Annotated in this window: 86 protein-coding genes, 3 tRNA genes, 1 other RNA gene and 2 pseudogenes (2 of these 92 only partly in view); 51 read left to right on the forward strand and 41 right to left on the reverse strand. The window is 72.7% G+C overall.

Features of this window, described 5'->3' with window-relative positions; genetic code table 11:
- Both AXF14_RS13600 and AXF14_RS05315 read left to right on the forward strand, forming a co-directional pair.
- Positions 1 to 3, forward strand: the 3' end of a protein-coding gene (locus AXF14_RS13600; RefSeq protein WP_150118429.1) for a hypothetical protein. 303 nt of this gene lie to the left of the window's left edge; the window shows 3 of its 306 coding nt (coding positions 304-306); the start codon falls outside the window, past its left edge; the stop codon is at positions 1 to 3.
- A 112-nt stretch (positions 4 to 115) separates the two neighbouring features.
- Positions 116 to 367 carry a hypothetical protein gene (locus AXF14_RS05315; protein WP_067941453.1) on the forward strand — a complete coding sequence of 84 codons (252 nt, stop codon included), beginning with the start codon at positions 116 to 118 and terminating at the stop codon, positions 365 to 367.
- An 88-nt stretch (positions 368 to 455) separates the two neighbouring features.
- Here the strand turns inward: AXF14_RS05315 and AXF14_RS05320 are convergent.
- A tRNA-Ser gene (locus tag AXF14_RS05320) sits at positions 456 to 540 on the reverse strand.
- 165 nt (positions 541 to 705) lie between these two features.
- Here AXF14_RS05320 and ffs point away from each other — a divergent pair.
- The 5 genes from ffs to AXF14_RS05345 all read left to right on the forward strand — a co-directional run bounded on the left by ffs (position 706) and on the right by AXF14_RS05345 (position 7,696).
- Positions 706 to 800, forward strand: an RNA gene (gene ffs / locus AXF14_RS05325) — signal recognition particle sRNA small type.
- Positions 801 to 969: 169 nt separating this feature from the next.
- A complete protein-coding gene (locus tag AXF14_RS14425) occupies positions 970 to 4,248 on the forward strand; it encodes a DNA polymerase III subunit gamma and tau (RefSeq protein ID WP_067941455.1) in 3,279 nt (1,092 codons plus the stop codon).
- A 2-nt stretch (positions 4,249 to 4,250) separates the two neighbouring features.
- Positions 4,251 to 4,856, forward strand: a complete 606-nt coding sequence (gene recR, locus AXF14_RS05335; RefSeq protein WP_067941458.1) for a recombination mediator RecR — start codon at positions 4,251 to 4,253, stop codon at positions 4,854 to 4,856.
- A gap of 223 nt (positions 4,857 to 5,079) precedes the next feature.
- Positions 5,080 to 6,576, forward strand: a complete 1,497-nt coding sequence (locus AXF14_RS05340; RefSeq protein WP_067941460.1) for an aspartate kinase — start codon at positions 5,080 to 5,082, stop codon at positions 6,574 to 6,576.
- Between the two features lie 31 nt (positions 6,577 to 6,607).
- The gene (locus AXF14_RS05345; RefSeq protein ID WP_067941462.1) at positions 6,608 to 7,696 is read left to right on the forward strand and encodes an aspartate-semialdehyde dehydrogenase; all 1,089 of its coding nucleotides are present in this window, start codon (positions 6,608 to 6,610) and stop codon (positions 7,694 to 7,696) included.
- Positions 7,697 to 7,975: 279 nt separating this feature from the next.
- Here AXF14_RS05345 and AXF14_RS05350 read toward each other — a convergent pair whose 3' ends face one another.
- From AXF14_RS05350 to AXF14_RS05365, 4 genes are all read right to left on the reverse strand, one after another.
- Positions 7,976 to 9,193: a type II toxin-antitoxin system HipA family toxin gene (locus AXF14_RS05350; RefSeq protein WP_067941464.1), complete on the reverse strand. Its 1,218-nt coding sequence runs from the start codon at positions 9,191 to 9,193 to the stop codon at positions 7,976 to 7,978.
- Entirely contained in the window at positions 9,190 to 9,489 is a 300-nt protein-coding gene (locus AXF14_RS05355) for a helix-turn-helix domain-containing protein (protein ID WP_067941466.1), read from the reverse strand. Before AXF14_RS05355 ends, AXF14_RS05350 begins: the two co-directional genes overlap by 4 nt.
- 198 nt (positions 9,490 to 9,687) lie before the next feature.
- Complete coding sequence (maeA, locus tag AXF14_RS05360) at positions 9,688 to 10,782, reverse strand: oxaloacetate-decarboxylating malate dehydrogenase (protein WP_084355377.1); 1,095 nt, start codon at positions 10,780 to 10,782, stop codon at positions 9,688 to 9,690.
- A gap of 262 nt (positions 10,783 to 11,044) precedes the next feature.
- Positions 11,045 to 12,571 carry an MFS transporter gene (locus AXF14_RS05365; RefSeq protein ID WP_067941468.1) on the reverse strand — a complete coding sequence of 509 codons (1,527 nt, stop codon included), beginning with the start codon at positions 12,569 to 12,571 and terminating at the stop codon, positions 11,045 to 11,047.
- Between the two features lie 318 nt (positions 12,572 to 12,889).
- Between AXF14_RS05365 and trxA the strand changes: the two genes are divergently transcribed.
- Together trxA and AXF14_RS05375 are read left to right on the forward strand one after the other, a co-directional pair.
- Positions 12,890 to 13,276: a thioredoxin gene (gene trxA, locus AXF14_RS05370; RefSeq protein ID WP_067941470.1), complete on the forward strand. Its 387-nt coding sequence runs from the start codon at positions 12,890 to 12,892 to the stop codon at positions 13,274 to 13,276.
- A 185-nt stretch (positions 13,277 to 13,461) separates the two neighbouring features.
- The gene (locus AXF14_RS05375; protein WP_067941473.1) at positions 13,462 to 14,364 is read left to right on the forward strand and encodes a macro domain-containing protein; all 903 of its coding nucleotides are present in this window, start codon (positions 13,462 to 13,464) and stop codon (positions 14,362 to 14,364) included.
- 165 nt (positions 14,365 to 14,529) lie between these two features.
- Here AXF14_RS05375 and AXF14_RS05380 read toward each other — a convergent pair whose 3' ends face one another.
- From AXF14_RS05380 to AXF14_RS05410, 7 genes and pseudogenes are all read right to left on the reverse strand, one after another.
- Entirely contained in the window at positions 14,530 to 14,769 is a 240-nt protein-coding gene (locus AXF14_RS05380) for a PspC domain-containing protein (RefSeq protein WP_067941475.1), read from the reverse strand.
- 256 nt (positions 14,770 to 15,025) lie between these two features.
- On the reverse strand, positions 15,026 to 16,462 hold the full coding sequence (locus tag AXF14_RS05385; RefSeq protein WP_067941477.1) for a glutamate-1-semialdehyde 2,1-aminomutase: 1,437 nt from the start codon (positions 16,460 to 16,462) through the stop codon (positions 15,026 to 15,028).
- 159 nt (positions 16,463 to 16,621) lie between these two features.
- Complete coding sequence (hemB, locus tag AXF14_RS05390) at positions 16,622 to 17,737, reverse strand: porphobilinogen synthase (RefSeq protein ID WP_067941479.1); 1,116 nt, start codon at positions 17,735 to 17,737, stop codon at positions 16,622 to 16,624.
- Between the two features lie 109 nt (positions 17,738 to 17,846).
- Positions 17,847 to 18,575: a uroporphyrinogen-III synthase gene (locus AXF14_RS13610; protein ID WP_150118521.1), complete on the reverse strand. Its 729-nt coding sequence runs from the start codon at positions 18,573 to 18,575 to the stop codon at positions 17,847 to 17,849.
- Positions 18,576 to 18,737: 162 nt separating this feature from the next.
- A pseudogene (hemC, locus tag AXF14_RS13615) lies at positions 18,738 to 19,790 on the reverse strand (hydroxymethylbilane synthase); the annotation flags it as partial.
- Positions 19,787 to 21,538 (reverse strand): protoporphyrinogen/coproporphyrinogen oxidase, encoded by a 1,752-nt coding sequence (locus AXF14_RS05405; RefSeq protein WP_236756035.1) that lies wholly within the window; start codon positions 21,536 to 21,538, stop codon positions 19,787 to 19,789. The pseudogene hemC and the gene AXF14_RS05405, both read right to left, overlap by 4 nt.
- Complete coding sequence (locus tag AXF14_RS05410; RefSeq protein ID WP_067941481.1) at positions 21,535 to 22,797, reverse strand: uroporphyrinogen decarboxylase; 1,263 nt, start codon at positions 22,795 to 22,797, stop codon at positions 21,535 to 21,537. Before AXF14_RS05410 ends, AXF14_RS05405 begins: the two co-directional genes overlap by 4 nt.
- Before the next feature lie 238 nt (positions 22,798 to 23,035).
- On the opposite strand from AXF14_RS05410, the gene AXF14_RS05415 reads away from it, so the two are divergent.
- The 3 genes from AXF14_RS05415 to hemQ all read left to right on the forward strand — a co-directional run bounded on the left by AXF14_RS05415 (position 23,036) and on the right by hemQ (position 26,928).
- Entirely contained in the window at positions 23,036 to 24,613 is a 1,578-nt protein-coding gene (locus AXF14_RS05415) for a glutamyl-tRNA reductase (protein WP_084355381.1), read from the forward strand.
- Positions 24,594 to 26,003, forward strand: coding sequence for a ferrochelatase (locus AXF14_RS05420; RefSeq protein ID WP_067941483.1), 1,410 nt, complete (start codon positions 24,594 to 24,596; stop codon positions 26,001 to 26,003). The genes AXF14_RS05415 and AXF14_RS05420 overlap by 20 nt, the downstream gene beginning before the upstream one ends.
- Before the next feature lie 142 nt (positions 26,004 to 26,145).
- Positions 26,146 to 26,928 carry a hydrogen peroxide-dependent heme synthase gene (hemQ, locus tag AXF14_RS05425; RefSeq protein ID WP_067941485.1) on the forward strand — a complete coding sequence of 261 codons (783 nt, stop codon included), beginning with the start codon at positions 26,146 to 26,148 and terminating at the stop codon, positions 26,926 to 26,928.
- Positions 26,929 to 27,087: 159 nt separating this feature from the next.
- Here the strand turns inward: hemQ and AXF14_RS05430 are convergent, their stop codons facing one another.
- The 4 genes from AXF14_RS05430 to AXF14_RS05445 form a co-directional block, all read right to left on the reverse strand.
- Complete coding sequence (locus AXF14_RS05430) at positions 27,088 to 27,627, reverse strand: NifU family protein (RefSeq protein ID WP_067941487.1); 540 nt, start codon at positions 27,625 to 27,627, stop codon at positions 27,088 to 27,090.
- Between the two features lie 101 nt (positions 27,628 to 27,728).
- A complete protein-coding gene (gene feoB, locus AXF14_RS05435; protein WP_067941489.1) occupies positions 27,729 to 29,915 on the reverse strand; it encodes a ferrous iron transporter B in 2,187 nt (728 codons plus the stop codon).
- Between the two features lie 61 nt (positions 29,916 to 29,976).
- Entirely contained in the window at positions 29,977 to 30,357 is a 381-nt protein-coding gene (locus AXF14_RS05440) for a FeoA family protein (protein ID WP_084355382.1), read from the reverse strand.
- A gap of 300 nt (positions 30,358 to 30,657) precedes the next feature.
- Positions 30,658 to 31,152: an NUDIX hydrolase gene (locus tag AXF14_RS05445; RefSeq protein WP_067941491.1), complete on the reverse strand. Its 495-nt coding sequence runs from the start codon at positions 31,150 to 31,152 to the stop codon at positions 30,658 to 30,660.
- A gap of 386 nt (positions 31,153 to 31,538) precedes the next feature.
- On the opposite strand from AXF14_RS05445, the gene AXF14_RS14670 reads away from it, so the two are divergent.
- Positions 31,539 to 31,661, forward strand: coding sequence for a hypothetical protein (locus AXF14_RS14670; RefSeq protein ID WP_257721779.1), 123 nt, complete (start codon positions 31,539 to 31,541; stop codon positions 31,659 to 31,661).
- Between the two features lie 153 nt (positions 31,662 to 31,814).
- On the opposite strand, the gene AXF14_RS05450 is transcribed toward AXF14_RS14670, so the two are convergent.
- From AXF14_RS05450 to AXF14_RS05475, 6 genes are all read right to left on the reverse strand, one after another.
- The gene (locus AXF14_RS05450; protein ID WP_067941493.1) at positions 31,815 to 32,588 is read right to left on the reverse strand and encodes a type 1 glutamine amidotransferase; all 774 of its coding nucleotides are present in this window, start codon (positions 32,586 to 32,588) and stop codon (positions 31,815 to 31,817) included.
- A complete protein-coding gene (locus AXF14_RS05455; protein WP_236756216.1) occupies positions 32,585 to 34,057 on the reverse strand; it encodes a Mur ligase family protein in 1,473 nt (490 codons plus the stop codon). Before AXF14_RS05455 ends, AXF14_RS05450 begins: the two co-directional genes overlap by 4 nt.
- A gap of 206 nt (positions 34,058 to 34,263) precedes the next feature.
- Positions 34,264 to 35,859: a diacylglycerol kinase family protein gene (locus AXF14_RS05460; protein WP_067941497.1), complete on the reverse strand. Its 1,596-nt coding sequence runs from the start codon at positions 35,857 to 35,859 to the stop codon at positions 34,264 to 34,266.
- Positions 35,860 to 36,117: 258 nt separating this feature from the next.
- Positions 36,118 to 36,191: transfer RNA gene (locus AXF14_RS05465), tRNA-Pro, on the reverse strand.
- Positions 36,192 to 36,327: 136 nt separating this feature from the next.
- Positions 36,328 to 37,323: a metallophosphoesterase gene (locus tag AXF14_RS05470; RefSeq protein WP_067941499.1), complete on the reverse strand. Its 996-nt coding sequence runs from the start codon at positions 37,321 to 37,323 to the stop codon at positions 36,328 to 36,330.
- A gap of 76 nt (positions 37,324 to 37,399) precedes the next feature.
- Positions 37,400 to 39,580: a transglycosylase domain-containing protein gene (locus tag AXF14_RS05475; protein WP_067941501.1), complete on the reverse strand. Its 2,181-nt coding sequence runs from the start codon at positions 39,578 to 39,580 to the stop codon at positions 37,400 to 37,402.
- Between the two features lie 364 nt (positions 39,581 to 39,944).
- On the opposite strand from AXF14_RS05475, the gene AXF14_RS05480 reads away from it, so the two are divergent.
- Positions 39,945 to 40,271, forward strand: a complete 327-nt coding sequence (locus AXF14_RS05480; RefSeq protein WP_067941505.1) for a WhiB family transcriptional regulator — start codon at positions 39,945 to 39,947, stop codon at positions 40,269 to 40,271.
- A gap of 239 nt (positions 40,272 to 40,510) precedes the next feature.
- The gene (locus tag AXF14_RS13210) at positions 40,511 to 40,672 is read left to right on the forward strand and encodes a DUF4177 domain-containing protein (RefSeq protein ID WP_084355383.1); all 162 of its coding nucleotides are present in this window, start codon (positions 40,511 to 40,513) and stop codon (positions 40,670 to 40,672) included.
- 92 nt (positions 40,673 to 40,764) lie between these two features.
- On the opposite strand, the gene AXF14_RS05485 is transcribed toward AXF14_RS13210, so the two are convergent.
- Positions 40,765 to 41,442: a Crp/Fnr family transcriptional regulator gene (locus AXF14_RS05485; RefSeq protein ID WP_067941508.1), complete on the reverse strand. Its 678-nt coding sequence runs from the start codon at positions 41,440 to 41,442 to the stop codon at positions 40,765 to 40,767.
- A 165-nt stretch (positions 41,443 to 41,607) separates the two neighbouring features.
- On the opposite strand from AXF14_RS05485, the gene nth reads away from it, so the two are divergent.
- Complete coding sequence (nth, locus tag AXF14_RS05490; RefSeq protein WP_067941510.1) at positions 41,608 to 42,282, forward strand: endonuclease III; 675 nt, start codon at positions 41,608 to 41,610, stop codon at positions 42,280 to 42,282.
- A 165-nt stretch (positions 42,283 to 42,447) separates the two neighbouring features.
- Here the strand turns inward: nth and AXF14_RS05495 are convergent, their stop codons facing one another.
- The 6 genes and pseudogenes from AXF14_RS05495 to AXF14_RS05520 form a co-directional block, all read right to left on the reverse strand.
- Complete coding sequence (locus AXF14_RS05495) at positions 42,448 to 43,377, reverse strand: alpha/beta fold hydrolase (protein ID WP_067941512.1); 930 nt, start codon at positions 43,375 to 43,377, stop codon at positions 42,448 to 42,450.
- A 36-nt stretch (positions 43,378 to 43,413) separates the two neighbouring features.
- Positions 43,414 to 43,737, reverse strand: coding sequence for a branched-chain amino acid transporter permease (locus AXF14_RS05500; protein WP_067941514.1), 324 nt, complete (start codon positions 43,735 to 43,737; stop codon positions 43,414 to 43,416).
- Positions 43,738 to 43,778: 41 nt separating this feature from the next.
- Positions 43,779 to 44,447 carry an AzlC family ABC transporter permease gene (locus AXF14_RS05505; RefSeq protein ID WP_067944057.1) on the reverse strand — a complete coding sequence of 223 codons (669 nt, stop codon included), beginning with the start codon at positions 44,445 to 44,447 and terminating at the stop codon, positions 43,779 to 43,781.
- 266 nt (positions 44,448 to 44,713) lie between these two features.
- Positions 44,714 to 46,168 carry a DMT family transporter gene (locus AXF14_RS05510; RefSeq protein ID WP_067941516.1) on the reverse strand — a complete coding sequence of 485 codons (1,455 nt, stop codon included), beginning with the start codon at positions 46,166 to 46,168 and terminating at the stop codon, positions 44,714 to 44,716.
- Positions 46,169 to 46,233: 65 nt separating this feature from the next.
- Complete coding sequence (locus AXF14_RS05515; RefSeq protein ID WP_150118430.1) at positions 46,234 to 47,253, reverse strand: hypothetical protein; 1,020 nt, start codon at positions 47,251 to 47,253, stop codon at positions 46,234 to 46,236.
- A gap of 193 nt (positions 47,254 to 47,446) precedes the next feature.
- A pseudogene (locus AXF14_RS05520) lies at positions 47,447 to 48,409 on the reverse strand (IS481 family transposase); the annotation flags it as partial.
- 127 nt (positions 48,410 to 48,536) lie between these two features.
- Between AXF14_RS05520 and AXF14_RS05525 the strand changes: the two are divergent.
- Positions 48,537 to 49,541, forward strand: a complete 1,005-nt coding sequence (locus AXF14_RS05525; RefSeq protein ID WP_067941518.1) for a Fic family protein — start codon at positions 48,537 to 48,539, stop codon at positions 49,539 to 49,541.
- 102 nt (positions 49,542 to 49,643) lie between these two features.
- Here the strand turns inward: AXF14_RS05525 and AXF14_RS05530 are convergent, their stop codons facing one another.
- The gene (locus AXF14_RS05530) at positions 49,644 to 50,537 is read right to left on the reverse strand and encodes an HAD family hydrolase (RefSeq protein ID WP_084355384.1); all 894 of its coding nucleotides are present in this window, start codon (positions 50,535 to 50,537) and stop codon (positions 49,644 to 49,646) included.
- 332 nt (positions 50,538 to 50,869) lie between these two features.
- Here AXF14_RS05530 and AXF14_RS05535 point away from each other — a divergent pair, with 332 nt between their 5' ends.
- The 7 genes from AXF14_RS05535 to AXF14_RS05565 all read left to right on the forward strand — a co-directional run bounded on the left by AXF14_RS05535 (position 50,870) and on the right by AXF14_RS05565 (position 58,686).
- On the forward strand, positions 50,870 to 51,730 hold the full coding sequence (locus AXF14_RS05535; protein ID WP_067941520.1) for a cellulose synthase operon protein YhjQ/BcsQ: 861 nt from the start codon (positions 50,870 to 50,872) through the stop codon (positions 51,728 to 51,730).
- A gap of 128 nt (positions 51,731 to 51,858) precedes the next feature.
- The gene (locus tag AXF14_RS05540; RefSeq protein ID WP_067944068.1) at positions 51,859 to 53,046 is read left to right on the forward strand and encodes a TadA family conjugal transfer-associated ATPase; all 1,188 of its coding nucleotides are present in this window, start codon (positions 51,859 to 51,861) and stop codon (positions 53,044 to 53,046) included.
- Positions 53,043 to 54,320, forward strand: a complete 1,278-nt coding sequence (locus AXF14_RS05545) for a type II secretion system F family protein (RefSeq protein WP_067941522.1) — start codon at positions 53,043 to 53,045, stop codon at positions 54,318 to 54,320. The genes AXF14_RS05540 and AXF14_RS05545 overlap by 4 nt, the downstream gene beginning before the upstream one ends.
- 24 nt (positions 54,321 to 54,344) lie before the next feature.
- Positions 54,345 to 55,157, forward strand: coding sequence for an HAD family hydrolase (locus AXF14_RS05550; protein WP_067941524.1), 813 nt, complete (start codon positions 54,345 to 54,347; stop codon positions 55,155 to 55,157).
- Between the two features lie 142 nt (positions 55,158 to 55,299).
- A complete protein-coding gene (locus AXF14_RS05555; protein WP_067941526.1) occupies positions 55,300 to 55,812 on the forward strand; it encodes a PH domain-containing protein in 513 nt (170 codons plus the stop codon).
- A gap of 343 nt (positions 55,813 to 56,155) precedes the next feature.
- Positions 56,156 to 56,842: a TetR/AcrR family transcriptional regulator gene (locus AXF14_RS14120; protein ID WP_067941529.1), complete on the forward strand. Its 687-nt coding sequence runs from the start codon at positions 56,156 to 56,158 to the stop codon at positions 56,840 to 56,842.
- On the forward strand, positions 56,839 to 58,686 hold the full coding sequence (locus AXF14_RS05565; RefSeq protein ID WP_084355386.1) for an MDR family MFS transporter: 1,848 nt from the start codon (positions 56,839 to 56,841) through the stop codon (positions 58,684 to 58,686). The genes AXF14_RS14120 and AXF14_RS05565 overlap by 4 nt, the downstream gene beginning before the upstream one ends.
- A gap of 362 nt (positions 58,687 to 59,048) precedes the next feature.
- Here the strand turns inward: AXF14_RS05565 and ahpD are convergent, their stop codons facing one another.
- A complete protein-coding gene (gene ahpD, locus AXF14_RS05570; RefSeq protein WP_067941531.1) occupies positions 59,049 to 59,579 on the reverse strand; it encodes an alkylhydroperoxidase, AhpD family in 531 nt (176 codons plus the stop codon).
- 5 nt (positions 59,580 to 59,584) lie between these two features.
- Positions 59,585 to 60,169 (reverse strand): peroxiredoxin, encoded by a 585-nt coding sequence (locus AXF14_RS05575; RefSeq protein ID WP_067941532.1) that lies wholly within the window; start codon positions 60,167 to 60,169, stop codon positions 59,585 to 59,587.
- Positions 60,170 to 60,374: 205 nt separating this feature from the next.
- Between AXF14_RS05575 and AXF14_RS13215 the strand changes: the two genes are divergently transcribed.
- The 11 genes from AXF14_RS13215 (at position 60,375) to AXF14_RS05630 (ending at position 82,097) form a co-directional block, all read left to right on the forward strand.
- A complete protein-coding gene (locus AXF14_RS13215) occupies positions 60,375 to 61,520 on the forward strand; it encodes a glycoside hydrolase family 3 C-terminal domain-containing protein (protein WP_084355387.1) in 1,146 nt (381 codons plus the stop codon).
- A gap of 205 nt (positions 61,521 to 61,725) precedes the next feature.
- Entirely contained in the window at positions 61,726 to 62,007 is a 282-nt protein-coding gene (locus AXF14_RS13945; RefSeq protein WP_067941536.1) for a hypothetical protein, read from the forward strand.
- A 214-nt stretch (positions 62,008 to 62,221) separates the two neighbouring features.
- Positions 62,222 to 63,205 carry an MsnO8 family LLM class oxidoreductase gene (locus tag AXF14_RS05590; protein ID WP_067941538.1) on the forward strand — a complete coding sequence of 328 codons (984 nt, stop codon included), beginning with the start codon at positions 62,222 to 62,224 and terminating at the stop codon, positions 63,203 to 63,205.
- Positions 63,206 to 63,701: 496 nt separating this feature from the next.
- Positions 63,702 to 64,682, forward strand: a complete 981-nt coding sequence (locus tag AXF14_RS05595; protein ID WP_067941540.1) for a hypothetical protein — start codon at positions 63,702 to 63,704, stop codon at positions 64,680 to 64,682.
- A gap of 75 nt (positions 64,683 to 64,757) precedes the next feature.
- Positions 64,758 to 65,729: a hypothetical protein gene (locus AXF14_RS05600; RefSeq protein WP_067941542.1), complete on the forward strand. Its 972-nt coding sequence runs from the start codon at positions 64,758 to 64,760 to the stop codon at positions 65,727 to 65,729.
- Between the two features lie 36 nt (positions 65,730 to 65,765).
- Positions 65,766 to 66,557 carry an LPXTG cell wall anchor domain-containing protein gene (locus AXF14_RS13950; RefSeq protein ID WP_067941544.1) on the forward strand — a complete coding sequence of 264 codons (792 nt, stop codon included), beginning with the start codon at positions 65,766 to 65,768 and terminating at the stop codon, positions 66,555 to 66,557.
- 155 nt (positions 66,558 to 66,712) lie between these two features.
- On the forward strand, positions 66,713 to 68,296 hold the full coding sequence (locus AXF14_RS05610) for a DUF7059 domain-containing protein (RefSeq protein WP_067941545.1): 1,584 nt from the start codon (positions 66,713 to 66,715) through the stop codon (positions 68,294 to 68,296).
- A gap of 245 nt (positions 68,297 to 68,541) precedes the next feature.
- Positions 68,542 to 77,949, forward strand: a complete 9,408-nt coding sequence (locus AXF14_RS05615) for a DUF5979 domain-containing protein (RefSeq protein ID WP_067941547.1) — start codon at positions 68,542 to 68,544, stop codon at positions 77,947 to 77,949.
- A 74-nt stretch (positions 77,950 to 78,023) separates the two neighbouring features.
- Positions 78,024 to 79,688, forward strand: coding sequence for a SpaH/EbpB family LPXTG-anchored major pilin (locus tag AXF14_RS05620; protein ID WP_067941549.1), 1,665 nt, complete (start codon positions 78,024 to 78,026; stop codon positions 79,686 to 79,688).
- Positions 79,689 to 79,890: 202 nt separating this feature from the next.
- Positions 79,891 to 81,060 (forward strand): class C sortase, encoded by a 1,170-nt coding sequence (locus AXF14_RS05625; protein ID WP_067941551.1) that lies wholly within the window; start codon positions 79,891 to 79,893, stop codon positions 81,058 to 81,060.
- Positions 81,060 to 82,097: a phosphatase PAP2 family protein gene (locus tag AXF14_RS05630; protein WP_150118431.1), complete on the forward strand. Its 1,038-nt coding sequence runs from the start codon at positions 81,060 to 81,062 to the stop codon at positions 82,095 to 82,097. Before AXF14_RS05625 ends, AXF14_RS05630 begins: the two co-directional genes overlap by 1 nt.
- A gap of 556 nt (positions 82,098 to 82,653) precedes the next feature.
- Here AXF14_RS05630 and AXF14_RS05635 read toward each other — a convergent pair.
- Positions 82,654 to 84,312, reverse strand: coding sequence for a sensor histidine kinase (locus AXF14_RS05635; RefSeq protein ID WP_084355647.1), 1,659 nt, complete (start codon positions 84,310 to 84,312; stop codon positions 82,654 to 82,656).
- A 348-nt stretch (positions 84,313 to 84,660) separates the two neighbouring features.
- Here AXF14_RS05635 and AXF14_RS05640 point away from each other — a divergent pair, with 348 nt between their 5' ends.
- Positions 84,661 to 85,644 carry an IS481 family transposase gene (locus AXF14_RS05640; protein ID WP_067939229.1) on the forward strand — a complete coding sequence of 328 codons (984 nt, stop codon included), beginning with the start codon at positions 84,661 to 84,663 and terminating at the stop codon, positions 85,642 to 85,644.
- Between the two features lie 38 nt (positions 85,645 to 85,682).
- On the opposite strand, the gene AXF14_RS05645 is transcribed toward AXF14_RS05640, so the two are convergent.
- The gene (locus AXF14_RS05645; protein WP_067941555.1) at positions 85,683 to 86,435 is read right to left on the reverse strand and encodes a response regulator transcription factor; all 753 of its coding nucleotides are present in this window, start codon (positions 86,433 to 86,435) and stop codon (positions 85,683 to 85,685) included.
- Positions 86,436 to 86,600: 165 nt separating this feature from the next.
- On the opposite strand from AXF14_RS05645, the gene AXF14_RS05650 reads away from it, so the two are divergent.
- The 7 genes from AXF14_RS05650 (at position 86,601) to AXF14_RS05680 (ending at position 97,007) form a co-directional block, all read left to right on the forward strand.
- Positions 86,601 to 87,857 carry an IS256 family transposase gene (locus tag AXF14_RS05650; RefSeq protein ID WP_067941557.1) on the forward strand — a complete coding sequence of 419 codons (1,257 nt, stop codon included), beginning with the start codon at positions 86,601 to 86,603 and terminating at the stop codon, positions 87,855 to 87,857.
- Positions 87,858 to 87,977: 120 nt separating this feature from the next.
- Entirely contained in the window at positions 87,978 to 89,126 is a 1,149-nt protein-coding gene (locus tag AXF14_RS05655; RefSeq protein ID WP_067941559.1) for an AAA family ATPase, read from the forward strand.
- Complete coding sequence (locus AXF14_RS05660) at positions 89,123 to 89,767, forward strand: DUF4276 family protein (protein ID WP_236756044.1); 645 nt, start codon at positions 89,123 to 89,125, stop codon at positions 89,765 to 89,767. The genes AXF14_RS05655 and AXF14_RS05660 overlap by 4 nt, the downstream gene beginning before the upstream one ends.
- 160 nt (positions 89,768 to 89,927) lie before the next feature.
- Positions 89,928 to 92,777, forward strand: a complete 2,850-nt coding sequence (gene topA / locus AXF14_RS05665) for a type I DNA topoisomerase (protein ID WP_067941563.1) — start codon at positions 89,928 to 89,930, stop codon at positions 92,775 to 92,777.
- Between the two features lie 236 nt (positions 92,778 to 93,013).
- Entirely contained in the window at positions 93,014 to 93,811 is a 798-nt protein-coding gene (gene tmk / locus AXF14_RS05670) for a dTMP kinase (RefSeq protein ID WP_084355388.1), read from the forward strand.
- Positions 93,808 to 95,145, forward strand: coding sequence for a DNA polymerase III subunit delta' (locus tag AXF14_RS05675; protein ID WP_067941565.1), 1,338 nt, complete (start codon positions 93,808 to 93,810; stop codon positions 95,143 to 95,145). The genes tmk and AXF14_RS05675 overlap by 4 nt, the downstream gene beginning before the upstream one ends.
- 200 nt (positions 95,146 to 95,345) lie before the next feature.
- Entirely contained in the window at positions 95,346 to 97,007 is a 1,662-nt protein-coding gene (locus tag AXF14_RS05680; protein WP_236756051.1) for an alpha/beta hydrolase, read from the forward strand.
- Positions 97,008 to 97,134: 127 nt separating this feature from the next.
- Here the strand turns inward: AXF14_RS05680 and AXF14_RS05685 are convergent, their stop codons facing one another.
- Positions 97,135 to 98,142, reverse strand: coding sequence for an asparaginase (locus tag AXF14_RS05685; protein ID WP_067941568.1), 1,008 nt, complete (start codon positions 98,140 to 98,142; stop codon positions 97,135 to 97,137).
- Positions 98,143 to 98,289: 147 nt separating this feature from the next.
- Positions 98,290 to 99,633 (reverse strand): amino acid permease, encoded by a 1,344-nt coding sequence (locus AXF14_RS05690; RefSeq protein ID WP_236756223.1) that lies wholly within the window; start codon positions 99,631 to 99,633, stop codon positions 98,290 to 98,292.
- A 543-nt stretch (positions 99,634 to 100,176) separates the two neighbouring features.
- On the opposite strand from AXF14_RS05690, the gene AXF14_RS05695 reads away from it, so the two are divergent.
- The 3 genes from AXF14_RS05695 (at position 100,177) to AXF14_RS05705 (ending at position 101,831) form a co-directional block, all read left to right on the forward strand.
- A tRNA-Thr gene (locus AXF14_RS05695) sits at positions 100,177 to 100,249 on the forward strand.
- Between the two features lie 388 nt (positions 100,250 to 100,637).
- Positions 100,638 to 100,967 carry a histone-like nucleoid-structuring protein Lsr2 gene (locus AXF14_RS05700; protein ID WP_067944080.1) on the forward strand — a complete coding sequence of 110 codons (330 nt, stop codon included), beginning with the start codon at positions 100,638 to 100,640 and terminating at the stop codon, positions 100,965 to 100,967.
- Between the two features lie 129 nt (positions 100,968 to 101,096).
- A complete protein-coding gene (locus AXF14_RS05705; protein WP_067941570.1) occupies positions 101,097 to 101,831 on the forward strand; it encodes a phosphoglyceromutase in 735 nt (244 codons plus the stop codon).
- Between the two features lie 214 nt (positions 101,832 to 102,045).
- Here AXF14_RS05705 and phoU read toward each other — a convergent pair whose 3' ends face one another.
- A complete protein-coding gene (gene phoU / locus AXF14_RS05710; RefSeq protein WP_067941572.1) occupies positions 102,046 to 102,726 on the reverse strand; it encodes a phosphate signaling complex protein PhoU in 681 nt (226 codons plus the stop codon).
- A gap of 229 nt (positions 102,727 to 102,955) precedes the next feature.
- Between phoU and AXF14_RS05715 the strand changes: the two genes are divergently transcribed.
- The 4 genes from AXF14_RS05715 (at position 102,956) to AXF14_RS05730 (ending at position 107,264) form a co-directional block, all read left to right on the forward strand.
- The gene (locus AXF14_RS05715) at positions 102,956 to 104,233 is read left to right on the forward strand and encodes a sensor histidine kinase (RefSeq protein ID WP_084355650.1); all 1,278 of its coding nucleotides are present in this window, start codon (positions 102,956 to 102,958) and stop codon (positions 104,231 to 104,233) included.
- Positions 104,230 to 104,931, forward strand: a complete 702-nt coding sequence (locus tag AXF14_RS05720; RefSeq protein ID WP_067941574.1) for a response regulator transcription factor — start codon at positions 104,230 to 104,232, stop codon at positions 104,929 to 104,931. Before AXF14_RS05715 ends, AXF14_RS05720 begins: the two co-directional genes overlap by 4 nt.
- 145 nt (positions 104,932 to 105,076) lie before the next feature.
- Positions 105,077 to 105,571: a CarD family transcriptional regulator gene (locus tag AXF14_RS05725; RefSeq protein WP_067941576.1), complete on the forward strand. Its 495-nt coding sequence runs from the start codon at positions 105,077 to 105,079 to the stop codon at positions 105,569 to 105,571.
- A 217-nt stretch (positions 105,572 to 105,788) separates the two neighbouring features.
- Positions 105,789 to 107,264, forward strand: a complete 1,476-nt coding sequence (locus AXF14_RS05730) for an MFS transporter (RefSeq protein ID WP_067941578.1) — start codon at positions 105,789 to 105,791, stop codon at positions 107,262 to 107,264.
- 99 nt (positions 107,265 to 107,363) lie between these two features.
- Here AXF14_RS05730 and AXF14_RS05735 read toward each other — a convergent pair whose 3' ends face one another.
- From AXF14_RS05735 to AXF14_RS05755, 4 genes are all read right to left on the reverse strand, one after another.
- A complete protein-coding gene (locus AXF14_RS05735; RefSeq protein ID WP_067941580.1) occupies positions 107,364 to 107,801 on the reverse strand; it encodes an organic hydroperoxide resistance protein in 438 nt (145 codons plus the stop codon).
- A 66-nt stretch (positions 107,802 to 107,867) separates the two neighbouring features.
- The gene (locus AXF14_RS05740) at positions 107,868 to 108,308 is read right to left on the reverse strand and encodes a DUF2218 domain-containing protein (protein ID WP_067941582.1); all 441 of its coding nucleotides are present in this window, start codon (positions 108,306 to 108,308) and stop codon (positions 107,868 to 107,870) included.
- Positions 108,309 to 108,436: 128 nt separating this feature from the next.
- The gene (locus tag AXF14_RS05745) at positions 108,437 to 108,898 is read right to left on the reverse strand and encodes an NUDIX hydrolase (RefSeq protein ID WP_067941584.1); all 462 of its coding nucleotides are present in this window, start codon (positions 108,896 to 108,898) and stop codon (positions 108,437 to 108,439) included.
- A 333-nt stretch (positions 108,899 to 109,231) separates the two neighbouring features.
- Complete coding sequence (locus tag AXF14_RS05755; RefSeq protein WP_067941588.1) at positions 109,232 to 110,764, reverse strand: rhamnulokinase; 1,533 nt, start codon at positions 110,762 to 110,764, stop codon at positions 109,232 to 109,234.
- Between the two features lie 243 nt (positions 110,765 to 111,007).
- Here AXF14_RS05755 and AXF14_RS05760 point away from each other — a divergent pair, with 243 nt between their 5' ends.
- On the forward strand, positions 111,008 to 115,343 hold the 5' portion of the coding sequence (locus tag AXF14_RS05760) for a TIGR03773 family transporter-associated surface protein (RefSeq protein WP_067941590.1). 14 nt of this gene lie beyond the right edge of the window; 4,336 of the gene's 4,350 nt are visible here — the first part of the coding sequence; its start codon is at positions 111,008 to 111,010; its stop codon lies beyond the right edge, outside the window.

Here is a 115,343-nt window from a genome sequence, read left to right on the forward strand (position 1 = left end):
TAGCGCAAACCGCCTACAGCCACGGTAACTGTGTGCGGATCGCACCCAACACTCAGGCCTACGAGGTCCATCACGGAGTGAAGAACTGCAAGTGAGGGTCGAGAGGTGAATCATCATGACCGGTAAGACGACGAAGCCGCGCGAGTACAAGATCGCTACGGGCTTCTTCCTCCTCTTCCTCATCATCGCCTGGATCATCCCGCAGGTGACGACCTGGTCCCAGGGCGCGACCAACGCGGCCGTGATCGGAGCCGTCGTCATTGCTGTCGTGGGATCCCTTGCCATCGCCGTCCGCGGCAGCAGGAAGGCTGAGGGGCGTGCGCGGCGTCCCGAGGAGACGGTCGGCTCAGCGCCGTCGCGGTACTGAGGTCCTGGAACGCCACGGCCGGACGAGTCGGCGACAGTGGCGAGTGGACGACAAAGCCCCGGAACCATGCGGTTCCGGGGCTGTCCGGCGGAGGATGGGGGATTCGAACCCCCGAGGGCTTGCACCCAACACGCTTTCCAAGCGTGCGCCATAGGCCACTAGGCGAATCCTCCAGGCGCTCCACGAGTCGCCTCGTGCAACAGACAAGGAATATATCGGACGCCCCCGACCGAGTGCCAATCGATCGGACCGTCCGCGGCGGTGGGATCGGTCACCCGTGCGTGACGGGTCCGACGGGACGCGGTGCAGGAGCGCCGTCGCCGTCGGGTACACTCTCACCCGGCCCCTCGTGCGGCGTCATCCAGCGAATCCCCCAGGACCGGAAGGTAGCAAGGGTAAGCGGGCTCTGGCGGGTGCACGGGGGGTCCCTACGTTCCCGGGCGCACCGCCTCCCCTGGCGTCGTCGGGTCCCGCTCCTCAGCGCTGAGGACTGGGGACTCGAACCCCCGTCGCCCTCCGATCACGAGGGTGCCGCGTGCCCGCGGTCGGCTCGCCGCTAAGCCGCCTCGCACGGTGTCGTGGGCCCCGTTTAGAGTCGGACCGTGACCACCGCCCTGTACCGCCGCTACCGCCCAGACACCTTCCAGGACGTCATCGGGCAGGACCACGTGACCGCCCCGCTCATGGCGGCGCTGCGCGCGGACAAGGTCACCCACGCCTACCTCTTCTCCGGCCCGCGCGGCTGCGGCAAGACCACCTCCGCCCGCATCCTCGCCCGCTGCCTCAACTGCGAGAAGTACCCGACGGACACCCCCTGCGGCGAGTGCCCCTCCTGCCGGGACCTCGCGACCGGCGGCCCCGGCAGCCTCGACGTCGTCGAGATCGACGCCGCCAGCCACAACGGCGTCGACGACGCCCGCGACCTGCGCGAGCGCGCCTCCTTCGCCCCTGCCCGGGACCGCTTCAAGATCTTCATCCTCGACGAGGCCCACATGGTCACCCCCCAGGGCTTCAACGCCCTGCTCAAGCTCGTCGAGGAGCCCCCGGCCCACGTCAAGTTCATCTTCGCGACCACCGAGCCGGAGAAGGTCATCGGGACCATCCGCTCCCGCACCCACCACTACCCCTTCCGGCTCGTCCCGCCGGACGTCCTCGAGGGCTACCTCGGCCAGCTCTGCCATGCGGAGGGCGTCGAGGTCGGGCCGGGCGTCTTCCCGCTCGTCACCCGCGCCGGCGGCGGCTCGGTGCGAGACACGCTCTCGGTCATGGACCAGCTCATCGGCGGCACCGTCGACGGCGAGGTCGACTACCAGCGCGCCGTCGCCCTCCTCGGCTACACGGACACGACCATGCTCGACCAGTGCGTCGACGCGATCGCCGCGGCCGACGGCGCCGGGGTCTTCCGCGTCGTGGACCGGGTCGTCACCTCCGGGCACGACCCGCGCCGCTTCGTCGAGGACCTCCTCCAGCGCCTGCGCGACCTCCTCGTCATCGCCCTCGCCGGCTCCGAGGCCGGGCCCGCGCTCGGCTCCCTGCCGGAGGACGAGCTCGCTCGCATGGAGGTCCAGGCCCGCACCATCGGCGCCGCCGGACTCTCCCGCGCCGCGGACATGACGGCCCAGGCCCTCTCCCAGATGGTCGGGGCCACCTCGCCGCGCCTCCAGCTCGAGCTCCTCATGGCCCGACTCCTCGTCCCGAGCCAGCGCCCCGCGGGTGCTGCCGGTGCTGCTGCGGCCCCTGCGCAGGCGCCGACGGCGGCTCCCGCCCGGGGGCAGGGCGCCCCCGGGCGCGGTGGACCCTCCGCCGGTGGACTGGGCGACTCGCACAGTCAGAGCGGGGGCCGTGCTCGCGCCGCCGAGATCGCCCGCCGCGCGGGCGGCCAGGGCGGCGAGACGGCCCCGGCGCAGAGCGAGCCCGCGGCACCCGCCGCCGAGCCCCAGGCGCAGCACGTCGCCGTCGACTGGGACGCCCCGGCGCAGTCCGGCGGCGCCGCCCAGGAGCCCCCGGCCCCGGCTGCTCCCGCTGCTGCCCCCACGGAGCCGTCCGCTGCGCAGGACGCCGGCATACCGAGTGCCCCCGCGACGTCCACTGCTCCTGCCCCCGCTCCTGCGGCCGGCCCGTCCGGCGACTCCGCGGCGGACGCGGAGATGATCCGCACCCGCTGGGAGGAGGTGCTCGACGCCGCCAAGCGCTCGCGCCGCGCCACCTGGGCCCTCGTCGGCCCCAACTCCCAGCCCGGCGGCATCCAGGGCGGCGTCTTCCAGGTCCTCTTCACCGCGCGCGGCCTCGTCGGCGCCTTCGAGAACGGCGGCCACGGCCCCATCCTCGCCGCCGCCATCCACCAGGCCCTCGGCCTCGACCTCAAGGTCCACGCCGTCCTCGCGGGCGGCGACGGCGCCGGCCCAGGCGGTGGCGGTCCGTCCGGCGGTCAGGGCGGCAACGGTGGTCAGGGCGGTTCCGGTGGGACCGGCCCGCGGGGCGGCGGCTCAGGATCCCGCGGCCAGGGAGGACGATCCGGCTCCTCCGGTCAGGGCGGTGCGCCCGCCTGGGACGAGGCGCCCGCCTGGGAGACCCCCGCGGATGGCACCGGCTCGGCCCCGAGCAGCGCCGCCCCCACCGGTGCCAACTCCGACGCCCCCGCGTCCTCCTCCCGGGCCGCGTCCTCGGCCGCGGCCTCTGCGCCGGTCGGAGACGACGGCTGGGGCGAGGTCGCCGTGCCCGGCGGAGCCCGTACCGGGGCGACCGCGCCCGCCGCCCCTGAGGCAGCCGCCCAGGCCTCGCAGCAAGCCGCCGACGCCGCCCCTGAGGAGAGCGCCAACCCCGTTAACGAGCCGGAGCCCGCACGCCCCTCCCAGGTCGAGGACGCGTCCGATGCCGCCGACTCCCGCGGAACCGACGGCGCGGACGCGGAGACCGACGAGCCGGCCGACGCCGAGCCCACGCCCGCCCAGGAGGCTGCCGCCGCCTCCCGCGCCGCCGAGTCCGACGGCGAGGACGCCGAGGACCAGCAGACCGAGGACCCCGCCCTCGCCGCGGCCCACGCCGCCGCCCGGCGATCCGACGAGGCCGACCAGGCGGAGGACGCTGCCGACGCCGGTGACGAGGGCTCCTCCGAGCAGGATGACCCGACCCCGGCCGGTACCGGTACCGCCGTCGACACGGCCCCGGACGCCACCGCTCCCTCGGGTGACCCGGCGGTGGACCCGACCGCCGCCCAGCAGCCCGAGCCCGCCGGAGCGGGCGCCCCAGCCCCGGCACCCGTCGCCTGGGACGGCACCTCCGACCCGGGCGACGCCCCCGGCGCCCCGCCCGAGGACGACGCCGGAGACGCCCCCGACGAGCCCCCGCTCGCCACCGTCCACCGCCTGCGAGCCCTGCCGGAGATCCCCGGCGGGGCCTCGTCGTCGTCCGGGAACGGCGCGCCCACGGGTCAGAACGGCCCCCGCACCCCCGCGACCGGCGGTTCGCCGCAGGGCGCCCAGCCCGGTCACGCTCTGGCCCCCGTCAGCTGGGACGCCCCCGCCGCCGACTCCGGCCCCGCCCCCTGGGAGGCCGGCCCCCAGACCTTCTCCGACGGCGTCCCCCTCCCCGAGGAGCCCGGCGACCCCGACGGTCCCGGCGACTCCTGGGCCCCCTCGGGTGAGGCCTCCGGCCGCGTCTCCGCCGCCATCGCCGCCGCACGCGCCGCCGCCCGCGGCGACGCCCCCCGCCGCGGCGCCGTCCAGGGCGGCCCAGGCTCGACCAGCAGCATCGACGACGACGTCGTCTCGGAGGACGACGAGGACGCCGAGGAGGCCGGCGTCGTCGGCCTCGAGGTCGTCAAGCGCCTCCTCGGCGCCACCGTCCTCGAGGACGTCACCGTCAACCAGGAAGGATTCTGACCATGGCAGCCGTCTACGAGGGCGCCGTCCAGGACCTCATCGACGAGTTCGGCGAGCTCCCCGGCATCGGCCCCAAGTCCGCGCAGCGCATGGCCTTCCACGTCCTCGCCGCCGACTCCTCCAGCGTCGACCGCCTCATCGAGGCGCTCCGCGCCGTCAAGGCCCGCGTCCGCTTCTGCGAGACCTGCGGCAACATCGCCGAGTCCGAGCAGTGCGCCATCTGCAAGGACCCCCGCCGCGACCAGCGCGTCATCTGCGTCGTCGAGGAGCCCAAGGACGTCGTCGCCATCGAGCGCACCCGCGAGTACCGCGGCCTCTACCACGTGCTCGGCGGTGCCATCGACCCGATCAACGGCGTCGGGCCCGACGACCTGCGCGTCCGCGAGCTCTTCGCCCGGCTGAGCGGCGAGGTCAGCGAAGTCATCTTGGCCACCGACCCCGACGTCGTCGGCGAGGCGACCGCCGCCTATCTCACCCGCATGCTCCGCACCATGGACGTGCCCGTCTCCCGCCTCGCCTCCGGCCTGCCGGTGGGAAGCGACCTCGAGTACGCCGACGAGGTCACCCTCGGGCGCGCCTTCGAGGGCCGCCGCCGCGTCGAGGACTGAGCGCGCGGCCGCTCAGCGCCCGCCCGCCACTCGCCCGGACGACCCCGCCCCCCTTGCCCCGAGCCGCCCGACCGCCGTCGTCTCGCCATGGGGGACCCCGGCGGCCCACGGATCGGACGCCACTACACTGACCGCGCAGCCACGCGGCGTCGGCCCCTGCCCCCGGCACGGTCCCCGAGCCGCACCGCGCGGCCGCGGTGACCCCGAGCTGAGGAGCCCTCACATGGCACTGGTCGTCCAGAAGTACGGCGGATCGTCCGTCGCGGACGTCGAGGCGATGCGCCGCGTCGCCAAGCGCGTCGTCGCCACCCGCGAGGCCGGCAACACCGTGGTCGTCGTGGTCTCCGCGATGGGCGACACCACCGACGACCTCCTCGACATGGCCGACGCCCTCACCGACGACGCCCCCGCCCGCGAGATGGACATCCTCCTCTCCGCCGGCGAGCGCATCTCCATGGCCCTCCTCGCCATGGCCATCAACGAGCTCGGCGTCCCCGCCCGCGCCTACACCGGTGCCCAGGCCGGCGTCCTCACCGACTCCAAGTACGGCCGCGCCAGCATCGTCGGCGTCCTGCCCGAGCGCGTCGCCCGCGCCATCCAGATGGGCGCCGTCGCCATCGTCGCCGGATTCCAGGGCGTCAACGAGGTCGAGGACGTCACCACCCTGGGACGCGGCGGCTCCGACACCACCGCCGTCGCGCTGGCCGCCGCCCTCAACGCCGACGTCTGCGAGATCTACACCGACGTTGACGGCCTGTTCACCGCGGACCCGCGCATCGTCCCCACCGCCCGCCGCATCGAGTCCGTCTCCAGCGAGGAGACCCTCGAGATGGCCGCCAACGGCGCCAAGATCCTCCACCTGCGCGCCGTCGAGTACGCCCGCCGCTTCGGCGTCCCGATCCACGTGCGCTCCTCCTTCTCGGACAAGACCGGTACCTGGATCTACGACGGCCGCAAGGAGGGCGCCTTCGTCCCGCCCGTCGTCGCCGCGCAGCTCGACGACGTCGTCGAGGCGGACAACGACCAGGAGGATGAGCCCGTGTCCGCCACCCGCCCCCGGCTCGACGGCGCCACCGGTCGCGTCGTCGCCCCCGCCGGCACCCCCGCGCCCGACGGCGGATCCGTCGGCCGCGCCCACGACCGCGCCATCTCCGCCCGGGCCGAGGCCCGGCCCCACCCGTCCGCCAAGGAGGACAACGTGGAAGCCCCCGTCATCTCCGGCATCGCCCACGACCGCAGCCAGGACAAGATCACCCTCGTCGGCGTCCCCGACGTCCCCGGCGCCGCGGCCCGCATCTTCGCGATCGTCGCCGGCACCGACGCCAACATCGACATGATCGTCCAGGACGTCTCCGCCGAGGGCACCGGCCTGACCAACATCTCCTTCACCTGCCCCGACGGCGACTCCGCGGACGCCCGCGCCGCCCTCGAGGCCGCCAAGGGCGAGCTCGGCTACAAGTCGATCCACTTCAACCCGGACATCGGCAAGCTCTCCCTCGTCGGTGCCGGCATGCGCTCCCACCCGGGCGTCTCCGCCAAGCTCTTCGGCGCCCTGAGCGAGGCCGGCGTCAACATCCACATGATCTCCACCTCCGAGATCCGCATCTCCGTCGTCGTCGACGACGCCGTCCTCGACGAGGCCGTCCGCGCCGTCCACACCGCCTTCGGCCTCGACGCCCAGGACACCGAGGCCGTCGTCTACGGCGGGACCGGCCGCTAAGCCGCCGGCGCAGAACCAGGAAGGAAGCACCATGAGCCCCGTGAACGAGTACTCCGGCCCCGCCGACGGCGTCACCGTCGCCGTCGTGGGCGCCTCCGGGCAGGTCGGCCGCGTCATGCGCGCCATGCTCGACGAGCGCGACTTCCCCGCCAGGGCCGTCCGCTTCTTCTCCTCCGCGCGCAGCGCCGGCACCGTCGTCGAGTACCGCGGCGCGAAGGTCGAGATCGAGGACGTCGCCACCGCGGACCTGGCCGGCATCGACGTCGCCATCTTCTCCGCAGGCGGCTCCGCCTCCAAGGAGTACGCCCCCAAGTTCGCCGCCGCGGGCGCCGTCGTCGTCGACAACTCCTCCGCGTGGCGTCGCGACCCCGAGGTCCCGCTCGTCGTCTCCGAGGTCAACCCCGAGGCCATCAAGGGCCGCCCCAGGGGCATCATCGCGAACCCGAACTGCACGACCATGGCGATCATGCCGGCCCTCAAGGTCCTCCACGACGAGGCGGGCCTCAAGCGCCTCATCGCCTCCACCTACCAGGCTGTCTCCGGCTCCGGCCGCGCCGGCGTCGCCGAGCTCGCCGGGCAGGTCCGCACCGTCGTCGAGGCCGGTGCCGATCTCGAGGGCCTCGCCCTGGACGGCCGCGCCGTCGAGTTCCCCGAGCCGGACGTCTACGTCGACACCATCGCCTTCAACGCGGTGGCCTGGGCGGGGGGCGACGCCGGCGACGGCTCCGGCGAGACCGACGAGGAGCAGAAGCTCCGCAACGAGTCCCGGAAGATCCTCGGCATCCCGGACCTGCGCGTCTCCGGCACCTGCGTGCGCATCCCCGTCTTCTCCGGGCACGGCGTGAGCGTCGCCGCGGAGTTCGAGCGCGAGCTCAGCCCCGAGCGCGCCATCGAGCTGCTCAAGAACGCTCCCGGCGTCACCTACGACGACGTCCCGAGCCCGCTCAAGGGCGCCGGCCGCGACGGCACCTTCGTGGGCCGCGTCCGCGCCGACGGCGCCTTCGACGAGGGCCACGGCATCGACCTCTTCGCGGTGGGGGACAACCTGCGCAAGGGCGCCGCCCTCAACGCCGTCGAGCTCGCCGAGCTCGTCGCGAAGGAGATCGTCGCCGCCCGCTGAGGCGCGCGCTCGGCTACGCACGGCGGCGGGGCGGGAGACCCGGGATGACCCGGCTCCCGCCCCGCCGTCGTCGCGCTTCTCCTCGCCGAGGTCGGGACATCCTGATCTCGAGATCGGGACGTCGTCACGTGCGCTCGCCGAGTTCGGTCGGCCCTCCACAGGGGAGTGGACTCCGGACCGACCTCGACGCGCTGATCGACCGAACTCAGTGGGGCTGGGACGAGTGCCGCCGTGGCTGCACCTGCTTGGACGCGGCGACGACCGTGCGAGGTCTGCGCTTCAGGACTCGAACCTCGGCTCCGTGCCGTCCAGCACCGTGCCGAAGTCGCAGGCGTCCTCGACGACGCGCCCCATGAGTGCCGCGATCTCGGGGTCGAGACCGGTGGCCCTGGGCGCCCGCTCCCACGCGCCGCGAGCGGTCTGCGCGACGCGGGTGACGAGTCGGATGACGTCGCTGCGAGCCACGCCCCAGTCGGTGTCGAGGAGCTGCTCGAGGCTCCGGTCGGGCGAGGCCCCGTCGATCGGAGTGCCCGTCTGCTCCTTGGGGAAGGGGACGAGGTCGAAGAGCGGCGCGAGCCTCCAGGTCCCGGCCCGTCTGACGAAGCCCAGGTTGCGGGCGTGGTCGTCGATGTTGTGGACGCAGATCGCGAGCGCCGCCGCACCGACGACGCCGTGCACGGCGGAGGAGCCCGCGACGAAGCGGGCCGTGTCGGCCGCGAGTCGGTACGTCATGGGCTCGAAGGGGCCCAGTGCTGCGGCGGTGCGCATCGACTGGTACCCGAGCCTGCCCCGCGTGGTCCGGTCGAAGCGGTCGACGAGCAGCACGGAGCGCCCGGCGTCGAGGCGCTCGAGGCGGAACGGGGGAACCTCGAGGCCCGCGTCCTCGGCGACCGCGAGCGCGACCGCCTCGCAGGCCTCGACGTCGTAGGCGTCCTGCTCCCACGGGAACTTCGCCATGACGAGCGAGCCGTCCGGGCGCCGCAGCGCCGTTTTGGGGCGGGCGCCGCCCTGGCTGGAGGACCCGAGGTAGATCCTGCGCACCGCCGCGGCGTCGGCCTCGCCGCGGACCAGCGCCGCGACGTCGGCCTCGAGCGCGGCGAGCTCCTCGAGGGGCGCCACGTCCCCGGTCGTCGTCCAGCCCGCGTCCGGATCGGCCGCGAAGCGGAGCGCCCCCTGCCGGGACTCGTCCGCGACGGCGGCGAGCATCCCGAGGCTCGTCGAGATCTCGGCGAGGGGTCGACTGCGGGAGATGACCTGTCTGCCCCAGGCGTCCGGGCCGGCGTCGTCGAGCACGCCGAAGGTGGAGGTGCCGTCGGCGGGCGCCTGCGGTCCCGGGGCGAGCGGGAGCCCTTCGCCGATCGGGAACCCGGTGGCCAGCCAGTCGCGGTCGTAGGTGAAGGACTGGATCTGCGCTCCGCCGAGGAGGGTGACGGTGCCGACCCGGTTGACGGCGCCGTCCTCGGCCGTCCAGCCGACGACGAGGTTCTCGATGCTCATTGCTCCGCTCCCCGGTCCATGGCCGCCAGGACGAGGGCGCGTCCGACCTCCGACTCCATCGGGTCGATGGCGCGCGCGACGGAGGCATCGACGCCGAGGACCGACAGGACGGCGAAGACGTTGCCGAAGGAGACGCCGGAGGGGTCCCTCTCGATCTGGCGGAGGGTGGGGCGGGAGACGCCGGCGCGCTCAGCCACCTCGGTGGCGCTGAGGCCCCTAGCGCGGCGCCACGTGCGAATCGACGGGCCGATCGTGTCCAGACGGCGGCGCACCGCCGGGTGAAAGCTCTTGGGCATCGCTCCTCCTGGCGTCAGTCTGGCAAGAGGAGTTTCCATGCGCAAGTGATTCGGAAAGGATTCGGACTGTCCGTGCGGCTCGCGCGAGGTGGAGGGACGCGAGCGGGCGGCCCTCCCTGGTGGGAGGACCGCCCGTCATCCGCGTCACGATGTCCCGATCTCGAGGTCAGGATGTCCCGATCTCGGCGAAGGGGGCGGTCAGGACTGCCTGGAGCCCTTCGAGGCCCGCGCGCTCTTCGAGCCCTTGGCCGGCGTCGCGGCGTCGGCGGACTCGGCGTCGTCCGCCTCGTCCTCGGTCTCGGGCATCATCGGCTCGGACTCGGCGATGACGGTCTCCGTCTCACCGGAGGTACCCGGCCCCGACGTCTCTGTGATCTCCGGGTAGGTGGGCCACCACATGGCGCCCTGGACGGCCTGGATGAGGTTGTCGTGGTGGACCGTGGCCACGCCCTCCTTCTCCGCCTGGCGGGCCACGGCCACGGCCACCTGCGCCGAGGAGGCGCGCAGGTGCTCGACCGGCGGCAGCAGCGCGGCGCCCAGCGCCCGCGGGTCCACCTGGCTCGCCACGGCCTCGCCGGCCGCCAGGAGCATCCCGTCGGTCACCGTGGTCGCGCCGGAGATGATCGTCCCGAGACCCAGGCCCGGGAAGAGGAGCGCGTTGTTGCTCTGGCCGATGCGGTACAGCGTGTCCTCGTACTCGAAGGGCTGCACGGGGATCCCGGTGGCGACGAGGGCCTTGCCCTGGGACCAGGCGATGACGTCCTGGGGCATGGCCTCGATGCGCTCGGTCGGGTTGGACAGCGGCAGGACGATGGGGCGCTCGACGCCGTCGCTCATCGCCTCGATGACGGGGCGCGAGAAGGCGCCGTGCTGCGCGGAGGTGCCGATGAGGATCGTCGGCTCCACGCGGCGCACCGTCTCCAGCAGGCCCACCTGGCTGCGCCCGTTGACCTGCTCGTGGGCCCAGTGCGAGACCTCGCCGGCGGGGCGGGCGTAGGGCTTCTGGTAGTCGGGCAGGTCCTCCATATCGTCGGTGACGAGGCCGTTGCGGTCGATGAGCCAGACGCGCCTGCGAGCCTCCTCCGGGGTGAGCCCGTCGCGGACCATGCCAGCGGTGATCTGGTCGGCCGTGCCGGTGCCCGCGGTGCCCGCGCCGAAGACGACGAGCTTCTGGTCGGCGAAGGTCTGGCCGGTGGCCTTCATGCCGGCCATGACGGCCGCGATGACGATGGTGCCGGTGCCCTGCATGTCGTCGTTGAAGAAGCGGTAGCGGTCTCGGTTCGCCTCGACGATGCGGCGTGAAGGCGGTCCCTCGGTTGGTCAGCGGGTTGGAGACGATCGGCGGCTTGGGCACGGGTGCTCCGTTCGTTCGGTTCGGGCGCGAGCACCGGCGTCGTCAGGTCCGACGTCGGGACCGCCCGGCGTTGGACGCCCTCATTCTCCCGCGCTGGGACCTTGGTCTCAACGGAAGGTGATGGAGGGAGCAGACGCGGTGTCTTCTCGGACCGTCCGCGGCGGTCCGAGCACGGTGCGACCTGGGGCGACGTCGCCCGGTTCAGGCGGCTGGACGCTCCTGCTCCGACGGCGACGCCGGCCCGGTCGACGGGGCCAGGACCGGGACGATCCAGATGGTCGGTACGAGCACGAGGACGATGAGCAGGAGCGCGTGCCGGTAGCCGATCCACCCGGCGATGAGCCCCAGGACCGGAGGGCCCGCGAGGGAGGCGCCGTAGGCGATCGTCGAGACGACGGCGACGCGCACCGTCATCCACACCGGGTCGTCGCTCACCGCGCTCATGCCGAGCGGGAAGGCGAGGGCCGTCCCCATGGCCCACATGGCGATGCCGACGAGCGCCATCGGCAGCCAGGGCGACAGGCCGAAGACCGTGAGGCCGACGCTCGCCAGGACGAGGGACGTGCGCATCGTGCGGACGCGGCCCAGGCGGGCGATGACGCCCGTGCCGAGGAAGCGCGTGAGCATCATGAAGGACACGAAGACGGTGAGGCCCGTGGTGCCCAGCGCCGTGTTCGTGCCGCCTCCGAAGTCGTCCGTGACGCCGAGCGCGATCCAGTCGTTCGCGCTGCCCTCCGCGAGTCCGCAGGCCAGGAGCAGCAGGCCGATGAGGATGGTCCGGGGCTCGCGCCAGGCGGCGGCCGCCGAGGGGAGTCGGACCGGTGCCGGCCCCGACGGCGCAGGCGGTGGCGCTGACGACGCTCGGCCGGCCGGGCGGCCGTCGGGTGCGGTGGGGGAGCCGTCGGCGACGTCGTCCGCCGCGTCGCCGGGGACCGCCGGCGGGACGACGGGGGTGACGGAGGGCCCGGTGCCCGGGTCCTCCGGGACGACGTCGGCTGCCGCCTCCGCGGCCGCGTCCAGGAGGGGCCGGGCGTCGTCGGCGGGAGCGCCAAGGTCGGCCGGGACCGCGGCCGCGTCGTCGCCTTCGCCGGCGGCCTGCTCGAGCGCCTCCTCGAGCCGCGCAACCCGCTCGGCGTGGTCGACGTCGGGCAGCAGCCACGCGGTGAGCACCGAGTTGGCGACGAGGACGAGCGCCGCGACCGTCGCCAGGTGCGCGACGAGCCCGACGCCCGCTCGGTCCAGCGCTGTGGTGACCGAGGCCGCCAGCACCGTCCCGACGGACCAGCCGGCGTGGAAGCGGGAGATGATCGGCCGCCCCACGGCCCGCTCGGCGCGACCCGAGGCCGCGTTGAAGGTCGTCGTCCACACGCCCGAGGCCGCCTGCGCCAGGTAGAGGCAGATGACGAGCCCGAGCTGCGAGCCCTGCGCGACCATGACGCAGCCGGCGGTGATGAGGACCGCGTAGCTCGCGCTCGCCACGACGAGGGAGCGGCGCGTCCCGAAGCGCTGGATGACGGCGCCCGCCACCGGCATCGACGTGAGGTTCCCGCAGGAGCCGATGAGCAGGATGAGGCCGATCCGCGAGGGGGTGAGCTCCAGGTCCCCGCGCACCGTGGGCAGCCGCGCCACCCACGAGCCCTGCATGAGCCCGTGGAGGAGGAAGACGGCGAAGACGGCGAGCGCGCCGGCACGGGCGCGCGACGGCGTGACGGGTGCGGGGGAGGGCATGGGACCTCCGGGTGTCGGGACGGAGCTGGGGGGCGCGGTGGGGAGCGCGGGGCGGCGCTCTCCTCCGGTCGGGGTGCCTGCCGCGGTCGCGGGGCGGGCTGCTGCGGGGGCGGTGCGGCTGGCCGGCCGGTGCGGTGCAGCTGGGCCCGGGAAGCGTCCCACGCGCGTGCCCGGGGTGTCTGCCCCCTGGACCGTCGCGGCGTCCGATCGTGGGCGGCTCCACACGCCGTCGGCGGTCGCTCGGAGGGGCCCACCGGAATACCCGCCGTCGTCCGCCTGTTGCGCCCACCAGCAGAACCGTCTGGAAAGGACACCTCCATGGCCACCACCAACATCACCGGCGAGCAGTTCAACGAGACCGTCCGCGGCGACGGCATCACCCTCGTCGACTTCTGGGCCTCCTGGTGCGGCCCGTGCCAGCGCTTCGCCCCCGTCTACGAGAAGGCCTCCGAGGCGAACGAGGACATCACCTTCGCCAAGGTCGACACCGAGGCCGAGCAGGGCCTCGCCTCCGCCCTCGGCATCTCCTCGATCCCGACCCTCATGGTCTTCCGCGATGACGTCCTCGTGTACCGCGAGGCCGGAGCCCTCCCGGGCAAGGCCCTCGACTCCCTCATCGAGCAGGTCCGCGAGCTCGACATGGACGAGGTCAAGGCCAAGATCGCCGAGGAGCAGGCCGCCAAGTCCGCCGACGCCGAGGCCTGAGCCCCGCGCGGCACAACGCCGAGATCGGGACATCTGAACCTCGAGATCGGGCTTCCGTCCACAGACACGTCCCGCACCGGGGCGGGGTGTGGAGTTCCGCCCGATGAAGCTGTGGGTGACCTCCCGATCTCGAGGTCAGGATGGCCCGATCTCGCGGGGGTGGGACTCGGCCCTACGCTGGGCACATGCCCGCCACCGCCGCCCGCGACAACGTCCGACTCGCCCGCCTCACCAACTGGTTCGCCACCGAGGCCGTTGAGGCCGGCGACGTCGCCGCCTTCCCGCCCCCCGCCGCCCTCGCCGAGCTGCCCCCGGTCGAGCTGCGCCGTCTCCTCGACGGGCTCCTCACCATCCGCCCGCCCCGCGAGATCCCCGACGACGACGTCCGCGAGGAGCTCGACGAGATGCTCGCCGACGAGTCCCGCGACCGCGCCCACGAGGTCGGCGACCCCGACGCCCTCGCCCTTCCGACGCTCGCCCAGACCCACGGGCTGACCGGTGCGCTCGGCGAGCACGTCGCCCTGTGGAAGGGCGACCTCACGACCCTGCGCGCCGGCGCCGTCGTCAACGCCGCCAACTCCGCCATGCTCGGCTGCCGGGTCCCCGGGCACGCCTGCATCGACAACGTCATCCACGCCGTCGCGGGGCCGGGGCTGCGAGCCGAGTGCGCCGAGTACATGGCCTCGCGCGAGGACCGGCCGGAGGAGACCGGGCGCGCGCTGCTCACCGGCGGATACCACCTGCCCGCCGAGCACGTCCTCCACACTGTCGGGCCGATCGTCGAGGGGCCGCTCACCGACGAGCACCGCGAGCTGCTCGCGAGCTCGTACCGCTCGATCCTGGCGGTCGCGGGGGAGGCCGGGCTGGACTCCGTCGGTCTGTGCTCCGTGTCGACCGGCGTCTTCGGCTACCCCAAGGAGGAGGCGGCGCCGCTCGTTCTCGCCACCATCGAGGCGTGGCTCGCGCTGCACCCGGAGTCGCAGATGCGCATCGTCATCTGCGCCTTCGCGGACGTCGACGTCGCCGTCTACGACAAGGCGATCCGGGCCGTGGCGGCGCGCCGCGGCTGCCGTACGGGGGTGCGCTGAGCGTGAGGCGGCCCGGTGGGGCCGAGAACTGTCCAGAACTCGCAACTTGAAGCAGGGCTTGGTCGGGCGCCATGCTGAGAGCGGCGGAATGACGCGGGCCCGAGCCGCCGTCGGCCGGACGCGAGCCTGAAAGTGGCGAGTTCTGGACAGTGCCGACTGTGAGCCTTACTCGCCCTCTGGGGCGGGCATGAGGACCCATGCAGCCGCGTAGGCGAGCCACATGGGGCCCGGCAGGAGGGCGGCGGCGAGGCAGCCCAGGCGTACGAGCGTCGGGCTCACGCCCCACTCGCGGGCCAGGCCACCGCAGACGCCCGCGAGGAGGCGACGGCGGGAGCGGCAGGGCAGGCTGCTGCGCCAGGACTCGGTGCGCTCGGAGTAGGAACCGGCGGGGTACTGCTGACTCATGACTCCAGCCTGCCCGGGGCGCGGTGCGTCCGGTATCCGGGGTGACCCTGAGCCGCCCCTGAGCGCCCGCCGCCCGTCTCCTCCTCCCGCGTGACGCCGAGATCGGGACATCTGAACCGCGAGATCGGTCCTGAGTCCACAGGCTCTCATTGCCCAGGCGGGCGGAACTGCGCTGGGGAGTCGGGGTGAGTGGCCTGTTGTGGAGAACGTCCCGATCTCGAGGTCAGGATGTCCCGATCTCGCGGGTGGTGGCGGTTCAGGCCTGCGGTGTGGCGGCGGCCGCGGCCTTGGCGGCCTTCGGGGCCGCCGCGGCGATCCGCTCGATCTGCTCGTCGGTGTGCGCCGCGGAGAGGAACCAGGCCTCGAAGATGCTCGGCGGCAGGGCCACGCCCGCCTCGAGGAAGGCGTGGAAGAAGGGTCCGAAGCGGAAGACGTCCTGCGCCTTCGCCTCCTCGTAGTCCCGCACCCCGTGCTCCGCCGCGCCCTCACCGAGCATGACGGAGAAGAGCGACCCGGAGCGCTGCACGCGGTGCGCGACGCCCTCGGCGGTGAGCGCCTCGGACACGAGGTCGCCGACCTGCTGGGCGCGGCGGGCGACGGCGGCGTAGACGGCGTCGTCGGCCTTCTCGAGCGTGACGATGCCGGCGGCGGTCGCGAGCGGGTTCCCGGACAGGGTGCCCGCCTGGTACACGGGGCCGACCGGGGCGAGGAGCTCCATGACGTCGGCGCGGCCGCCGAGCGCCGCCAGGGGCATCCCGCCGCCGATGACCTTGCCGAAGGTGACGAGGTCCGGGATCCAGGCGGCGCGCTCGCGCCAGCCCGTGCCCTCCGCGAGGCCGGTGCGCGGCCAGGTCGGCGTCACCGCGCCCTCTCCGAACGCCGGGGTGGCGAGCGGACCGGTCGCTCCTGCGTCGACCCAGCCGTCCAGGGCCTCCAGCCCCCACATGCCGGCCGGCCCGACGCGGAAGCCGGAGAGGACCTCGTCGGCGATCATGAGCGCGCCGTACTCGGCCGTGACGCGGCGGATCGCGGCGTTGAAGCCGGGCGCCGGCGGCACGATGCCCATGTTGGCGGGCGCAGGCTCCGTGATGACGGCGGCGATCTCGGAGCCGCGCGCCGCGAAGCACTCCTCGAGGGCGGCGACGTCGTTGTACGGCAGGACGATCGTCTGGCCGGCGATCGCGGCGGGGACGCCCGCGGAGCCGGGCAGTCCGCCGGTGGCGACGCCGGAGCCGGCGGCGGAGAGCAGGCCGTCGGAGTGGCCGTGGTAGCAGCCGGCGAACTTGATGACGAGGTCGCGCCCCGTGGCGCCGCGGGAGAGGCGGATGGCCGTCATCGTCGCCTCGGTGCCGGTGGAGACGAAGCGGAGGCGCTCGGCGACGGGCACGCGGCGGCGCACCGCCTCGGCCAGGCGCGTCTCGGCCTCGGTGGGGGCGCCGAAGGACAGGCCCTTGCGGGCGGCGGCGACGACGGCGTCGACGACGTCGGGGTCGGTGTGACCGAGGAGGGCGGGGCCCCAGGAGCCGACGAGGTCGACGAGCTCGTGGCCCTCGGCGTCGGTGACGGTGCCGGCGAGCGCGTGGTCGATGAAGGCGGGGGCGCCGCCGACGCTGCCGAAGGCGCGCACGGGGGAGTCGACGCCGCCGGGGATGACGGCGCGGGCGGCGTCGAAGAGCTGCTGGTTGCTGGTCATGGGTGCTCCTGTGGCTCGGGTGAGCGGCGGGCGCTCGTCGTCGTGCTGCGTGTGTTCCGTGGTCGACCGTCTGTGCACTGCTCGACCGCCGGATTTCCGGAAATCAGGCGGTCGACGGGTGCATTGTCGGTCGACCACGGGGATGGCTGCGAGCCGGGCTCAGTGGGCGAGGCGCTCGGCGATCTCGCGGGCCCAGTAGGTGAGGACGGAGTCGGCGCCGGCGCGGACGATCCCGAGGACGGACTCCATGATGACGCGGTCGCGGTCGATCCAGCCGTTCGCGGCCGCCGCCTCGACCATCGCGTACTCGCCGCTCACCTGGTAGGCGGCCACGGGGACCGGCGACGCCGCGGCGACGTCGGCGAGGACGTCGAGGTACGGGCCGGCGGGCTTCACCATGACGACGTCGGCGCCCTGCTCGACGTCGAGCATCGCCTCGCGGACGCCCTCGCGGCGGTTGGCGGGGTCCTGCTGGTAGGTGCGGCGGTCGCCCTTGAGGGTGGAGCCGACGGCCTCGCGGAAGGGCCCGAAGTAGGCGGAGGCGTACTTCGCGGAGTACGCCATGATCGTGACGTCGTCGTGGCCGGTGGCGTCGAGGGCGGAGCGGATCGCCGTGATCTGTCCGTCCATCATGCCCGACGGCGAGACCATGTGGGCGCCGGCCTCCGCCTGGGAGACGGCCATCGCCTGGTAGAGGGCGAGGGTGGAGTCGTTGTCGACCTCGCCCGCGCGCCTGTCAGTGCTGCCGGTGCCGTCCGCGGACCCCGGGCGGACGAGGCCGCAGTGCCCGTGGCTCGTGAACTCGTCGAGGCAGGTGTCCGCGCAGACGACGAGGGCGTCGCCGACCTCCTCGCGCACGGCGGCGAGCCCGCGGTTGAGGATCCCGTCCTCGTCCCACGCCGGGGAGCCGACGGCGTCGCGGACCTCGGGGACGCCGAAGAGGTCGATGGCGCCGACGCCGGCCTCGGCGAGCGCGACCGCCTCGCGGCGCAGCGAGTCGAGCGTGTGCTGGTACTGGCCGGGCATGGCGGCGATGGCGACGGGCTCGTCGATGCCCTCGCGGACGAAGGCCGGGTAGATGAGCTGGGCGGGGTCGATCCGCGTCTCGGCGACGAGGGCGCGCATGGCGGGGGTGGTGCGCAGGCGGCGCGGGCGGATGACGGGCGCCTCCGGGGCCGGGATGCCGCGGGAGAGGAGGAAGTCGGCGGCCGGGGAGGTCGAGGGGTCGGCGGCGTCGGGGAGGCGGGTGAGGGCGTCGTCGTGGCTGGTGCTCATGCGTGTCATCTCTTCGTGGTGCGTGCTGTAGGTGCTGGTGCGTGCGTGGTGCATGGTGGCTGTGGGGCCGGCGACCGATCTCGAGGTCAGGATGTCCCGATCTCGGCGATCAGGCGGGGCGGTCGTCGGCGGGCTTGCTGAGCGCCTCGATGACGGCGGAGCGGACGCCGGGCGGCGTCGGGGCCTTCGCGATGACGTCGACGTCGATCCCCTCCGCGCGGGCGGCGACGGCGGTCGGCGTGCCGATCGTGACGACCCGCGTCTGCTCGGGCACGGGCCCGGCCAGGTGCAGGAGCGCGCGGGTCGAGGAACCCGCCGTGAGGACGACGACGTCGTAGGCGCCGCCCGCCCAGTCCGCGGCGAAGCCGGTGGGCAGGTCCTCGGGCGCGACCTCCTCCATCGTGTAGGCGGAGACGACGTCGACCTCCCAGCCGGCCGCGGTGAGCCCGTCGACGAGGGTCGGGCCGGCGAGCTTGGATCCGGGCAGGAGGATGCGGCGTGCGGCGCCGCTCGCCCCGGGCTCGGGGCCGGTGCTCATCGGCTCGAGCTCGAGGAGCGCCGCGGAGGAGCCGGCGGCGACGACGTCGGGGCGGCGGCCCAGGGCCTTGGTGACGACGTGCGCCGTGCCAGGGCCGATGATCGCCAGCTTCGTCGACTCGGGGACGCCGGTGACGTCGATGTTCTCGAGGGTGCGGGGGGAGGCGAGGACGAGCCAGGCGTACTCCCCGGCGGCGAGGTCGGCGGCGGCGCGCTCGCGGGGGCCGGCCGGGCCGGGGACGGTGCGCGTGACGTCGACGCGGTCCACCCGAGCGCCGGCGGCCTCGAGCCCGGCGGCCATGCGGTCGTCGGGCTTCGTGCGCGGCAGGAGGGCGCGGACGCCGTCGAGGGCGTGCGCGTCGCGCGGGGCGCGGGCCCTCGCGCTCGTGCCCGTGGGCTCCTCGGGGGGCGCAGCGGGCGCGCCCTGCGCCTCGGAGCTGTTCTTGCGGGGTGCCTCGTGCACGGGCTTCTCCTTCGTGGCGTGGAGGTCGACGAGCTCGGCGGCGCCGTCGGCGAGGAGCGCCTCGGCCACCGCGATCCCCAGGTCCTCCGGCTCGATGACCGTCGCGGTGGCGTCGCGGCGCAGCAGCGTCCGCCCGTCCAGCGAGGCGACGACGGCATCGAGCCGCAGCGCCTCGCCGTCGCCGACCGGCGTCGCGATGGCGCCGACGGGCGCCGCGCAGCCGGCCTCGAGCCGGCGCATGAGGGCCCGTTCGGCGCGGGCGGCGGCGTGCGTGGCCGGGTCGTCGAGGGCGGCGAGCGCGGCGGCGAGGACGGGGTCGGTCTCGGCGAGGTCCGCGCGGGTCTCGACGGCGAGCGCCCCCTGGGAGGCGGCCGGCACCATGACGGGTGCCGCGGTGGCTCCGGGCACGGCCTCGAGGACCTCGGTCGCGTAGGACTCGAGTCCGAGGCGGCGCAGGCCGGACAGGGCGAGGACGACGCCGTCGAGGTCGTGCTCGCCGGTCGCGCCCATCGGCCCGTCCCCGCCGCCGACCTTGCCGTTCACGGTGCCGACGACGCGGGCGAGCCGGGTGGGCACGTTGCCGCGGATCGCGACGATCTCGAGGTCGGGGCGCACGGCGAGGAGCTGGGCGGCGCGGCGCGGCGAGCCCGTGCCGACGCGGGCCCCGCGGGGCAGGTCCGCCAGACGCGCCCCGGACTCGACGCCGCCGCGCGTGCACAGGGCGTCGCGCGGGTCCTCGCGCTGCGGGACGGCGGCGACGACGAGTCCGGGCACTGGCGCCGTCGGCAGGTCCTTGAAGGAGTGGACGGCCAGGTCGCACTCGCCGTCGAGGAGGGCGTGGCGCAGGACGGCCGCGAAGACGCCGACTCCGCCGAGCTCCGCGAGCGGGGTCGGGTCGACGTCGCCGCGGGTGGAGATCTCGACGAGCTCGACCTCGAGGGCGTTGCCCCGGGCGGCGGCCGCCTCCTCGAGGGCGCGGGCGACGATCCCGGACTGGGTCGTGGCGAGCGCGGAGCCGCGGGTGCCCAGGCGAACGGTGTACCGGTCGGTCATGCGCGGTGCTCCTGGGTGGGTGAGGGGGTGCTGGCTGGGGCGAAGGCTGTCTCGACCGTACCCCGCGCGCTCGCGGCCACCCCGGGACCGGCGGACGCGAAGCCCTCGGACGGGTTCGGCGCTCCCTCAGCGGCGGTCCCGGCCAGCCGGGCGGCCTGCTCGCGGGCGTGGGCGACGACGGCGGCCACCCCGGTCCCGGCGACCCACGCTCCCGTGACGGCGAGGCCGGCGCGGGCGTGGGCCTCGGCCTGGAACCGCTGCGTGCGCGCCCGGTGCTCCGGGGTGACGGGCGGCAGCGTGCCGTCCCAGCGCACGAGGAGGGAGTCGACGACCTCGTCCTGCGCGATCCGCACGCCGGTGAGGGCCTCGACGTCGTCGAGCACGACGGCGAGGTCGACCTCGGGGCGCGGCTCGCCGGGGCGGCCGTAGGACAGGCGCAGCGCCTGGACGTCCTCGCCGTGGCGGGCGCACAGGTCCTCGCCGATCCACGGCCACTTGACCGAGAGGTGCGAGAGGGCCTTGGCGCGCACCGGTGCGGGCTCGCCGTCGGGGGCGACCGGCGCGACGAGCAGGCCGGAGCCGACCGGGGTCCCGGCCAGTGCGGGCGCGTGGGCGACGAGGGTGAAGCGGGCGATGGGAGAGCCGACCGGGATCGTCATGGTCGTGTCGACGCCCGGGACGGGGCCGAGGAGGCGCAGGCTCGCGCCCGCCGAGCAGGCGAGGACGAGGCGGCTCGTTCGGGTGATCCTCTCCGGGCCGGTCGGGACGGGCTCGGCCGAGGGCGTCGCGCCGCGGCCGGTCGGGGCGATCCCGAGCTCCCAGAGGGGAGCGGCGTCGGCGGTGCTGGAGGCGCCGGTCGCCATGGGCGTTGTAGCGCCCGCGGCCCGCAGCCACTGCGCGCCGGTTCGCGTCCGTACCTCGCCGCCCGCAGCGACGACGGCCTCGCGCAACGCGTCTGTGAGCGCGACGAGCCCGCCGCGGGTCGTGACGTCGACGGCCTTGCCGCCGCGCTTGCGCGCCTTGCGTCGCTCGACGAGCTCGCCGACGGCGGCCTGCAGGGAGCCGAGCCGCGCCGTCGCCTCCCGCAGGCCAAGTGCGACGGTGTCAGCCGCGAGGACCGAGGGGTCGGAGGTGTGGATGCCCGCGACGATGGGGCGCACGAGCCGATCGAGGATCCCCTCGCCCATGCGGGCGGCGACGAAGGAGGCGAGGTCGGCGGGGTCCTCCGGGCCGGTGCCGACACTGCCGGGGAGCTCGGCGTCGCGGGCGGCGCGCTCGGCGGCCTCCCGCCCGACGACCTCGACGACGTCCGCGGCCAGTGGGTTGCTCGGGATGCCGAGGTAGGAGTCCTTGATGAAGCGGTGGAGGCGCCACCCGCGGGCCGGGTCGTCGTCGGCGACCTCGTCCTCGGGGCGCGGCGGCAGGAAGAGGCGCGCGCCGTCTCCCGACGGGCCGGCCACCTCGAGGCCGAGTGCCTCGACCATCCCGGTGACGCCCTCGCCGCGCATGACGAAGCCCTCGGCGCCGAGGTCCATGCGCACCCCGCCGACCTCGCCGCCGGCTACCAGCCCACCGGTGTAGCCGCGGGCCTCGACGAGCAGGGGGCGCAGCCCGGCTCGGGTGAGCTCCCAGGCCGCGGAGAGCCCGGCGATCCCGCCGCCGACGACGACGGCGTCCCAGTCCTCGACGGGGGCTCCTGCCTCGGTGACGGTGCTCTCGGGCTTCTCGGCTCCGTCCGCCGTGCTCACGCGATCCCGTCCCATCCGGCGAGCGCCGCCCGCTCCCAGTCGGCCGAGCCGTGCGCCCGGGCGACGACCCGCGTGAGGACGTCGGGGTCCGTCGTCGGAGGCACCCCGTGCCCGAGGTTGAGGACGTGCCCGGGCGCCCGGCGCCCCTCCTCGACGGCGCGGTCGACGGTGTCGCCCAGCACCTCCCAGGGCGCGGTGAGCAGCGCCGGGTCGAGGTTCCCCTGGACGGGGCCGACGCCCGTGAGCGAACCGGCCAGGGCGTCCAGCGCCTCGGCGATCTCGGTGCGGTCGTCGACGCCGACGACGTCGGCCCCGGCGTCGCGCATGTCGGCGAGGATCCGGGCGGTCCCGGTCCCGAAGTGGATGAGGGGGACGCGCGCGCCGGTCGTCGGGGAGACGGCCTCGCGGGCGACGTCGAGCACGCGGGCGGAGTACGGGGCGACCTTCTTGCGGTAGTCCGCGGGGCGCAGCGACCCGGCCCAGGAGTCGAAGAGCTGGGCGGCACTCGCCCCGGCGCGCACCTGCAGCGCTATGAAGGCGCCGGTGAGCTCGGCGCACCAGGTCATGAGGCGGTCCCAGGCGGCAGGATCGGCGTGCATGAGGCCGCGGGCGGCGAGGTGGTCGCGGCTCGGACGGCCCTCGACGAGGTAGGCGGCCAGGGTGAAGGGGGCGCCGCCGAAGCCGATGACGGGCGACCAGCCGGCCTCCCCGCGCGACTCCGCCAGGCCCGCCAGTGCGCGCTCGGAGAGGGCGCCGCCGGGCGCCGTCGATCCGGGCTCGGAGGCGGCAACGGGGGAGCCGAGCTCGCGCACGACGAGCCGCACGGCCTGCTCGATGGCGCGCACTCCCTCGGCGTTGCTGCGGCCGTCCGCTCCGGAGCCCTCGCCGAGGCGGTGCTCGGTGAGGCGGGCGACGTCGTCGGCGGTGCGGACCGGGGCGTCCATGACCGGCCCGACGCCGGGCTCGATGCGTACGCCGACGCCCGCGAGGCGCAGCGGCACCATGATGTCGGAGAAGAAGACGGCGGCGTCGACGCCGTGGCGGCGCACCGGCTGGAGGGTGACCTCGGCGGCGAGGGCGGGGTCGAGGCAGGCGTCGAGCATGGACACCCCCGCGCGCTCGCGCAGGGACCGGTACTCGGGCAGGGAGCGGCCGGCCTGGCGCATGAACCAGATGGGGGTGCGGCCGTCGGCGTGGCGGCGTCCGGCGAGGGCCTCGAGGATCGCAGGCGAGGCGGCGGGGGCGGCGGGAGCGGTCACGGGCGGGGCCCCGGGGTCGGGGGAATGGGGTGACGGCTCACGACAAGGCCTTTCTCCTATGCGAACGACAGGCCCCTCCTTGGAATACGAACACCTCGACTTCTCGGCGTGATGGCGCGGAAAAAATGATGTGCTGACGAGCCGTCAGGAATTGGTTCTGACGGTCCGTCGGAAAATACTCCGGAGAGGGCGGGGACATTGTGCTCACGGACGCCCCCGATGGTTCAATACGACCGCCGTGACACTCCACCTCCTCTCCGCTGACCACCGCACCCAGGGCCTCGACGCCGTCGCACGCCTGGGTGCGGTCTCCACGCACCTGGGCCCCGACCTCGTCAACGCCGTCCCCGCGCTGCGCGGGGCGCTGGTCCTGCCCACCTGCAACCGCCTCGCCCTCCTCCTCGACGCACCGCCCTCCGCGCCCGGCCGCGCCGAGCGCGACGCCCAGCACCTCGCCGAGGCCGTCGCGGACTTCCTCGCCGAGCGCTCCGGCGCCCCCGTCGTCGTCCGACCCGGCGCAGAAGACCCCGTCGACCCCGACGCCGCCCTCCTCACCACCTGGGCCGGCCACGACGCCCACACCGAGCTCTTCGCCACCGCCGCGGGCCTGGAGTCCATGGTCGTCGGCGAGCGCGAGATCGCCGGCCAGCTCCGCCGCGCCCTCAGGCGCGCCACCGAGGAGGGCACCGCCACCGCCGACGTCGTCCGCGCCGTCGAGCACGCCTCCACCACCTCCCGCCGCGTCGCCAGCGAGACCGGCCTGGCCGGCAACGGCCGCTCCGTCGTCGCCGTCGGCCTCGACCTCGCCGAGCGCAGCCTCCCGCCGCTGGCCTCCTGCCGCGTCCTCATCGTGGGCACCGGCGCCTACGCCGGCGCCACCGTCACCGCCCTGCGCGAGCGCGGCGCCACCGACATCGAGGTCTACTCCCGCTCCGACCGCGCCCAGGCCTTCGTCGAGGGCCACCGCCTGCGCCCCGTGAGCGAGGCCGAGCTGCCCGGTGCACTCGAGCTCGCCGACCTCGTCGTCACCTGCCGCGGCCTCGGCGCCCCCGTCCTCACCCGCGAGCTCGTCGAGCCCGCTGCCCGCCTGCGCCGGCCCGCCGGCGCCGCCCTCCTCGACCGCCGCGAGGAGCCCGCGAGCCGCGCAGTCCCCGCCGAGCGGCCCCTCGTCATCCTCGACCTCGCCCTCACCCGCGACGTCGAGCGCTCCGTCGGCGCCTTGCCCGGCGTCCTCCTCATCGACCTGCCGAGCGTCCAGCGCGCCGTCCCCGAGGCCGAGGCCCAGCAGGTCGGCCGCGCCCGCGCCGTCGTCGACGAGGAGGTCGCCGTCTTCGAGCGCCTCCTCGGCGGCCGGCGCATGGACCCCGTCGTGCGCGCCATGCGCGGCCTCGTCGACGACGTCGTCCAGATCGAGGTCGACCGCCTGCCCGTCCAGGACGGAAAGGTCGACGCCGACGCCGCCGAGCGCGCCCTGCGCCACCTCGCCGCGCGGATCATGCACCACCCGACCGTCGCCGCCCGCCAGGCGGGGGAAACTGGCCGTGACGAGGACTACCTCGCCTCCCTCGGCCTCCTCATCGGCGACGACGTCGCCGAGGCCCTCCTCGAGGACCTGCCCCTGCCGCCCTCGCACTGCCCCGCCAAGCGGACGACGCCGTCCGGGGAGCCGCTCGCCGGCGCCGCCGGGGACGCGTCCGCGGCCGGACCGACAACCGCGGCCACGGCCGCCGCGCCCACTGCACCCACCACCGTGCCCGAGCCGGGGACACCGGCCCGCGCCACCACTGAGGAGTCCGATGACCGTCACGAAGACTGACCCGCTCGCCCCCTACGACGCCGTCGTCGTCCTGTCCTACGGAGGCCCCGAGGGTCCCGACGACGTCCTTCCCTTCATGCGCAACGCCACCGCCGGCCGCGGTGTCCCCGACGAGCGCCTCCTCCAGGTCTCCGGGCACTACGGCCGCTTCGGCGGCGTCTCCCCGATCAACGCGCGCAACGCCGAGATGCTCGACGCCCTGCGCGCCGAGCTCGTCCGGCGTGGGTCCGAGGTGCCCATCGTCATCGGCAACCGCAACTGGCACCCCTTCGTCACTGAGGCCCTCCGCGAGGTCGCCGACGGCGGCGCCCGCCGGATCCTCACCATGACGACCTCCGCCTACGGCTCCTACTCCGGCTGCCGCCAGTACCGCGAGGACACCGCCGCCGCGCTCGCGCAGCTGGCGGCCGGCACGGACGGCTCGACCGGAGAGGGCTTCGTGGCCGACGCCGCGGCCCGCGTCGGCGGGAAGGGCGGCGAGCCCGTCGAGCTCGTCGTCGACAAGACCCGGCCCTTCTACAACACCCCCGGCATGCTCGAGGCCAACGCCGACGCCATCGCCGCCGCCTACCGCGAGCTCACCGAACAGGGCCTGCCCGCCGAGGCCATCCGCCTCGTCCTCGTCACCCACTCCATCCCGACCTCCATGAGCGAGCGCTCCGCGCCGACGGAGGCCGAGCGCTCGGTCCTCGTGGCCGGGTCGGGGAACGCCGTCGAAGGCGTGGCGGGCTTGGCAGGAGCGGCCCGAGGGACGAGGGCCGCGGATGGTGGCCGAGACGGCGATCCCCGACCCGGTGCTGCCCTCGAGCCCGGCGTCGCCGCGGACCTCTCCACCGAGATCACCTACGTCGAGCAGCACGAGCGCCTCGCCGCCCTCCTCGTCCCCGAGGTCGCCCAGCGCATCTGGCCGGAGGAGTCCCGGGCTCCACTCGACTACGACCTCGTCTACTGCTCCCGCTCCGGCCCGCCCCAGGCGCGCTGGCTCGAGCCCGACGTCAACGACCACCTCGAGTCCCTCATGACGGGCCGGCTCACCGACGGCACCCCCGTCGAGATCCCGGCCGGCGTCGTCGTCGCCCCCATCGGCTTCGTCGCCGACCACATGGAGGTCGTCTACGACCTCGACACGGAGGCCAGGGAGACGGCCGCCCGCCTCGGCGTCCCGTACGTCCGCGCCGCCACCGCCGGCACCCACCCGGCCTTCATCGCCTCGCTCGCCGACGTGCTCCTCGAGCGCGCGGCCGTCGCCCGGGGCGAGGAGGTCGTCCCGGAGTCGACTACCGGCACCGGACCGTTCCACACCGTCTGCCCCGACGCGTGCTGCCGCCCCGCCGCCCGGCCCCCGCACGGGCACGGCGCCCACCCGGGCGCCCGGCCCGGCGCGCACTGACCCGCGCCGCCCCGCCCAGCGACCGGCGGCGCGGCTCTGGACCGCGCACACTGGGACCCGGGACGACGACGCCGTCGGCAGCCCGCGCGGCTGATCGCCACGACCACCGAACCGCTCAACGACCCCGACCGAAGGAAAGACGATGAGCACCGAGACCACCCCCGTCGCGCAGGACGCAGGCACTGAGACCAAGTCCGACCGCACGTACCAGTGGGACCCCCGCGACGAGCGCAACGTCGACATCGACGCCGTCAACGACCACAACCACTACGCCCTCTACGCCGTCTTCAAGCTGACCTCGCCGCTGCCCGCGCTCGAGACCAACCGCCAGCGCCTCATCGGCGAGTCCACGTACTTCGTCGAGGAGTCCGGCGTGACGACGCGCGGCTGGTACGACGTCGCCGGCCTGCGCTCCGACGCCGACCTCATGGTCTGGTGGATCGACGACGACCCGGAGGTCCTCCAGGACGCCTACCACCGTCTGCGCGCCAGCGCGCTGGGCCGTCACCTCGAGCCCGTCTGGTCCTGCATGGGTCTGCACACCCCGGCTGAGTTCAACCGCTACCACGTCCCCGCCTGCTTCGGCGGCGTCCAGCCCCGCGACTGGGTGCAGGTCTACCCCTTCATCCGCTCCTACGACTGGTACCTCCTCCCGCCCGAGGAGCGCTCGCGGATCATGAAGGACCACGGTCGCAACGGCTTCCAGGCCTACCCGGACGTCAAGGGATCGACCCTGTCGACCTTCGGCATGAGCGACTACGAGTGGATCCTCGCCTTCGAGGCGGACACCCTGGACCGCCTCGAGGGCGTCATCCACCAGCAGCGCTACACCGAGGCCCGCATGCACGTGCGCCTCGACGCGCCCTTCTACACGGGCGTGCGCGTGAGCCCGCGCGAGTGGGCGGAGCGCCAGCCCCGCGACTGAGCCGAGCGCCGTCGGGGGTCCGGCTCGACGACCCGTGGTCTTCCACGATCGCGAAAACGAGGTTTGTCATCGAAAACGAGGGAACTTCCCTCGTTTTCGATGACAAACCTCGTTTTCGGCGGTGAGCTGGGACGATGACCAGGCGGCGCCGCCCGGCCCTTAGGTGCCCTCGGCCTCGCGGACCTCGACGAGCCAGGGGCAGCGGCGCCGAAGCAGGTGCTCGAAGCGGGCGTGCATCGTGATGACGGCGGCGGGGCAGTCGTGGCACGCGCCCTGGAGTCCCACCTCGACGACGCCGTCGGCCACCTCCCGCACCTCGAAGCTCCCGCCGTGCAGATGGGCGATGTCGCCGACCGGGCCCGCCGCGATCTCGAGGGCGGCGGCGCGCAGGGCGTCATCCGGTCCGACGCCGACGGCGCTGTCGGCCGACCTCCACGACGACGGCGTCCCGAGCCCGTCGACGAGCGCGCGCTGCACCCGCGGGCCCTCGACCGCCCAGGTCCGGTCCGGGGCGAGGAGGGTGAGGACGGCGCCCGGTGCGACCTCGATCCCGGAGAGCGTCCCGTCGTCGAGCAGCGCCTGAAGGAGTCCCGGCGCGTGCGCGACGGTGCCGGTGAAGGGCAGGAGGCCGTCGGGCACCGTCCAGCGCAGGACGGCGGGGTCCGGCGTCGTCGACGGGTGCGTGGGGACGACTCCCATGGCTGCTCCTTCCGGTGCTCGAGGTGGTCGGTGGGGGTGACCGAGCTCAGCGAGCGGTGCGACCGATCTCGCGGTCAGGATGTCCCGATCTCGGCGAGTGGCTAGAGCAGCGCGGCCACGACGAGGTGCGTGAGCGCCGCCGCCGCCCAGGCCAGGACGAAGAGGTACCCGTAGGCGATGAGCGGCCACTTCCACGTGCCGGTCTCGCGGCGCATCGTCGCCGCCGTCGCCATGCACTGCATCGCGAAGACGAAGAAGGCGAGGATCGCGGCCACGGTCGCCGGGTTGAACAGCAGGTCGCCCGCGTCGTTCGTGAGCGTGTCGTGCTGGTAGGTCATGCGGGTGAGCTCGGCGCTCGGGTTCTCCGGGTCACCGGCGGCGCCGATCTGCCCGAGGGTCGCCACGAAGGTCTCGCGGGCCGCCAGGGACGACAGGATCGCGACGTTGACGCGCCAGTCGAAGCCGAGGGGCTCGAAGACCGGCTGGACGGCCTTGCCGATGGTCGCGCCGATCGAGTTGTCCATGAGGTAGCTCGTGCGCTGCGCGTCGTAGAGGGTGGCCAGCTCGTCGGCGTCGGTGACGACCGCCCCGTCGTCGCCGGTCACGGTGGAGGAGGCGGGGTCGGCGTCGGCCTGCGCGACGGCGGCGCAGGTGGTGTCCGACTGGCAGAACTGCTGGAACTCGGACTCGGAGCGGCCGGGCACGTTGAGCAGGACCCACACGAGGAGGGTGGCGACGAGGATCGTCGAGCCAGCCTTCTTGATGAAGCCCTTGGCGGCGTCCCACACCATCGTCGCGACGGTGCGCACGCGCGGGGCGCGGTAGGGCGGCATCTCCATGTAGAAGGGCAGGAGGACGCCGCCTCGGTCGGTGAGCCTCTTGACGGCCCAGGAGGCCGTCATCGCGGCGACGGCGCCCGCCAGGTAGAGGACGAACATGATCGTTCCGCGGGCGCTGAGGGGCCCCACCTTGGCCTCCGGACCGACCAGCATCGAGATCATGATGAGGTAGACGGGCAGGCGCGCCGAGCAGGTCATGAGTGGGGCTGCGAGCATCGTGGCGAGGCGGTCCTTGGCGCTCGGCAGGGTGCGGGTCGCCATGATCCCGGGGATGGCGCAGGCGAAGGAGGACAGCAGAGCCACGAAGGCGCGCCCCTCCAAGCCGGCGGAGCTCATCACCTTGTCCATGAGGAAGGCGGCGCGTGACATGTACCCGATGCCCTCCATGAGGGCGATGAGGGTGAACATGATGATGATCTGCGGGATGAAGGTGAGGACGCTCCCGACGCCGCCGATGATGCCGTCGCCGAGCAGCCCGGCGACCGCGGGCGCGGGCCCGTCGAGCCAGGAGTGGACGAGCGATCCGAGCCAGGAGAAGCCGGCCTCGATGGCGTCCTGGAAGGGCGCCGCCCAGGTGAAGATCGCCTGGAAGAAGAAGTACATGACGAGCGCGAAGACGATCGTCCCCCACACGGGGTGGAGGAGGACGCGGTCCACCTTGGCGGTCACCGGGTCCTCGTGCGGGGCCGTGTAGTCGGCGGCGGCGAGGACGGACTCGGTCCAGGAGACGCGCTCGGCGCCCTCGGTGGGCGGGGCGAAGGGGACGCGCTCCCAGGTGCGCCAGCCGGCGAGGGCCTCGCGCAGCTGGGGGATGCCGGTAGCGCGGTTGCCGATGACGCGCACGGCGGGGACGCCGACGGCGCGGCCGAGGGCGGCGACGTCGAGGTGCCCGCCGCGGCGGGTGAGCTCGTCGGTCATGGTGACGGCGAGGCACGTGGGCAGGCCGACGGCGAGGGCCTGGGCCACGAAGGCCAGGGAGCGGGACAGGGTGGTGGCGTCGACGACGACGACGAGCGCGTCGGGGGCCTCGATGCCCTCGAGGCCGCCGGTGAGGACGTCGCGGACGACCTGCTCGTCGGGGCTGATGGGCTCGAGCGAGTAGGCGCCGGGCAGGTCCTCGATGGTGACGGCCTCGGGGCCGTCCGAGCCCGCCTCGGTGCCCCGCCCGCCCGACAGCCGGCAGGTGCCGACGGCGCGGGTGACGGTGACGCCCGGGTAGTTGCCGGTCTTGGCGCGCAGGCCGGTGAGGGCGTTGTAGATGGAGGTCTTGCCGGCGTTGGGGGCGCCGGCCAGGGCGATCCGGTCGTTGGCGGCGTCGACCTCGCCGGAGGCGGCCCCGCAGTGGCAGGAGGCGCCGCCGTCGGCGCCCGCGCCGTGGTGGGCGCAGCCGGAGTCGTGGACGTGGCCGGACTGGTGGAGGTGGAGCTGCTGCGGTGCGGGCTGGGTCATGGCGTCGTGAGGTGCTTCAGCGGTTCGGGGGTGCGGCGTGACGGGGGTGCTTCGACGGCGCTCAGTGGCGCGAGGCGCGGATCGCGTGCAGGGCGCGCAGGCGCTCGCCGAGCGTGAGGCGGTCGGTGCCCTCATCGAGGACGTCGACGAGGACGAGCGAGGCGTCGCGGCGGCGCAGGCTCACCTCGTAACCGGCGACCCGGTAGACGGTGGGGTCGCCCATGGGGGCGGCGCGGCGGACCTCGACCTCGCGGCCGGGCTCGAGGCCGAGGTCGGCGAGGCGACGGGCGAGCTGAGCGCCTCGCTCCTCGGACAGGGCGCGGACGCGGGCGCGCGAGCCGCGGCGGACCAGGTGGAGCGGGACCGCGGAGGGGGGCGCGGGGGAGGTGGCGGCGCTGGCTGCGGTGCCCGCGGCGCGGGACTCCTCGACGACGACGCTCACGACCTGCTCCTCGCTCCGACGCGGCGGCTCGACCGCCCTGACGGAAGTAAGGCTAGCCTCATATGACAGAGATAGGAAAGCCTTGAGTCGTCAATCTCCGCGATCTGGACCTTCGTGCACGTCACAGTCGGTTCCGCGAGCTCCGGGAGCGGGACGTGGGTCCCGACCCGATCTCGGCCCCCGTGCTCGAACCGGTGGTTCCGGCCTCGACCGGTGCTGAGAACGCACCGATCGGGGGCGCAGGCGCCGGATCGCGACGCCGGATCGCGACGAGGGGGGCCGGTCGGAGGGTCCGGCGCCTCAGAGGCGGAAGCGGGCGCCGGCGCTCGGGTCGGCGAGCCAGGCCCGGGCCGCCTCGATGCGGCTGACGGCCGAGCGGCGCAGTCCGGCGGGCAGCTCGTCGGGGGCGAACCAGGCGACGTCGGTGGACTCGTCGTCGCCGACGTGCGCGCTCTCCGCGGCCTCGGCGTCGACCCGGCCGATGAAGTTGATCGACATGAAGACGCAGCGGTCCCCGTTGGTGAAGGCCATGGGCTCCTCGGCCTCGACGCTCGTCACCGCGAGGATCTCCGGGGTCACGCCGGTCTCCTCCTGGCACTCGCGCAGCGCCGCCGCGGCGGGCTGCTCACCGGGCTCGGGGATGCCGGAGACGACGGCCCACTGGTCCGTGTCCGTGCGCCGGCCCAGGAGGAACCGCCCCTCGGGGTCGACGACGACGACGCTGACGCCGGGCAGCCAGAGCTGATCGTGCCCGATCTTCTCGCGCAGGGACAGGATGAACTCGGGAGTGGCCATGCCCCCAGGCTAACGGGGCGCCGCCGCGGGCGCCGAGCCCCACCCGTTCCCGCTCCCGTCCCCCGAGATCGGGACATCCTGACCGCGAGATCGGGAGATGGTGATCGGCGGGCCGGTGGGCCGGTGGGGCCCCGCCTCGCAGCGTCGTGGTCATGCCTCCTGGGGCTCGCGCGCCGGTCCCGGATGGTGACCGGCGCCCATCGCCGTCGGGCACGCCGCTTCCTACGGTCCTCGTAGCGGCTCAGCCGGGGTGGTGACGTCGGGCCTGTGCGCCCATCCCCAGGGAGGAGCCCTCATGGCCTCAACTCACGATCCCGAGTCCCGCCGGCACGGATCTGCACGTCGGAGAGTCCGCGACGCGCACCGGCGTCGGGGCCTTCACGCTCATGAGCGCCACCCCGCAGCGGGAGGACGACGACAGGGCTGGCGGCTCGAGCTCGGCGACCTTCTGCTTCGTGCCCGCCGAGGGCTTCGAGATCGACCTGGACCTGAAGGACGACGGGTACTGACCTCGTCCACCGGACTGTTCTCGGTGGTCTGCGCCTGTCGACGGCGGCCGCGGGGTGGCGGGGCGACGTCGACGGACCGGCCGCGGTGCGCGGGCGTGCCGGATGTCCCGATCTCGAGGTCAGGATGTCCCGATCTCGGGGGAGGGGGCAGGCTCAGCGGGGGCGGGCCATGGCGACCTCGCGGGCGCGCACGGCCCAGCGCTCCACCGGGTCGTCGATCGGCACAGGGGCCCAGCTCCCACCGGTGTGCTCGACGGCCCGCGCCAGGAGCCAGTCGGCGACGAGCGGGTTCTTCGGCAGCAGGGAGCCGTGCAGGTACGTCCCGATGACGTTGTGCGCGCGGGCACCCTCGGAGCCGTCGGTCCCGTTGTTGCCGTCGCCGGTGACCACGGTGCCGAAGCGCGTCGCGCCCGGCGCGAGCGTCGTCAGCCCCGAGTGGTTCTCGTAGCCGACGACCTTGCCGAACTCGAGGCTGTCCAGGGTGATGTTGCCGATGAGGCGCCCAGGCCCCGCCACCGTCTCCGCGTCGAAGACGCCGATGCCGGGGATCTCCCCGCCGGTGGCCGTGACGAAGCGGTGCCCGAAGAGCTGGTAGAGCCCGCAGATGACGAGCATGGGTACGCCGTCGGCCGCCCAGGCGCGCAGGTTGGCGGCCCGCTCGACGAGGTCCGCCTTGATGCGCTCCTGCCCCGAGTCCTGGCCGCCGCCGCCGACGACGAGGTCGACGTCCGTGGGCGGCTCGTCGCCGGGGTCGTAGGCGAGGACCTCGACGTCGTAGCCCTGCCACTGGGCGCGGCGCGCGAGCGTGAGGGTGTTGCCCCAGTCGCCGTAGATGTTCATGTCCCGCGGGTAGAGCTGCAGGAGGCGCAGGGATCCGCGGGCGGAGCCGTCCGTCGTGTGCTCGTAGAGGATCGGGTCGGTGCTCACTTCATGACCTCCTCGACGTCGGTGAGACGGGCGAGCCGGGCGCGCAGTGCCAGCATCGCCGTGTACGTGGTGAAGACGCGCATCGAACCGGCGGAGTCGTGCCCGTCCGCCGGTCTCTTGTCCGCGTCCGTGGCCGCCGCCTTCCGCAGCCGTTCGATGGCGCGGTCGAGGTCCGGCTCGACGATCCCGACGGGGACGTCGTCGTAGCGCAGCCGCAGTGCCATGTCCCAGGCGCGTACGCCGGTGACGACGGCGACCCCCTCCTCGCGCAGCGCGGAGAAGTCGATGTCCCACAGCCAGGACATGTCGCGGCCGTCTGCGTACTCGTCGTTGATGGCGATCATGACGGTCTCGGGCCCGCCGACGCGCACGGCCTCCTCCGCGGTGAGCAGCCCCATGCGGAAACCGGCGGGGTTCTTCACCAGGGAGAGCTGGACGTCGTGCCCGTCGAGCTCGAGGACCTCGCCGCGGCCGAAGGCGGCCTGCACCTCGGACAGGGTCCGCAGGGCGCGCTCGAGGTCCACCCGCTCGCCGAGCACCTCGAGGACGAGGGCGAGGGCCGCGCAGGCGTTGAGCTGGTTGTGGATCCCGGGGATCGCGAAGTCGACGGTCCGCTCCGCGGCGTCGACGCGAACCGCGGCCCGCTGCCCCTCGATGTGCTCGAGGACGACGCGCGGCTCGGGCACGACCTCCGACGACGGCGGTGCGACGGTCTTGCCGACGGTGGCCTCGCGGGAGGCGGCGGAGCGCGGGACGTCGTCGGCGCCCGGGGCCGTGGCCGAGCCGACTCCGGCCGGGTGCGCCTCGGCGGGCTCGGTGGTGGAGCCGGTCGTGCCGCCGGTGCGCAGGTCGTCGTCGGACAGGAAGAGGGAGCGCAGCGCGGGGCCGGCCCCGAAGCCCGCCGTGCGCGCGGTCAGGTCCCCGAGGAAGGTGGCGCCGCCGAGGCGCGGGTCGTCGACGTTGGTGACGACGACCTCGCTCGTCGCGGCCGCGACCTTGTGGAGGAGGGAGGCGGTGTAGTCGATCTCGCCGAAGCGGTCGAGCTGGTCGCGCATGACGTTGAGGAGGAGGCAGGCGCGCGGGTGGACGAGCTCGACGAAGCGCACGGCGTGGGCCTCGTCGAGCTCGAGGACGGCGACGTCGGCGTGGACGCGGCCGGCGGCGTCGACCTCGGTGAGGAGGGAGGCGAGGACGCCGCGCACGAAGTTCGAGCCGGTGCGGTTGGTGAGGACCGTGAGGCCCTGGTCCTCGAGGAGCTGGACGACCATCTTCGTCGTCGTCGTCTTGCCGTTCGTGCCGGAGACGACGATGACGCCCTGGGGGAGCTGGTCGAGGGTGCGCTTGAGGAATCCCGGGTCGGTGCGCTCCATGACGAGGCCGGGGAAGGCGGTGCCGCCCGAGCCGCCGCCGCGCACGCGGGCCGCCGCGCGGGCCGCCCGCCCGAGGGCCACCGTGGCGCGCGATCGCAGGGACGCGGGGATCGGGGCTGCCATGGATCGCTCCTGACGTGTCGTGCGGGTGGGGCAGCGGCCAGTGTAGGCAGCGCTCGGTCGCGGGCCGGGGGAGGGGCGGCACCGCGCGCCGCGTCCGGCGAGGTCCTCGGTGCACCGCACGGGGCCGCTCGGCGCTGCGGTGCCGCCCCCGACGTCGCCCCGTCGGAGGGGTCCCGGCGGTCTCAGTCGGCCGGCTGGACGACGCGCAGGGCGCCGGGCTCGACCTCGATCTCGAGGCGGCTCGTCTCGCCCTCGGTGTCCCCGTCGAGCTCGAAGGGCACGGGGGAGTCGGCCTCGAGGCGCACCTTGCGGGCCTGGAGGAGCGTGAAGCCCTCCATCTCCTTGCCGATGAGGATCTGGGCCCCGAGCTTGGCCCAGTCGGCGACGCGCTCGGGGCTCGCGAGCATGAGGTCGACGACGCCGTCGTCCGGGGCGGCCTCGGGGAAGAGGGTCATACCGCCGGTGATGGTGCCGACGTTGCCGAGGAGCGCCATGACGACGTCGTGCTGCTGGGGCTCGCCGTCGTCGAGGGTGACGGCGACGGTGAAGGGGTCGGGGACGGCGTTCTGGACGGCGGCGACGGCGTAGGCGCCCGAGCGGATGACCTTCTTGAGATCGTCGTTGGTCGAGTCCATGATCTGCGCGTCCAGTCCCAGGCCCGCCATGACGACGAAGCGGTCCTCGCCGTCGTCCCAGGCGCAGCGGACGACGTCGACGGGGCGCGCCTCGCCCGTGAGCGCGAGGCGCAGCGCGGCGTCGGTGTCGAGGGGGACGCCGAGGTTGCGGGCCAGGAGGTTGCCGGTGCCCGAGGTGATGAGCGCGACGGGCGTGCTCGTGCCGGCGAGCTCGGCGCACACGACGCGGACCGTGCCGTCGCCGCCGGCGACGAGGACGAGGTCCACCTCGGCGTCGAGTGCGCGGCGGGCGGCGTCGCGGCCCGGGTCGTCGGGCTCGGTCTCCAGCCACAGGCTGGGCTGCCAGCCGGTGCGCAGGATGTCGGCCTCGACGCGGCGCCGCAGGAGGGAGAGGTCGTCGAACTTGGTGGGGTTGAGGATGATCGCGGCGCGCTTGTCCACGGTTCCCTCCGGGAGTCCGAGGTGGGCCCATCCGGCGAGGATGGGGTCGATGCCGCCGATCGTGAGCCCGAGGTTGGCGAAGGCGCCTCCGATGAGCAGGCCGCCGACGACGTCGGAGACGCGCTCCAGGCCCATGGCCCACTGGGCGATCGAGGTGAGGAGGACGACGCCCGCCCCGGTGAGGGCCCAGGTGACGATCGAGGTGGAGCGGCGGCGGTGGGCCCGGGTGAGGGTGACGAGGACCCACGCGCCGAGGGTGATGGCGGTGACGTGCCCGGCGGGGTAGGCGCCTCCGACGTGCGAGATGGAGTCGGCGAAGGCGGTGGCGGGGCGCTCGACGTCGAGAACGAGGGAGAGGACGAGCTGGACGACGATGCCGGCCGCCCCGACGCCCAGGGCGAGAGAGAGCCGCCGCATCCGCTGCTTGAAGGAGAAGATGGCGACGCCGACGATCGCGGTCAGGATGAGGAAGGGGTGCGTGAGGAGGCTGAAGGTCTCGGTGATCTGCCCCAGGACCGAGCGCGGCGCCAGGGCCGGGGGCCGGAGCGAGGTGTCCAGGCCGTGGAGCGCCCCGTGCAGGACGAGCCAGGACCACACGACGAAGCCCACGACGAAGGCGCCGGCGAGCGCCGCCTCGAGCTGGGTGAGGCGGGAACGGGGCCCGGCGGGTCGCTGGGCGTGGGTGGCGGGAGGCTGCGGCATCGGGCTCAGGGTACGGGTGCGCGTGTCACGGGCGCGCGGCGGGGCCGTACGGTGCTGCGGGCCGCGCGGCGCGGCGGGCCTCGTGGCTACGCGCCCCGGCTCTCTGCGCAGGCCGGTGGTGCCGGACCGTGTCGGGGCTCCCTGAGCAGGCCGGTGGTGCCGGACCGTGTCGGGGCTGCGGAGGGCGTGGAGAGGGACGGGCACGACGAAGGCCCGGCTCCTGAGAGCCGGGCCTTCGGGGCCCTGGTGGACCATCTGTCGGGGTGGCGGGATTTGAACCCACGACCTCTTCGTCCCGAACGAAGCGCGCTACCAAACTGCGCCACACCCCGTGTGCAGCGGAGACACTATATCCACCGCCGGGCCGGGGACGGAAATCGTCCCCCTGAGTGCTGGGTCACGCCGTCGGCCGCCCGGAGGCGTCGACGGAGGCCAGTGCCGGCCGACGGCGGCCCGGCCGACTCCCGCTCAGGCGCGCGGCAGGAGGGTGAGCAGCGTGGCCTCAGGGCGGCAGGCGACGCGGACCGGTGTGTACGGGCTCGTGCCCAGGCCCGCCGAGACGTGCAGGTACATGTGGTCCGCGGCGGCAGGCGTGCCGATCCGGCCTGGCCATTGCGACAGCCCGGAGGCGCGCGAGCGGTCGAGGTCGCAGTTGGTGACGAGCGCGCCGTAGATGGGCAGGCAGAGCTGGCCGCCGTGGGTGTGGCCCGCCAGCGCCAGGTCGACGTCGTCGGCGCTCATGGCGTCGAGGACGCGGCGGTAGGGGGCGTGGAGGAGGCCGAGGCGCAGCGGGCGCCCGTCCGCGTCGACGACCGGGGCCGCGCCGTCCGTCCCCGAGCCGGCCTGGTCCGAGGGGGCCGGGTACTCGTCGCGCTCGGCGTGCGGGTCGTCGACGCCGACGAGCTCGATGCTGCGCCCCCGCACGGTGATGCTGCCGCGGGCGTTCGTGAGATCCGCCCAGCCGCCGGCGGCCTGGATGTCGCGGACCTCCTCCCACGGCAGCGCCTCGATCTGCTCGTCCTGCTCCGGGTCGTTCGCGGTGCGTGGGTCCCGGCGCAGGTAGCGGGTCGGGGACTTGAGGACCGTCGTGCGGTAGTCGTGGTCGCCCATGACGAAGGCGCCCGGCAGGTCCGTGAAGGGCTCGAGGGCGCGGCGCAGCGGCTCGACGCCGTTGGCGAAGGAGAGGTTGTCGCCCGTGTCGACGACGACGTCGGGGTGCAGGTCCGCCAGGGCGCGCACCCAGTCGACGCGGGCGTGGTCGCGCTCGGTGAGGTGCAGGTCCGACAGGTGCAGGACGGTGATCGGGTCCTCGCCCGTGGCGAGCACGGGCACCTCGACGCGGCGGAGCACGGGCATGCGAGCCTCGACGAGGGCGTAGCCGAGGAGGCCGGCCCCGGCGGCCGCGGTGGTGCCGAGGACGCGGGCGGTGCCGCGGAGGACGGAGCTGCTGGTCTCGCTGGTCATGGGCTCATGATGCCAGCGAGCGGCCACCGGGTGCTCCCGGTCGCCGCTCGCTCGCGGTGCTCGCGCGTCGCGCGGCTCAGTTCTTGCCGTTGCCGTTCTGGGTGAGGCCGTCGCTGCCCTGAGCGGTCGCGCCGTCGGACGCGCCGTCGGAGCCCGTCGTCGAGGCGCCGAGGTCGACCTGGTTGAAGTCCTGCACCGGCTGATCGTTGAGGGCCGCGTCCATGTACGTCTTCCAGAGCGGCGCCGGAGCGTCCGAGCCGTACATGGTCGAGTAGTAGCGACCACCGATGTACTGCTTGTTCATCGCGTAGTACCCGTCGGAGTGGCCGAGCCACACGGCGGCGGCGAGCTGAGGCGTGTAGCCGACGAACCAGGCGTTGTCCATCTCGTCCGTCGTACCGGTCTTGCCGGCGGCGGGACGGTTGTCGAGGGTCGCCGCGGAGGCTGTTCCGCTTCTGCCGAGGACGTTGGTGAGCGTGAGGGACACCTTGTCCGCCGCCGCCGAGTCCATCACCGAGTGGCAGCTCGCGTCGGGGACCTTGAGGTCCTTGCCGTCGGAGTCCTTGATGGCGGAGATGGCGATGGGAGTGCAGTAGGTGCCGTGGGCGGCGAAGGTCGCGTAGGCGTTCGCCATGGCCAGCGGGGTGACCTCCTGGGCGCCGAGGATGATCGAGGGGCGCGGGTCGAGGTTGGAACCGTCGGCCTTGGTCACGCCCAGGTCCGCGGCGAGCTGTGAGACGTCGCAGACGTCGAGCTGGGTGAGCATGCGCGCGTAGCCGACGTTGATGGACAGGGCGGTGTTCTGGATGACGTTGTGCGTGCCGCCCTCGCCGGGGTTCGCGTTGCTGACAGTCCAGGAGTCCGCCATCTCAGGGGCACAGGGGATGGTCCACGACGACCTCGGAAAGGTCGTCTCGCTCGTGTTCATCGTGGTGTAGCCGGAGTGGCCGGTCTGGTACCAGTCCGCGAGCACGAAGGTCTTGAAGGCCGATCCGGGCTGGAAGCCGTTCGAGTCGAGGCCACCGTGCGCAGCGTCCGCCGCGTACGAGATCTGCGTGGCGCTCGCGTCGCTGGCGGAGGCGTCGCCATAGTTCGTGTTCTGGGACATCGCGAGCACCTTGCCGGTGCCTGGCTCTACGGAGACGAGAGCCGCCTTGACGTTCGACGGGTCGTTCGTCGGGACGTACTCCTGAACCGCGGCGTCCGCAGCGGCCTGCTTGGCGGTGTCCAGGGTGGTCGTGATCTCGAGGCCGCCGCGCAGGAGGACCTGCTCGCGCTCGGCCGCCGTCTTCCCGTAGAGGGACGAGCTCTCGATCTCCCCGACGACGTACTGGCAGAAGTAGGCTGCCGAGCCGGCCGTGCCGCAGCCGCCGACGGCGTCCTTGACGTGCAGCATGTCCGCGATCTGGGTGTTGAGGCCCTCGTCGTACTGCTGCTTGGTGATGAACTGCTCCTCGTACATCTTCTGCAGGACCCAGTCCATGCGGGACTTCGCCTTGTCCGGGTTGGAGACCGGGTCGTAGGCGCCGGGGGCGTTCGTCAGGCCCGAGAGCAGGGCCGCCTCGGGGATGCTGAGGTCCTTGGCGGACTTGGAGAAGTAGTGCTGGGCACTGGCCTCGACGCCGTAGGTCGAGGGGCCGAAGGCCGCGATGTTGAGGTAGCCCTCGAGGATCTGCTGCTTGGAGTACTTCTGCTCGAGGGTGAGCGCGTACTTGATCTCGCGCAGCTTGCGGGCGACCGTCGGCTCCTTCGCGGCGACGATGGCGGACTGGTCGTCCTGCTGGAGGGCGGCCTCGACGAGGACGTTGCGGACGTACTGCTGCGTGAGGGTCGAGGCGCCCTGCGTCTCGCCGGAGTTCGCGTTGGCGACGAGCGCGCGGACGATGCCGGCCGGGTCGACGCCCTTGTGCTCGTAGAAGCGGCGGTCCTCGACGGCGACGATCGCGTTCTGGATGTTCGGCGACATGTCCGCCAGCCTCACGACGATGCGGTTCTCCGCGTAGAACTGCGCGAGCTCCGTGCCGTCGGCGGCCTTGATGACGGAGACCTGGCTCGGCTCGAGGACGTTGAAGTCGCTCGGCAGCTCGTCGAAGAGCTTCTGGGAGGCGTTGGTGACCGCGGCGGCGCCGCCGACGAGCGGTGCGGCGAAGCCCGCGGTGAGGATGCCGCCCACCCCTGAGAGCAGGAGGAAGACGAGCAGCATCGCGATGACCTGCGCCGGGGAGAGCGACCGGTCTCGGGAGGAGGCGTTCGACATGGGGTCAGGGTACGTGCCGCTCGCTCCGGAGCGCTGTGGGGCACGGCATGGCGGACCTGGAAATCGGCTAGGAGCCGCGCCTCCCGGGACTGTGAGTCCGTGGCGACGCGCCGACGGCGGTCGCCGCCGCGGCGCTCGGGGCGGGCGGCCCGGATGCCGGGCGGGCGGACGGCCTGCGCACCTCGGTTCGCCGTCGGTGGGACCAATGGGGTGGAGCCGCTGTTCACTACACCACGACGCGGTCGCGACACGCCCAATTGGGACCGTGCCCCGGTGTGGATTTGGTCAAACGGCGAGTTTGGGCATACCTTCGGGGTGTGACGCGGGTGACAACGTCGTCGCCCGATGCGATATGGGAGAAGTAATGACGACGATCGATCAGTCCTGGGCCGTCCGAGCGGCCTGCGCGAACGTCGAGCCCGACCAGCTCTTCGGCAAGGGCGCCGAGCAGCGCGACGCCCGCTCGCTCTGCTTCTCCTGCCCTGTGCGCATGGAGTGCCTCGCCGAGGCCCTCGACTCCGAGTCCTCCTTCGGCGTGTGGGGCGGCCTCACCGAGCGCGAGCGCCGCGCCCTGCTGCGTCGCTTCCCCGAGGTCGAGGACTGGGGCGCCTGGCTCCAGCGCGAGGACGACGACCTCGTCGCCGAGATCCACGCCCGCCGGGCCCCGCGCATCCTCGCCCACGTGCGCTGAGGACGGACCCGCCGCGGGCTGCACCGCCCGGGGCGTCCGCTGTGAGGTCGCGCTACCCCGGCTCCGCCGTCCCCTGTGAGGTCGCGCTACCCCGGCTCCGCCATCCGCTGCGCGCCGTCGCACTCGTGGTGCGGGCTCGCACCCTCTGCGCGCCCACGCCGCAAGGCTCGGCCGTGCAACGGGTGCCAAGGTGCGCAAGGGATGCGAACGTGACGTGAGCGTGCAGGTAGCCTCGACGCATGACTACTTGGGAATACGCCACGCTGCCCCTGCTCACCCACGCGACGAAGCAGATCCTCGACCAGTGGGGCGCTGACGGCTGGGAGCTCGTCCAGGTCGTCCCCGGCCCGACCGGGTCCGACAACCTCGTGGCCTACATGAAGCGCCCGAAGAACGACTGACCCCGCCCGTCGACCACGGGCCGGCGGACGCGACGGAGGGCCTGACCACCTCACGGTGGCCAGGCCCTCCTGCTCGTTGTGGGGTGGGCGCCTCAGCGGGCGCGGCGGCGCAGGCGGTCGACGTCGAGGAGCGTGACGGCGCGGCCCTCGAGGCGGATCCAGCCGCGGGAGACGAACTCCGCGAGCGACTTGTTGACGGTCTCACGGGAGGCGCCGACCAGCTGGGCGAGCTCCTCCTGGGTGAGGTCGTGCGGGACGTGGACGCCGTCCTCCGTGGTGGAGCCGAAGCGGTCCGCGAGGTCCAGCAGGGCCTTGGCCACACGGCCGGGGACGTCTGAGAAGACGAGGTCGGCGAGGGCCGTGTTCGTGCGGCGCAGACGCTGGGCGAGGGCACGCAGCATGTCCTTGGCGAGGGCCGGGTGCGTCTCGATGAAGCTCATGAGCTGGTTGTGCTCGAGCGTGAGCATCTCGGTCGGCGCGACGGCGGTCGCGGTCGTGGAGCGCGGGCCCGGGTCGAAGAGGGTCAGCTCGCCGACGATCTCGCCCGGGCCCAGGACGGCGAGGAGGTTCTCGCGCCCGTCCGGAGAGGCGTGGCCGAGCTTCACCTTGCCGGAGAGGAGGATGTAGAGGCGGTCGCCCGCGTCCCCCTCGTTGAAGAGGGTCTCGCCGCGACGCAGGGTCGTCTGCGTCATCATGGAGCGGAGCTCCTCCAGCTCCTCCGGGCTCATCCCCTCGAAGAGCGGGATCCTGGAGATGATGCTGTCTTCCACGAAGTCTCCTCCTGGTGGTCGTCGTCGGGGTCTCTCCGGTGCCCGGAGACGGCCCGCAGGTCTATCCTGCCACGGTCTGTGACCTGTGGCACGCCGTCGAGCATTGTAGTCTCGGAGTGCGCCAGGTCAAACGGCTGCGCGCTCGATCACGCTCTCGGAGGACCCGTGCCACGACGCCGCCAGGACCCGGCCGCGGCCCCGGACCCCGCGCTCGTCGCCCGGGCCGCCGCCGTCGACGACGAGCTCCGCGTCCTCTACCCCGACGCCCGCTGCGGCCTCGACCACGACGGCCCCTTCCAGCTCCTCGTCGCCACGGTCCTGTCCGCCCAGACCACCGACGCCCGCGTCAACACCACCACCCCGGGCCTCTTCGAGCGCTACCCCGACGCCGCCGCGCTGGCCGGCGCCGACCGCGCCGAGCTCGAGACCGCGCTCAAACCGCTGGGCATGCAGCGCACCCGCGCCGAACGGCTCCTCGGCCTCGGCGAGGAGCTGAGCACGCGGTTCGACGGCGTCGTCCCGAGCACCCGAGAGGAGCTCGTCAGCCTGCCCGGCGTCGGCCGCAAGACCGCCAACGTCGTCCTCGGCAACGCCTTCGACGTCCCCGCCATCACGGTGGACACCCACGTCGGTCGGCTGTCGCGGCGGCTCGGCTGGACCACTCAGAAGGACCCTCTCAAGGCCGAGCGCGACATCGCGGCGCTCTGGGACCCCGAGCGCTGGACTGACGGCTGCCACAGGCTCATCGAGCACGGCCGCGCCGTCTGCCACGCGCGCTCGCCGCGATGCGAGGAGTGCCCGCTGCTCGACGCCGGCCTGTGCCCGCAGGTCGGGGTCTAGGAGCGAGGGCGCCGGGCCAGACGTGCGTCGCCGTACTCAGCCGTCCTCACCGCGCCGAGCTCGTACCTTTCGCCCTGAGACCCACGGCAGGGCTGATGGTCTCGGAACGAGAGGTACGAGCTCGGCGTACTGCGACGGTCGGTCCGGAGGGGTGGGCGTCCCTGCTCAGGCGTTCTCGGCGAGGAAGGGCAGGAGCGCGTCGGCGAAGGCCTCCGACGCCTCCAGCTGCGGGAAGTGCCCCACGCCCTGCACCGTCACCTGAGCCAGCGGCCCGGCCACGTGGTGCGTGTCGCGGGCGTAGGCCTGCGCCGGCTGCACCGGGTCGAGCTCGCCCTGGATCGCCATGACGGGCACCTCCACGCGCCGGTCGAGGGCTGCGATCTCCGTGCGCGAGAGCATCGAGCGGCGCATCGTCTCCAGCGCCGAGTGCGCGGCGCCCGGGCGGTCCATGAGGGAGGCGTAGTAGCCGGCGGGCTCCGCCGCGAGGTCCTTGGTGCGCGGCCCGGCCCAGGAGCGCAGGATGCGGTCGACGCTCGCGCTCGAGCGCAGGCGCCGCTCGGCGACGACCGGCGTCTTGAAGCCCAGGTACTGGAAGGCAGCGCCGGACAGGGCCCGCCCGCGCAGCGAGCGCACGGCGAGCGGGTGCGGGGCCCCCACGGGCACGATCCCGTTGAGCATCCCCGCGTGCGTCCCGGCCATCGTCCAGGCGACCTGACCACCGATGCCACCGCCGACGACGAGCGCGCGCTCGTGGCCCAGTGCGCGGACGACGGCGGCGACGTCGTCGGCCAGGGTGACGAGGTCGTAGCCGGTCGGCGGGCGGTCGGAGCCGCCGAAGCCGCGCAGGTCGACGGCGGCGGTGCGGTAGCCGGCGTCGCCGAGGACGGGCAGGACCTCGTGCCAGGACCACCAGCACTCGGGGAAGCCGTGGAGGAGGACGACGAGCGGCGGGGTGCGGTCGGGCGCGCCCCCGTCGGCGGCGACCTCCTGGCTCAGCGGCGACTCGGGGCCCGCGAGGGCGACGTGGAAGCGCGTGCCACCGGCGGTGACGTCGCGGTGGGTCCAGGGGCCGGGGCGGTTGACGATGACGGGCACGGGCTCACCCTAGCGACGCTCGGCGGCGGGTCCCTCCTACGCCAGCAGGAGGCTCGCGACGACGTACACGGCCGTCCCGCCCACGAGGGACAGTCCGATCGAGCGGCGCCACAGGTGCAGGCCCGCCGTCGAGGCGATCCCGGCGAGGGCCGGCACCCACGTGGCCGGGGCGGTGGTGACGTCGTCGAGGGTGTAGGCGACGAGCACGATCATGACGCCCAGCGGCATCGTGCGCGCCAGGAAAGCGATGAGGGGACTGCGCTCGCGGCCGCGCATGAGTGCGAAGGGCGCGATCCTGCAGGCGAAGGTGATGACCGCGACGACGACCACTGCGATCGCGATCTGGCTGTTCGTGAGCATCAGACGGCCGCCCCCTCGTGGGAGGAGCCATTGGAACGGCGCTACGTGTACAGGCCGATGAGCCCGAGGGCGAGGACGCCCAGCGCGCTCAGCAGCGCGGCGGAGCCGCCCACGGCCAGCCCGACGACGCCGGCGACGAGGCCGATGGCGAGCGCCGCGACGTCGGGGTGGGAGCGCCAGTTCTCGATGGCGAGGACGACGAAGAGCGCGGTGAGGACGAAGCCGAGGAGGCTGGTCCGGGCCCCGACGAGACTCGCCAGGCCCGTCCCGGCGAGGGCGCCCGCCGTCGTCCCGAGCGTCCAGGAGGACTGGGAGACCGCCTCGACGGTGAGCAGGTAGGTGCTCGACATCCGCGTGCGGTCCTTGGAGGCCAGGAGGGCGTAGACCTCGTCCGTGATCGCGTGGACCGCGTAGAGGCGCGTCAGGGCGTTCCCGCGGATGCGGTCCAGGGGGAAGCCGAGTCCGTAGAAGATGTGGCGGCCCGAGACGAAGGCGGCCGAGGCGGCGATCGCGGCCAGCGGCTCCCCGGCTCCGGCGAGCGGGACGAGCAGCATCTGCATCGTGCCGGAGTAGATGACGAGGCTCCACACCGGCGCCCACCACCAGGACAGGCCCTCGGCGACGAGGAGCATGCCGGCGGCGAGGCCGAGGGTGATGTAACCGATCATGATCGGCGTCGCGTCGCGAAGACCGTCGCGTGCGGAGGACATCGTCGCGGGCTGGGGTGCCGGGGCGCCCGGGACGGCCGGGTCCGGACGGGGGCCCGGAGCGCCGTCGGGGAGGTCGGCGCCGTCCAGGGGCGCGGGGGAGTCGGGGGTGGGCACGGCGAACAGGGTAGGGGCGGCCCGAGGACCGGGCCGACGGCGGTTGCGTCCTGAGACCGGCCGGGCACGACGGCGCCCGCCGTCCCCGGCGGGAGAGGGCGGGCGCTGTGCGGTGCGTGCGCTCGGCGGTGCCTGGTCGCGCGGTGCGGGTCTCAGGCGCGGCGCACGCGGTCGACGACCTCCTGCTCCCGGCGTCCAGCGCGGCGCGAGGAGTGGGAGATGACGCCGACGACGATGAGCGCGAGGCCGATGACGGCGAAGCGCCCGGTGGCGGCGTCGGTCCAGAAGTAGGTCGCGAGGGCCGAGCCGAGGCTCGAGTGGTCGGACAGGTCCGACAGGAAGGGCGTCACGGTCTGGTTCGCCCAGTCCGGGACCGCCAGGCCGAGGACGCCCACGGCGAGCGTGAGGACGCCCATGACGAAGGAGCCGACGGAGGATCGGCGGGCCGTCCACAGCGCGATGGCGAGGACGAGCGCCCCGATGCCGAGCTCGACGAGCCCGCGGGTGTCACGGCCGAAGAAGTAGGCCTTGACGGACTCGCTGAGGATCCCCTGCCCGTGGTGGATGAGGAACCAGGCGGCCGGCAGCAGCACGATCGACAGGAGGATCCCGGCCCAGTGCGCGCCGGCGCGCGAGGCCGGCTTCCCGACGACGCTCGAGCCGTCCAGGATGACGTCGTCCTCGGTGCGCGGGCGCTCCGAGCGGGCGGGCTTGGACGTGGAGCCGGTGGCGGCGGCCCCGGTTGCCGCGGCGGTCCCGACGGCGACGGCGCCCGCCGCGCCGGAGCCCGGCTCGATGGTCGTCGTCGGCGCGGGGTCCTCGCTCTGGCGCTGGGCGGGGAAGCTCGAGGTCGGCTCGACGTCCTCCGTGGCGGCGACGGGGAGCGCGGAGGTGGGGGCGCCGTCGTCGACGCCCTCGGCGGGCAGGGCGGTCGTGGCGGCGGCGTCCTCGGTTTCGTCCTGGGTGGAGAACAGGGAGCGGCGGCGCAGGGCCGTCGGGGTGAGCGCGGCCGTGGCGACGTCGTCGCCCTCGGTGCCGTCCTGCTCGAGGACGTCGGGCTCCCCCTCGCGGGGGCTGGCCGTGGGCTGGACCGGGCCGACCTGCTCGAGCGGGCCGTTGCTGTAGTCCCAGGAGCGCTCGGACTCGCTGGGCTCGCGGAGGGACTCGACGTCCAGGTCCTCGTCGGCGGCGAGGTCCTCGACGACGTCCTCCTCGATGATCGGGTCGGCGGCGGGCTCGGCGACCTCGTCGGAGGCGGCGTCCTCCGCCTCGACGCGGTGGCTCAGGCCAGCGAGCTCGGCGAGCTGCTCGTCGGTGTAGCGGCTCGAGCCGGTGCTGCGGGGCGCGGAGGCCGCGATGGCCTCGTAGGGGTCCTCGTCGCCGCCGGCCGGGGCCTCGTCGGCCTCGCCGGTGAGGGCGGAGCCGTCGGAGGCGCCGGTGACGACCTCCGGGTCCTGCTCGACGGCCGCGACGGGGTCGTCGTGCACGGACACGACCTCGCCGTCGTCGGCGACGACGGGGGTCGGCTCGGGCATCTCGAGGGAATCGCCCTGGGCGGGCTCAGGGAACCGGGCGTCGTCCGGCCGTGGGGTGTTCTCAGTGGTCACGGGGCCTCCTTCTCCACCTCAACCGTAGTGGGAGGGCGCCCCGCCCGCGCGGAGGCGTGCCGCGCTCAGACCACGGGCGTCTCGTGGAGGAGCCGCTGCTCGGAGGTGCGGCCCTGGCGGCGGGCCAGGTGGGCGCCCCACCCGAGGGCGGACAGGAGCAGACCGGTCGCCACGAGGCTGATGCCAGCCGGGTCCTGCGGGAGGAGGTCCGCGAGGAGGCCCGCCAGCGGCATCCCCGGGATCGCGCCGTGGAGGAAGGCGGGCAGGCCCGCGACGACGAGGACCGGCCCGACGGTGCGCACGCCCAGGGTGGAGCGGCCCGAGGAGGCAGCCGCGAGGAGCAGGAGGACCCAGGCGACGACGGCCGGGGTCGCGCCGGCGGCCGTGGATCCGTCGGGGCTGACCAGCTCGGCGTAGCCGTCCTGGAGGAGCACGAGGGCGAGGACGACGAGTACCGCGACGATGACGAGGCTGGCGACGTGGTCGTGGCGGCGCGAGGGCGGCGGCGTCGGGGTGGAGCCCAGCTCGCGGTCGGACTCGCCCAGCCGGGCGGCGGTGCGGGCCTCCGTCCGGCCCGCCCGGCGCGCCATGCGCATCCCCCAGGAGCCGCCCGTGAGCAGGGCCGAGGCGATGAGGACGAGGCCGGTGGGGATGAGGAGGCGCGCCCACTCGAAGGGGGCGCCGTGCCCTCCGTGGGCGGCCAGCAGGATGACGCCCTGCGCGAGGAGGGCGATGAGGCCCGCCACGAGGCTGCCGAGCGAGGAGCGGCGGGCGAAGAGGGCCTGGGCCGCGACGGCGACCACGACGACAACGACCGCGTGGGAGACCGCCAGCGGCAGCCGCCCGGCCACGCTCATGCGCGAGGCGACGCCGGACAGGACGAGGAGGGCCGGGGCGAGGACGACGCCGACACCCGCGACGGTGAGGTGGTCCCGACGGCGGCCGCGCGGGGCGACGGGGACGCCGCCTCCCGGGGTGCTCGGGCCGGTCTGACGGCGGCGCAGGGAGTGCGTCGGGCGGCTCTGCCGCCCCCGGCCGGAGGTCTCGCTCGGGTCGGTCGCGCTGGCGGGGGAGTGCTCACTCACGGCGGGAAGCCTAGTGGCTGCGCGGGTCGGGCGTGGCCGGGCCGCGGGGTGGGCGGTACGCGCCCGGATCCCGCCCTGACCTGGGGTGACCCGCCCTTGGGCCGGGGAGAGCCGCGCGGGCGCCGTAGGGACGACGCCGGACGTGGTCGGAACGGAGTCGGGCCACCGCTGCGCGGGCCGGGCCGGTGTTCTGTCCACGGAGGTTAGGTGCGAGGTCGGCGGGTGAGTGTCCTTTGAGGGCGGTGTGTGGGCGGTGGTGATTGTAGGTGTGGAGCCACTGGGGGAAGGCGGCGGCTCGTTCGTCCTCGCTGGCGTAGGGGCGCGCGTAGGCCCACTCCTGGACCAGGGTGCGGTTGAAGCGCTCGACCTTGCCGTTGGTCTGGGGCCGGTAGGGGCGTGTGCGTGAGTGCTTGATGTCTCCCAGCGCGTCGTTGAAGACCGCTGAGCGGTAGCAGTTGCCGTTGTCGGTCAGCACCCGCTTGACGGTGATCCCGGCCGACTGGAAGTAGTCGTTGGCGCGCGCCCAGAACGCGGCCGCGGTCTCCTTGCGCTCGTCCTCGAGCAGCTCGCAGTAGGCCAGGCGGGTGTGGTCGTCGACGGCGTTGTGGATGAACCAGTAGCCGTGCTTGAGGCCCTTCCTGTTGCGCACGCCCTGGGCGCGGCCGGTGAAGCGGTGTCCTCCGCCGGGTGGGATGCGTCCGAGCTTCTTGACGTCGACGTGGACCAGGTCCCCGGGCAAGGGGTGCTCGTAGCGTCTGGGCCGGCTGCGGTGGGCTCTCAGGGGCGCCCCGGTGGTGGGGTCGGTGTAGGACAGGGGCACGCAGTGGTAGCGGGACAGGATCTTGTGGACCGTTGAGGGGTGCATGCCCAGGTGGTAGGCGATGCGTGCTGGCCCCCACCGGCGGGTGACTCTCAGGGCGATGACGCGTCGCTCGGTCCTCCTGGGGGTCTGGGTCGGGCTGTGGTGGGGGCGGCTGGAGCGGTCGGTCATGGCGGTGGTGCCGCCGGTGCGGTAGCGGGTGGCCCAGCGTCGGGCGGTGGTGGGTGAGCAGCCCATGCGTTCGGCGGCCCTGGCCGGGGGCCATCCCTTCTCGACGATGAGTCGGGCCAGGCGCAGCCGACCCGTTGGGGTCAAAGAAGCGTTAGCGTGGGTCATGAAGGCCTTCATTGGTTGGGGAGTGGATGCTTGGTCGCTTCACACCTCACCCGGAGGCCTTCCCCCTTGTCCAGCCCCAGCACCTAACCTCCGTGGACAGAACACCTAGGGTGGGGTCGTGACGAGGATGGCAGTGAGCATCGGATCCGGCCCAGGCGCGCCCCTACCCGTCGGCGGGCCCAGCCGGTCCGTGCGGCCCGCTGGGGCCCGGGGCCGGCGAGGAGCCGCTGCTGAGAACGGGACCGGTGCCGGGACCACCGACCCCGCCGTCGCCGCCCTGCGGGTCATCGCCGCCGACCAGCGGGTCGTCGACGCCGAGGAGGCGCTGCGCGAGGCCTCCACAGAGCTGCGCTGGAACGAGGCCCTGCGCCGCCGCTGGCGCGAGGCCCGTGCCGAGGCCGCCGTCCGCGGCGCCATCGCCTCCGGCGGCGTGGAGGGCGCCGTCCTGCCCGCGGCAGTCCTGCGCGACGCTGTCGCCTCCCGCTCCCTCACCGAGGCCAGCACCGGCGACCCCTCCCTCGACGCCGTCGCCGGCCTCTGGCGCGCGGGCACGCGCCTCAGCACCTGGATGCCGGACCTGCGCGGTGAGGGCCGTCCCGCCCAGCCGAGCCCGCGCGCGCTCCTCACCGCGCTGCACCGCGACGTCGCCGGCCCCCTCGCCGTCACCGGCACGATCCCTCTCGACGACGTCGCCGCGCCCCGCCGCGGTGACCGGGCGCCCCTTGAGGGCGGGCCGGGGGAGGCGCCGACCGGCGACGCCCTCGACGCCCGCCTCGACGGCCTCCTTCGCCTCATCGACGTCCCCGGCGCGCCGTCGCTCGTGCGCGCCGCCGTCGTCCACGCCGAGATGGTCTGCGCCCGTCCCTTCACCGCCGGGAACGCCGCCGTCGGCCGTCTCCTCGTGCGTCACCTCATCACCCGTGACGGGCTCGAGCCCACTGGCGTCGCCGTCGTCGACCAGTACGCCGGGCGGGTCCCGGTGGCCTACGCGGACGCGCTCGCGGCCTACGCGACCGGCACCCTCGACGGCGTCGTCGCCTGGGTCGTGTGGCAGGCCGAGGCCGTGCTGGTCGGCATCCAGGAGGCGCAGGCGATCTGCCGCTCCGTCCAGGCGGGGACGACGCGGGCCTGAGACGCCGCGCCTCGGGCTCCGGGCGGTCTGGGACCCTTGAGGACGGGAGAGGCGGCCCGCACGGGACCGGCCGGCCCCCGCACGGGCGCTGTCGGGGACTGGTCAGCGCCGGAGGCCGGCCGCTGCGATGGCCGCGAGCGCACCGACTCCCGCGAGCAGCCCCGTGTTGACGATGAGCTCCCATCGCAGGGGGAGCACCGTCGAGGGGATGGCGCGCACGGGTGCCAGGTTCGGGCGGGGGATCGTCGGCTGCAGAGGGTTGCGCAGGTTGACCGGTCGCTCGAGGTCGCGCACCGGCCAGTCCAGCTCCGCGGCCAGGCGGCGCAGTTCCCGGTCCGGGTTGACGGCCACCGGGTGCCCGACCGCCTCGAGCATGGGGCGGTCCGAGATGGAGTCCGAGTAGGCCCAGGAGCGCGCGAGGTCGATCCCGTGCTCGGCGGCGTCGGCCTCGAGGGCCTCGACCTTGGCACCGTGGAGGAGGGAGCGCTCGATGCGCCCCGTGAAGCGCCCCTCGTCGTCGGTCTCCAGACGGGTGGCGACGGCGCGGTCGGCACCGACGAGGGCGGCGATGGGCTCGACCACCTCGATGACGGAGGCCGAGACGATGACGACGTCGTGACCGGCGCGGTGGTGCCCCTCGATGAGGTCGAGGGCCTCGGCGTAGACGGCCGGCTCGATGGCGGTGGCCATGGTGTCGGCGACGACCTCCTGGAGGCGGGAGCGCTCGACGCCGGCGTTGAGGGCGGCGAGCTGGTCCATGAGGCGGCTCGTGTGGTCCTCGTCGGCGCCGAGGAGGAGGTAGGGGAGCTGGGCGACGACGCCCCGGGCGAGGGCGGTCGTGGAGATGAGGCCCGAGCGGTGCATCGGCGTGCCCAGGGCGAAGGTCGTCGAGGTGGCGAGGACCGTCTTGTCGAGGTCGAGGTAGGCGGCGGTGCGCCGGGCGGGGCTCGTGGGGGCGGTGGATGTCGTCGAGCCGGGCTCGGTGGTGTCGGTCATCGGTGGCCTCCCTCTCCTCGGGCTGCGGGCGCCCCTCCGGTGCGGCGTCCGTGACAGGGGGAATGGTATCGGCGGCGGCGCCCTCACGGCAGGGGGCCGGATGCTCCACCGGCCGGGCTGGGAGGAGGTGCACGAGCGGGTCGGACGGGGCGCACGCGCGCCTGGGGGAGAGCGACGCGGGCCGGGGCGGAGCCGGGCTGCGTGCGCGGTGCGGCTCCCCAGGGTGGGGTCGTGACGGGGCCGCCCACAGGTCCCGCCTGCACCGGAGCGCCGACGACCTCCCACCGGGCAGTCTCGACGGCGTCCCCGCCCGCCGGTCCCAGGAGGTCCTCGTGCTCACCACCATCCGCCCCAACGCCAGGCGCAGCGCCGCACCGCCGGCCGACGCCTCCCGCGAGCCCACGGGGCGACCGCCGTCGACGGACGCGCGGGGCTCCGCGCAGGTCGTCGCCCTCACCGGCGCCGTCGGAGGGCTGGGCGTGAGCGCCCTCCTCCTCCACCTCGCCCGCGCCAGCGCCGCCCTCGGACGCCGCGTCGCCGTCCTCGACCTCGATCCCGCCGGCTGCCTCGGCACGCTCCTGGGCGACGAGTCCCGGCCCGGCCTGCGCTGGGCGGACCTGCCCGTGGACGAGACCGCCTTCCGGGCGGACCTCCTCGTCGCCGCCCTGCCCACCTGGATCGGCATGCCCGTCCTCACCGGTGACGAGCGCGGTGGACCGGTGCGCCCGGAGCAGGCGGGCCCCGCGCTCGCGGCCCTCGCCGAGGACCACGACCTCGTCCTCGTCGACCTGCCCCGCGGGGCGACGCCTCCGACGGGCGCACGCGTCCTTCTCGTCACCGGAACGGACCTCCGCACCGCGGTCGCCGCACAGGCGATCTCCGCCAGGTTCGAGGAGGCTCAGGACCCCGCCGCGCCCGGTGGCACGGCGCCGCCCCTCAGCCTCGTCCTGCGCGACGGAGCCCAGGACCTCGACGAGGCCGACCTCGTCACCATGACCGGCGGCGACGTCCTCGCCCGACTGCCCACCGACCGCTCCGTCCCGCAGCACGTCGAGCGCGGCGACGATCCCACGCGCGGCCGCGGCGGGGTGCGGCGCTGCGCCCGCGTCCTCGCCGCCCTCCTCGCCGAGGAGCACGAGGACAGCGCCCGCCCTGGTGCCGGCCCGGACGCCCGGACGCGGAGCCGGCCGTGAGCGCCCGTGCCCTCCCGCTCCCGCGTGCGGGAGCCGACCGGACGGGGTGGGGCTCCGGCGCCGCCCGAGGCTCCACGGCCGACGGGGCGGGCAAGGCAGCGCGGACGCGCCCGTCGGCAGGATCGCCCCTGCCTGACGCGGCGGACGGCGAGCTCGAGCGCGTCCGCAGCGCCCTCGCCCGGGGCTCCGATCTCGCCGTCGCCCTCGCGGTCGGAGCCGGCGCGGCCACCGGCGCCACGGGCCTCGCCCGTCTCGAGGGAGCCGTGCGAGCCGACGTCGAGGGCGCCGGCCCCGTCCTCCAGCCCCTCCTCGAGACCGACGGCGTCACCGACGTCCTCGTCGGAGGGGGCGTCAGCTGGATCGACCGCGGCGCCGGCCTCGAACCGGTCGAGGACGCTGCCCTCACCGAGGCCGAGGCCCGCGCGCTCGCCGTACGCATGGCCGCCGCGTGCGGGCGACGGCTCGACGATGCCAGCCCCGTCGTCGACGCCACCCTCCCCGGCGGCACCCGCCTCAACGCGGTGCTCCCGCCGCTGTCCGCCGACGGCACCCTCATCTGCCTGCGCACCTCGCGGCGACGCGCCTTCACCCTCGCCGAGCTCAGCGCCGACGGCACCCTCGCACCCGGCCTCGAGCCCGTCCTCGCCGCGCTCGTCGCACGGAGGGCCTCCTGCCTCGTCACCGGCGCCACCGGCACCGGCAAGACGACGCTCCTGGCGGCCCTGCTCGGTCTCGTGCCCGCCACTGAGCGGATCGTCTGCATCGAGGAGGCCAGTGAGCTGCGCCCCGCCCACCCCCACGTCATCCATCTCCAGGAGCGCGGCGAGAACGTCCAGGGCGTCGGTGCCGTCCCCATGACCGCGCTCGTGCGCACCGCCCTGCGCATGCGTCCCGACCGGATCGTCCTCGGCGAGTGCCGTGGCCCCGAGGTCCGTGACGTCCTCACCGCCCTCAACACGGGGCACGAGGGCGGCTGGGCCACCCTTCACGCCAACTCCCCGGCAGACGTCCCCGCCCGCCTCACGGCCCTCGGCGCGCTCGCGGGCATGGACGAGCGCGCGGTCGCCGCCCAGGCGGCCAGCGCCCTCGACGCCGTCGTCCACCTCGTCCGCGTCCCCGGCCGACGCCGCACCCGCCGCGTCGTCGCCTCCGTCGGGGTCCTGCGGCGCGAACCCGGGCGCGACGGCGCGCTCCTGTGCGAGGACGCGCTGCTGAGGGCACCGGGCGGTCGACTCTCCGCGGGGCCGGCAGCGGGCCGACTCGCCGAGCGCCTCGGCGGCGGGGTGGTCGAGGCGGCGCTCGGAGGCGCTGCATGACGGGGGAGTGGGCCGGGACCGCGCTCCCCGTCGCGCTGCTCCTCGCGCTCGCGACGGCCGTCCTGCTCCTGCCGCCGCGTCGGGAGCGACCCGTGGCGGGTCGTCGTCCGCGGGGAGGCGGAGCCTCGGCGGAGGACGGCGCACGCCGCGGTACGGACGCGTCCGGGTCGGATTCGAGCCACGCGGTCCCGGAGCTCGCCGGTGAGCTCGACATCGGTCTCGTCCTCACCGAGGTCGCGACCCTCCTGCGCGCCGGCGCGACCCCGCAGCGCGCCTGGGAGAGGGCCCTCGGGCGGGCCGGCGTCCGCGCCGGCGTCGAGCCCGGGGACGACGGCGTCCCGCCGGTCCTCCGTGCCCTCGGCGAGGCGCCGGTGCCCTCCTGGCTGCCGTCCTTCTCGCGCTCGGAGGGCTCCACCGGCGCTCCGGGCCGTGGACGTGGGAGCCGGCGCGGCCTCCCGCTGCCCGATCCGGCAGCGGCCCGTCGCGCCCGCGCGGCACGGGCGGCGGCCCCGGGCGCCGTCGCCGCCTGCCGTCTCACCGCCGAGCTCGGCGCCCCGCTCGCGGGGATCCTCGAGACGGTCGCGGACGGCGTCGCCGAGGCCGGCCACGCCGACTCCTCGCGCCGCACCGCCCTGTCCGGTCCCCGTGCGACCGCTCGGCTGCTCGCCTGCCTGCCGCTCCTCGGGCTCCTGCTCGGCCAGGCGGTCGGTGCGCACCCCTCCGAGGTGCTCCTCGACGGAGGCTGGGGCAGCGCCCTGGGTCTCCTCGGGATCGGCCTCATGGCCCTCGGACAGCTCCTCACCGTGCGTCTCGTCCGCGCCGCGGAGGGGGAGGCCGACGTCGTCGACGAGGCCCTCGTCCTCGACCTCGCCGGCGCCGCCCTCGGTGCGGGAGCCTCCCTGCCAGGAGCGCTTCAGGCGCTCGGGGCCGCTCTCGACGAGGAGCCGCTCGCCGTCGTCGGCCGCGCCCTTCTCCTCGGCGCCTCCTGGGGCGCCGCCTGGCGGGCGCCCGAGGACGCCGGCTGGCGGGCGCGGCGGGCCCGGCTCGAGCAGAGCCTGCGCCCCGGCTGGGAGGACGGCGCCTCGCCGGGCCCGCTGCTCGCCGGGACAGCGCGGGCGCTTCGGGCCGGACGCGCCGCACGGGACGAGGAGGCGGCCGAACGCCTCGCCGTGCGCCTTGTCGTGCCTCTCGGCCTGTGCTTCCTACCCGCCTTCGTCGTCCTCGGGATCGTCCCCGTCATCGCCGGCGTCGGTCTGGACCTCCTCGCGGCCTGAGCCCCCGCCGGGCACAATGGCCCCGTGAGCAGCCCGGAACCGCGCAGCGACACCGGCCCCGACGCAGCGCCGGAGAGCGCTCCGCCCCCGGTCCTTCCCGTCGCCCCCGACGGCACCGTCCACCTCGGCGCCGATGTCCGAGGCATCCTCGTCGACATCGACGGGGTCCTCGCCGACCACCGCACGGCCGCCGACGCCGCGGTCTACTCCTGGGCGTCCACACTCCCCGGCTGGGCCCTCGGCCCCGCCGAGACCGCCGACCTCTGGGAGCGCCTCGACCGCAAGCACTTCCTGCGCTACCAGCACGGCGAGCACACCTTCAACGGCCAGCTGCTCGCCCGCGTGCGGGAGTTCGTCCCCGGCGCCGCCGACCTCGACGACGACGCGGCCCAGGCGCACATCGACGACTACTACGCCCACTACCGCGCCCGTCTCGTCCCGTACCCGGACGTCGCCGGCTTCATCGCAGGGCTCCGCGACGCCGTCGCCCGACGCGGCGCCGCGGGCGAGCGGCTCGCCGTCGCCTACGTGACCAACGGGGACGAGGAGTCCCAGCGGATCAAGCTCGACGCCGTCGGCGCCCTCGTCGAGGACTGGCCCCTCATCGCCTCCGCCGAGGTCGCGGCCTCCAAGCCGGATCCACGGATCTTCGCCCTCGCCTGCGAGAGCATCGGCACCACGCCCGACGTGACCGTCATGGTCGGCGACGACCCCTGGTCCGACGTCGACGGCGCCACCGGGGCCGGGTTGCGGTGCGTGCACCTGCGCCGCTCGCCGTCGGCGCCCTCCCGACCCGTCGCCACGATCGACACCCTCGCGCGCCTCGTCGTCGACTGAGCGACGCGGGCCCGTCGGTCCCTCCGCAGGTCGCCCGCGGCAGGCCTCGCCCCCCCGCACCGCCCTTGCGCGAGGCCCGGGCCTCCGGCCCGGGGCGGTCCCCGCCCGAGCCAGGCCGCGGCCGTCGTGGCACCATGGGCGCATGGCACTGCCCAAGAAGCTCCTCAGCCGGGACGAGGTCGTCGTCCGCCACATGCGCACGCACCCCAAGGTCCTCATCGGCCGCACCCTCCTCGAGGCGCTCCTCCTCGTGGCCGCCGTGGTCGGCACCGTCTACGCGCCCGAGTCCTGGAACCCGTGGGGCTACGTCGCCATCTGGGTCGTCTGGCTGCTGGTGACGATCCCGCTGCTCCTCGTCCCGTGGATGCGCTGGATGTCGATCACGTACACGGTCACGACGAAGCGCGTCATCACTCGCTCCGGCATCTTCAACAAGACCGGCCACGACCTGCCGCTGTCCCGCATCAGCGACGTCCAGCAGGACCGCTCGGCCGTCGACCGGCTCTTCGGCGCCGGCACCCTGCGCCTGCAGACCTCGGCCGACGACCCGCTCACCCTCACCGACGTCCCCCAGGTGGAGACCGTCCAGGTCGAGATCGCGAACCTCCTCTTCCACGACGTGCAGGGCGCCATCGACGCCGACCCCGACGACTGAGCGGCGCCGCCCGCGCACGCGGCCCCGTCTCCGCGCGGCCCGCGCTCCGCACGCCTGAGCGTCTGAACCACTTCCCATCGTCTGGACCGCCTGAGCCGCCGGTGGTCCAAACCGTTCCAGGTGGTCCAAACCCGGGGTGGGGGGGCAGAGGCGGGGATTCGCGGCCTGCCGGATGAAGGCGTCCGCGCGCTGTTCACCTCGTCACGCCACCGATCGTCGCTCGCCCCGCTCCCGCGGCATTCCGCCGAATAGGACCTCGGTCCCGGTATTCCGTGACGCCATGTGCTGAAGAGCACCATTCCTGCACTTGGTGCAAGTCTGCACTCGGTGCAGGATGTTGGTCATGAACACGACCACCGGCTCGGCCCCGACCGCTCGCGCGGCCGGCGGCCTGCGCGCCTCCAGGGCGCGCCGGACGCGCGACGCCATCCAGGCCAGTGCCCTCCGGCTCGCCCACGAGCGCGGCTACGACGCCACGACGGTCGAGGACGTGGCGGCGGACGCCGGGGTCTCCCGGCGCACCGTCTTCAACTACTTCCCCACCAAGATCGACATGTTCGTCCACGGGCCGCTCGCCCCTGAGGCGGACGCGGTCGAGGCCTTCATCGCCTCCGACGGGGACCTCCTCGACGACCTCGGCACCCTCATCGCCTCGGCGGACCCCCGCGACGGCGACGACGCCGAGGACTTCCGCCGCCTGCGCGCCGTCTTCCGCGAGAATCCCGAGATCATCGTGGCCCTCCAGCCCCGCGTGCGCCTCTTCCACTCGGTCATCCGCGCCGCCATCGCGCAGCGCCTCGGCACCGAGCTCTCGGACCCGCGGGTCCGGGCCGCCTCCGGCCTCGCGCACCTCATCCAGAAGACCGCCGTCGAGCTGTGGGCCGGCGACGACTGCGAGACCGAGGGGAGTGCCTCCACCGAGGGCGCGCACCCGGCCCCCGCCTCCGTCGCCGACGCCGTCCCGGTCGTCATCACCAGCCTTCGCGAGGTCCTCTCGACCTCGCCCCGAACCACTCAGGAGCTCTCATGACCGTACAGCAGCCCGACGCCTCCGCGCCTCGCGGCCGCCACGCGGCGGACCGCCCCGTCGACGCCGTCGAGCAGCACGGCGCCCCGGTCACCCGGGGCCGCCACGCCCACGCCGTCGACGGCTCCGCCACGGCGACCGCCACCAAGCCCGCCTCCAAGGCGTCCTCCAAGGCCTCCGGCGAGGCCTTCCACCCCGACCGCCGCTTCTGGGCCGTCTACGCGTCCCTGCTCGTCGTCATGTTCCTGTCCGCCATGGACCAGACGATCGTCGGCACCGCGCTGCCCACGATCGTCGGAGACCTCGGCGGCGCCAGCCATATGGCCTGGATCATCACGGCCTACACGCTCGCCGTCACCGTCGCCATGCCGGTCTACGGGAAGGTCGGCGACCTCATCGGCCGCAAGCGCCTCTTCCTCATCGCCATCGCGCTCTTCCTCGTCGGCTCCGCCCTGTGCGGCACCGCCACGAGCATGGGGCAGCTCATCGCCTGGCGCGCCCTCCAGGGCCTCGGCGGCGGCGGCCTCATGATCTCGTCGCAGGCCATCACCGGCGACCTCATCCCGCCGCGCGAGCGCGGCACCTACATGGCCCCGATGGGTGCCATGTTCGGCATCGCCTCCGTCCTCGGCCCGATCCTGGGCGGCTGGCTCACCGACTCCGTCAACTGGCGCTGGGTCTTCTGGGTCAACCTGCCCCTCGGCATCATCGCCTGGATCGCCGTCTGGGCCGTCCTCAAGCTGCCCGTCCACAAGTTCAGCTCCAAGGTCGACTGGGCCGGCCTGTCCCTCATGAACCTAGGCGCCGTCCTCATCGTTCTGGGCGCCACCTTCGGCGGCAACCAGCTCGAGTGGTCCAGCCCGTGGCTCATCCTCATGTTCGCCGTCGGCGCCCTGGCCTGGCTCGCCCTGCCCTTCGTCGAGAAGCGCGTCGCCGAGCCGATGCTCCCCTGGGAGGTCATGAAGGGCCGCACCTTCATCCTCACCACGATCCAGGGCATGCTCGCCATGGGCGGCATGATCGGCGCCAACCTCTACCTGCCGACCTACCTGCAGATGAGCTACGGCTACTCCGCCACGGTGTCCGGCCTGCTCCTCGTCCCGATGACCGCCGGCATGCTCGTCGCCGGCATCGGCTCCGGCATCGCCGTGACCCGCAGCGGCCGCTACCGCGCCTACCCGATCGTCGGCCCGCTCGTCTCCGCCGCCGCGCTGTGGTGGATGAGCACCTTCGACGTCGACACCCCGGTCTGGCACATCTCCGTGGCCGTCCTCATCCTCGGCTCCGGCATCGGCCTGTTCTTCCAGCTCCTCATGACGCTGGTCCAGAACGACGTCGAGGCCCGCAACCTGGGCACGGCGACCTCGGGCAACAACTTCTTCCGCGAGGTCGCGGTCTCGCTGGGCTCCTCGCTCATCGGCGTGGCCTTCTCCAACAACCTCACGGACCGGATCACCTCCAACATCGCCTCGCTGGCCTCCAGCAAGGACCCGAGCGTCCTCAAGGCCCTCGCGACCTTCCAGGGCTCCACCGGCGGCTCGGAGTCCTCGCTGACCCCGGCGATCGTCAACCAGCTCCCGGGCGCCCTGCACACGGCGATCACCACGGCCTACGCGGACGCCCTGACCCCGATCTTCCTCATGATGGTGCCGATCTTCCTGCTCGCCGCGGTCGTCGGCCTCTTCTACAAGTCGGTGCCGCTGTCGCACAAGACGGCCCTCGAGCAGCTCGAGGAGCAGCAGGCGAGTGGCCTGGCCGAGGAGGCCGAGGCCTTCGCGAACGATGAGCTCGCGGAGCCGGAGGGCGACGACGTCGTCCACGACCCGCACGCCACCGCGGTGCACTGACACGCACTGACGCTCTCGGGCCCGCCGTCGTCGTACGAGGGGTGGCGCCGGCACCGTGCATGCTCCATCGCGCCCCTCCTGCTCCGCCCCGCCCGCTCCCGCCCCGCCCTTCGCCCCAAAGGCAGACATCCTCGGCAAAGTGCGACGCCGTCGGCGTCGTACTCTGCCGAGGATGTCTGCCTCTGTTGATCGGCTCGGGAGCGCGCCGCACACGACGACGGCCGGCCGCCCCGGAGGGCGACCGGCCGTCTGCGCGAACCGGGCGCTCAGTGGCAGGGCGTGCGGCCCACGGCTGCACGGTTCGCCGATGAGTGCCCGGTCCGTGGTGCGGGGCCAGCGCTGCGCTGCGGCGGCGCTGCGGCTCAGCCGAGCGTCTCGACGACCTGGATCGCCTGGGCGGCGGCCTGGACGGTCGCCGCGATGCGGACGGCCTCCCAGACCTGCTCGGTGGACAGGCCCTCGCCGCGGACGGTCGCGTCGTGGGCGGTGACGCAGCGCTCGCAGCCGTTGATGGTGGAGACCGCGAGGGACCAGAGTTCGAAGTCGACCTTGTCGACGCCGCCGGACGTGCCGATGATGTTCATCCGCAGGCCCATGCGCTCCTTCTCGTAGTCGCCGCCCAGGAAGTGGCGGGCGCGGTAGGCGACGTTGTTCATCGCCATGATGGAGGCGGCGCCGAGCGCGGCGGCCTGGGCCTCCTCGGACAGGTGCTCCTTGGCCTCCTCGGCGACCTGGACGAGCACGGACTCGTTGCGGGTCGCGGCGGCGGCGGCGAGGAAGGTGCCCCACTGCTGCTGCTCGGTCAGCGTCGTCGTGCGGGCGAGGCTGGAGAGGTTGAGGGAGAGGTCCTTGGCCCAGTCGGGCAGGGCGGAGCGGAGGTTCGCGATCGTCATGCGGCTCAGGCCTCCATCTCGTGAAGGGCGTCGATGGTGGCTGCGCCGGCCTTCCAGTTGCAGGCGCAGAGCTCGTCGGACTGGAGGGCGTCGAGCTGGCGCAGGACCTCCTCGGTGTTGCGGCCGACGGAGTCCGCGGTGACGGAGACCGACTGGATGGCGTTGTGCGGGTCGACGATGAAGGTGGCGCGGTCGGCCTCGCCGGTGGCGCGCTTGATGCCGAGGGCGGTCACGAGGTCCCGGTTGAGGTCGGAGGCCATGACGAAGGGGAGCTCCTGGAGCTTCTCGTGGCTGCGGCGCCAGGCGTAGTGCGTGTACTCGTTGTCGACGGAGACTCCGATGACCTCGCAGTCGCGGTCCTTGAACTCCTCGTAGAGGTCGCCGAAGGCGGCGATCTCGGTGGGGCAGACGAAGGTGAAGTCCTTCGGCCAGAAGAAGACGACGCGCCAGGTGCCCTCGGGGACGTCCTCGGAGGAGACGGTCGTGAAGTAGTCCTCGGGCTGGTCGGCCTCGACGTTCTTGAGGTTGCCGGGGATGAGGCCCGTCATCTTGTAGGCGGGGAACTGGTCGCCGATGGTGAGAACGGCCATGGTTGCCTCCTAAAGGCTCGGAAGGGGTGGTGCGGGCGCGGGTCCAGGGAGGGCGCCCGACCACGTTGTCGGGACCAACGCTAGGTCGTCCATCCAATAACAACAAGTAAGTAACGAAGTGGTTTTCCGAAGGGTACATTATTGGTAGTGCTGTCCTCGTCCGTCGACGTCGACCGGCCCGCCCGGTTCTGTCTGGTCGGTAGGAATGACGGGATCGGCCACGCACCGCCGTCGTCCCGTCACCGTCAGACGGCCGCCGGGCCCCGCCGTCGTCCCGAGGAGGAGGCCCCGTGTCCATCGCCGACCAGCTCACCGACGCCCAGCGCGAGCGCGTCGAGGGGGTCCTGTCCTCCCTCACCTGAGAGGAGCACCTCAACCGGGTCCAGATCGTCTCCCTCTTCGACGCCGACGACGCCCGCGCCGCCGCGGCGAGCGGCATCGGCTCCCTCTTCTGGGCCGGCTCCGCCGAGGCCGCCGGCGAGCCGGACCCCGAGCTCACCGTCCTCGGCGACCAGGCCCCCTCGGCGTCACCCTCGAGGGCGGCGACGCCGTCGCCGCCGCAGGGGACGCCGACCTCGTCGTCCTCGCCCTCACCGAGCCCGGCCGGATCGCCGGCGAGGTCTCCTGTTGCGCCGGCCTCCGACTGCCCGGGAACCAGGTGGCCCTCGTCCACGCCGTCGTCGCCGCGGGAGCCCCGCTGGCCGTCATCATGACCAACGGGCGCCCCCTCGTCATCGGCGACTGGTGGAGCGAGCCGGACGCCGTCCTCTCGGCCTGGCACCTGGGTGCCACCGGCCCCGAGGTCGTCGCCGACGTCCTCGCCGGCGCTCTCAACCCCTCCGGCCGCCTCCCCATGAGCTTCCCCCGCACCGAGGGTCAGCTGCCCGCCGCCTACGACGCCGCGGAGAGCACGGGCCGCCCGGTCACCCGCGGCGGCGCCGAGCGCGAGACGGTCCTGGACGCCTTCCTGGCCGGGCCGCATAACGTCGACGAGTACTTCACGAGCAGGTACCGCGACGTCGCGGAGCTCGGCCCTGAGCTGCGGGTCGGGCACGGTCTGTCCTACTCGGGCCTTGGGCACGAGGGGCCCGCCCTGTCTCAGGAGGCGATCAGCCTGGCCGAGCTCGCCGTGGGGGCGAGTGTCGGGTGGAGTCCGGGGTGTTCTACGTCAGCCTCGGCGGGTACCCCGAGACGACCCCCGCGCTCCTCGCCGTCACTGGGTGAGCGACCCCCTCAAGCGGGTGAATCACCCTCACCCCCAGAGGGGGTATGCGCCCCAGGTGCGTGGCCATCCTTGGAATTATGCGGCTTTCCCGGTGCGGGTGAGGGGGTGGGTGAGGGCGAGGGGTGAGTGACCCACCCGTGGGGTGGGTGAGGGTGTCACCCGCTCGCTGGGTGAAGGTGGGGGCCCTGGCGGACCCCCGGCGGGTGCAATTCTCAATGCCCCCACACTTATAGGTGACTCTCGCTCGATCACCGTGTTTCCTAGTGGCGACACGACCGGACCACGCGGTCCGCTCCTCGAAGAACCGGGAACATGAGAGCAGGTACGCCACATGAGCACGATGACGCTGACGCAGTCCGCGGCCCCCACCCAGGTCGCGGTCCGTCGTCCCGCCACCGTCCGCCGCGAGAGCAACCTCCGTGCCGCGATCATGCCGGCCGTCTCCGGTCTCCTCCTGGTCCTCGCCGTCCTCGTCAGCGTCGGCGTCCTCTCCGCCGCCGTCGCCGTCGTCCTCGCCGGCGACTCCGCCCTCGCGACCACCGTCGTCGGCGTCGCGGGCATCGTCCTCGTCGGCGTCGGCTGCCTCGTCGCGATCCGCTCGCGCTCCTACTGAGCCTCGCGCTCACCCGTGGCGCCCGGAACTCCGGATGCCGCCGACCCAGACTTCCGGGCCGGCTCACCCTTCTTCCTGGCTTGGGGTGAGTCGGCCCGGTGCCCTTAACGGGGCGGTGTGGAACGCCCGACCCGGAATGCCGACGACGGCGTCGGCGTTGCTCACCACGGGTGGGTGGGAACCCTGCCCTGACGCGACGGAGACAAGGAGCAGCATGAAGCTCAGTGCACTCGAGCAGATCCCCCTCTTCGAGGGGCGCACTCCCAGGGAGGGCCTCGAGCAGACGGTCCGCCTCGCCCAGGGGGTGGAGGAGCTGGGCTTCGAACGCTTCTGGGTGGCCGAGCACCACAACACGAGCGCCTTCCTCTCCAGCGCCCCCGACCTCGTCATGATGCACGTCCTGGACGCGACGAGGACGATCCGTGTCGGCTCGGGCGGCGTCATGGCGATGCACTACGGCAGCCTGCAGATGGCCGAGCGCTTCGCGACCCTCGCCACGCTCCACCCCGACCGCGTCGACATGGGCCTGGGCCGCGCCCCGGGCGGCGACATGCTCGCCTCCCACGCCCTCAATCAGAACCGTGTCATCGACCCGGACTCGATCAACACCCTCATCGACGAGACCAAGGCGCTCGTGCTCGACGAGCTGCCGGTCGACCACCCCTACGCCTCTCTCGAGGTCCACCCGACGCCGGCCGTCCTGCCGCAGTTCTGGCTCCTCGGCTCCTCCGGCCAGTCGGCCGCCTGGGCCGCTCAGCACGACATGAACTACGCCTACGCCCAGTTCTTCTCGGGCCGGCAGTCCGTCGACGTCATGGACCACTACCGCTCCCACCTGCCGGAGGGGGCGACGGCGGGTCAGACCCTCTCCGCCCTGTGCGTCTCCGCCGCGTCGACCCGCGAGGAGGCCTGGGAGCAGGCCCTCGTGGCCGGGGCCTTCCGGCTCGGACTGCGCACCGGCCGCTCTGGCGGCTTCCGCTCCCCGAGCACCTTCACCCCGGAGTTCCGGGAGCAGGTGGAGCAGTACCTCACCCTGGATCCCTCGGTCATCATCGGCACCTACGACGAGGTCGCCGAGGTCGTGAGCTCCTTCGCGACGAATCATCGCACCGACGAGGTCATGCTCATCAGCTACATCGACGACGTCGAGGTCAAGGTCAACCAGTACCGCGAGCTCGCGAAGCGCCTCCGCGACTGAGGTCCTGGCAGGGGCCGCGCGTGCGTCTCTCACGGATCGACTCAACGGCGGTGATTCGGGATGCTTCGGCGTTCTGGGGCGCCGCTGTTTCGGGCCTAAAGTCCTGACTTCGGGTGCCCGGAGGGGCTTCGCAAGGAGATTTCATCGAGCCTGGCGTCCAGATCGTGACCATGCTTTACGGATCATTGTGGCGCCAGGGTGTTTGTGCAGGTCAGGGGTTGTTTCGGGTTCTTCCGGGGCCGCAATAGGGCAGCCTGGGGATAGGTAGTAACGATGAGATGTGGACTAGCCGACTCTCGTTGACGCCTCAACGAGCGCGCGATGGTGGGGTTTTCGGCCAGTTTTCGGTGCAAACAGGCATGCTAATCCTTTATTAGAACGACAGTGGAATATCGCTGGTCGGGATCGTGGGATCTGGGTACCGTCACACGTGACTGAGGGATCGCTGTGGGCCCCGCACCGTGTCCCCGCCCCTTCCACTGGCAAGGCCCCTCCCATGTCCTCCTCCGCACCCAGGCCGCTGACGGCCGCGCGGTACGACGGTGTGCCGCGGCGACTGCTCGCACTCCTGGCGGCGCTCGCCATGGTGTTCTCGACCGTCGTCGCCGGTGTCGTCGCGGCGCCGCGCGCCTCGGCCGCCGAGCTCGCCGGCCAGCTCACCAACGTCAGCGTGACGACCACGAAGACGACCGTGACCGACGGCGCCTTCATCACCTCCACGATCAACTTCTGCCTGCCGTCGACGGCCGTCGCCGGCGACACGATCACGATCACGCTGCCCTCGCAGACCCAGAAGTGGACCCGCACCTTCACGGTCAACGGCTCCAGCGCGGCTCGAGCGAACACCGTCTTCGGCGAGGGCGTCGTCGACAACAACCAGAGTCCCGCCGCCGCGACCATCACGCTCATGGACGCGTGCTCGGACCTCGCTGGACGCGGTGACCTGTGCGTCTCGCTCGACCTGTCGGGGTACGTGACCACGACGCAGGAGGCCGGCACGGAGCTCCTCATGGACTACAAGATCGGCTCCGAGACGGTCACTCCCACCAACCCGCCGGTCATCGTCAATCCGAACCCCGCCGGCAAGGACGTTCCCCCGGTAACCCCGCAGAAGAACGGCCGATTCACGAACGACGGCGACCGCTGCCAGCAGGCGGACACGAAGGAGGGGTGTCTCGCGTGGGACATCACCGTCCCGCTCGTGGCCACCGATGAGAACGGCACGCCGAACGACCTCACCGACGACACCCCGCGGGTCGACGCGAACGGCAATCCGGTCATCGCCGACGAGATCACCGTGACGGACACCGCCCGCTCCGCCAGCTGGCAGTGGTACTGCGCCAGCACCACGAGCCGCGTCACGGTCAACACCTACAACGCCGCGGGCACCGCGCACGCGACGGGCACCCAGTACCTCACCGCCACCGGTGCCAAGGACCCGGTCACCTACCCGGGTCTCGTCAAGAGCGTCTCCTGAACGCCCGACCAGCTCTCCGTCACCTTCGACACGACGGTCCTCGATGACCCGACGACGGCGACGGACGAGCGCGCCATGATCTCGCTGACCCTCACCTGGCGGGCCACCCCGGTCAACGTCACGCAGGCGCAGACCACCTACAACAACGACGTCTCGATCACGTCCAACCGTGGCACCTACCAGCGTCGCACCGAGTACTCGAACACCCGCGTCGGCGGCAACATCACCGGTGACGGCATCACCGTCTCCGAGCACGACCGCGAGACCGGTGCCGAGGCGGACACCGCCGCGGACGCCATCGACCTGCCCTCCGGCACGACGTCCCGTCCGATCGTCATCCAGGTGACGAACTCCGGCACGACCTCGCTGCGCAACTTCACCGTCACCGACTCCATCATCGAGGGGTCGGGCGAGCTGAGCGGTCTCTACTGCGACTTCTCCGCCTGGGGCGGCTCCGACCACGTCGACGCCACGACGGACGCCAACGGCGAGCTCGTCGTCTCCAGCCTCACCGCGGCCGAGGCCGCCGCGGTGGCCGCGGGCACGACGCCGGTCGCCTCGAAGTCCTTCGCCGTCGCCGTCCCGGCCGGCGAGCACTTCAGCTGCTACGCGACCGTTGAGGGCATCGTCGGCGTCCACGGCGACAACGTCACGGTCACCGCCTACGGCAATGCCAAGGTCCAGGGCGACAACCCCTTCTACGCCAAGGGCGACGAGCCCGCCTTCGCGGTCTCCAAGGTCTCCACCGACAAGACGGCCGACAACACGACGGGCCTCGTCAAGCTCGCCGGCGGCCAGACCACCCTCGACCGCTCCTACACGGTGACGGTCAAGAACACCGGCTCAGCGGACGGCACCTCGGCCCCGGTCTACGACACCCCAGCTGCCCACGACGGCTTCACCATCACGGGCGTGACGGTGAACGGTCAGCCGGCGGAGATCGCCGACGGCAGGGTCGCCCTCGCCAAGGACGGGGCCACCCTCAAGGCGAACGACGGCAAGGATGGCGGTGATGACGAGAAGACCTACACGATCGTCGTCTCCTAGGCCATCGACTACTCCGTCATCACCTCCGAGGGCTGGATGGCCCTGGGTGAGTGCGCCGCCGCCGGCTCCACCTCGGACTCCGTTTCCGACAAGGGCGTCGCCAACGTCGTCACCATGGAGGGCGACTCCGACGCCGAGCAGACCACGAACAACTGGGACTGCACCCCCGTCACCCCGCCCACCCCGTCGATCGACATCGAGAAGATCGATGAGAAGGGTCACGACGCGGACACCGCCAAGGAGACCGTCGGCCTCACCAAGACCAACGGCGTCATCGGCCTCGACGTCCCGGTGACGAACGCGGGCTCCGTGGACCTCACCAACATCGTCATCACCGACCAGCTCCTCGCCGGCTCCGGCAACGTCACCGAGCTGACCTGCGACATGACGAACTACGGCGGCAAGGTCGTCACCGACGACCTCTCTGACGGCAAGATCCGCATCGAGGGTGGCCGCGACGTCGTCCTTCCGGTCGGCAAGGTCATCGACTGCACCGCCAAGCTCTCCGGCGTCACCGCCGTGGTCCACTCCGACCGCATGTCGGTCATCGCGGACGGCATCATCATCGGCGTCGACAAGGACGGCAAGAAGACGGAGAAGCTCGTCCCGGTCAAGGACCACGACGACTACTTCGCCAAGACGACCGTCCGCCCGACGCCGAGCACTCCGGCCACCCCGGTCAAGCCCGGTACGCCGAGCAAGCCCGGTAAGCCGACGCACTCCCTGGCCCACACGGGTACGGACTCCCTCGCCGCGATCGTCCTCGCGGCCGGGGCCCTCACCGGAGGCGCCGTCCTCGTCGGCTCCCGCCGTCGCAAGGACGCCTGAGCGACCATGGACCGCCTGAGCCGGCCCGCCGGCTGAGCGCCTGACCGACTGCCCGCCACCACCGCGGTGGCGGGCAGTCGTGCGTCCCGGGGGCGGCGGCCCCGAGGGCCCCGGCGTCGTCGGCCTGGCCGGGCGCCCCGCGATAGCGTCGGGCCATGACCTCGACGCCCCCGCCCACCGCCACCGCCCAGCAGGCCGCCGACCTGCGCAAGGACCTCGAGGCCTCCGGCTGGGGCGTCGACACCGTCAAGCATGCCCTCGGTGAGGTCGCCGACGCGGCCCTGCGCCGCGAGATCCGCTTCCCCGCCCTCCTCGCCGTCCGCGCCGGCCTGGCCGAGGACCGCGCCGCCGGCGCCACTCCGAGCCCCATCGCGATCCTCACGGCCCTCTTCATGCTCGGCGAGCCCGTCGCCGCCGCCGAGCTCGACACCGCCCTGCGCCGCACCCGCACCCGCGACGCCGTCGCCATGGGCCTCGTCACCGCCCCGGACGACGAGGGCATGGTCCGCGCGCTGGTCGACCTGCGCCCCCACGAGTCGAGCGACGCGGAGGGGGACGTGCGCTGGTGGGTCGCCTCCGACCTCGGCGAGCTCACCACCGGCCGCGCCCTCGAGCCCGACCACGTCCTCGGCATCGGCGGCGCCGGCCTCACCCTGGCCGCCCTCACCCCGCGCACCCCCGTCGCCACCGCGCTCGACCTCGGCTGCGGCTGCGGCATCCAGACCCTCTACCTCCTGCGACACGCCCAGCACGTCGTCGCCACCGACATCTCCGAGCGCGCCCTCGCCTTCACCCGGTTCAACGCGGCCCTCGCCGGTACGGAGGAGGGACGCCTCGAGCTCCTCGCCGGCTCCTTCCTCGAGCCCGTCGCGGGGCGGCGCTTCGACCTCATCGCCACCAACCCGCCCTTCGTCATCACTCCGCCCGCCGTCCGCGAGGCTGGGCTGCCGCTCATGGAGTACCGCGACGCCGGCGGCCCGGTCCTGCCGAACCTCGTCCCCGTCCTCGGCGAGCACCTCGAGCCCGACGGCACGGCCGTCATGCTCGGCAACTGGGAGCGCCACCGCTTCCAGGACTGGCGCGAGCGCGTCGAGTCCTGGGTCCCCGACGGACTCGACGCCTGGGTCGTCGAGCGCGAGGTCCAGGACCCCGTCGAGTACGCGACCATGTGGCTGCGCGACGGCGGTGAGACCCCCGAGCGGGACCGCGCCGGCTTCGAGGCGGTGCTGGCCGCCTGGATCGGCGACTTCGCCGCCCGCGACGTCGAGGAGATCGGCTTCGGCTACCTCATGCTCCACCGCCCCGCCGCGGGGGAGGGGCGCGAGCCGTGGCGCGTCCTTGAGGAGGTCGCCACCATGGGGGAGGGGCCGCTCGGCCCCCACGTCGCCGAGTCCATCGCCACCCGCTCGGGCCTCGCCACCATGAGCGACGACGCCGTCGCCGACCTCTACCCGACCGTCGCCCCCGACGTCACCGAGGAGCGCCACCTTCGCCCCGGCGAGTCCGAGCCGAGCGTCATCCTCATCCGCCAGGGCGGCGCCTTCGGCCGATCCGTCCAGGCGGACACCGCGCTCGCGGCCCTCATCGAGGTGGCGGACGGCGAGCTCACCGTCCGCCAGATCGCGACCGCTGTCGCCGCGCTCACCGGCGTCGACGCCGAGGCGCTCACCGTCGACATGGTGGCCGCGACGCGCGGTCTCGTGGCGGACGGCTTCCTGACGCTCGCCACCGACGAGTAGGGGATCGGGTCGCGCGAGCGGTCTGTGGACGTCACCCCTACGTCCCATCCATGCAACCTCGGCGCTTCGTGGATGCTCGCTGTGAGAACGGCGTCGCGTTGTTGCGGAGCCGTTACCAACGTGGGTGAATCCACGAAGTTGAGGGTTCTGTGGTCTGCGGCGTTATTGGGACCGCGGGGTAGGGTTATCGCACTGCGAGTGCCTTCCTGGCCCCCGTGATCCCAACCCCTTCCCCCTGGAGCATCGTGGCCCCTCAGCCAACCGGCTCCCCCGCCGGAAAGCAGTCCGCCGGGACGCGCCTCGCCGCCGTCCTCGTCTCCGTCGCGCTCGTCCTCATGACGGCCGTCGGAGCCTTCGTGCTGCCCCAGACCACCCCGCCGGCACAGGCGGCAACGGAGCAGACGGCGGGCGTGACCCTGAACATCACCTCGAACCGAGGGATGATCGGTGCGAGCTACGCCAACAACGCCAAGGATGACACCACCAACCAGGACAATGACTGGGCGTGCTTCCGGTGGACCACGTACTTCGACGGCAGCAGGGCGTGCACGCAGTACCAGAAGGACACGATCCGGTACGGCCTCATTCAGGGGAAGTCCGCCTACAGCGGCTCGCCGGAGCGGTCCTCGATGACGCAGCAGTTCTGGGTCACGGGCGCGCAAAAGGCTCAGGACATGTGGTCGTACGTCGCACGCGGCGTCCCGTACAAGGGCCGCCTCGGGACCTACATCCAGGTCGACACCCAGTCCTCGATCGGGTTCCAGGCGAACAACCCCACGACCGTCCAGGCCAATGAGCCCTTCCTCATCGGCACGATGCGGCACAACAACTACCCGATCAGCACGGAGAACACCTGGCTGCACTCCTCGCTCAGCCTCGACTTCAACGGCGTGACCGAGGAGTTCCCCTTCGTCCAGGAGGAGACCAGCAACAACACCTACACGATGGTCGTCAAGAACACTGACAACCACGGAACCGCCAAGAGCGTCGACTGGTCGTACTGCGGTAGGGGACTCTCTGGCTACTACTACGAGTACACGTACACCAACGGCGTCCAGGGCTCCGCCGTGTGCTTCCAGAACGTGCCGGACGGCGGCGACTACGACCTCTACACCGACTCCAACTACTACACGTACAAGGACGGCAACGCGAACCAGACGCCGGCGTCAGATGACCAGGTGACCATCCAGAAGGTCAACTCCGAGAACATCGTCATCGTCAAGGACGGCGTCCCGTACCGTCTCAAGCTCCTCGGCTTCTACAACAACGGCACCAGCCAGAAATGCTCCGCGACCCCGACCGGCGGCGCAGGAGACACCGTCACCTACTTCCGCACCAAGGAGGGGCAGGACACCTTCGGCTGCCTCTACGGCGAGTTCGAGCAGGAGCGATACGTCACCATCACCAAGAAGACGACGGCGGACGCGAACTCGCAGAACGTCACCGTCCCCGCCTTCTCCTTCACCACGGACGCAGACTCGCAGGCGAGCTACTTCTACGACAACCACGTCACGAACGACACCTCTCTCTTCGCGGGTGCTACCAAGCAGATTGACGGCGTCCACGCCGGTTTCATCAACGACAACGCCTTCACCAACACGCTTAAACCGACCACGGCAGCCGGCTCCGGCGGTACCGACGACTACGACCTCGCCAACGGCAAGCAGACCGGGCAGGACGCCTACTACGCCTTCGGTGTCGGCTCGAGCGGCTTCAAGATCACCGAGCAGAACCCCGACACCTCGGCGAACAGGACGAAGTCCGGCTGGAAGCTGACAGACATCACCTGCGTCAACGGCAAGGGCGAGGACGTCGCGGTCAGTACCAACCTCAACGCGGGAAGCGTCGACTTCTCGAAGGTCGGGGCGGTGACCGACGCCAAGGCGGTCCCGATCCGGTGCACCTTCACCAACCGGTACGAGGCGAAGTCCACCCTGACCCTCAAGAAGGCGGTCTCCGGCGGGACCGCGGCAGCCAGCAGCTGGACGCTCACCGGCACCGGTACCGACGCCGTCACCTCGAAGACCGTCGTCTCCGGTGCCGGCAACTCGGACCAGGTGACCTCCGCCGTCGTTCCCTCCGGTGACTACAGCCTCACCGAGGCCCTCAACAACCAGAACGTCTACGGGTACGAGCTCACAGGGCTCACGTGCCGCAACGCGGCAGGGACCGTGCTCACCATGACGAACGCGGACGGTGACGCCACGAACCTCGCTGAGAAGGTCACTCTGGCGCCCGACGCCAACGTCACCTGCACCTTCACGAACACGTACAAGACTGGCCGCATCGCCGCCAGGAAGGTGCTCACGGGCAGCACCGAGGGCCTCAAGGACGACGGCCAGACCTTCGACTTCACCTACACCTGCAACTCCGGCCAGACGGGCGACATCACGGGTGTCAAGGCCGGCGGCGACGCCGTGCTCGCCAGCGCCGCGATCCCGATCGGAGCGACCTGCAGCATCACGGAGAAGGACGCGTCCATCGCGGCCTCCCGACTGGTCAACAGCTCGTACAAGTGGGCCACTCCGACCTACTCCACGCCCGTCACCGTGACGTCGGCGAACACCGCCACCGCGCCCGCGGTCCTCACCGTCACCAACACGATCACCCAGGACACCGGCGTGCTCCAGCTCGCCAAGACGGTCAAGCCCGACAACGGTGTCCAGGCCGGCTACACGGGTGGTACCACCCGCACCTTCCCCCTGACCTACACCTGCACCCTCGACGGCCAGACCGTCGCCCAGGGAACGAAGGACGTCACGGCGAACGGCCAGAGCGTCCAGGTCGAGGTCCCCGCCGGCGCGGCCTGCACCGTGACGGAGCCCAAGCAGACCGTTCAGGCCGGCGACTTCTCCGCCTCCTACTACGACTGGTCGACGACCACCTACACGGGCAATGGCACGACGGTCGGCGAGGGCGAGACCAAGTCGATCACCGTCACGAACACCTACAAGATCGTCACGGTGCCCCTCACCGTCAAGAAGACCGTCGTCGGGCCCGGTGGCACGCAGGCCTCCCCCGGGACGAGCGGCTACCTCAGCTCCGCGGCCGACTACGAGTTCACCGTCACCTACACCTGCGGTCCCGTCACCGGAACCCTCAAGGTCAAGAACGGGCAGACCGCCACGGTGCAGGTGCCGCGCCAGACCTCCTGCCTCATCTCAGAGGACACCAGCTCCCTCTCCGAGGACGCGCTCAGTGCCGACTTCGACTGGGACACGGCTCAGACGCGTTACGAGGACACCAACGGCGCGGCCCTCGCCAGCCAGTCCGTCGCCGTCGGCACCACGGGCGGCGCCGGTGTCGTCGTCAACCCGACGAAGCGCTCCTTCGGCGGCATCGCCATCGCGAAGACCGTCACCGACACCACCGGCCTCACCTCTGACGCCCGCTTCACCTACAGCGTCCAGTGCTACGCCCCCGGTGTCGACCCGCAGAACCCGGGCGGCGCGCAGACCACCTACACCAACGACGCGGTCACCATCGCCCTGGGCGAGGTGTGGCGCATGCCCGAGGACACCGTGCCCGCCGGCTCGAACTGCCTCGTCACCGAGACCTCACCGACCGCAGGGACGAGCGACGGGTTCACCGACTCCTCCTACGCCTGGACCACCACGAGCTGGAGGATCCAGTACGGGCAGGAGCACAACAACACCGGCGACACCGGTCGCTCCACGGTCATCACCGCCCACGCGAAGTCCACCACGGACAAGGACCATCCCTATCCTCGCGTCACCTTCACGAACAACTTCGAGCGCAAGTACGTCACGCTCCAGGTCTCCAAGATGATCGACCTGTCCAAGGTCGACCTCACCTCCATCGACGCGCAGACGTACACGGGCACCTTCACCTGCTACCTCGGCAGCGAGGCCATGCTCGGCACCTGGTCCCAGTCTCGCGACGGCGGGACCGGCCAGGACGGGGTCGCGACCCTGACCCTGACCACCAACGGTCAGGGCATCGACCAGACCTCCGCGGACACCCTGACCCTCTTCCGGGGATCCTGGTGCCAGGTTCAGGAGGACAGTCCGTCCGCACGCCCCTACGCCGCCGACGCCCACTACATCTGGGGCGCCCCGTCCATCAGCCCGGGAACCGTGACCTGGCCCCAGGACCAGACCGCTCAGACCGTCATCGTCACGAACCCCGTCCAGAAGACCGAGGCGAACCTCCTCATCTCCAAGGCCGTCTCCGGTGGTGAGGAGGGCTCCCAGTTCGAGACCGGGACGACCTTCGACTTCCAGTACCAGTGCTGGACCGACGCCACGAAGGCGGAGAAGGTCACGGTGAACGGGGTGACCGCCGAGGGCACACGCTCCATCACCGCCGGCACCACCGCGGAGCTGGCGGACGTCACGCTTCCCGCGGGCGCCTACTGCGAGCTCTTCGAGACGACCGGCGCCAAGCACGGCATCAAGATGGACCCCTGGATCTGGGACCCGGTGAAGTACACCAACGCGACCTCCACCGGCGAGACCCGGAGCGTCGGTCAGGGGGCGGACGCCGTGACGACGCCCGTCGTCGCCGTCACCGTGCCCGCTGACGGGTCCTCCGTCACTGTCCAGGCCAACAACCACCTGAACAACCGCCTCACCGAGGTCAAGGTCAGCAAGGTCGTCACCGATGAGACCGCCGGGCTCGCCTCGGACGTCACCTTCACCTTCAACCTCACCTGCACGCCGGAACCCGGCTCCCTCGTGGCCGGGTACAGCGGCACCGTCCAGGCGACGGTTCCGAAGGGATCGACCACCGCGACGGTGAGCACCGGCAAGCTCGTCCCGGTCGGCCAGCACTGCTCGGTCACCGAGTCGCCCGCCTCCGGGGGGCTCGTCGACGACTCCTACGCCTGGGGTACCCCCACCTACGCTGAGGTGACCCACGGCGAGGGCAAGACCCCGGCCGTGGTCACCGCGGACATCGACGGTGCCGCCGAGCTCAAGGTCACCAACCCGATCAAGCGCGTCTACGGAGCCGTCGGACTGGTGAAGTCCATCGCCGGCGAGGGCGCCGCCGCCAGCCAGGGCCGCACCGCCACCTACTCCGGAACCTTCACCTGCACCTACAACGGTGCAGCGGTCACCGCCGTCGGCACCGGCACCTGGACCGTGACCGGCCCGGGCCGTGCGACCGTCAAGGCGGAGGACGGCACGGACCTCAGCACCGGCAACTCGCTGCTCCCTCTCGGCTCGGTCTGCGCGCCGAGCGGGGAGTCCATCAACGGCGCGCCCAACACGGACGACCCCCAGTACCGCTGGGAGAACGGCGACGGTGCTCCGGCCTACGGAACCGCCACCGTGCACGCCGAGGCTCGCGCGGACATGACCGTGACGAACACGGTGGAGCAGAAGCACGTCCCGGCCGAGCTGTCGAAGACCGTCGTCGACGAGAACGGCAACGTCACCACGGACATCCTCAAGGACGCCACGCAGTCCTTCGCCATCACCGTCCAGTGCGCACCCGACCTCGCCTTCGACAACATGGTGACCGTCCACCGTGAGCTCGCGTCCGGTCAGACCTACGACCGCGACGTCCCGAGCGGCTGGTTCTGCCGCATGAGCGAGGACTCCCCGAGCGATGACTGGCTCAAGGACTCCTCCTACACCTGGAAGACCCCGACCATCACCGTCCTCAACGGCGACACCCCGCTCGCTGCCGTCGACGGGCAACCCGGCGTCTACCAGCTCACCGACGACGTCACCGACCTCAAGGTCCAGGTGACCAACTCCGTGGATCGAGTGACCGGCCCGATCTCTCTGACGAAGTCCCTGACCCCTCAGGCGCAGGGCGCCGTCAAGGACGCGACCGCCGCCTTCAACGGCAGGTACACCTGCACCTACGCCGGTGCGACGATCTCCGCCGGCACCTGGTCCGCGGCGCCGGGAGGCACCGCGACCTTCACCGAGGACGCCGTGTACCTCCTGGACAGCTGGACGCCCGCTCGCAACGGCGTCGACGCCACCGGCGGGCTGCCGCTCACGACGTCGTGCTCCTTCAACGAGACCGCGCCGACCTCCGACTCGCTCAAGAACGCCTCGTGGGCGTGGACGCCGCCCGTCCTCGACCGCGGCACCGCGGACACCCCGGTAACGATCACGAGCACCACGGGTGCGCACACCGTCACCGTCACGAACGACGTCACGCAGGTGTACTCGACGCTGAAGGTCGTCAAGGACCTCAGCGAGGACACCAACGTCGCCTCCATCGCCGACGGCTCCTCCGTCGGTGTCCAGCTCGTGTGCACCGACCCCAACGGTGGTCGTGACATTGCGCAGAGCTTCGGCCTCAACGCCCGCGGCAACACGGCCAACGCGGCCGACCCGACCCTGTCGACCGTGACCGTCGACGGCACCGTCCAGACGGTCAACGGCACCCAGGTGACCACCGTGCACGTGCCCGCTGGCGCCGCCTGCACCATCGCCGAGGACACGCTCTTCACCAAGATCGAGAAGCCGGACTCATCGCAGCTCGCCGACACCTCCTGGGCGTGGGACACGGAGACCTACACCTCGCAGCTCGGGTCCGCCGCACCAGTGACCCAGGACGGCACCTGGTCCGTCGCCACCTCCGCGGACGAGGTCCTCACCCTCACGGTCACGAACCGGACGCACCGCGTCTACGGCTCCGTGGACGTCGAGAAGATCGTGCCCGACGCGACGACGACGGACACGAACACCTACGCCGGTCGCTGGACCTGCACGGATGAGGCGGGTGCTACCTACTCCGGTGCCTGGACGCGCGTCGGCTCCGGCTCCGCCTCCCTGCAGTCGGATCAGGACTACGACGGCGACGGGGTGCGCAACAACCACGTGCCCGTGGGCTCCTCGTGCACCGTCACTGAGACGGACCGACCGGACCAGCCCAACGCCTCCGACCCCTCCTACGAGTGGATGACCGCGCTCGCCGACGTGCCCGTCGGCGCGGTGAACAACGCCGTCGACGCCACGCACTCCAAGGTCGCCACGACCGGATCGAACGCGTCCCTCACCGTGACCAACGACCAGACGCGCCACTTCGGCTCCTTCACGATCACGAAGCAGGTCGCCGGTGCTACCGACGGCGCGGACGCGGACGGCAAGTACGCCGTGAACTACACCTGCACCTCGCGCAGCGGTGAGAGTGTCAGCGGTCTCGTCTGGCTCAAGGCCGGTGCTGAGAACACGGTGACGGTCGGCGACGCGAGCGTCACCGGCGACGATCTCGTGGTCGACGACAAGCACAGCAACATCCCGCTGGGCTCGAACTGCTTCCTGTACGAGATGCCTCCGGGGTCGGCGTATGAGGGAGTCACCGCCCCGGTCAACCTGACCGATCCCTCCAGCTTCACCTGGCGCACCTCCATCGAGTACTACGCCACCAACGCATCGGGCGACGGGGACCAGGACTCCGAGGTCAGCAACAGCGGTTACAGTTTCGTCATCTCCGCCGGCGGTACGGACACCACCGTCGTCAACACGGTCGACGCGATCGCCCAGGTCGAGAAGACCTTCACCGGCACGACGCAGCACCTGGACGCTAACGGCGCCTGGGACGGGACCTGGGACGTCGCCTACACGATCAAGGTGACGAACCCGTCGACGAAGGCGGCCCTCAGCTACGGCCTCGTGGACACCCCGTCGGCCCCGGAGAAGAACACGATCAACTCGGTGACCTGGACCGGCCCGGACCGCACGTCCCACGTCGTGGGCAGCGCCGACGAACCGGTCGAGGCCGGCACGGCGATCACCATGGTGAGCAAGCTTCCTGAGGGTGCTACCAGGATCGCCGGTAAGTGGTACACGAAGGATGGTGCTGAGCTCGTCGTCAGGATCCCTGAGGGCTTCACTGACGACGACAAGGACGGCGTCTACACGAAGGACGGGGAGACCACGACCTACGCGCTCGACCCGCGGGCCCAGCTCGCGGCCAGCGCGGAGAACGCCCCCTCGGTCCACGAGTACACCGTGGTCCTCAACGTCAAGGCCGCGGAGGACGGCACCGGCGTCGCCAAGCCCTCGGACGCCGCCTGCACGGCCGAAGCGCCGGGCAGCTCGGTGGACACGATCCACAACCAGGCGGACGTGACCACGAACGAGGCCACGCGCACCTCCGAGGCCTGCGGCGACATCCCCGACTCGCCGACCTTCTCGGTGACGAAGACGAACGCCGGCTCCGACACGGTCGTGTCCAACGGGAAGGGCGCCGACGGGACGTTCTCCTACACGTCGACCTACACCGTCACGGTGACCAACACGTCGACCACGGCGTCGAAGATCTTCAACGACGTCACCGACGCCCTCACCCTGCCGACGGGCGCCACCCTCACGGCGGCGACCGTCAAGGAGGGCGACGGCTCGGCCACGAACCTCACTCCGCTCGACCCCTCGAGCTGGACGCTGGCCAAGGCCGGCTCCGGCAGCGAGCTCGCCGCGGGCACGAAGGACGCCAACGGCAACGTCACCGGTGGCGGTACCCGCACCTTCGTCGTCACCGTGACCTTCGAGGTCGACCCGGCGACGACCGGCTACGACGCCGCCGCCTACCAGTGCGCCGGCAATGCGACCGACGGCTACACCGCCGGCATCGTCAACACCGCCGCCATGGACGAGGACACGACGACGGGCGACGACACCGCCTGCCAGTCGCTCACGCCCAGGCTCAACGTCGTCAAGACGATTGCCGAGGGCGACAACGGCGGCCTCACCGGTGCCGCCACCTTTGACGTGACCTACACGATCACCGCGACGAACGACGGTGCCCTCGCCCAGTCCACGGGCGAACTCACGGACACGCCGGCCTTCGCCGCCGGCCTGACCATCAACGCGGTCAAGGTGGCCACGACGAAGGACGGGCTCGACACCGCCACTGCGGCGACCGCCGAGAACGGTGCGTACAAGCTCACCGACGGCGTCGTCGTCGACCCGGGCGCGAGCACGGTCTTCTACGTCCGCGCCAACGTCACCCTCAACACGGCCGCGACCGGCTACAGCGCCGCGAACCTCGCCTGCCAGACCGGCGGGGACGGGACGTACACGACGGGTCACGGCCTCTTCAACACGGTCGCCATGACCAACGAGGCCGCCGACGCGTCCAAGACCGACAACATCGCCTGCGGCCCCGTCGGACCGCGCACGATCACGATCTTCAAGACCGGCACGCAGCCGAACGGTCAGGCCAACGCCGACGGGTCCTACCCGCTGGCCGGTGCCACCTTCGCGATCTATGACGCGGACCCGACCGCCACGGACTTCGACGGTCGCCAGCCCGTCCAGACCCTCGCCAACCCCGACGGGACCCTCACGTCCTTCACGACGGAGACCCTCGAGCTCGGCAAGACCTACTGGCTGGTCGAGACGAAGGCCCCGACGGGGCACAACCTGCTCCCGACGCCGGTGGCCTTCACCCTCGGCAAGGACGACAGCGGTCTCACGACCATCACCCTCGTGAGCGGTCAGAACCTCGGTTCGACGTCGATCACCGTGGCGAACGCGACCGGCGGGGACAGTCCCGTCGCCGCCTCGATCTCGGTCAAGGACACGGAGACCGGCACCCTGCCTCTCTCGGGCGGGAACGGCATCGGCGTCCACGTCATCTGGGCCGCGATGCTCCTCGCCGGCTCCCTCGGGCTCGTCGCCCTCAACAAGACTTCCCGTCGTAAGGTCCGCGTCAGGGCCTGACGGTCGGGAGAAGACCCCACCCCCCCCGTCCGGCGACCGCCGGGCGGACAGCACGGAATCATCCAGGAGATCCCATGTCATCCCTCAACCTGCGTCGAGGCTCCAGCCTCCTCGCCGCGGTGGCCCTCGCCGTCGGCGGCCTCGCCGTCGTCCCCGGCGCGGCCTTCGCCGCACCCGCCCCGGCCGTCGTTGCCGCGGACGCCCAGGTCCCCTCGCTCGTCGACCTCGACACGGACGCGACCGGCTCGATCACGGTCCACAAGTACCAGAAGACTGACGCCAACGGGACCGCGGCCGGAAACGGCCAGCAGGCGACGCCGGACGGCGCCCCGGTGCAGGGCGTCGTCTACAAGATCGAGAAGCTCAACAACATCGACCTCACGACGCAGGCCGGCTGGGAGAAGCTCGCGAGCTACAGCAACAGCGTGAGCGCAGCCGTGGCGGGCCAGGGCGTTACGGCCGCCGGTACGAGCCAGACGACCGACGGTAACGGCACCGCGACCTTCTCGAACCTCGCGCTCGGCGCGTACGTCGTCACCGAGGTCTCAGCCCCTGCGGGCTACACCCTCTCCGCCCCCTTCATCGTCACGGTCCCGATGACCAACGCGACCGACACGACCAAGTGGGACTACGACCCCGACGTTTACCCCAAGAACGCCAAGACCGAGGTCAAGAAGACAGTCGATGATGCTGCGGCGCACACCGTCGGCGACAACATCAACTACACGGTCTCCGCAGACATCCCGAACCTCCCGGCCGATCAGACGCTCGGCTACTACACCATCGTCGACCAGTACGACGCGCGTATGGAGCTCACGGCGGGGTCCGTCGTCGTCAAGTACGGAGACACGACGCTCGCCGACACTGACTACACGCTCTCCGAGATCACGACCGCCTTCGACGGCGACGGCAACACCGCAACGACGAACGACTCGGTCAAGCGCGTCTCCGTCGTCCTCACCGACGCCGGTCGCAAGAAGATCCTCGACGCCCGGCGTGCCGGCACGGCCGACAAGGTGACCATGACCCTGACGACGACGATCAAGGCACCGATCGCCGGCAATGGCATCGTGCCCAACACCGCCTACGTCCTGCCCAACACCCCGTCGAACGGGTGGGACCCCGCCACCTCGACGACCCCGCCGCCGGACACCCCGCCGTCGTCGACCGTCACCTCGAAGTTCGGCAAGGTGAAGATCACCAAGACGGACCTATCGAGCAAGGCGCTCGGCGGTGCTGAGTTCCAGGTCTACCTGTGCACCATGCAGGACGACTCGGCCATCACGCTGACCGATAACTTCACCGCGGGCGACTACAAGCTCGTCGGCAGCCCGCTCACCGCGTACTCGGTGGCCGCGGACGGCACCGCCACTGCGACCGAGCAGAACACCTTCACGTCGGCGGCTGACGGCACCGTCACCATCGACGCGCTCCAGAACAACGACTGGGAGAACAACGCCACGGACACCACCCCGGACGCCTACTGCCTCGTCGAGACCAAGGCGCCGAGCGGCTTCGAGCTCCAGACCAAGCCGATCGCCTTCCAGATCACCGCGGACAACTCGACGGCCGACAACAGCTACACGATCGGCACCACCGTCAAGGACGTGCCCTCCAACGGCAGCTTCAAGCTCCCGCTCACCGGTGCCGCGGGCGTCATCGCCCTCGTCCTCGCCGGCGGGCTCCTCGTGGGAGGCTCCGTCTTCCTCGGGATGCGGAACAAGCGCCGCAACGCCTGAGCAGGTCGGCCCGGTCAGGGACCCGTGAGGGATCCTGGGCCGCACCGGTCCTGACCGAGCAGGTACTGCTCGAACGAGCACGCCGTGGGCGGCGTCGGACTCCCGACGCCGCCCACGGCGCACCCAGCACCACCACACCCGGGCCGCCCGGACGCAGCCACCACGCCCACCCACCACGGGGCCGACCACGAAGGAGACGCCGTTGAGCACGAAGGCCACCGTCCAGCCCGAGGCCACCGACGTCGTCGTCGCCCCCGGAGGCGCAGGGGGATCCGGGAAGGGCCACGGCCCCACCGACCCGCGCAACGACCCCGCTGAGCCGGGCAAGGGCGCTGCCCGCCGCCGCAGCCGCCGCGAGCAGATCCTCACGATCCTGCCCTTCATCATGGCCCTCGCCGGCGCTATCGTCCTCGGCTACCCCGTCGTCGCCACCCTCCACAACAACACCGAGCAGCAGCGCATCGCCGACCAGTACCAGGCCAAGCAGGACGCCGCCGGCCCCGACGCCCTCGCCGCCGAGCTCGTCGGCGCCGAGAAGTACAACTCCACCCTCGAGTCCATGCCGATCCTCGACCCCTGGATCGAGACCGAGCGCCCCGACAGCCCCGCCTACAAGGCCTACCTCGCCGAGCTCGACCTCGACGAGGTCATGAGCCAGATCGTCATCCCCAAGATCCACACGGACCTGCCGATCTACCACGGCACCACCCCGGACATCCTCCAGAAGGGCGTCGGGCACCTCTTCGGCACCTCCCTGCCCGTCGGCGGCGCCGGCACCCACGCCGTCCTCACCGGCCACACCGGCCTCGGTTCCGCCACCCTCTTCGACCACCTCACCGAGCTGGAGAAGGGCGACGTCTTCTACGTCAACACCGCCGGCCGCTCCATGAAGTACAAGGTGACCGACATCCGCGTCGTCCTCCCCGAGGAGACCGACTCCCTGCGCAAGGTCCCCGGCGAGGACCTCGTCACCCTCATCACCTGCACGCCCTACGGCATCAACACCCACCGCCTCCTCGTCACCGGCACCCGCGTCCCCCTCGACCCGGTCGAGGCCGAGAAGGAGCAGGCGGACGCCACGCCCGCCCCCATGCAGACCTGGATGATCTGGCTCATCTGCGCGGTCGTCCTCATCCTCGTGGTGCTCGCCGTCATCCTCCTGCGGATGCTCTGGCGCCGGATCAAGCGCAAGCGCGAGGAGGAGCGCGCAGCCGGGGCCACCGCCGCGGGCTCCGCCGCGGATGACCCGCACGCGGCAGAGGCTGACCCGCCGGCCGCGGAGCCCGACGCCCCCGACGCGCCCGCCGGAGAGGAACGCCCCACGGACTCCTCCGACTCCTCCCAGGAGCCCCCTCGTACGATTCCCGAGTGATGAGCACTCCCGCCGACGCTCCCGCACCTCACCTCGTGGCCGACGGACGCCCCCAGTGGCGCTCGCGGCTCCTCGCGGCGGTGCTCGCGGTCGTCTGCTTCGGCGGCACCGTCGTCGACTGGTACCTCCTCGTCACCACCCACACCGGGCAGGTCATGGAGCAGTCCGCCCTGGCCGGCTCGCTCATCGGCGCCCGCTTCGTCTCCGACCACGCGAGCAACCTCCTGCACGTCATCACCATGCCGGCGCTCGTGGCCCTCCTCCTCGTCATCCTCATCGGCGCGCTGTGGCGCGGATCGAGGCGCCGGGCCCTGTGGGCCGCCGCCACCGTCGTCGCCACGACCGGGTCCGTGCAGATCCTCAAGCGCTGGGTCTTCACCCGCCCCGACTACGGGCTGTCCTGGCGCTTCGACGGCGCCAACACCCTGCCCTCCGGCCACACCGCCGTCGCCGCCTCAGCGGCCGTCGCCCTCGTCCTCGTGGCCGGGGCGCGCTGGCGGGGAGCCGCCGCCTGGTTCGGTGCGATCCTCACCGCCGCCATCGGCTACTCGACGCTGGCCGCCCAGTGGCACCGGCCCGCCGACGTCCTCGCCGCGATCCTCATGGCGGTCGGCTGGGGCGCGGTCGCCGTCGTGTGCGGCGCCTGGTCCGAGGAGAAGGTCCTCGTCCACGAGGACCACCGTCTGCACTGGATCCACGACGCCGCCACCGGGGACGACGTCCTGTCGGGCGCGGCCCCCACGGAGGCCGAGGAGAGCGGCAGCCGACGCCCTCGTGCCGCGAGGCCCACGGCGGCGCCCACCACTGGCGGGCTCACGTCGGTCGGGGTCCTCGGTGGCCTCGGCGTGCTCGCAGGCGCGATCGCCGGCTTCCTCGAGCTGTGGACGTACCTGAGCGCCTCGACCCCCGGAAACCGGGTCGACGACTTCCTCGCCTACGCGGCCGGCTCGGCGGGCACGGTGGCCCTGTCCTTCATCGGGCTCGCGCTGCTCACCGCGCTGTCGCCCGACAGACGCCGCCGCTCCACGGACGGCTGAGCCGCCACGGCGGTCGGCACCATCGCGGTCGGTGCCAGGACGGGAGCGTCCGCCCTGACCGCCCCGTTGACGGACGACGGCGACCGACGGGCACCGGGCCGGGTGCGCTGAGCCGCACCGGACCCAGCCCCGGCGGACCGGGCCGTACCCGAGGGCGCACCGGCGACGACGGCCGTCACCGTCGTCCGACGCGGTGCGGGGGAGCGGTGCAGGACGAGCTCACCCGACCACCAGGCCCGCACCGTCAGCAGCGTGACCGCCGCGCACAGCCCGGCGAGCAGGAACCCGGTCGCGAGCGTCTCCCGCGACGCCGTCGGCGCGACCGCCCGGACGAGCGCCGCGCACAACGACGCCGTCGTGAGGCAGCCCAGCGCCCCGAGCCCCTGCCCCCGGTGGTCGTGGGCGGCGGGGCGGTGCAGGGCGCGTCGTGTCATGCCCCTATCGAAGGACGGCGGGCTGTGGCGACGAAGGGCCGCCTCTGTGCCGTACCTGTGGCACGTCGCGACGGGCGCCTCCGCGCGAGGACGCCGCTCGCGGTGGCGCTCAGCGACCTCGCTCAGTCCAGGGCCGCCGCGGGCAGGCTGACGGTGAAGGTCGTGCCGTGCTCGCCCGGTGCGCCGTCGCCCTCGCGGACGGAGTCAACGGTGAGCGTCCCGCCGTGCGATCGGACGATCGCCAGCGCGATGCTCATGCCGAGGCCGGTCGAGCCGGTGCGGCGCTCACGCGAGGAGTCGCCGCGGGCGAAGCGCTCGAAGAGCCGGTCGCGCACGGCCGGGTCGATGCCGGGGCCGTCGTCGGCGATGCGGATGACGAGCCGGTCGCCGTCGGCGCCCTGCTCGCGGCTGAGCGTCGTCGTCACGTGCGTGCCGGTGGGCGTGTGGACGCGGGCGTTGGCGAGGAGGTTGACGACCACCTGCCGCAGCCGGGCCTCGTCGCCGATGACGAGCGGCGGCTCGGGCTCGACGTCCTCGTCGCCGTCCGCGGTGCCGTCGTCCGTCGCCGCCCCGTCCTCGAGGACGGCCAGGTCGAGGTCCCACTCCTGCTCGGGCCCGGCGGCCCGCGCGTCGGAGACGGTGTCCAGGAGGAGGCCGACGAGGTCGACCTCCTCGTGGTGCAGCTCGCGCCCGGCGTCCAGGCGTGCGAGGAGCAGCAGGTCCTCGACGAGGGCCGTCATGCGCAGCGACTCGGAGTGGACGCGCTCGAGGGCGTGCGTCGCCTCCTCGGGCAGCTGGGCGTCGGCGCCCTCGCGCTGGATGAGCTCGGTGTAGCCGCGGATCGAGGCGAGCGGCGTGCGCAGCTCGTGCGAGGCGTCGGCGACGAACTGGCGCACCTGCGTCTCGGAGCGCTGGCGGGCCGACAGGGCCTCCTCGACGTGCCCGAGGAGCGTGTTGAGGGCGCCGCCCACCTGCCCGACCTCCTGCGAGGAGGCGAGGTCCTCGTCCTCGACGCGCTCCTCGATGCTCACCTCGCCGCGGGCGAGGGGCTGGGAGGCGACGCGCTCGGCGGTCGCGGCGACGCGCTCCAGCGGCGCGAGGGAGGAGCGGACGATGAGGCGCCCGGCCACCGCTGCCAGGAGCGCACCGACGACGGCGATGGCCGCCTCGATGATGAGCTGCTTGCGCACGAGGGCGTTGTCGTCGGCCAGCGACAGCCCCGTGACGACGACGTCGCCGGTCGTCGAGTCCTTCGTGACGAGGACCCGGTAGTCGCCGAGCGAGTCGATCGCGACGGTGACCGGCTCGCCGGAGGGCTCGAGGGAGAGCAGCGCCTCGCACTCGGCCGTCGACAGGCTCCGGTACTGACCGGAGTCGTCGATGTAGCCGGCAGTGACCGTCGAGGTGCCGTCCGAGGAGTCGCCGGGGGCGATGAGCGTGAGCGTGCCCGTGGACTGGCCGGCGGCGTCGAGGCCCGCCGGGACGCCCGGGTCGTCCTTGTCGCCGTCGCCCGGGGCGACGGCCCCCGGCGGCGGGGTCTGTGAGGTGCCCGACGGCGTCTGCTGGGCGCCGGAGGGCGGCTGCTGGTCGCCCGCCGCCGGGGAGGGGCCGGCGGAGGGGATCGAGGTGGCGGCCGAGGTCGGCTTGGTGGCGTCGGTGGCGTCGGCGTCCTTCTGGATGCCGGCACGGCGGGTGGCGGCGCGGTCCGAGGCGGCGCTCAGCTGCGTGTCGAGCCGGTCCATGAGCGTGTGGCGCAGCGTGAGCGTCGAGAAGGCGCCCATGAGCACGCAGACGACGAGGACGAGGCCGAGCACGCCGGCGACGAGGCGGGTGCGCAGGCTGCGCGGGTGGCGCGCGGCGCCCGGCTGCTCGGCGGCGTGCTGCGCCGTCGTCGGCGTCTGCTGGGCCTCGGTGGAGGACACGGTGGCGGGACCGGAGGGCGCGGCTGCGCCGTCGGCCCGGCCGGGCTCGGGGGAGGGGGTGGTGGGCACGGATCGACCCTAGTTGTACTGATCGGGGAGGTTGGTTGAAGGACTGCGATCGGCTTGTATGAGGTGAGGAGAGCACCGGGTGCTGGCAGGGTGGGGCTTGCGACAGTCTCACCGAGCAGTACGAGAGGTGCTCTCCTCATGTCCCACGCTAACGCAGCCCTGACCCCACGCGCCCGGCAGCGGGTGGCCCGCCTTGTCGTTGAGGAGGGCTACCCCATCAGCGAGGTCGCCGCCCGATTCCAATGCTCATGGCCCACCGTCAAACGCTGGGTGGACCGCTACCGCGCCGGGGAGGCGATGACCGACCGCTCCAGCCGCCCCCACTCCAGCCCCAACCGCACCCCCACCACCGTGGTACGCCGGGTGGTCAGCCTGCGCAGCCGCCTGCGGGAGGGCCCCGTCCAGCTCGCCGCCCGCACCGGCATCGCACCCTCGACGGTGCACCGCATCCTCAACACGGCCAGGCTGAACCGCCTCTCCTACCTCGACCGCGCCACCGGGCAGGTCGTACGCCGCTACGAGCACGAGAGCCCCGGTTCCCTGGTCCACGTCGACGTCAAGAAGGTCGGCAACATCCCCGACGGCGGTGGCTGGAGGTACGTGGGACGCACCCAGGGTGACCACAACCGCCAGACCACCGACGGCGCCAGGCGCAGGCACGGTCAGCCTCGTCTGGGGTGGGCCTACGTCCACTCCGTGCTCGATGACCACTCGCGCGTGGTCTACTCCGAGGTCCACGACGACGAGAAGGCTGCCACCGCTGTCGGTGTCCTGCAGCGGGCGGTGGCGTGGTTCGCCGCCCGCGGGGTGGTCGTTCAGCGGGTGCTGTCCGACAATGGGGCCGCCTACAGGTCACGGGCCTGGACCCAGGCCTGCGAGCGCCTGGGGGTCAAGGCCCGCTACACCAGGCCCTACCGGCCTCAGACCAACGGGAAGATCGAGCGGTACCACAGGACCCTGGCTGATGGGTGGGCCTACTCCCGCCACTACGCCAGTGAGGCCGAGCGCCGCGCCGCACTGCCGGCATGGACCCACTTCTACAATCACCACCGCCCCCACACCGCCACCGGCGCCCTCCCACCGATCACGAGGTTGACCAACCTCCCCGATCAGTACACCTAGTGGCCGGTGCTGTGCGGGCCGCGGTCCGGCGGCGTCCCTCAGCGGGACGCCGGCGCGCTCGCGGCCCCCTCGGTGGGCTTGAGGACGTAGCCGACGCCGCGCATCGTGTGGATCATCGGCTCGCGGCCCTTGTCGATCTTGCGGCGCAGGTAGGAGATGTAGAGCTCGACGATGTTCGCCTGCCCGCCGAAGTCGTAGTTCCACACGCGGTCGAGGATCTGCGGCTTAGACAGGACGCGGCGCGGGTTGCGCATGAGGTAGCGGAGCAGCTCGAACTCGGTGGCGGTCAGGTGGATCTCGTCCTGGCCGCGCCAGACCTCGTGGGAGTCCTCGTCCATCCGCAGGTCGCCGACCTCGAGGACGTTGGACTCCTGCTCCTGGTTCGCGCCGGAGCGGTGCAGGAGGGCGCGCAGGCGGGCGACGACCTCCTCCAGGGAGAAGGGCTTGGTGACGTAGTCGTCGCCGCCGGCGGTGAGGCCCGCGACGCGGTCCTCGACGGCGTCCTTGGCCGTGAGGAAGAGGATCGGGACGCCGGGCTGGTGGCCGTGGATCCGGCGCATGACCTCGAGGCCGTCGAAGTCCGGCAGCATGATGTCGAGGACGACGACGTCGGGCTCGATCTCCTTGGCGGCCTGCACGGCCTTGATGCCGGTGCCGGCGGTCGTCACCTCCCAGCCCTCGTAGCGCAGGGCGGAGGCGAGCAGGTCGGCGAGCATCTGCTCGTCGTCGACGACGAGGACCCGCACGGGGGAGCCGTCCGGGCGGGTGAGGGTCTCGTTGGAAGCGGTCATGGGAAGGAGTGAACACGAGTTGCCTGTGGCGATCCTGTGAACTGCGGGTGCGTCCCTTAGCGTGGTGGCAATTCCCGCGGGGTCCACGGCGTCGACGGTCTTGTCGTCGGGTGGGCATCGTGGGACCCAGATTCTCGACCAGGATTCACTAGGAGTGCTCCCACGATGCCCGCCACCAAGTCTGCCGTGTCCACGCTGATCCAGGAAGTGCTGGCCGATCCCGACCTGGCTCACGATGACGTCTTCCGCCGTCTGCTGGGCGCGGGACTGCAGGACCTCATTGACGCCGAGGCTGAGGCGGTCATCGGCGCCTCGCGCTACGAGCGCACCCCCGAGCGAGTCACCCGCCGCAACGGGAAGCGCTCCAAGACGGTTGCGACCACCGCCGGACAGGTGGACCTGGCCATCCCCAAGCTCCGCCAGGGCTCCTTCTTCCCCAGTCTGCTCAACCCCCGCAAGAGGATCGACAAGGCCCTGTACGCCGTGGTCGCCACCGCCTGGGTCGAGGGGGTCTCCACCCGCAAGGTCGACGACCTGGTCAAGGCCCTGGGATGCGAGTCGGGGATCTCCAAGTCGTCGGTGTCGCGGATCTGCACCGACATCGACGAGGCTGTCGGCGCGTTCCTGAACCGACCCCTGGACCACACGTGGTTCCCGTACCTGTTCGTGGACGCCACCTACCTGGACGTGAGAGTCGGGCATCGGGTCGTCTCCCAGGCCGTCGTGGTCGCCACCGGCGTCTCAGCCGCGGGGCGCCGCGAGATCCTGGGCATGGCGGTGGGTGACAGCGAGTCCACCGACTTCTGGACCAGCTTCCTGCGGTCCTTGCGCGAGCGCGGCCTGAAGGCCCCCTCGCCCTCCGACCCCACCGGGGTGGTCATGGTCACCAGCGACGCCCACGCCGGCATCCGCGCCGCCGTCAAGGCGATCCTGCCCGGAGCGGCCTGGCAGCGCTGCCGCGTCCACTTCGCCCGCAACATCACCTCCCACCTGGGGTCGGTGCGCTCCAAGCCCGTCAATGCCCTGATCTCCACCGTGTTCGCCCAGACCACCCCCGAGGCCGTGCGCGCCACCTACCACCAGGTCATCGACTCCCTGCGCGCCTCCTTCCCCGACGTCGCCGACATGCTCACCGACGCCGAGGCCGACCTGACCGCCTTCTCGGTCCTGCCCAGGGAGCACTGGGTCAAGGTGTGGTCCAACAACCCCATCGAGCGCCTCAACCGCGAGATCAAGCGCCGCGCCGACGTCGTCCAGGTCTTCCCCAACCCAGACTGCGTCACCCGCCTTATCGGCGCCGTCCTGCTCGACCAGCACGAGGAATGGCAGTACGGCGAACGCCGCTACCTGTCCGAGACCTCCATGCAACGACTCACCCACACCCTCACCAACGACACCCAACCCCTGCCCCTGACGGCCTGAAAGAACACCACAACAAGGGACTTGACCTGAACTGCCTTGTGAGCTGCGCCGACGGCGTCGCGTCGGGAACGACGGCGGCTCTCGGACACGCACCTCGAAGGTGCTCGGTATGCTCCTGGTATGAATCCAGGGCTCGGCACGCTGACCGTCGAAGGCCTGGGGTCGGTCCGTGGGCTCACGCTCGACCTTACGACAGGCGTCACCGTCCTCATTGGTGCCAACGGGGCGGGCAAGTCCAACCTGGTGAGTGCCTTCGAACTTGTGTCCCGTATCTGGGACGACTCCTTCCAGGATTATCTCTTCCAGCGCGGTGGGGTGAGCAACGTACTCTTCGAGGGGCCCGAGGGGCCCGCCACCGAGATGAGGATCCGGCTGCTCGCCGATGAGGACGCCGAGGGCAACCGTAGCGGCTACGACGTCCGGCTCAAGGAGAACCCTGCAGACGCAATGGGTGAAGTGGTGCTCCTGGAGCGCCTCCTCTTCCAGGCGCCCGGGTATCCGAAGCCCTACGACGAAAGTCTTGGGATCTGGGCTGTAACAAGTCGAGCACGGCGGATCGCCTCCGGTGACGCCAAGGGGAGACGGGCGAACTTCGTAGCGCACGTCCGCCCGCTGCTGGAGGGTTGTCGTGTCTTCCACTTCGACGACGTTTCGGACAACGCTCCCGTCAAGGGGTGGTCGACGGTGGGTGACGATGTCGAGCTCCGTGCAGACGCTGAGAATATTGCCGCCTACCTCTACAAGGTACGTGAGGATTATCCACGCCACTACCAACGGATCGTCAGCGCCGTACGAGCGGTGACGCCCTTCTTCGACGACTTCGTCCTGGAACCGGGCAGGAACGAGAGGATTCGGCTCCGATGGCGCCAGACGGGACTTGACCGCACCTTCCTCGCCCGCGAGGCCAGTGACGGGACGCTCCGGTTCATCTGTCTGGCGACGCTCCTGCTCGGCCCGGACCGCCCCGCGACCGTGGTGCTTGACGAGCCTGAGCTGGGCCTCCACCCGGCGGCCATCGACATGCTTGTCGAGATGGTGAGGACGGCTGCCGAGCGAGGGCACAAGGTCATTCTCGCCACGCAGTCCGTCCCTCTCGTCTCCCACTTCAGCGTGGAGGAGATCGCTGTCCTCGAGCGCGATGACGGCGCTACGGTGGTCACCAGACCCGACGCCGAACGTCTGTCCGCCTTCCTCGACGACTACTCCACCGGAAACCTCTGGGAGATGAACCTCCTGGGAGGTCGGCCCGTGCCGGAGACCGCCGCATGAGCCGCATGAACGGCCCGCGCGAGGTGCTCGTCTTGGTCGAGGGACCGACTGAGGAGGCGATGATCAAGCGTGTTCTCGCACCGGCAGCGTTCAACGAGGGTCTCATCCTCATTCCCTCCCCGGTCATCACCTCGAAGACCGCGCAGGGGACTCACCGTGGCGGAGGAGCCTGGAAGCACTACGACGAGCGTCTCAAGGACATGTTCAAGGCGACCCACTTCACGAAGATCGCCCTACTGATCGACTACTACAAGTACCCGTCCAATGCGCCCGGCGCCTCGGGCGACCCCGACGAGTGCGAGAGAGCGCTCGTCGAGGACTACCCAGACCATCGCTTTCGCCCGCACGTCGTCATGCACGAGATCGAGGCGCTCGTCCTCGCCGCGATCGCGGCCGGTTACGGTGACGAGCGTTTCGATAAGGTTCGCCTGCGTCACCTGCGGCAGGTCATCGAGCGTGCGGGCGGGCCTGAGAAGGTCAATAACGGTGAGGCGACGGCACCGTCGAAGAGGCTCAAGATCCTCGATCCCGCTTACGGGAAGATCGCCGTCGGACCTGAGCTTGTCGCGGAAGCGGGTCTGGGCGCGGTCCTTGAGCAGTGCCCCCGGTTCGCGACGTGGTGGGAGGAGCTGCTGTCCTGAGGTGCGCCGACGGATCAATCCCTCTGAGCGACTGACGGGAGCCTGAGCCGGGCACGGATCGGGTCGATTGACGTCCGTGCGTGTCGGCGCCGTGGGTTACAGTCGGCCCGTCGCCGCGCTCCCGCGGTCTCACGCCGTCTCCGCGAGGAAGAAGGTCCCCGTGTCCAAGAAGCTCGTCATCGTCGAGTCCCCGAACAAGGTCCGCTCCATCGCGGGCTACCTCGGGTCGGACTTCGACGTCGAGGCCTCCGTCGGGCACATCCGCGACCTCGCCCAGCCCTCCGAGCTGCCCGCCGCGGAGAAGAAGGGCCCCTACGGCAAGTTCGCCGTGGACACCGAGGACGGGTTCAAGCCGTACTACGTCGTCAACGCGGACAAGAGGAAGACGGTCACCCAGCTCAAGAAGGCCCTCAAGGAGGCCGACGAGCTCTACCTCGCCACCGACGACGACCGCGAGGGCGAGGCCATCGCCTGGCACCTGCGCGAGGTCCTCAAGCCCAAGGTCCCCGTCAAGCGCATGACCTTCACGGAGATCACCAAGGAGGCCGTCACCCGCGCGCTGGACAACACGCGCGACCTCGACCTCGACCTCGTCGACGCCCAGGAGACCCGTCGTATCCTCGACCGCCTCGTCGGCTACGAGGTCAGCCCCGTCCTGTGGCGCAAGGTCCGCGCCGGCCTGTCCGCCGGCCGCGTCCAGTCCGTCGCCACCCGCCTCGTCGTCGAGCGCGAGCGGGAGCGCATGGCCTTCAAGGCCGCCGGCTACTGGGGCGTCGAGGCCGAGCTCTCCACCACGCTGTCCAAGGTCGACGCCGTCGCCGCTCAGTCCAACGCCTTCACCGCCCGCCTCGCCACCCTCGACGGGCGCCGCGTCGCCACCGGCCGCGACTTCACCGACGCCGGCGAGCTACGCCCCGCCGCCGTCAAGGCCGGCACCGTGCACCTCCACGAGGGCGCCGCCAAGGCCGTCGCCGACGCCGTCCTGCGCGGGGCGCCGCGCGTGGCTGCCGTCGACGAGAAGCCCTACAAGCGCCGCCCCGCCGCCCCCTTCACCACCTCCACGCTCCAGCAGGAGGCCTCCCGCAAGCTGCGGATGAACCCCCGGGAGACCATGCGCGTCGCGCAGGGCCTCTACGAGAACGGCTTCATCACGTACATGCGAACGGACTCCACGGTCCTGTCCTCGCAGGCCGTGGGTGCCGCCCGCTCGCAGGTGGCCGAGCTCTACGGCGCCGAGTACGTCCCCGCCAAGCCCCGCGTCTACGCCACCAAGACCAAGGGCGCCCAGGAGGCCCACGAGGCGATACGCCCCGCGGGGGACCACTTCCGCACCCCCGCCCAGGTCTCCGGGCAGCTCTCCGGCGCGCAGTTCCGCCTCTACGAGCTCATCTGGAAGCGCACCGTCGCCTCCCAGATGGCCGACGCCGTCGGCTCCACGGCCACGGTGCACGTCGACGTCCCGCTCGCCCCGGCCGACGGCGGCTCGCGCGACTCCGGCCTCACCTTCGGCACGGCCGGCTTCACCGCCTCCGGCACCGTCATCACCTTCCGCGGCTTCCTCGCCGCCTACGAGGAGGGCCGCGACGCCGAGCGCTACGAGGACGCGAAGTCCTCCAAGGGGGACAAGGACGTGCGCCTGCCCTCCATGATCGAGGGCCAGGAGCTCGCCGCCCTGGGATCGGAGGCTTCCGGCCACGAGACCACCCCGCCGCCCCGCTACACGGAGGCCTCGCTCGTCAAGGCCCTCGAGGAGCGCGAGATCGGCCGCCCCTCGACCTACGCGGCCACCATGTCCACGATCTCGGACCGCGGGTACGTCGAGCACCGCGGCCAGGCCCTCGTGCCCACGTGGCTCGCCTTCGCGGTGACCCGCCTGCTCGAGGAGAACTTCGCCGAGCTCGTCGACTACGACTTCACCGCGTCTATGGAGCGCGACCTCGACCGCATCGCCGCCGGCGAGGAGGACCGCGTCGCCTGGCTCACCCGCTTCTACGGGGGTGAGGGCGACGCCGCCGGCGCCACCCCCATCCCGACGGACGACTCCGGCGAGAACCGCGGCCTCAAGGCCATGGTCGAGAACCTCGGCGAGATCGACGCCCGCGCCGTCAACTCCATCGAGATCGGCGAGGGCATCACCCTGCGCGTGGGCCGCTACGGGCCCTACCTCGAGTCCGAGGACGGCAAGCGCGCCAACGTCCCCGCCGACGTCGCCCCCGACGAGCTCACCGTCGCCAAGGCCAAGGAGCTCTTCGAGCGCGCTGCCGACGACGGCCGTGAGCTCGGCACCGACCCGTCCACCGGCCACACCATCATCGCCAAGGACGGCCGCTACGGCCCCTACGTCACCGAGGTCCTCCCCGAGCCCGAGGAGGAGAAGGACGCCGAGGCGGCGGCCGCCGACGGCGAGGACGGCGAGAAGCCGAAGAAGAAGCCCGCGCGCAAGAAGGCCGTCAAGGGCCCGAAGCCGCGCACGGCCTCCCTCTTCAAGTCGATGAGCCTGTCCACCGTCACCCTCGAGCAGGCCCTCGACCTGCTCAGCCTGCCCCGCGTCGTCGGGCAGGACGACGAGGGCGTCGACATCACCGCCCAGAACGGCCGCTACGGGCCGTACCTCAAGAAGGGCACCGACTCGCGCTCCCTGGAGAGCGAGGACCAGCTCTTCACGGTGACCCTCGAGCAGGCCAACGAGATCTTCGCCCAGCCCAAGCGCCGCCGCGGCCAGGCCGCCCCCAAGGCGCCGCTGCGCGAGCTCGGCACGGACCCGACCTCGGGGCGCCCCGTCGTCATCAAGGACGGGCGCTTCGGCCCGTACTTCACGGACGGGGAGACGAACGTGACCCTGCGCCGCGACGACGACCCGGCCACCGTCACCCCGGAGCGCGCCTACGAGCTCCTCGCCGAGAAGCGCGCCAAGGGCCCGGCCAAGAAGCGCACCACGCGGAAGACGACGGCCAGGAAGACGACGACGCGCAAGACGACGGCCAAGAAGTCGACCACGAAGAAGTCCTGAACCGCGCGCCCCATCTCCGCGAGATCGGGACATCCTGATCGTGACTTCGGCCGATCGGCGCGCTGAGTTCGGTCGCCCCGCCACAGCCCCGGCCGCAGCGGGGCGACCTGCGTCCCAGGGACCGTGCTCGAGTCGGGCCGGCGCGCGTGCGCCGGTTCGACCGGGGTGGTCCTCACCCCAGTCGCACGCCGTATGGCGCTCCCATTCGCGTCGCACCGCCCCGCTACCCTGACGACGTGACTCCGACGCCCCCCGCCCCGGTTCCCGCCCAGGTCGACGACGCGCCCCGCCCGGGCCTGTTCATCACCTTCGAGGGCGGCGACGGCGTCGGCAAGTCCACCCAGATCGACCGCCTCGCCACCCTCCTCGTGGCCGCGCACCTCGACTACGTGCGCACCCGCGAGCCCGGCGGCACCGAGCTCGGCACGGAGATCCGTCGGCTCCTGCTCGACGGCGGCCACGTCGACCCGCGCGCCGAGGCCCTCCTCTACGCCGCGGACCGCGCCCACCACGTCACCACGAAGGTCCGCCCCGCCCTCGAGGCGGGCAGCGTCGTCATCTCGGACCGCTACCTCGACTCCTCCGTCGCCTACCAGGGCGCCGCGCGGGATCTCGGCCCCGGCGAGGTCCGCGACCTCTCCCTGTGGGCCACCGACGGGCTCCTCCCGGACCTCACGATCCTCCTCGACGCCGAGCCCGGCCTCGCCGAGCGCCGTCGGGCCTCCCGCGGGGAGAAGGACCGGCTCGAACGCGAGCCCGACGCCTTCCACCAGGCGCTGCGCGAGGAGTTCCTCGCGCTCGCGGCCCTCGAGCCGGAGCGCTTCGTCGTCATCGACGCCGAGCAGGACCTCGAGACCGTCGCCCGCCTCGTCGCCGTCAACGTCGCCCGCCTCGTCGCCCGCCGGGGCGGCGGCCTGCGCGGCGAGGACACGGCCGGAGACGGCACGGCCGAGGCCGCCCCGCCCGCCGCCGCGGTCCGCGAGGCCGTCCTGCGCCGCTACCCTGACCTCCACGCCTCGGAGCTCGACGGATGACCGTTTGGGACGACCTCGTCGGCCAGGAGCAGGTCGTCGAGACCTTCCGCGCCGCCGCCCGCTCCGCGCGCGCCCTCGCCGAGGCCCGCGAGTGCGGCCCGCGCGCGACGGCCCCCGCCGTCGCGCCGTCGACGGAGGTCGAGGACCTCCCGCCCGGCGTCGACGAGCCCCCCACGGGCACCGCGACCGCGGACGCCGCCGGCGACCCGCTCGGCGCGGAGGAGGCCGTGGCCGCGTCCGCCGGAGTCGCATCCGAGGACGGCTCCGCGATGACCCACGCCTGGCTCGTCACCGGCCCGCCCGGCTCCGGCCGCTCCAACGCCGCCCGCGCCTTCGCCGCCGCCCTCGAGTGCACCGGCCCCGTGCCCGGCTGCGGGGAGTGCAAGGCCTGCCGCGACGTCATGAGCGGCACCCACCCCGACGTCGTCCGCCTCGCCACCGAGCGCCTCATCATCACCATGGACGAGGTCAAGGAGCTCATCGGGGAGGCCCAGCGCCGCCCGTGGACCGGCCGCTGGCGCGTCATCCTCATCGAGGACGCGGACCGCATGGCCGAGCGCACCACCAACGTCCTCCTCAAGTCCATCGAGGAGCCCCCGCCGCAGACCGTCTGGATCCTGTGCACCCCCAGCGCCGACGACGTCCTGCCGACCATCCGCTCGCGCTGCCGCCTCGTCACCCTGCGCATCCCGCCCGCCGACGCCGTCGCCGAGCTCCTCGTGCGCCGCGACGGCGCCGAGCCCGAGCTCGCGGCCCGCGCCGCCCGCGCCAGCCAGTCCCACATCGGGCTCGCCCGCCACCTCGCCACGGACCCCGGGGCCTGGGAGCGCCGTCGTCGGCTCCTTCTCGCCCCCGTGTCCCTGCGGAGCGTGGGCGACGCCGTCCTCGCCGCCGCCGAGCTCGTCGACAAGGCGGAGGCCGAGGCCAAGGACGCCACCACCGAGCGCGACGCCCGGGAGAGGGCCGAGCTCATGCGGGCGCTCGGCATGGAGGGTGAGGCGAAGGTGCCGCCCGCTCTGCGCGCCCAGGTCCGCCAGCTCGAGGAGGACCAGAAGCGCCGCGCCAAGCGCGCCCGCACCGACGTCCTCGACCGCGCCATGATCGACCTGCTGTCCTTCTACCGGGACGTGCTCGCCACCCAGATGGGCTCCGACGTCGACCGCGTCAACATCGACCTCGACGAGGCCGTCGACCAGGTCGCCCGCAGCACCCGGCCGGACCAGTCGCTCGCGCGCATCGCCGCCATCGAGGAGTGCCGCGCCCGCCTGCGCTCCAACGCGGCGCCCCTGCTCGCCGTCGAGTCCCTCATGGTCCAGCTCCGCCCGCAGGCCTGATCCTCCAGCTGCAGATCCGATCATCCGCACCGGGGTCGACCTGCAATGCACTCCTCGACCGTCTGTTTTCCTGAAATCAGACGGGCGACCGGTGCACTGGCGGTCGACCGCGGCGAGGCGCGCTCGCACCGCGTCGCCCCGGGCAGCGTCTCCGACCACGGGAGGAGGCCCCGCACCGCCACTGCCCGTAGGCTGCGCGCGTGATCACCCCCGAGACCTCACGCTTCCCCCGTCTCTCCGGCCGACGCCGTCGGGCGCTCGCGGCCACGGGCGCCGCGATCGTGTCCGCCCTCGCCCTCGTCGGCTGCCAGTCGGGAGGCTCCACCGGCTCCGACGGCGCCGTCCCCGCCGCCACCGCCGCGACCGCGACGGTCACCGCCTCCGTGCCCGCTGAGCTGACCCGCTTCTACGAGCAGAAGGCCTCCTGGTACCCCTGCGGGCCCGACGCCGGGATGACCGAGTCCTCCGCCTCCGAGGCCAAGGGCTTCACCTGCGCCACCATCGAGGTCCCGGTCGACTACTCCGACCCCTCGGGGCAGACCGTCAAGGTCGCCATGAAGAAGCTGGCCGCGACCGGCGGCGACGCCGTCGGCACCCTCTTCATCAACCCCGGCGGGCCCGGCGGCTCCGGCGTCGACCTCGTCCAGTCCGCCGACGGCTACTTCTCCGACACGCTCCTCAAGAGCTACGACGTCGTCGGATTCGACCCCCGAGGCGTCGGGTCCTCGACCGCCGTCGACTGCCTCACCGACGCCGAGCTCGACGCCGAGCGCGCCGGGGACGACGAGGAGCCGATCGCCGAGGAGACCTCCGACGCCGCCGCCCAGGCCGACGTCGCCGACTACGCGAGCGGCCTCGAGAAGAAGTGCGAGTCCCGCACCGAGCCGGCCGCGCTCCTCGACCACATCGACACGATCTCCGCCGCCAAGGACCTCGACGTCATGCGCGCCGTCGAGGGGCAGAGCGCCCTGACCTACCTCGGTTTCTCCTACGGCACCTACCTTGGCGCCACCTACGCCGAGCTCTTCCCGGGCAACGTCGGTCGCCTCGTCCTCGACGGCGCCATCGACCCCAGCCTCTCCGCCGCGGACCTCACCCTCGGCCAGGCCAAGGGCTTCGAGTCGGCCCTGCGCGCCTACGTGAAGGACTGCCAGGCCGGCAGCGACTGCCCGCTGGCCGGCAGCGTCGACGACGGCGTCAAGCAGGTGCGCGACCTCCTGGAGTCGACGCGCACGAGCCCGATCCCCACCTCGGACGACAAGCGCCCGCTCACCTTCTCACTGGCGCAGGACGCCGTCCTCGGAGTGCTCTACCAGTCGGAGTCCTGGTCCGTCCTCAGCCAGGGCCTCGACCAGGCGATGAACCAGAACGACGGCTCGACCCTGCTCTACATCGCCGACGTCTTCGCCTCGCGCAACGACGACGGCACGTACTCCGGCAACGGCGACGAGGTCATCAACGCCATCAACTGCCTCGACTACCCGGTCGAGGGGGACGCCGCGACCTGGAACGAGGAGGAGGCGGAGCTCAAGAAGGCCTCCCCGACCTTCGGCGCGGGCCTGGGCTACTCCGACCTCTTCTGCAAGGCCTGGGGGCACACCTCGACGCGCACCCGCGGGGAGATCCACGCGAAGGGCGCCGCACCGATCCTCGTCGTCGGCACGACCGGCGACCCCGCCACCCCCTACCCCTGGGCGCAGAGCCTCGCGAAGCAGCTCGACTCCGGTCACCTGCTCACCTGGAAGGGCGAGGGCCACACGGCCTACGGGCGCGCCGGGGACTGCGTGACGAAGGCCGTCGACGCCTACCTGCTCGCCGGGCAGCTGCCCGAGGAGGGCAAGACCTGCGAGGGCTCGGAGTAGCAGTCGGCCCCGCGCGGACCGAACGCAGCGCGCGGCAGCACGGCGCCCCGGGAACCTGGTGGTTCCCGGGGCGCCGTCATGCTCCCGGACGTCCCGATCTCGGGGTCAGGATGTCCCGATCTCGGGGTCAGCCGCGGGACTCGGTGAGCTCCCCGGCGATGCTGCGGCCCATCTGGGCGCTCAGCTCCTTGCCGCGCAGCCCCTGGGACAGGAGGAACTGCACCTTCGCGTAGGTCGCCTCCAGCGTCATGTCGCGGCTGCCGATGGCGCCCGCGCGGGCGATCGCGTCCCCGGCCTCGTAGTGGCCCAGGAGCACCTCCGCCTCGTGGCACTGCGAGGCGACGACGACGGCCACCCCCGCCCCGATGACCTCCTCGATGAGTCCGGTGAGGCCCGGCTCCTCGCTCGGCACGTTGCCGACGCCGAAGGCCCGCAGGACGACGGCGTCGGGCAGCGGCGTGAGCATCGCGCGCAGCCGGGCCGTCGTGATGCCGGGGGCGAGGTCGATGACGACGACGTCGTGGCGCCGGTACGGCTCGGCGTCGGCCCATCCGCAGCCGGGCTCCGGGCGCGGCGACCACTGCCACGGTGCGCCCGTCATGGCGAGCGGCGCGACGTTGGGGGAGTCGAAGCCCTTGAAGGCCCACGAGCTCGTCTTGGTCGCCCGGTTGCCGGCCAGGACGCGGTGACCGAAGAAGAGGCTCACGCCGTCGACCCGCCCGCTCGTCGCGGCGCGCAGGGCCCCGGTGACGTTGGGGGCCGCGTCGGAGCCGACGAAGCCGAGGGGGAGCTGCGAGCCGGTGATGACGACGGGCGCCCCGAGGTCGGTGAGGGCGTAGGACAGGGCGGCCGAGGTGTAGGCCATCGTGTCCGTGCCGTGGAGGACGACGAAGGCCTGCTCCGGGTCCTCGGCGTGGTGACGGCGCAGGCCGTCGATGATCGCCTGCCACGACTCGGGAGTCGCGTTCGAGGAGTCGATGAGCGGGTCGAGGGCGGTCAGCGTGATGCCGTGGCCGAGCTCGGTCCCGTCGACGAGGTCGGCGAGCCAGCCCTCGAGGTCGGCCCCGGGGACGAGGCCGTGGGGCGAGTCGACCATGCCGATGGTGCCGCCGGTGTAGGTGACGTGGACGCGCACGGTTCCTCCTGGGGTCGTGCCGATGGGACTGGGGTGAGGACGGTTGGTGGGGGCGCGGTCGGTGTCCGCAGTCGGGCCGCTGCGCCGCGGGCGCCGTCGTCGGTTCCCGGCGGGGCGACGACGGCGCCCGCGGCGGGGCGGGGCGCCTCAGGAGGCGTCGATGACCTCGTCGAGGAGGTCGCCGCGGATGCGGCCACGCACGGCGTACCAGCCGGCCACCATCATGATGACGACGACGGCGAAGAGCGCGAGCGTCCAGCGGCCCGACGTCGAGGTGAGGTTGGACAGGACGACGATCGCGAAGAAGGCGAGCGAGAGGTAGTTCGTGAAGGGCGCGCCCGGCATCCGGTAGGCGGGGCGCGCCTCCTCGCTGGCCTTGACCTTCTTGAGGAAGGCCAGGTGGGTCACGAGGATCGCGGCCCAGGTCCCGGCGATGCCGATGCCGGCGAGGTTCATGACGATCTCGAAGGCGTCGTCGGCGAGGAAGGCGTTGAGGGCGACGCCGATGAGGCCGAGGGCCGAGGTGATCGTGATGGCCGCGGCCGGCACGTGGTTCTTGTTGAGGCTCGCGGCGGCCTTCGGGGCCTCGCCCGCGACCGCCATGGAGCGCAGGGTGCGGCCGGTGGCGTAGAGGCCGGCGTTGAGGGAGGACAGGGCCGCGGTGAGGACGACGACCTGGATGACGTCGCCGGCGTGCGGGATGCCGATGCCGGAGAAGAAGGTGACGAAGGGCGACTCGTTGGAGGAGTACGCCGTGTAGGGCAGGACGAGGGCCATGAGGATGACGGAGCCGACGTAGAAGACGAAGATGCGCACGATCATCGAGTTGATGGCCTTGGGCAGGACCTTGACGGCGTCCTTGGCCTCGCCGGCGGCGACGCCGACCATCTCGGTGCCGCCGAAGGCGAAGACGACGCCCAGAGTGAGGGCGAAGACGGCGGGCAGGCCCTCGGGGAAGAAGCCTCCGTTATCGGTGATGTTGTGGAAGCCCGCGGTGGAGTCGCCGACGGTGTGACCGGTGACGATGGCCCAGATGGCGATGACCATGAAGACGAGGATCGCGGTGACCTTGATGAGAGCGAACCAGAACTCCGCCTCGCCGAACATCTTCACGTTGAGCATGTTGAGGGTGAAGACGAGGGCGAGGGCGATGAGCGCGAGGATCCACTGGGGGATGACCTTGAAGGCGCTCCAGTAGTGCAGGTAGAGGGCGACGGCGGTGATGTCGGCCATGACCGTCACGGACCAGTCGAGGAAGAAGAACCAGCCGGTGACGTAGGCGCCCTTCTCGCCGAGGAACTCGCGGGCGTAGGAGACGAAGGCGCCGGAGGAGGGGCGGCGGATGGCGAGCTCGCCGAGGGCTCGCACCATGAGGAAGGCGAAGAGGCCGCACACGGCGTAGGCGAGGGCGAGGCCGGGGCCGCCCTGGGCGAGGCGGCCGCCGGCGCCGAGGAAGAGGCCGGTGCCGATGGAGCCGCCGATGGCGATCATCTGCAGGTGGCGGTTCTTGAGCGCCTTGTCGTAGCCGGCGTCGCCGCGGTCCTGGTGCGGGGCGGGGCCCGCGGACCTGACGGTGTCGGAGATGCGGTTGGCGTTCGCGCCGGCCGCGGCGCCGTTGCCGGGTCCGGACGGGGACGGGGGTCGGAGGTTCGACATGGGGTGTTCCTTCATGACGAGGGACGGTCCGGCCTGCCGGTTCGACGGGCGGCGTCCGTGCGGGCGTCGCGTCGTCGGGGTCGGGAGGTGGGGCCGAGGCGCCGCGGGTGCGGCACCGTGACGCGCTGACGGTAGCAAGAGGCGCGTTCCGCGCCAGGAGCGGAGGCCCCATGCCACCGTCGCTGGGAGGACGTGCAGGGCGTGGCGCCGGGGCCCGGAACCTCGCGGGAGGGTTCCGGGGCGGCGCCCGGCGGCTATGGGCCGCTCGGGACGGGCTCACCCGCGGCCTGTGTCCAGCACCACGAGCCGACGGCGTCGGGAGCGTTTGCGCGCCCGGCCCGCGGCCCGGTAGCGTATGGCCCGCTGCTCGCGCGGCGCGCCACCTTAGCTCAGTCGGCAGAGCGATTCACTCGTAATGAATAGGTCGTGGGTTCGATTCCCACAGGTGGCTCGCAGAACCGGAACCGGCAGGACCCCGCGGGTCCTGCCGGTTCCGTCATTCCCGGGCCCTGCCGGGCGTCGCCGGGGTCCGCCGCCGGCGGGCGCGCGCCGGGGCGTAGGGGCGCGGACGACGCGATCCGGCGTCGTCGGGGTCCGACGCCCTCCGTGGCGTATTCGATGAATGCGATGCCGTGCTTCTCTTATTTCCTGTTTCCCGACCGCGGCGCCGCTGCTCGGGCCCGCAGTGATTCCTCCGCCGGGTTCATCGGTGAACGGTGTCAGGGTGAATTCCGTCGCGTATTGTTGCGCGAATTGACGATCGCTATTACCGTTAGTCGGGAAACCCCCCCGTGATCCAGGGATCGGGGGTGAGTAGAACGTACAAGGAAATGAGCACCATGGCGCAGAAGACCCAGGTCATTCTCGTGGACGACGTCGACGGCTCCGAGGCCACCCAGACCATCACCTTCGCCCTCGACGGCGTCTCCTACGAGATCGACCTCAACGACGAGCACGCCGCCGCGCTGCGCGAGTCCTTCGAGGAGTGGACGAGCAAGGCCCGCCGCACCGCCGGCCGCCGCTCCTCCGGCCGCCGCCGCGCCGCCGGGACCCCCGCCTCCGGCGAGACCCAGCGCATCCGCGAGTGGGCCCGCGAGAAGGGCCTCGAGGTCTCCGACCGCGGGCGCATCTCCGCCGAGGTCCGTGAGGCCTACGAGGCCGCGCACTGAGCGCGTCCGCAGCACCGTCGGCGACTCCCTGACGCCGACGACCAGCACCGCCGAGCCCCTCGGTCCGGACCCCGCGTCTGGGACCGAGGGGCTTGGTCGTGCCCCGACGGGTACGGCACAATGAGGGGCATGGCTTACACCCTCGTACTGCTCCGCCACGGCGAGAGCGAATGGAACCAGAAGAACCTCTTCACCGGATGGGTCGACGTCCCGCTCTCCGCCAAGGGCGTGGAGGAGGCCAAGCACGCCGGCGAGCTCCTCAAGGAGAACGACGTCAAGCCGGAGCTCCTCTTCACCTCGCTCCTGCGCCGCGCCATCAACACCGCGCACTACGCCCTCGACGCCGCCGACCGCCTCTGGATCCCGGTCCAGCGCTCCTGGCGCCTCAACGAGCGCCACTACGGCGCCCTCCAGGGCAAGAACAAGAAGGAGATCCGCGACGAGTACGGCGAGGAGCAGTTCATGCTCTGGCGCCGCTCCTTCGACGTCGCCCCGCCGGCCATCGAGAAGGGCTCCGAGTTCTCCCAGGACGCCGACGAGCGCTACACCGAGGAGGTCCCGGGCTCCGAGTGCCTCAAGGACGTCATCGCCCGCTTCATGCCCTACTGGGAGTCCACGCTCGCCCCGGCCATCAAGACCGGCAAGACCGTCATGATCGGCGCCCACGGCAACTCGCTGCGCGCGATCGTCAAGTACCTCGACGACATCTCCGACGAGGACATCGCCGGCGTCAACATCCCGACCGGCATCCCGCTCGTCTACGAGCTCGACGAGGAGACCCTCAAGCCCATCAAGAAGGGCGGCACCTACCTCGACCCCGACGCCCAGGCGAAGATCGACGCCGTCGCCAACCAGGGCAAGTGAGCGCCCGCTGACGCTCCCCGCCTGACCGGGCGCTCCTCCGCCCATCGACGCACCGGCGCCCCGGGCTCCCTCGCGGAGCCCGGGGCGCCGTCGTGCCCACCGGTACCGCTGCGACCCGAGCCGGGCCCCGGCGGAGCCGGTCGCGCCGGTGAGCGCGAGCCGCCCCGCGGCCCGGAGCGGGCGGCGGGGCGGCTCTCCCTGCACGGACGGGCGCTCAGTGGAGCGCGTCGGCGTCCTCGGCGTCGTGCGTCCCGGGCACCTGCGTGCCGGAGACGAGGTAGGCCATGCGACGGGCCACCGAGGTGGAGTGGTCGCCGAAGCGCTCGAGGAAGCGGCCCATGAGGACGGCGTCGACGACCTGCTGGCGGCTGAGCTCGTTCGCCGGGTCGAGGATCATCTGGAAGGAGCGGCGGTGGAGCTCGTCCAGACCCGAGTCGTTGGCCTGGATGCGCTGGGCGAGGTCGAGGTCGCGGGTGCGGACGAGCTCGGCGACGTCGCGGCCCGCCTTCACGGCGAGGTCGGCCATCTCGAGGATGAGGCCGAGGACGGGCTCGGGGACCGGCGGCTCGGGGTAACGGCCCCGCGCGATGGAGGCGACGTGGCGGGCGAGGTCGCCCTGGCGCTCGAGGGTCTGGGCCATGCGCAGCGCGGAGATGACGTTGCGGAGGTCCGAGGCGACCGGCTGCTGGCGGGCCAGGAGCATGACGCACAGGTCGTCGATGTCCCGCTGGAGGTCGTTGATGCGCTCGTCGGCGTCGATGACCTGCTCGGCGACGATGATGTCGCCGTTGCGGAGGGACTCGGCCGCGCGCTCGATGGCGGTGGCGACCTGCGAGGACATGGTCTCGAGGTCGGAGCCCAGCTGCTTGAGCTCCTGGTTGAAGATGTCGCGCACGGGGCGGCTCCTGACTGGTGGGATTCGGTGTCCTGCCCGGCGGTGCACGGCGCGCGGCCTCCTGCCGGGTCCCGGGCGCCGCACGGGCCTGCTCAGGCCGCATGACGGCCTCAGCATGGGGGACCAAGGTGAACACCCGGCGTCGCGAGCGGACATGGTCGGTGAACGCTGGCCATTCTGGGCCATCCGGGCTCGCTCTGCGCGGTCCGCACGACCTAGTGTGTCCCGCGTGGGAACCACCTGGCTGCTGATCGTCGTCGCCCTCGTGGGTGTCGCCGTCGGCACCGCGGCGGGCCTCGCCTTCGGTCTGGGCGAGCGCCACCGGCGCCGCTCGGCCGCCCCCGCCGTCACCGGCCTCATGGGCGACGACGGCGCCATCCCCGTGCTCGCGGCCCTGCGCTCCACCGTCGTCGTCCTCGACGAGGACGACGAGGTCCTGCGCGCCTCGGCCAGCGCCTACACCTACAACATCGTCCGCGACGACTCCGTCAAGGAGCCCCAGGTCGCCGCGATGGTCACCCGCGTGCGCGCCTCCGGCGTCGCCGAGGACGCCGACCTCGCCGTCGCCCGCGGACGCGTCATCGGCGCCGGCCAGTTCTACCTGCACGTGCGCGTCGCCGGCATCGGCCACGGACGGATCCTCATCCTACTCGAGGACCGCACGGCGGAGAAGCGCCTCGAGGACACCCGCCGCGACTTCGTCGCCAACATCTCCCACGAGCTCAAGACGCCGGTCGGCGCCATCAGCCTGCTCGCGGAGACCATCGAGTCCAACGCCGACGACGCCGACTTCGTCCGCGACTTCGCCGGACGCATGCACAAGGAGTCGGACCGTCTCGGCGTCCTCGTCCAGGAGATCATCGAGCTGTCCCGCCTCCAGGAGGGCGACGCACTGGCCAGCCCCGAGGACGTCGACATCGACGCCGTCGTCGCCGAGTCCGTCGACCGGGTCCGCGTCGAGGCCGAGGCCGGCGGCATCACCGTCGTCTCCGGCGGCACGAAGGGCCTGCACGTCCGCGGCGACTCCGCCCTCATCGCCACCGCCGTTCGCAACCTGCTCGGCAACGCCATCCGCTACTCCGGCCCGCGCACGCGCGTGAGCGTCGGCGTGAGCGTCGACCCCAAGGACGCCGACCTCGTGCGCATCGCCGTCGTCGACCAGGGCATCGGCATCGCCAAGGAGGACCAGGAGCGCGTCTTCGAGCGCTTCTACCGCGTCGACAAGGCCCGCTCGCGCGCCACCGGCGGCACGGGCCTGGGCCTGTCGATCGTCAAGCACGTCGCCGCCGACCACGGCGGAACCGTCGAGCTGTGGTCGACCCCCGGCCGCGGCTCCACCTTCACCCTCGTCCTGCCCCGGCTCCGCGTGCCGGAGTCCCAGGACGCCCCCGGGACCGCCGCGGGCGGGGCGGACGCCTCCGCCCCCGTCCGCGCCGACGGCGTCCCCGTCGGCGCGCTCGCCGCGTCCCCCTCCCAGCCCAGCACCGTGGAAGGAAGCACCCGATGACCCGCATCCTGCTCGTCGAGGACGAGGAGAACTACCGCGAGCCCCTCGCCTTCAACCTGCGCCGCGACGGCTTCGACGTCATCGAGGCGGAGGACGGCCAGGTCGCGGTGGACGCCTTCGAGAGCGCCGGGTCCTCCGAGGGCGGCGCCATCGACCTCGTCCTGCTCGACCTCATGCTCCCGCGCCTGTCCGGGACTGAGGTGTGCCGCCGCATCCGCCGCGGCTCCAACGTCCCGGTCATCATGCTCACCGCCAAGGACTCCGAGGTCGACAAGATCGTCGGCCTCGAGATCGGCGCCGACGACTACGTCACCAAGCCGTACTCGTACCGCGAGCTCATCGCCCGCGTGCACGCCGTCCTGCGCCGCACCCACGAGGAGGAGCCCGCCGAGACGCTCCTCGGTGCCGGCCGCGTCTCGATGGACGTCGAGCGCCACGAGGTCACGGTCGACGGCGAGCCCATCCAGATGCCGCTGCGCGAGTTCGAGCTCCTCGAGCTCTTCCTGCGCAACCCCGACCGCGTCCTCACCCGTGGCCAGATCATCGACCGCGTCTGGGGCGCCGACTACGTCGGGGACACCAAGACCCTCGACGTCCACGTCAAGCGCATCCGCGCCAAGGTCGAGGTCGAGCCCTCCAGCCCGACCCTCCTCACGACGGTGCGCGGCCTCGGCTACAAGCTCGTCACCCCCGCCTGACGGGCCCTCCCTCGGCCGACGGCGACGCCGGGCGCACGGGTGCCGCGGGGACGGTACCAGTCCGTTGTGAGGAAACTCCCCGGCCCATCCGCAGGATTCCTTGATAAACTGGGTGCCTTCCCATAGGACTGGAGTGACCTCACTGATGACCTTCGAAGTTGGCGAGACCGTCGTCTACCCCCACCACGGAGCCGCCCGGATCATCGACATCCGTCAGCGCAAGGTGCGCGGCGAGGAGAAGACCTACCTGCAGCTCGAGGTCGCCCAGGGCGACCTGACGATCCTCGTCCCCGCCGAGAGCGTCGAACTCATCGGCGTCCGCGACGTCGTCGACGAGAAGGGTCTGGAGAAGGTCTTCGACGTCCTCCGCGCCCCCCTCACCGAGGAGCCCACCAACTGGTCGCGCCGCTTCAAGGCCAACCAGGAGAAGATCGCCTCCGGCGACGTCATCAAGGTGGCCGAGGTCGTCCGCGACCTGTCCCGTCGAGACACCGACCGGGGCCTGTCCGCCGGTGAGAAGCGCATGCTCTCCAAGGCCCGTCAGATCCTCGTCTCCGAGCTCGCGCTCGCGCAGAAGACCGAGGAGGAGCAGGCCGAGGAGAAGCTCGACGAGGTCCTCGCCTCCGGCGCCGCGGCCTGAGCCGCCCGCCCCACGCACTGAGCCGACGCCCGCGCCACCACCCCGGTGGCGCGGGCGTCGTCGTCCCCTCACCGGGGTCGGCCTCCCCGTTTCGCCCCGGTCCGCCCGCGAGCCGTTCCAGTACCGCCCCGGGGCGGCTCGCCATGGGGAGCGCTGCCGCCGATCCGTGGCCCCGTCGTCACCGTCCGGCCACCCGCCCGGCCGTAGGCTCACCGGCATGACCCCCTCCCCTCGGGCCTCCCGCGACGCCGCCGTCGCCCCCGCCGCCCAGAACCGCCCCCGCGGACGCCTCCTCACCCGCCCCGTCATCGCCTGGGGCCTGTGGGACTGGGGCTCCTCGGCCTTCAACGCCGTCATCACGACCTTCGTCTTCACCGTCTACCTCACCGGCTCCTCCTTCGGCGACAAGACGGACAACCAGTCGGCCCTCTCCCTCGGCCTCACCGTCGCGGGCGTCCTCATCGCCCTGCTCGCGCCCGTCACCGGGCAGCGCGCCGACCGCGCCGGCCGCACCGTCTTCTGGCTCGGCGCCTACACGGCCGTCGTCGTCGGCGTCTCCGCCGCGCTCTTCCTCGTGCGCCCCGAGCCCCGCTACCTGTGGCTCGGCATCATCCTGCTCGGCGTCGGCAACGTCTTCTTCGAGCTCGCCTCCGTCAACTACAACGGACTGCTCTCCGGCCTCACCACCAAGGACCGGGTCGGCGCCGTCTCCGGCCTGGGATGGGGCATGGGCTACCTCGGCGGCATCGTCCTGCTCCTCATCCTCTTCGTCGGCTTCATCAACCCCGAGGTCGGCTGGTTCGGGGTGACGAGCGAGGACGGCCTCAACGTCCGCGTCTCCATGCTCATCTCCGCCGCCTGGTTCGGGCTCTTCGCGCTGCCCGTCCTCATCACGCAGTCCGGTGCCGGGGCGCGCCGGCGCCGCCGCGCCCTCGCCGCCGAGGCCGAGCGGGACCGCGACCTCGAGCGCGGACGCGCCGAGCTCGAGGACGAGCCGCCGTCGGACGTCGAACCGGGTGCCGGGATCATCCGTGAGGAGTCGCTCTGGGCCTCCTACAAGCGCCTGTGGCGCACCCTCGTGGCGCTGCAGCGCTCCCACCCGGAGGTGCTGTGGTTCCTCCTCGCCGCGGCCGTCTTCCGCGACGGGCTCGCCGGCGTCTTCACCTACGGCGGCATCATCGCACAGGCGACCTTCGGCTTCTCCAGCGGCGACGTCATCATCTTCGCCATCGCCGCCAACGTCGTCGCCGGCGTCGCCACGATCGCCTCCGGGCGCCTCGACGACCGGATCGGACCGCGGCGCGTCATCCTCGGCGCGCTCACGATCCTCGTCGTCGCCGGCGTCGCCGTCTTCCTGCTGCACGACGGCGGCCCGACCGTCTTCTGGGTCCTGGGCCTGGCCCTGTCCGGCTGCGTCGGGCCGGCGCAGTCCGCCGCCCGCTCCTTCCTGGCACGCCTCACCCCCGAGGGGCGCGAGGGGGAGATCTTCGGCCTCTACGCGACGACGGGCCGCGCCGTCTCCTTCATGGCGCCCGCCATGTACGGCGTCCTCATCGCGCTGGGCAGGCAGGTGGTCGGCGACGGCGCCGGCTACTGGGGGATCCTCGGGATCGTGGCGGTCCTGCTCATGGGGTTGCTCCTCATGCTCAAGGTGCAGGACCCCGCCGGGCACATCACCGACCTCGGGGACTGAGGAGGGGCGTCCCTCCCCGACGACGCGTCGCCGCCGTCCACCCCGTGAGGCGGACGGCGGCGACGTCGTGCCGGGGCCCCTGCGGGCCGCGGGCGGGTCTCAGTCCTCGGCGACGGTCACCGTCACCGGGATGTTGCCGCGGGTCGCGTTCGAGTACGGGCACACCTGGTGGGCGGCCTCGGCGAGCTCCTGGGCCTGGTCGTGCGGGAGCCCGGGAATGACGACCTCGAGGTCGACGGCCAGGCCGAAGCCGCCGTCGTCCGTGGGGTTGATGCCGACGCGGGCGCCGACGGTCGAGTCCGTGACGTCGGCCTTGCGCTTGCCGGCGACGAGCTTGAGGGCGGAGTGGAAGCAGGCCGCGTAACCGGCTGCGAAGAGCTCCTCGGGGTTGGGCAGGTCGGCGCCGGAGCCGCCCATCTCCTTCGGGACGGCGAGGTCGGTGTCGACCCGGCCCGTCGCGGAGGCGACGTGACCGTTGCGGCCGTCGCCGGTGGCGAGGGCCTCGACCGAGTAGAGGGCGTCACTGGCTGCGCTCATGAGGGTTCTCCTGACGTGGATGGTGGCCGGGTGGCCGGGTGGCTGGGTTGGGGTGGTGGGATCTTCTCAGGCGCCCGGAGCGGTCTGCTCCGCCGCCTCGCGGGCGAGGCGCGCCTCCCGCTTGGCCTTGAGCTCGGCGAGCTCCTCGGGGGAGAGCGGGCCCTGCGACGTGCCCGCGCTGCCGTCGTCGCGCACCCAGGAGACGGCCAGCTGATCCTCGACGCCGAAGCGCGCGAGGTGGATGCCGGCGACGTGCTCGAGGCGCTCGAGCTCGGACTCCGGGGCGTGGAGCGCGAGAACGAGGGCGCCGTCCTCGGTGCTGAGGTCGACGCGGCCGGACGCGGCCCCGCCGCGGTCGAAGACGAGCTCGCCGACGGCGGCGTCGGCGTCCCAGGAGGTCGTGATCTTGTGGCTCATGTGGCTCGCGAGCTGCTTGCCGTAGCGGGCGGGGCGGTCGGTGGCGACGCGGGCGACGGAGGTGCGGTCGAGGTCGGCGGAGGTGCTCATAAGGTCATCCTCACCTGCGAGCCCCGCCGCGCGCCAGAGAGGACGCGCGGATGATCGCCCGATGGGCGGCGCGTCCGTCCGCGGGTCCGCGGTGCCGATGGGGCCGCACCGGGACGGGCTCCGTGGGCTCAGGCCCGCTCGCGCAGCACCTCGGCGGACAGCGGTGCGAGCCGCCCGCCCGGGAACCCGCCCTCGTCGTCGACCTCGCCGGGCGCCACCCAGGCGAGCTCCTCGATCTCGTCGTGCACCGTGACCGCCGCGGCGGCCTCGTCGTCGAGCACCGGGCCGACGTAGACGGCGGCGGCGAGACCGAAGCCATCCTCGTTGGCGGCGCTCGTGCGGCGCAGCCCGAGGGAGGCGAGGTCGGCGGGCGCGAGCGTCAGCGCCGTCTCCTCGGCGAGCTCGCGGACCGCGGCCAGCAGGTAGGTCTCGCCCGCCTCCGGCTTCCCGCCGGGGAACGTGAAGGCCTCGGTCCCGGTCTTGCGGACCTGGAGGACGCGGCCTGCGGCGTCGGCGAGGACGACGGCGGAGACGTGGATGACGCCCTCCTCGTCGGCGGGCACGGGGGAGAAGGGGATCGACTCGCTCATACCCGCGACGCTACGCGGACGGTGTTTCACCGGCGTGCCGCAGGGTGGACGCGGTCGTCCGCCGTCGAGGGGAGCAGCGGCGGCGGGTACTGCCGACCCGGCCGCAGCGCGTGGAAGGGGGAGAGGGGTCTCCATGAGTGCCCACTGCTCCGGGGCGTCCGGGGCGCCGAACTCCGCCGTCCAGAAGGCGCCCGCGAGCAGGTGCGTGCAGCGGCTCATGTCCATGAGCGGCACCTCGGCGATCCCGGCCCCGATGCGCTCGTGGTGGTCGTCGCGTCGCTCAGGGGTCCTGGGACGCCTCGCGGCCGCGACCGTCCGGCTCGGCCCCGCGCGTCACGCGCTCGGGAAGAGCCGGCGCTCGACGGCGTCCCAGGCCGCCGCGGCCGTCGGGTCGGGCTCGTAGCGGGTGGTCCCGGAGGAGTCGCGCACGACCTTCCGCAGCGCGGCGAGGTCGCCCTCGAGGAGCCCGGCCCCGCGGGCCGCGACGACCATGTTGCCGAGCGCCGTGGCCTCCTTCGGGCCGGCGAGGACCGGCAGTCCGGTGGCGTCGGCGGCGAGCCGGCACAGGAGGCGGTTGGAGACGCCGCCTCCGACCACGTGGAGCACCTCGACCTTCTCGCCGGACAGGCGCACCGCCTCGCGGACGGCGCGACGGTAGGCCAGGGCGAGCGAGTCGTTGATGCAGCGGACGTACTGACCGACGCTGCGCGGGATCGGCTGACCGGTGGCGCGGGCCGCGTCGTCGATGCGGGCGGCCATGTCCCCGGGGGTGAAGAAGGCCTCGTCGTTGATGTCGACGACGGTGCGCAGCGGCTCGGCGGCGGCCGCGGCCTCGTCGATCTCCTCGTAGCTCAGCTCCAGCCCCTGCTGCTTCCAGGTGCGCACGGCCTCGTCGAGGACCCACAGGCCCATGACGTTCTTGAGGTAGCGGACGGTGTGGTCGACGCCGAGCTCGTTGGTGAAGTTGGCCTTCCGGGAGGCCTCGGTGAGGACCGGCTCGTCGAGCTCGAGACCCACCAGCGACCAGGTGCCGCAGGAGACGTAGGCGAAGCCCGTGCCCTCGGCCGGCACGGCGACGACGGCGGAGGCGGTGTCGTGGGAGCCGACGGCGATGACCGGGGTGGGCCTCCCCTCGGGGCCGAAGACGTCGAGGGCCTCGGGGCGGACCGTGCCGATGACGGTGCCCGGCTCGACGACCTGGGGGAGGAGCCCGTCGAGGTCGAGTCCGAGCTCCTCGTGGAGACGGGTGAGCAGCGGGCGGGACCAGTCGCGCAGGCGGGCGTCGACGAGGCCGGTCGTCGAGGCGTTGGTGACCTCGGCGACGCGCTCGCCGGTGAGGAAGCAGGACAGGAGGTCCGGGAGCAGGAGCATCGTGCGCGCGTAGGAGCCGTTGCCCTTGCGGGGGATGCCGTTGTCGCGCATCTGGGCCACGAGCTGGAACATCGTGTTGAAGTCCTGCACCTGGAGGCCGTTGACGCCGTAGACCTCCTCCGCTGGGATCCTCGCGAAGACCTGCTCCGGCACGCCCCTGGTGCGCGCGGAGCGGTAGGCGTGGACCTGGGCGGACAGGGTGCCGGCGCCGTTGACGAGGCCGTAGTCGACGGCCCAGGTGTCGATGCCGATGGCGGAGAGGGGGCCGACGTCGCGGACGGCGGCGAGGAGCCCCTCGCGGATCTCGCTCCACAGGTGCAGGACGTCCCAGAAGAGGCGCTCGCCCTCGCGCGTGGGCAGCGGGATCGCGCCGTTGGAGAAGCGGCGGGTCTCCGTCAGCGTGATGCGCCCGTGGGCGAGGGTGCCGACCATGACGCGGCCGGAGGCCTCGCCGAGGTCGACGGCGGCGACGTGGACGGGCTGGGTGGCGGTCATCTGCTTCCTTCGGGGTGGGCGGGACCGGCGCCTCGTCGCGCCGTCCCGTGCTCGCGCCGATTGTCGCAGGGGTGCGAGGGACCAAGGGCCTCGCGGACGCGGCTCCATTGTCGGGCGCCTGCTAGCGCCCGTGTGCTGCTGTTGAGGCGGCCACACCCGGACGTCCCTGGTTCTCCCTCCCGCAAGGTGGTGTCATACTCCGAGATGAGAATGACACTCACTACCGAAGATGGAAGGCTCGTGATGACCACCCCGGTCCCCTCCCTCCAGCGGCCGCCCACGCCGCCGGACACCCGCCCCGCCCGGCGCCGTCGCCGCGGCGCACCCGCCCTGTCCCTCCTCAGCATCGTCGCCCTGTCCGCGACCGGCCTCGTCGCACCGGTGCTCGCCGCGGCCCCCGCCGACGCCGCCCCCGCGGCCGTCCGCGAGGTCTCCGGCACCTGCATGCCCGCCGGCGCGGACACGCTCCTGGACTCCGGGCACGTCGACATGTTCAACCTCTCCTCGAACGCCTCGGGCGCCCTCACCCTGGACGTCAAGGAGGACGTCACCAAGCTGAACACGCACCGGGCCCCCGAGTCCGTCGTGCTCAAGGTCAAGGACCAGGCCCTCATGGACGTCCCCGCCGGTTACCCCGGCGCGCCGCGCTCCTGGTTCCTCCCCCAGAACCAGGACATGAACCTGCTCTGGCCCGGCTGGGACACCCTCGACGTGCGCGCCGGCGGCTACGACAAGGCCGCCTTCGACGTCAGCTACACCGGGCCCGAGGGCGGCGAGATCTCCATGTTCCAGATGGACGGCTTCTCCCCGAAGCCGATCTCGCGCCTCGCCGACGGCGGCTTCCGCCTCGACCCGGCCGGCTCCACCATCCCGCAGGACTACGCGGCCCACACCCACGTCAACTGGGCGTTCTCCAAGGCCGGCCGCTACACGCTCACCGTCACGGGTCGCGCGCAGAAGTCCGACGGCACCTGGTCGAGCACCTCCGCGCACACCTACACGATCGACGTCGGCGACGTCCCCTGCGCCTCCCTTCCCGGGGCCTCCGCCTCGCCGAGCCCCGCCGCGAGCCCGTCCGCGCCCGCGGCCCCGACGACGGCGCCCGCGGCCCCGACGACGGCGCCCGCCCCGAGCGCCGAGCCCACCACCGCCCCGAGCGCCCAGCCGAGCGCCCAGCCGAGCAGCGCCCCCGCCCCGACGTCGTCCGCGGCCCCGACCACCCCGGCCGACCCGGGCACCGGCTCCACCGCCCTCAAGGACCCCGTCACCGGAGCCGACCTGCTCCACCACAAGCACGTCGACGCCGGCCACATCCGCTGGAACGCCAAGAAGGGCACCTTCGAGATCGGCGTCATCGACGGGCAGACCTACCGCGACGCGAGCGAGGTCGCCGTCCGCCTCGGCCCCGACGCCGGCGCCGACGGCCGCGAGGCCTCGCGGATCAAGGTCCCCGCCTCGGGGATCCTGTCCTTCCTCGGCAAGCCCGGCGACATCCTCTGGAACGCCCCGCAGGAGCAGATCGACGACTGGCGCCCCGTCTGGACCGGCCTCGGCGCCTCCGAGCTCCCGGCCGACTTCGACAAGGACAGCCTCTACCTCACCCTCGACGGCGTCGACGGCCCCGGCACCGTGAGCGTGTGGCGCACCGTCGGCTCCGATCCCACCGAGTTCCTCAACTCCGCCTCCACCGACAAGCGGACCCTGTCCATGCCGTCCGGCGGTCACGGCCACTACAACTGGTCCTTCACGAAGCCCGGCCGCTACCAGCTCCACCTCACCGCGCAGGCCCGGAAGAAGGACGGCACCCTCGTCACCTCGCCGGACTACACGGTCACCTGGCTCGTCGGCCCCGACTCCGCCGTCGGCCTGCCCCAGGGCACCACCCCGACGCACACCATCACGACCTCCGCGGAGGACTTCCCGCTCGGTGAGGCCCCCGCGCCGACGCCCGGCGGCGGTCAGGACGCCGGCGCCCGCGGCAAGGACGCTCAGGTCCCCGCCGGCGCGCAGTGCCTCGCGCCCGGCCACTACGACGTCGCCACGACGAACGACGGCACGGGTGAGGCCAAGGGCCGTCCCTCCGTGACCATCACCGACGGGCGCACCTCCCACGCGAGCCAGTCCGTCATCGTCCCCGTCCCGGACGCCTACGCCGAGACCCTCTCGCTGAACGCCCGCAACCAGGCCCTCGGCTCCCTCGGCAAGGACGGCCAGCGCATCTGGTCCCTGCCTGAGGCCCAGGACCGCAAGGAGGTCTGGCTCGGGCTCAGCTCGGAGCGCTTCGACTTCTCCCACGTCACCGAGGACGGGCTGCGCACCTACCTCGACGGCTTCGAGGGCCCCGGCCGCGCCGTCTACTGGGACTCCGACCTCGCCACCGGCATCCGCCGCCTCCTCGACTCCGAGCACTCCGAGCTGAAGATCGTCGCCCGCACCCCCACGCACAAGCACGTGGGCGTCTCCTTCAACCAGCCCGGCACCTACCGCGCCTTCCTCAGCCTCGACGTCAACTACGACGAGAAGGACGGCTGGCCCGCGTACAAGTACCGCTACTACGACCTCTACTACGCGGTCGGCAACGCCGCCATCGAGGCCTCCTGCCCCGGCTACCTCGCCCAGCACGGCCTCGGCTCCGCCGCGAAGCCCGAGCCCGCCCCGAGCGCCTCCGCAGCCCCGTCCCCGAGCGCCGCCCCGGCACCGACGGCCAGCAGCCGGCCGACGCCGTCGACGACGGCGACCCCGGTCCTCCCGCTCAAGCCGCGTCCCACGACGCGTCCGAGCGCGCCCGCGAAGCCCGCCCCGACCACGGCCCCCGCCGCGAAGGGCACCGCCGCGCAGTGCACCCCCAACGGCGTCGACACCGTCATCGACGCCGGGCACGTCGACATGTTCAACGTCGTCTCCGACGCGAAGGGCCGCACCAGCATGACCCTCAAGGAGGACGTCACCGGCGCCCACGTCACACACGCCCCCGAGTCCGTCCTCCTCAAGGTCAAGGAGCAGGCCCTCCAGAAGGCCCTGCCCGAGGGCGTCCCCGGCGCCGGGAAGCCCGGCTACCTCCTGCCCCAGACCCAGGACCCGGCCCTCCTGTGGCCCGGCTGGGACACCCAGGGCGTCGCCGCGGGCGGCTACTCCCGCACCGACCTCGACGTCCGCTACACCGGGCCCGACGGCGGTCGGATCTCCATGTTCCTCATGGCCGGCCTCGGCGGCGTCCAGTCGCGCCTCACCGACGGCGGCTACGAGCTCAAGCCCTCCGGCTCCACGATCCGCCAGGACTACCCCGCGCACACCCACGTCAACTGGGTCTTCTCCAAGGCCGGCCGGTACACGCTCACGGTGACCGCCCGCTCCTCCAAGGCCGACGGCACGACCGCCACGACCGTTCCGCACACCTACACGATCGACGTCGGCCACGTCGACTGCGCCGGGGCCCAGGCCCCCGCCAAGGGCTCCACCGCCCCCGGCGCCCGGCAGGGCGCGAGCCCCGTTGCCGGCCCCGGCGCGGCCCTCGCCGCCGCGGAGTCCGCCCGCGCCGGCGCCACCGGCTCCACCGCCGGCGCCACCGGCGCGCAGAGCGCCGCCTCCGACGGCTCCGCCGGCTCGTCCTCCGCGGCCGGCTCCGGCGCAGCGGGCCAGTGCACCCCCACCAAGGTGACCCGTGAGGCCACCAAGGAGGAGGCCGCCGCCCTCAGCGCCAAGGACGGCAAGGGACCGAAGGACGGCCAGGCCGCCTCCGGCTCCGCCGCCCCGGCGTCCAGCGCCACGAGCGCCACGACGACCCTCACCCTCAACGTCGGCCCCGGCGCCACCGGGAACGCCACCGAGGGCCACTTCGACCTCGGCCCCGCCATCATCGACGGCGCCCTCGTCGCCCGCGTCAAGGACGACCGCCACCAGCCGGCGGCCTGGGTGGACCCCGCGTCCCTCACCTTCGCCCTCGGCGACGCCGCCGCCCTCAAGGCCCCCAAGGACGTCTCCTTCGTCGCGAAGGAGGGATCGACCGTCTGGATGATCCCCTCGACGCAGATCCCCGGGGTGCCGTGGCTCGGCATGAACTCCCAGCGCGAGGAGATCGTCAACGGCACCACCGGTGAGGTCTCCTTCCGCCTCGACTCCGTGGACGGCCCGGGCAAGGTCGCGGTCTTCGCCGCGGGCGGGCTGGGTGCGGGCGTCGGCCAGCACGTCTTTGACGGCGCGGGCTCGAGCTACACGCTCCCCGCCAACACGCACGCCCACCAGAACTGGCTCTTCACCCAGCCCGGCACCTACCACCTCACGGTCACGATGAGCGTCACGCCCAAGGGCGGCTCCCTCTCCGGGAGCGGCGCCGGCTCGGCCCACGAGCCCGGCTCCGCGGCCGCCCGTGCTGCCGGCGGCCTCAAGGCCACCGGCGAGAAGGGCCCGAACGGCCTGCCCATGGTCGAGGAGACCGTTGGCCGCACCCCCGACGGCCGGCCCTGCGACCTCGGCGACCTCGCGCACACGGGCACGGACCCGGTCGCCCCGCTCGCGGCCTCCGTGCTGCTCGGGCTCGCCGGAGCCGGTCTCGTCGCCGGACGCCGTCGGACGCTCGCTC

Source organism: Actinomyces radicidentis (assembly GCF_001553565.1).
Taxonomy (GTDB): domain Bacteria; phylum Actinomycetota; class Actinomycetes; order Actinomycetales; family Actinomycetaceae; genus Actinomyces; species Actinomyces radicidentis.

What these genes read in the sequence shown, in the direction of transcription:
- AXF14_RS05315 (WP_067941453.1), top strand. Translation starts at nt 116, where the DNA reads ATGACCGGTAAGACGACGAAGCCGCGCGAGTACAAGATCGCTACGGGC.
- recR (WP_067941458.1), top strand. Translation starts at nt 4,251, where the DNA reads ATGGCAGCCGTCTACGAGGGCGCCGTCCAGGACCTCATCGACGAGTTC.
- AXF14_RS05340 (WP_067941460.1), top strand. Translation starts at nt 5,080, where the DNA reads ATGGCACTGGTCGTCCAGAAGTACGGCGGATCGTCCGTCGCGGACGTC.
- AXF14_RS05345 (WP_067941462.1), top strand. Translation starts at nt 6,608, where the DNA reads ATGAGCCCCGTGAACGAGTACTCCGGCCCCGCCGACGGCGTCACCGTC.
- AXF14_RS05350 (WP_067941464.1), bottom strand. Translation starts at nt 9,193, where the DNA reads ATGAGCATCGAGAACCTCGTCGTCGGCTGGACGGCCGAGGACGGCGCC.
- AXF14_RS05355 (WP_067941466.1), bottom strand. Translation starts at nt 9,489, where the DNA reads ATGCCCAAGAGCTTTCACCCGGCGGTGCGCCGCCGTCTGGACACGATC.
- AXF14_RS05365 (WP_067941468.1), bottom strand. Translation starts at nt 12,571, where the DNA reads ATGCCCTCCCCCGCACCCGTCACGCCGTCGCGCGCCCGTGCCGGCGCG.
- trxA (WP_067941470.1), top strand. Translation starts at nt 12,890, where the DNA reads ATGGCCACCACCAACATCACCGGCGAGCAGTTCAACGAGACCGTCCGC.
- AXF14_RS05375 (WP_067941473.1), top strand. Translation starts at nt 13,462, where the DNA reads ATGCCCGCCACCGCCGCCCGCGACAACGTCCGACTCGCCCGCCTCACC.
- AXF14_RS05380 (WP_067941475.1), bottom strand. Translation starts at nt 14,769, where the DNA reads ATGAGTCAGCAGTACCCCGCCGGTTCCTACTCCGAGCGCACCGAGTCC.
- AXF14_RS05385 (WP_067941477.1), bottom strand. Translation starts at nt 16,462, where the DNA reads ATGACCAGCAACCAGCAGCTCTTCGACGCCGCCCGCGCCGTCATCCCC.
- hemB (WP_067941479.1), bottom strand. Translation starts at nt 17,737, where the DNA reads ATGAGCACCAGCCACGACGACGCCCTCACCCGCCTCCCCGACGCCGCC.
- AXF14_RS13610 (WP_150118521.1), bottom strand. Translation starts at nt 18,575, where the DNA reads ATGGCCGCCGGGCTCGAGGCCGCCGGCGCTCGGGTGGACCGCGTCGAC.
- AXF14_RS05420 (WP_067941483.1), top strand. Translation starts at nt 24,594, where the DNA reads ATGACCGTCACGAAGACTGACCCGCTCGCCCCCTACGACGCCGTCGTC.
- hemQ (WP_067941485.1), top strand. Translation starts at nt 26,146, where the DNA reads ATGAGCACCGAGACCACCCCCGTCGCGCAGGACGCAGGCACTGAGACC.
- AXF14_RS05430 (WP_067941487.1), bottom strand. Translation starts at nt 27,627, where the DNA reads ATGGGAGTCGTCCCCACGCACCCGTCGACGACGCCGGACCCCGCCGTC.
- feoB (WP_067941489.1), bottom strand. Translation starts at nt 29,915, where the DNA reads ATGACCCAGCCCGCACCGCAGCAGCTCCACCTCCACCAGTCCGGCCAC.
- AXF14_RS05445 (WP_067941491.1), bottom strand. Translation starts at nt 31,152, where the DNA reads ATGGCCACTCCCGAGTTCATCCTGTCCCTGCGCGAGAAGATCGGGCAC.
- AXF14_RS14670 (WP_257721779.1), top strand. Translation starts at nt 31,539, where the DNA reads ATGAGCGCCACCCCGCAGCGGGAGGACGACGACAGGGCTGGCGGCTCG.
- AXF14_RS05460 (WP_067941497.1), bottom strand. Translation starts at nt 35,859, where the DNA reads ATGCCGCAGCCTCCCGCCACCCACGCCCAGCGACCCGCCGGGCCCCGT.
- AXF14_RS05470 (WP_067941499.1), bottom strand. Translation starts at nt 37,323, where the DNA reads ATGACCAGCGAGACCAGCAGCTCCGTCCTCCGCGGCACCGCCCGCGTC.
- AXF14_RS05475 (WP_067941501.1), bottom strand. Translation starts at nt 39,580, where the DNA reads ATGTCGAACGCCTCCTCCCGAGACCGGTCGCTCTCCCCGGCGCAGGTC.
- AXF14_RS05480 (WP_067941505.1), top strand. Translation starts at nt 39,945, where the DNA reads ATGACGACGATCGATCAGTCCTGGGCCGTCCGAGCGGCCTGCGCGAAC.
- AXF14_RS13210 (WP_084355383.1), top strand. Translation starts at nt 40,511, where the DNA reads ATGACTACTTGGGAATACGCCACGCTGCCCCTGCTCACCCACGCGACG.
- AXF14_RS05500 (WP_067941514.1), bottom strand. Translation starts at nt 43,737, where the DNA reads ATGCTCACGAACAGCCAGATCGCGATCGCAGTGGTCGTCGTCGCGGTC.
- AXF14_RS05505 (WP_067944057.1), bottom strand. Translation starts at nt 44,447, where the DNA reads ATGTCCTCCGCACGCGACGGTCTTCGCGACGCGACGCCGATCATGATC.
- AXF14_RS05525 (WP_067941518.1), top strand. Translation starts at nt 48,537, where the DNA reads ATGGCAGTGAGCATCGGATCCGGCCCAGGCGCGCCCCTACCCGTCGGC.
- AXF14_RS05530 (WP_084355384.1), bottom strand. Translation starts at nt 50,537, where the DNA reads ATGACCGACACCACCGAGCCCGGCTCGACGACATCCACCGCCCCCACG.
- AXF14_RS05545 (WP_067941522.1), top strand. Translation starts at nt 53,043, where the DNA reads ATGACGGGGGAGTGGGCCGGGACCGCGCTCCCCGTCGCGCTGCTCCTC.
- AXF14_RS05555 (WP_067941526.1), top strand. Translation starts at nt 55,300, where the DNA reads ATGGCACTGCCCAAGAAGCTCCTCAGCCGGGACGAGGTCGTCGTCCGC.
- AXF14_RS14120 (WP_067941529.1), top strand. Translation starts at nt 56,156, where the DNA reads ATGAACACGACCACCGGCTCGGCCCCGACCGCTCGCGCGGCCGGCGGC.
- AXF14_RS05565 (WP_084355386.1), top strand. Translation starts at nt 56,839, where the DNA reads ATGACCGTACAGCAGCCCGACGCCTCCGCGCCTCGCGGCCGCCACGCG.
- ahpD (WP_067941531.1), bottom strand. Translation starts at nt 59,579, where the DNA reads ATGACGATCGCGAACCTCCGCTCCGCCCTGCCCGACTGGGCCAAGGAC.
- AXF14_RS05575 (WP_067941532.1), bottom strand. Translation starts at nt 60,169, where the DNA reads ATGGCCGTTCTCACCATCGGCGACCAGTTCCCCGCCTACAAGATGACG.
- AXF14_RS13215 (WP_084355387.1), top strand. Translation starts at nt 60,375, where the DNA reads ATGACGGGATCGGCCACGCACCGCCGTCGTCCCGTCACCGTCAGACGG.
- AXF14_RS13945 (WP_067941536.1), top strand. Translation starts at nt 61,726, where the DNA reads ATGAGCACGATGACGCTGACGCAGTCCGCGGCCCCCACCCAGGTCGCG.
- AXF14_RS05590 (WP_067941538.1), top strand. Translation starts at nt 62,222, where the DNA reads ATGAAGCTCAGTGCACTCGAGCAGATCCCCCTCTTCGAGGGGCGCACT.
- AXF14_RS05595 (WP_067941540.1), top strand. Translation starts at nt 63,702, where the DNA reads ATGTCCTCCTCCGCACCCAGGCCGCTGACGGCCGCGCGGTACGACGGT.
- AXF14_RS05600 (WP_067941542.1), top strand. Translation starts at nt 64,758, where the DNA reads ATGATCTCGCTGACCCTCACCTGGCGGGCCACCCCGGTCAACGTCACG.
- AXF14_RS13950 (WP_067941544.1), top strand. Translation starts at nt 65,766, where the DNA reads ATGGCCCTGGGTGAGTGCGCCGCCGCCGGCTCCACCTCGGACTCCGTT.
- AXF14_RS05610 (WP_067941545.1), top strand. Translation starts at nt 66,713, where the DNA reads ATGACCTCGACGCCCCCGCCCACCGCCACCGCCCAGCAGGCCGCCGAC.
- AXF14_RS05620 (WP_067941549.1), top strand. Translation starts at nt 78,024, where the DNA reads ATGTCATCCCTCAACCTGCGTCGAGGCTCCAGCCTCCTCGCCGCGGTG.
- AXF14_RS05630 (WP_150118431.1), top strand. Translation starts at nt 81,060, where the DNA reads ATGAGCACTCCCGCCGACGCTCCCGCACCTCACCTCGTGGCCGACGGA.
- AXF14_RS05635 (WP_084355647.1), bottom strand. Translation starts at nt 84,312, where the DNA reads ATGGGCGCCTTCTCGACGCTCACGCTGCGCCACACGCTCATGGACCGG.
- AXF14_RS05640 (WP_067939229.1), top strand. Translation starts at nt 84,661, where the DNA reads ATGTCCCACGCTAACGCAGCCCTGACCCCACGCGCCCGGCAGCGGGTG.
- AXF14_RS05645 (WP_067941555.1), bottom strand. Translation starts at nt 86,435, where the DNA reads ATGACCGCTTCCAACGAGACCCTCACCCGCCCGGACGGCTCCCCCGTG.
- AXF14_RS05650 (WP_067941557.1), top strand. Translation starts at nt 86,601, where the DNA reads ATGCCCGCCACCAAGTCTGCCGTGTCCACGCTGATCCAGGAAGTGCTG.
- AXF14_RS05655 (WP_067941559.1), top strand. Translation starts at nt 87,978, where the DNA reads ATGAATCCAGGGCTCGGCACGCTGACCGTCGAAGGCCTGGGGTCGGTC.
- AXF14_RS05660 (WP_236756044.1), top strand. Translation starts at nt 89,123, where the DNA reads ATGAGCCGCATGAACGGCCCGCGCGAGGTGCTCGTCTTGGTCGAGGGA.
- AXF14_RS05675 (WP_067941565.1), top strand. Translation starts at nt 93,808, where the DNA reads ATGACCGTTTGGGACGACCTCGTCGGCCAGGAGCAGGTCGTCGAGACC.
- AXF14_RS05690 (WP_236756223.1), bottom strand. Translation starts at nt 99,633, where the DNA reads ATGATCGCCATCGGCGGCTCCATCGGCACCGGCCTCTTCCTCGGCGCC.
- AXF14_RS05700 (WP_067944080.1), top strand. Translation starts at nt 100,638, where the DNA reads ATGGCGCAGAAGACCCAGGTCATTCTCGTGGACGACGTCGACGGCTCC.
- AXF14_RS05705 (WP_067941570.1), top strand. Translation starts at nt 101,097, where the DNA reads ATGGCTTACACCCTCGTACTGCTCCGCCACGGCGAGAGCGAATGGAAC.
- AXF14_RS05720 (WP_067941574.1), top strand. Translation starts at nt 104,230, where the DNA reads ATGACCCGCATCCTGCTCGTCGAGGACGAGGAGAACTACCGCGAGCCC.
- AXF14_RS05725 (WP_067941576.1), top strand. Translation starts at nt 105,077, where the DNA reads ATGACCTTCGAAGTTGGCGAGACCGTCGTCTACCCCCACCACGGAGCC.
- AXF14_RS05730 (WP_067941578.1), top strand. Translation starts at nt 105,789, where the DNA reads ATGACCCCCTCCCCTCGGGCCTCCCGCGACGCCGCCGTCGCCCCCGCC.
- AXF14_RS05735 (WP_067941580.1), bottom strand. Translation starts at nt 107,801, where the DNA reads ATGAGCGCAGCCAGTGACGCCCTCTACTCGGTCGAGGCCCTCGCCACC.
- AXF14_RS05740 (WP_067941582.1), bottom strand. Translation starts at nt 108,308, where the DNA reads ATGAGCACCTCCGCCGACCTCGACCGCACCTCCGTCGCCCGCGTCGCC.
- AXF14_RS05745 (WP_067941584.1), bottom strand. Translation starts at nt 108,898, where the DNA reads ATGAGCGAGTCGATCCCCTTCTCCCCCGTGCCCGCCGACGAGGAGGGC.
- AXF14_RS05755 (WP_067941588.1), bottom strand. Translation starts at nt 110,764, where the DNA reads ATGACCGCCACCCAGCCCGTCCACGTCGCCGCCGTCGACCTCGGCGAG.